Source organism: Pseudoalteromonas peptidolytica, from assembly GCF_012641745.1.
GTDB lineage: Bacteria > Pseudomonadota > Gammaproteobacteria > Enterobacterales > Alteromonadaceae > Pseudoalteromonas > Pseudoalteromonas peptidolytica.
The window spans coordinates 1-91404 of the sequence record NZ_WEHZ01000021.1 but is presented as its reverse complement, the minus strand read 5'-3'; the positions used below and the strand labels follow the sequence as shown (position 1 = coordinate 91404).

The following is a 91404-nucleotide window of genomic DNA, read 5'->3' as shown; positions in this document are numbered from 1 at the left end:
CATTAAATGCCAGACCGAGAAAGTGTTTAGGGTATAAACAGCCTGCTGTTGTATTCAATAAATTACGCAAAGTACGTAAAGCAGCTTAATTTAGCGAGTGGTGCACTTCGGAGTTGAATTCGCGGCTTCTATATTTGTAAGCTTAATACTTTTATTCAATTCGCCAAAAAGCGGAATACCTTTACCTAAAATGATTGGTGCTTTTGTAATTGTCATTTCATTGAGTAGTTGAAGATTAATAAAATTCGTAATTGTAGTGCCGCCATCAATATAAGCATGTTTATAGCCACTACTTTTGAGTTGACTTATTAGCTTCAAAATGTCACCTGAATACATCTCAACTTTGTTACGTAAATTTTCAGGTGGCTCTTTCATTGTATTACTTAATACATAGATTTTTGTATCACCATAAGGCCATTGCTCAGGAGTCAAGTTAAAACCAGCAATAGCATCCATGCATTTTCGCCCCATAATCATGCAATCAACTGAGGCGATAAATTCATCAAATCCCATATCAGGGTTCTCACTCATATCTGCTTCAGAATTTCCTGCAGTGTGCAGCCAATCAACATCGCCATCAAATGTTGCTATATAGCCATCGGCACTGGTTGCAATATAAACGGAACACTTCATAGCTTATTTTTACTCCGAAATTGAGATTACTTATAACATCTCAGTTAAAACGCAAAATCTAGTTGGCTATGATCTGAATCGGATCGAAACCAAGCCAACGCAATTTTATTCACTTATCAAACAGTCTGATAATTATTGAACCCTCTCCTAGAAGTTTAGCTGACAGCTAAACTTCTAGGCGACCAAACCCAAAGGAGAAAGATCAATGAAATCCTATTCTACTTTTCATTAATATTATTGTGGAATTGGCCTTCATGCACACATTTTATACGTTTGCATACCTGATGAACGCGGTAATAAGGTTGTTCATCAAAAAATACAAGCTGATAAACATGAATTACTTAAACTGACTTCACCTTATCTTGAAGATATTGTTATTGGTGTCGTGTCATGCATTACTGGTATTGGATTAGTAATTGATGTGCTGAACATGATAGCGATTTTGTGCTTATGCCAGTAATAGCTGAATTTGACAGGTAAGTGTTGTCGGAGTAATAAGCTATTTCGCCGTGATTAGACACCGATTGATGCGCACTAATTTAAGCAATGCATTAAATCGTTTGCACCTTAGTTGAACCTTTAACTAACTGGACGAATGAGCCATCCGTTTGAGTGGCGCCAGATTAAGGTTAACTGATGAATATCTAGTGGCCCAAACATTAAGTTGTATCGACTGACTTGGGCAGTGGTGGTCGCAATAAGCTCCCTCAATCTGTGTTTGCCAAAAACGGTTTTAACGGCTAACCAACATAACGAAGTTGGACAGGTTTAGGAATGACTAATACAAATTAGCAGCTAAAAAGAATCGTTATGCTTACTGGATCGAAGAAGGTTCATATGTGTTATGTTGCAGTACTAATCTCCAGCATTTTTATTATTCTTCTCCGAATCACCACCGAAAATAGAGCCAAATCCAAACCAATAATGCCCAGTAAGAAATTTTGAAAGTACTGCTGACAACACAAGAGTAGTTAAGCCAATTCCCCACTGATTAGTTAAAATCAAATAAAATGAACCTATAAACAAACTAATGGCAATAATATTTTTAATCATCAACTACTCCTTGTTGAAACCCTATACAATATAGACATAATAACCTCCACACAGTGCTAACTTTCGACCTTCGTGGGTTAGTTAAAAAGCCTGAGCCATAATTAGTTTGTCAAATAACTAAACAGCAGATGCTAGCATGAATAGACGTAACATACTTTTCATGGCTTAGATACTCATAAAGAGATCATTGAGGTTGCCTACACTGAAGACAATCGCGGCGCACAACCTATTCATTTCAGAGGCATATCTATTGCTAAAAACACGATTAAAAGCTTATCAGGCAATACTTTTTTCCTTTCACTACTCGCTGTCACCCCCCCTATGATGACTATATTTTTCCGCATCACATACACGAAACCACTTTTTGAAAATAGCTAAGGTGTGCAGCTAAGCAATATCCCAAATAAGTTAAAGTTCATACTTCCCGCTGTATGTTTGCAACACAACGATTAATCAGTAGAACCTATATCATGACAGTTTAGGAGCTTTTGGGTCACACTGATATTCGTACAACTGAAAGGTATACTCATGCTATTGAGCCAAAACTTAGTTCCACTCTCAACCCACTGGAGCAACTTTAATAAAGCTCCATAACCCCTAAACACCGTCCACTTAAGTATTTGCTTTCTTGACAAACTTTGCTGTCACCATCATTTCACCAACACCATCAACCTTGCAGTCAAGCTCATGGTCTTTTTTATCTAGCACACGCCTTACCAAAGCTTTAGTGCCTATTTTAATGACTTGTGAACTACCTTTAATTTTTAAATCTTTAATTACTGTGACTTTATCGCCATCAGCGAGTAGTGTGCCGTTGGCATCTTTTACTTGAAAGTCGTCCTCTTTAGCAGTCGCATTAGGATCCCATTCGTAAGCACATTCAGGGCATATTAGTTGACTTTGATCTTGATAAACATATTCAGAATTGCATTTGGGGCAAGCAGGTAAAGACATAATTAACTGTATCACTTTTAAGGCTGTGTATCATCGGCATATGATACTGTAAAAGTGAGTAGAGCGTCCTCTATATTCGTCTTTAAATCGCTATTGAATTAAGAATAGCTACCCAAAATGTTGCGGCACGGCAATTGCTTAGTAATTAATCTATATTTCATCATATAAAGGATTACCTATGCTTGTTAGTCAAACTCAAGGGGTTGGCTCACCAACAATTTATAGCAGCCAGAGCCTGAATCAACCAAAAAAGGCTGAAGCGGTACAGAAAGACGCCCAAGTCTCCATTAGCCAAACCGCTAACAATGCCGAACATAATTGGCAAACTATTGCCTCTAAATACAACGTTCACAATATTTCTGCGGCAGAAGCACGAGCTATGTCCCGAGAACTATTCGAAGGAGGGTTTATTGATTCAGGCCAGATGATAGCTATCGGCGCGCCGATATCTATGACTGAAAACCCACATGAAAAGATTGATTTACTTGGAGATATGAAGCGTACATTTGAAATTTCAGCGGCTAGCGGCGGGCTCAGTAAAACATCACGAGAGATTTATGCTTCGGCGATCACTACGCTTGAAAATCTCGCCAAGACACACAGAAATAATATGCCAATTTGAGGAAGCAAACCTGATGCAAATACCAATTAGACTTAATACTTGCGCAATTTGAAGGAGTAAACCCGACGCTAACAGCGTTAAAAATTTCTTATTTAGAACAACCAAATAGCAAAATTTTTGCCTTGCCTATATGGATGTAGGTACCTTAGCGAGAGCAGTACGCGGTAGCCGTGTTATCGACAAGATTTTCCTGTCTCAAAATAGCTCACTTCATTAAGCTGATGGGCACAAGTTGATATTCGTTAAATTACAGACACAAAAAAAGCAAGCAATAGCTTGCTTTTTCTTCATCTATTAAGCGATTAAAGCTTAACGATGTTCTCAGCTTGAGGACCTTTTTGGCCATCAGTTACTGTGAATTCTACTCTCTCGCCTTCAGCAAGTGTACGGAAACCGTCACCTTTGATTGCGCTGAAGTGTGCGAACACGTCAGGGCCATTTTCTTGAGCGATGAAACCAAAACCTTTTGACTCGTTAAACCACTTAACGGTACCTGTAAGAGTGTTAGACATAATACTAATCCTGATATAAAAACAAAAACCAATGCTTTGCATTGATGAGCTATGCCCATGTGGGCGCATAGACCTAAATTTGTAGAGTGGATAAAACTTCAGGACGGTACTACTACAAGCAAACACTTATACAACAACGTAATGGAGATTTTAAAACACTGACTCAAATTCTGTCTATGAACATCATATAGGGATTCCACCCTAAGTCAATGTATTTTTAATCAGCAATATGACTCGTTAATGACAAACCTCAAAATTTTCTTGTGTATTTTTTCAACGTCTTATTTTTAAAGGCATTATTTCATCAATCCCGCGCCACCATTGATAATTGCAATAAAGTATTCATCAAATTACAGCCCCTTTTTGGGTGTTAACTCTTGAACGAGTTGCATCACTTGCTCTATCACTACTTGAGGTGCTTTCATAGGCACGGTGTGATCGCTATTTTGCGCAATAATCAACCGAGTATTACAATGTGATGCCAACATATTTTGACCTTCTCGCCATGCTTTTAGATCACGTTTGTTCGGGTCAAACGCATACTGCGCTGCAATCACCCGACATGGGACATTTTTAGGTATTTGATGAGGTCTAACACTCGCCACAGTTTCACTCAATGCCTGAGTTTCACGTCGTAACGCCCTGGCAAAAACATTGTCAGGTAACGTATCTATAGGTGGTAGTAATTTGTCAGGGGTGAGTGCTTGGGTTTTATCGATAAAGTAGACTGTGACAGGATCTACGTAGAGTAAAGCGGCTATTTGCTCAGGGTAATAAGTAATGTAATTTTGCATCATATAGTAAGCATAGGAGTGGCCTACATAGATGAACGGAGTACTAATATTCAGCGCTTTTAGTAACTGCTGCAAGTTTCGATTGTCAGTATCTACACTATAAGCTCTATGGCTAAGCTCACTCTTTCCGTAGCCCTCACGATTGTATGCCAACAGCGTATTTGGCACCCGCTGTGACAAACCTTTTAACACCAAAGTCCAGTAAATTGCGGGCGCAGCAGAGCCAGTTTCAAATACAATAGCCGGTTCGCTTCCTGCCACATGATACACTTGCAGTGAAACTGTATTTGCAACAACAATACGCTCTTTGATGGTACGCTCAAGCACAGCCTTCGCAAAGGCTGTGCTACTGGCAACAATACAGAATATAAAAAGCAGCTTGTGACACATCTATTTTCCTTGATGTTAACCTTTCCACTTGGGAAACAATGTAGCAGCTAATAACCAAATTCGCTATGGCTAGCATTGCGCCTGAGACTTAAGCAAGAACTCAGCTAAATCTCAGGTTTATCAAGCCAAAATCAGCAATAACAGAATCTAAATTTTTGCTTTTTATAAGATAAACTTAAGCTTTTTATTTACTCGAATTAAAAAGTGAGAAGCAAGCAAAGAAAGCCCGATACACAAAGCGGTCAACATGGTTGCTTCAACATCAGTAAACATTTTTAGCAAGCTAAGAAAGAATGAGTGAATAAAGTAGACCGCTGATGAATACAATGCAATATTTTTACTGTTTCCTGATACTTTTATTTTCGTAAAAGTAATGAAAACAAAAGGACACAGAATTAAAAGTGAGAAATAGTTATCGAACCCTTCATCCATGCTGGCTTGGGAGTAGTTGATATAAGACTCTAGCAGTAAGAAAGCAAGACCCAAAGCACTCAGCGTTGTAGCGCTTGTTAAACTAATCTTAGTATGAATGCGATGCTTATTTATCAAAAAACCAATACAGAAAAATGGATACGAAAAAAATAAAGCATTTCGATGAAACCAATTTAAGTTGAAAAAGTTATCTAGCCTACTCCCTTCAAAATAATGATAATTTCCTAAGTATTGGATCAGTATTCCTAGTGCGGCAGTGGCAACAATAGTTATAACCAAAATAGTAGATGAAAATCGTTGCAATGCGCATAGTAATAACGCTGCTCCCAACATTCCCGCGATATACCACAAATGATGGTAACCAACGATGATGTTTTTGATTAGCTCAATAATATCTTTTAACGAAAAACTCGGTAATGAAAACCAAAAATAGGAATAAAATAGCATCCATACTGCATACAGAATAAAGACTCGCTTCAACCACGTGGTTTGCCTTCCTTTAGCTAAAACAGGAAAAAAGTAAAACCCGTTAATGATCAAAAATACGGGGACTGCAATTCTAAATACACCTTGAACTGTAAGGTATGATCCCAACGCTGATATTTCACTTAAAAAGCCAGCATGTAAACCAACAACCATAAAAGCCATTGATAGTTTCAGAATATCGAGAGAGACATTTCTATCCATAAGTTATACTTACTTTCCTCTTTTGTAGACGATTGAAATATTTTATCAAAAAAACAGCAAAATAAGCTGCAAAAGTTCACTTAGGACCCTAACTTAAACTAAAAAGCGGTCCTGTCGTTAAGGAAGCTTTATTGAGCTATTTTTAGCCATGGAACAGGCATATAAGAATTAGTTTTTTTAAAGTAATTTTTATATCCCAATACAACAGTTATTTGAAATGCCCTGCGTAAGGACATCAATTACACGTCGACACACCATAGTAGCAATCCACTGATTTTATTTGGCTTTACGCCGCTCTATACTCATGTAAGTACTCAGTATTGGCGTGACGTCAGTTTCTGATAGAGGGGGATATAGGTGGTTTCCTTGGATCAGGTGGCACCCAGTAAGGTTTAATGACTTTACTTGTATCGGTGTTTCGACACCCACAGCTGTACTCTCGATCTCAAGTGTTTTTGCTATTTGGACTACCACTTTGATTAGATTATTCTGTGAAGCTAAAGACTCTGATGAAGCCAAAAATGCCGGTGGGATTTTTACTGCGTCGAATACAAAATCTTGTAAGTACAGCATGTTAGCATGACCAATACCAAAGTGATCGATAGCAATACGAATCCCGGTTTGTTCTAGCTCCTGTAAAATAGTTGGTGCTGTCTCGATTAAATCAATGATATCTACTTCTTTAATTTCTATTTCAACTTGGCGATACGCTATTTGATGTTGTGCAATCTGTGCTAAAAACTGCTTCATCAACGTTTGATCTGTTAACTCCACCAAAGAAAAGTTAAACGTGATAATTAGATTGTCAAAAGTACTACACCAAGTCTGCATTGCACGTAGCGCTCGCTGACGGATTTGTTGACCGATTTCAATCATCAATTCACCGTCACAGGCAACTTCAAAGAAGTCTTTCGGTAGCAGTAGTTGATCGCCCTGTTGCCATCTAGCTAGTACTTCTAGCTTTTTAATTTTTCGTGTGTGGGCGTCAATAATTGGTTGATAAAAAGGCACAAATGCTTGATTTTGTATCGCTGCAATAAGGTCGCTCTCTTGTTGCAGCCGCTTCTCAGCTTCATGGTCTAAACGAGCGTTATAAAATTGAAATTCTGTCTGTTTTATTTTCTTAGCTCGGTACATAGCGGCATCAGCATGTTTTATTAATGCTTCAGAGTCCTCGCCATCATCTGGATAAATAGCGACGCCAGCGCTAACGCAGGCTTTGATAGTTACTCGCTCGAGCGTATATTGACCATTAACACACGCCAATATTTTACTAATCACTTTTCGGACATATTTTTTGTTTTTGATACTGTCAATGAGTATCACAAATTCGTCTCCGCCCACTCTTGCAACAGTATCACACCGCCTGATTTGCCCAGTGAGCCTACTTGCGATTTCTTTGAGGAGTAAGTCTCCGTAATCATGGCCGAGAGAGTCATTGATTTTCTTAAATTTATTCACATCTACAAATATCAGAGCAAATTGATGCTGCACCCGCTTGGCTCTTTTGCACGTCTGAACGAGTCGATCATGAAGTAATAGTCTGTTTGGCAGGCCCGTGAGGGAGTCATGATGAGCCAGATGGTTCATTTTCTTCGCCATAAGCCTTGACTCTGTGACGTCTTGAAACACCATCACGGTTCCCAAGTATGTGCCGTCTTTAGCTATGATTGGCGAAAATGAATCTTGGATTGCAAAGGTTAACCCTAAATGATTAGTGATAGAAGTAAGTTCAGGTAGACAAATTGTATGGCCTTGCTTGAGACAACGTTCAGGAAATTCGTTGAGTGGTGTTTTAGTCACCTCGTGATACATAGGCATCACATCATCAAAATGCCGCCCCACAACCTCTTCGCTCAACATCGCCAACACCGCTTCCGTCACAGGATTGACATAAGTAATAACACCCTGAGTATCAGTACATATCACCCCATCTCCTATTGAATTTACTGTAACTTCGAGCAGCTCTTTCTCTGCTTTAAAGGCCTCAGTTAGCTCTACCTCTTTTTTCATGTCTTTGAAAATACATATATAGCGACAATGTGAGCCATTAAAATACAGTGGCACAACGATAGCCGTCATCGCGCTACCGTCACACTTAAGAGTACAGTTTGGATTCAGTTGGCCAAGTAACACAGGTAATAACCCTTGTTCTGACTCTGGTTTAGTATTTGAGAGCGAGATTAAAGCGTCTAATGACTCCCCTTCCACAGAAGCAACATCAGCAAACAAACACCGCGCTTGATCGTTAGCCTGTACAACGACCCCTGAGCCATCTAGTAACAGCTGAGGAAAGGGTGCATCAGCTCCTAAGTGAATACTTTGTTGCCGTGATACACCGCACCTGAAACACCACAACAGTAACGCTAATATAACGAAACATAAGGCACAATACACAAAGAGGTTCAGGTTAAATAAAGCAAATTTATCGGCCATCAACACCACTATCAGAAGCACAATGCTAATACCTGAAAATATTACTTTCATCGCCCAACTAACCTGAACTGAGTAAGGGAAAACGCTTTGGTAAAAACACGACACAAACAACACTAAAAAGCCCAGAGCCAATAAGATATTGTGTTACTGTCTGATACCAAAAAATGCGAGCTTAGGTAAGTTCTAACTATTGTTCACGACAGTAGTAAATTCAAGTTTGTAGGAGCAACGGCTAAGCGTAAATAGCCAAAGATTTGGATAAGGAGTCGGCTAATAGGTAGTTTTTAACGTCACACTAAATTGTTTCCAAATCTAGCCAGAGAGTTTTGGCGAGAACACAGCGCAGGTGCGGTGTTATCCCAAGGTTTGCTAACCCCCAAATACATCACTTAATTAAGATAACTGAAATTAAATAGCAATAATGGTAAATGATAGCGCTCTGTAAATAGGCTTTACAAAGCGTTTGACAGAAAATGTAACAGACCTCGAGATAACTGCTTGTTGTCTAGCAGAGACAATTCCGTAGCCGTGTTAAATTGATCTCCACAAGAGTAATATCCAACCATCTGGCTAACATGACATTATACTGTTGCGCTGTGGCTACTGAGACCAGACAGCCAACTCATTGCCGCTTGGCTCAACAAAATGAAAGCGGCGACCACCTGGAAACGTAAATATTGCTCTAACTATTTCACCTCCAGCTTGCTCTACTTTACTTTGTGCTAATTCCAAGTCATCACTATATAGCACCACTAATGCACCGCCGTTAGCTTGCTTTGAGCTACCTTGCGCTGTAAAAAAACCACCATTCAACCCTGCGTTTGAAAAAGCAATATAATCAGGCCCGTATGATTCAAACTGCCAGTTAAATACTTGTTCAAAAAATGCCTGAGTAGCGGGTAAGTCTTTTGCTGCCAATTCAATATAGTCAATATGATTATTCATTGGTTTCTCCTTCTCGTGTTACCAATATTTTCGTTTGTTTTCAGGTTTTGCACTTTGTAGTCACTTCCATATCAGTGATACAGTGTAGGCAATTTTATTCAGCGTTTATTATTGATTGTGCGATTATTATCTTTGCTCTCCACTTTAGGAACTATTTTAGGAACTATCACATTCATGAGTTTCACTTCTTCGTCTACTGCTTCTGAAACAACAGCACCGCTAACCACACCTCAAATGCTTGGACAAAAGTTAATGCTCGACTTTCGTTATTACTGTCACGACCACAAAAAAGCCAGTGCCGATTGCAGAATACCGATGACCACGCTCCCCCCTGAATTGGCAGAATTAATTAGCCAACACGAGATTGGTGGTGCTATTTTATTTTCCGAGAATGTACAAGATACGACTCAAATCGTTGGCCTCAGTAACGCACTTCAACGCGCTGCACAAAATAGTAAAAGCAAGCTTCCTTTATTTGTGGCTATTGATCAAGAAGGCGGCCGGGTTGCTCGCATTAATCGTCAACAAGCCACCTCATTTACTGGAAACATGAGTATTGGCGCAACCTACCTACAACACGGTGATAGCTATGCAACAAAAGTCGCTGAGGCAATTGGTAAAGAACTACATAGTTTAGGCATTAATGTTAATTTTGCACCAACAGTCGATGTGAACAGCAACCCCAATAATCCAGTGATCAATGTACGTTCATTTTCCGAAACGCCTGACGTTGTCGCAAAGTTAGGACTTGCTCAAGTAAAAGCATTTGAAGACACAGGCGTGATCTCAGCGTTAAAACATTTTCCAGGTCACGGTGACACCTACGTTGATAGTCATACTGGTTTACCCCGAGTTGATCACGACCGCGAAACGATTGATAGTCAGGATGTATTTCCATTTGCAGAGATCATAAAGGCACATCCACCTGGTATGATCATGACTGCACACATTCAATACCCTGCACTTGATAGCAGCACACTTGTAAATTCCCAAGGTCAACGCATGATTAAGCCTGCTACCATGTCTTATCAAATTATGACACAACTTTTGCGGCACGAGCTTGGCTACCAAGGGGTGACGGTGACGGACGCTTTGGATATGGCCGGGATCAGTGACTTTTTTAACCCAGTTGACGCCACTATTGCAACGTTTAACGCCGGTGTTGATATTGCACTGATGCCGATTGCAATTAGAAGCCCTAAAGACATTGAACGCTTTGAACAATATATGAGTAAGCTGGTTCAAGCCGCTAAAAGCGGTAGGCTTGATAAAAGCCAACTGAATGAGTCGATATCCCGTATTACCACCCTAAAAAATAAAATACCCAATACCGCGGCATCCGTTGCAATCGCTCACTCTACACTTGGCAACCCGAAACATCGTGCATTAGAAGCTGAGCTCGCCCTAGCTGCAATCACACAAGTAAAAAATGAAGGCCTGATACCACTTTCAAATGACGTTAAAACGCTTCATCTGATAATGCCTGACAGACAAAAATGCTTGGCCCTTGAGCAAGCATTACAGACAATAAGTCAACATCCACTAACGGTGACTTGTACCAGTTTACAAGCATACGACCCTGATATTGCACTCAAAGCAATGTCACAAGCTGATGTGGTCATTGCCGCTCATGCTTCTCCGCCACAAAGTGCTGTAGAGATAGGTGGGATGGACGACGTTAAAAAACTACGTGCGCATGGTGTTGCGAAAAACGAGCAGCCCGCCGCACTGCAAAAATTACTGAAACAAGGTCAACAATTGGCAAAAAAACAGGTTTTTATTAGCCTAAGAGCCCCTTATGAAATTAGTACGTTTGCACCTTTCAGTGACGCAGTGTTAGCGAGTTACGCCTATAATGTAGATATAGTTAACGGTGACAAGGTCTCGGGTCCTGCTTATACCGCGTTGGCTAAAGTGCTATTGGGCATAGCAAAAGCGCAAGGTTCTCTACCCGTGACTATAGATAAGTGATGGAGACTTTATGGATCCCAGTGCTTCTTTGAGCGCACCATACGCAATCAGAAAAATGATTAAAGATGGGGACTATAGCGGGCCAACCAAGGGGTTTGTTCCAGGCTTCACCCAGTGCAATGTAATCATTTTGCCACAACGTGAAGCCTATGATTTTTTCAACTTTTGCCAACGAAATCCAGAAACTTGTAAACTGCTTATACCACCAACGGATCCCGGTTGCTTTCGTGCTGATGAGCTGGGGAAAGAGATTGATATTCGCCACCACATACCCAAATATCAAATTTTTAAGGATGGACAACAAGCACAAAAGTGCCAGCAGATTGAGCAACTTTGGCGAGATGATTTAGTCACATTTTTCTTCGCCAGTTACCTGTCTTTTGACTACTTACTCAACCAGTATGGTATTGCTTCTCACTCGGTAAACCCAACCACTCCCTTACCTCTTTACATCAGTAACATTCCCTGTAACCCAGTTGGTAAATACACCGCAACACAAGTACTCGCAATGCGGGCGCTGTCGAAACCAGACTTAATCAAGACAATTCAAGCAGCGACCCTAAGCCGTCTTCCCTTTGCCATGCCACTACATTTTGGCACACCACAAGAAGTTGGTATAGACGATATTAGTAAGCCTAATTTTGGAGAGCCTCTAACTTTTAGTCACAACCACTTACCGGTATTTTGGGGTTCCAGTTTAACGGCACAGTTAGCGATTACCAAAGCCGCGCCTGAATTTTGTATAATGAATTGTCCACATCACTTGCTGGTAACAGACATTCAAGATTTAGAATTAGCAGTACACAAATAGGAAAACAGCATGTTGTTAAATTGCGATTTAGGCGAAAGCTTTGGCGCTTGGAAGATGGGCTTAGACGAACAAGTCATGCCACATATTGATATGGCAAATGTCGCTTGCGGCTTTCATGCGGGCGACCCAGATGTACTTGCAAAGACACTGACATTGGTCAAAAACCACCAAGTAATATTAGGTGCACATCCGAGCTACCCAGACCGGCAGGGGTTTGGTCGACGCTCGATGTCCCTCAGTGCACAAGAGTTAACACATCACCTGCATTATCAAATCGCAGCTATTGATGGGATGGCACAGGTGCAACATACGAGTCTACATTACGTAAAACCACATGGCGCACTATACAATGATATGATGAAATCAGAAGCTGTGATGACCACAGTTCTTGACGCCATTGCGTGTTACCCCAAAAAACTGAAGTTGATGATATTGGCCAGTGCAAAACAAGATATACATCAAAAGCTCGCTGAGCAGCACGGTGTCACGCTAATTTTTGAAGCCTTTGCAGATAGGCTTTATCGTGACGATGGGCTTCTAACACCTCGTTCCGAACCACTTGCGGTGCATGACAAAGCCGCACTGCTAGCGCAAGTTGAACAACTACGCAAATATAGTCGCGTTACTACGGCATCAGGTAAGTCGCTGACATTGCGTGCCGATACTTTATGTGTTCACGGTGACAATGCGGCCAGCATTGCGTTAATCCAAGAAATAAAAAGCATGATAAATCTGTAGATTGTGATACTTTACAGAGATGGATTTCATCATTTAAGGAATAATACATGCTGCTAACAACTGAGCGACTCACTTTGCGCCCACTTCTTGAGTCCGATTGGGCGCTTTGGCAAGCACTCCACCAGCACCCTGATGTAATGCGCTATATCGGTGATATAGCCAACGAAGATACAGTACGGGAGAAATTTAACTCACGCTTAAGTGCAGGACTTGGACAGTGGCGCAAGGAAGACAATAGCTGGCTTACGCTGGTGATTGAGGAAAAAGCAACCGGCATCGCCGTAGGGCTTCACGGCTTTTTAAGTATGTGGACGCCTTTTCAACAAGCAGAGCTGGGCTTTATGATAGTCCCCGAGTTTCAAGGAAAAGGTTACGCTTATGAAGCCTCTCAAGCGGTGCTATCACTCGCGTGGCAGCAATGTAATTACCATAAGCTTGTTGCAACCGTGACTCAAGGTAATCAAGCTTCACATCGGCTGCTGAAAAAACTCGGCTTTGAGCTAGAGGGCACATTAAAGGACAACTATCAAATTGCTGGGCACTGGGTAAACGATGAAAAATTTGGAATGCTAGCCCCATAACCTGTGTTTGGTACAACGAACCTGAGCTTTGGATAAAAAGTGCGCCAGTTCATTGTTTTTAAGCCCGCATCAAATTTTTCCTTATCTAGGGCATTTTGATAATAACTAAGCAAATTGACGCAGTGAACGCTAAAGCTGACTGCCAGAGAGGTATTAATCACCCCGATTCTTGGGTTAATTAATACACTTTTAGCTGATAACTGGCTTAACTTTCATTCTTTCCAGGAAAAATATAACCCAAATTAGTAAATTAATACGGAATTTTTACATTCATTCACACCCAAGTCTGTACTTAATGTCCCTAAAAAAGTAAGTTGATGGCCGGATGTACGCCATAGTTCAGGATCAATAATAATGAATAAAAAAATATTCCAACTTTCTTTGATAAGTTTAGGGATGCTACACCTTAGTGGTTGTGGTGGCTCAGGTGGTGACGATAAAAACACACCGCCACAGATAGTTTCAGCACTTGAGTCCAGTGCCGACGAAAGAAGCTACGTCAGTGGTTCAGTGACAATTTCTGATAGTGATGGCTCTGTTGCAACACGTACCGTAAAACAAACGGAAGGGCCAGAGGTTATCGACCTCACACTCAGTGATTCAGGTCTTTCATTTATTGCCCCTGAGGTCTCAGAAGATACCAATGTCGTTTTCTTAATCAGCGCTACAGACAATGATGGTGACAAAGCCGAATCAAGAGTCTCGGTTACAATCAAACAAGTTAATCAAGCGCCTGAGCTGACAGGCGGTGCCTACAACGTAGAGTTTAATGATACCCTTGAGTTCACCCTTGATGCCAAAGACGCAGAGGGTGACGCCATTACGGTTACTTATGAACCACCGCTTTCTGGTGATCTTACTCTAATTGATGGATCAACACAGACATACCGCTACACGCCACACAAAAATAGCACTAATAGAGAAGTGTTGCGTTTTAGTGCAACTGATGGCGCATTATCCACCGAAGCTGAAGTGTTGATTGATGTAGTTGATACCTCAGCGCCACAATTACTATCTAGTTACCCTGAGTCTAACACGACTCCCTTTAGTACAACAGATGAGCTAGTGCTGCGCTTCGACGACAACATGTCTGCATCTTGGGTAACTGAGATTGGGACTCCTGAGTGCAATGGCGCTATTCAACTTCGTAAGGTGAACGACCAAACTTGCGTACCTTTTTCCGTTGGACAAGCACAAGAGGATGCACATTTTACTCTGACCTTGCTACCCAACGAGTCGCTGCAAGCCAGTTCACAGTATGAGCTCATAATCACAGATGCCGTGACAAATTATTATGGCACAAGCGCGACACAAGCCCAGACGATTAATTTTGTCACTGCACACACAGACTTACTGATAACTGAAATCTCATCATCCAAGTTCATAGATGATAATCGCTGGGTAGAGTTATATAACGGTACCAATGAAGCAATAGACTTAAGTCAGTATCAGCTGGTCGCCGAAAGCGTTGCACTTGAGAATTATACTGATGGAGGTACGCGGGTATTTCCATTAACAGCGCTATTATTGCAACCTGGTGAGTATATTGTGATACAAAACCAGCATGGCCCGCAAACGTGGCAAAATAGCGTCACCAGTTCGTCGCAATTAATGTTGATAGGTGAAGGCTTGTACGCCCCGGCATGGTATCAATCTGGATACGTAGAGTTACAAAACAAGCAAGGAGAAACCGTTGATTTTGTGCGTTTTGGCGAAAGCCAGAACACGCCAGCGACCGCTTCACAGTGGCAACAAAGTGATCAAATGCAGCCTATTTCTACTCAGTTAGGCCAAAGCTTAGTTAGAACAAACTTGCTTATTGACAGTAATACGATAGATGATTGGCAGCCTGCATCATTTTTCACTCCAGGTGGCAAAAACGATGTACTTTGCGATGAGGATGCTGATTTAGACGGGATCCCAGATTGTGCTGAACAGCCTGGTGGCAGCTTTGCAGGTTTACCTTTATATGAATGGGGGGCAAGAGCTGGGATCAGAGACATTTTTATTGAAGTGGATTACATGGACAGTGAAGATGCCGGTATTATTCCGCAAAAACCTGCCCTTGATAAAGTGAAAGCAGCTTTTGCAGCACAAAATATCGCGGTACACTTTGATGTAGGAAATTTATACCATCAGGCAGATGGGTTATCACCGGCACATTATGACCTTGGTGGTGGTAGTCGAATTCCTTTTGTACAAACCACTACTTTTGCCAGCACAGAAGCCGCACCTAGCGTACTGGATCACAAAGCAAAGCATTTTGACCTTAAACGTAAACCTATTTTCCACTACATGTTGATGGCCAACAGCCAAAAAGAAAACGGCAGTCAAGGTTCATCCGGTTTAGCAGAACTGTTTGGCAATGACTTGATGATTTCACTTGGTAATTGGGGGCTAAATGTTGATTCAGAAATTGCAGCCAATGTAACTTACAGCTTTCAAGCTGGCACCATTATGCACGAACTAGGTCACAACCTTGGCTTGTATCATGGTGGCAATGAAAATGTAAACTTCAAACCAAACCATGTGAGTGTGATGAACTACCTATATCAACTCGATGGCTTGCCAACAGTGGGGAATAAAGAAGGAGATCGGTACTTAAGTCGATGGTTTTATAGTAACGAAAACTGCTTCCCTGAAGGAACGGCACTGGTAAATAGCCCAGCAGAAGGCTTAGAACATTTTATTATTGACTACTCGCATGGTCATAATAAGCCAATAAATGAAGCGAATATCGATGAGTCAAAAGGGCTAAACAACGATAAATCTGAGGCAATCGACTTTGACTGTAACGGTAGTACCTCTGATCTCCTAACCAACTTTGACCTTAACGGTGACAATGACAATACCTCGGTACTCAATGACTATGATGAATGGTCAAGTCTGATACTCAACTTTACGCAATTTTGGAGTGGTGCGAACAGCGGCCATGTAAAGCAAGATATGGAGTCTCGGATGCAGAAATCCATCATGCACAGTGATAGACAAGCAGTACAGAAAGAAAGCGAACCATCACCAGCGGTATTTGAGCAAATTAAACGCTGGTCAAACTATCAAAACTAAGGGATAAAGCCCTTCAAACTCAAATAGCCGCCAGGTTCTGTACGCAACTTTGCGGCTATTTTCTCTGTAAATTCTCGAATTGATGTGGCGAAATACTTAATTTGACTCTAGTCACTGTTGCGCTGCGTTGGTAAATCACTTAAATACTCAACAAATTCAATTTCAAAACCTGCAGGATCAATAAAATAGACATTTTTTCTATATGGATGCTGTGCACCCACTTTATCAACGTCGTATCCCGCCTCTGTTAGCCGCTTTACAACACTTGCTATATTTTGTACAACATAGGCAAAGTGTGCAAAGCCAACTTGGTGACCTGTAAGTACCCTGTTTTGCCCCTCTCCGTGATCGCTAAATGCAATATAGTGATAGTCATCGCCGAAGTGCAGCCAATTCCGTGATTTTCCGTGCCACTCTCCTTGCCCCTGACTTCTCACCTTCCAATGTGGAAAAGCCGCTTGATAAAATGCCAGTGTTGCTTTTAGGTCGCTTACTACTAAGTTTACATGCTCTAAATACATATACTATTCCTTACTTTGCGCTCGGTGCGCACTTCGATGTGTTGTTGATACGCTGCATACCATAAAACCTAAAGTTAAGTTTAGGTAAAGTGATTTTTTAATAAAGAGCAAAGTTACAGCACATATTTCGACATCAGGAATATTCAGTAATACCGATTATCTTCATTAAGTGGTCTATGTTGAGGCGAGAAAGTTTCGCTATTTAATTGTACTAAATGAGAAATTTTTAACGCTGTTAGCGTCAGATTTACTCCTTCACATTGACCAAGTATTAAGGCTTATTGGTATAACCTAAGCGTGAGGTAACAGCTTACTCTCTTAAGTTATTACACCCTGCTATAGGGTTAAATCTGCTTGCATTAGGCCAGAGTCAGAGAAATACAGCATTGTATTAGTAAACAGCAGCGCGTTCATCGCAAAGAGTTGATTAAGCCGTTATAAACGCCATAGTAGAGAAAATAATAAGCAACAGGATCAGCTATGAAACACTTTTTAGTAAGCGCAGCTATCGCCAGTACGGCATGGACACTGCAAGCTACTCCGCTACAACCAACCGATATTTTTAACCTTGAATACGCCAATCAAATAGACATCAGCAACAACGGCGACAAGGTATTCTTCGTGCGTAACCGCATGGACATCAAAAGCGACAGAAAAGTCAGCAATATTTGGTCTGTTGATCTGTCAACAAACGCGATGCAGCCTGTGACTTCTGGCCTCCACATGGACTATGCTCCAGTTCTGTCACCGAGCAATGACAGAGTCGCATTCATCTCCACTCGTGATGGTAGCAGCCAAATCTATGTGAAATGGCTAGATACCGGTGCCATTGCAAAAATCAGTAACTTAACTCATGGCCCATCAGGGCTGCACTGGTCACCAGATGGCAAAAGCCTCTATTTTAGCCAATTTGTACCAAGCCAAAAAGCACCTCCAGTTTCCATAAAAGGCAAGCCTGAAGGTGCAAAGTGGGCAAAGCCCCCCGTGTTTATTGATGATGTGTATTACCGTGCTGATGGCGCAGGCTATACAGACTCTGGTTTTAATCATATTTTTAAGCTGGATGCCAATGGTGGGAATGCCAAACAAATCACCTCTGGTAATTTTAATCATGGCGGCGTACTAAGCTTTGCTGACAATGGAAAAACCCTATATTTTTCAGCTAATCGCCATCAGGACAACCAACTAAACCCAACCAATAGCGAAGTCTACAAGCTAGACTTAAGCTCGCTTGAAATCACTGCAGTAACCGACCGAAAGGGGCCAGATAACCACCCTGCCGTCTCACCAGATGGTCGCTACCTTGCCTACCTTGGCTATGACGATGAAAAAACCAATTATGAAAACAGCCTACTCTACATCAAAGACCTCAAATCTGGTGAGACCAAAACCTATGCCACCGATTTAGATAGAAGTCTCGACTCCGTTACATGGGCAGCCAATAGCCGTGGAGTCTATGTTAGCTACGATAATCAAGGTAAAACCACTTTAGCTTTTCAGCCTTTAAAGGGACGTTTTGAACAAATAACCGATGCCATTGGTAGTGTTAGCTTTGGACGTCCATATTCAGGTGGCGATTATGCCATTAGCGACCGTGGCCTAGTTGCATTTACACTGGCAGATCCGCTACGACCCGCCGACGTTGCCATCGTTAAGCGCGGCGAGCCAAGGCCTATCACAGCACTAAATGAAGATGCTTTAGGCGATAAAACACTGGCAACCGTTGAAGAGGTCTGGTTAAAGTCAAAGCATGATCAATTGCCAATTCAGGCATGGGTCGCCTACCCTCCTGGGTTTGATAAATCTAACAAGTATCCACTTGTGCTTGAGATCCACGGCGGCCCAGTTGCTAATTATGGCCCACATTTTAGCGCTGAAGTTCAGCTTTTTGCAGCTCAAGGTAATGTTGTACTGTATATGAACCCACGCGGTAGCGACTCCTACGGCAAAGAGTTTGCACAAACTATTCACCATAATTACCCCAGCCATGATTTTGACGATCTAATGACTGGCGTAGATCACTTAATTGGTGAAGGATATATAGACAAAAGCCGCTTATTTGTTACCGGAGGTTCTGGTGGTGGCGTATTAACTGCGTGGACTGTTGGCCATACCGACAGATTTGCCGCCGCTGTAGTAGCAAAGCCTGTGATCAACTGGTATAGCTTTGTGTTAACTGCTGATTTCTATCCATTTTTTGCAGATTATTGGTTTCCTGGTAAGCCATGGGAGCATTTGGATCATTATATGAAGCGCTCGCCAATTAGCTATGTAGGTAACGTGAAAACACCGACTATGCTACTGACAGGGGAAGCAGATTATCGCACACCAATTTCAGAAACGGAGCAATATTATCAAGCGCTAAAACTGCAAGGAGTAGAAACCGCGATGGTGAGAATCCCAGACGCTTCGCACGGTATTACCAAAAGACCATCTAATCTTTTAAATAAAGTGGCGTACATTCAGTGGTGGTTTGATAAGCACGATCCGAAGAAGTAGTAAATCACCTGAACTCGATAAAACACTGAGGTCAGCCGACCTCAGTGTGCTTTTAACTATTAAATTAACACTTAGACCAACTTGAGAGGTGAAAAGCATATTCACTTCATTTACAACCCTTCATGGTACAAACTAACCCTATGAAAAAATGGGGTTTTATTTTTCAGCAACTTTTTTACGCTTGCTATATTAAACGTACTTTCTATGGCGATTACTTGGAAAGTGTGAGCATATATTAGCAAGAAACGCAGATTACCTAACTAACAATACTTTTTCGCTTCAGTAGCGTGTACTTACTTATTATGACCGACTTATCTCAAATTTGCTCACGGTATGAATAGCACTCATTGAGCCCTTATCAGTATAATTGCGAGCGTATTAGCAGCAGTACGTAGTAATGTTTATTTAGAAATTAATTTTTTAAGGATGATCAATATGGATTACCTTTCTCTAAACAGAAAAGCTTGGGAAGAAAGAGCGATTGCGCACTTTGATTCGACGTTTTATGACGTAAATAGTTTTTTAGCGGGAAAATCTTCACTAAATACAATTGAATGTAAGTTATTGGGGAGTGTGTCTGAGCAAAGCATACTTCACTTGCAGTGTCATTTTGGCTTGGATTCACTTTCACTTGCTCGACTTGGTGCCAAAGTTACGGGCGTCGACTTCTCGCAAGAGGCCATTAGGCGCGCGAATACACTAGCACAGCAAACAAAGCTGGATGCAACTTTTATTTGTCAGGACATTGAAAAGTTTGGCAGCACCAATACCGACAAATTTAATATTGTATTTGCATCCTATGGTACGATTTGTTGGCTGCACGACCTTTCATCGTGGGCCACCACGATAGCCAATGCCCTGAAACCGGGAGGTCAATTTTGCTTTGTTGAATTTCACCCAAGTATTGATCTTAATATGGGCTACTCATACTTTGCAAAGCAGCAACCCGATGTAACAACAGAGGCTACTTACACCGAAAACCAACAAAGCGATACTCAAACCATCGCTACTTGGCCTCACTCAATCGGCGAGGTGCTCACTGCACTAATGCAAGTAGGCCTTACAATCACACACTTCGACGAACATCCTTTTAGTCCGTATAACTGTTTTGACGGGCTTGAGGCTGTGCCTGGACATGGTTTCCAGTTACTTCACAAAGGTCAGCAAGTTCCCTTACTATTTTCAGTCATGGCAAAAAAACATGCAAACGAGTAGTTTGCGTGTTTTAAGCTTTTTGTTCAGAAAAGTTACCAACCTTTAGACATTTGCTTGAATCGTCGTATTTGTCTTCACTTCGCTCAAATTCCATAACAATGCTTTTTTAAAAACTGTTTGATCCACCATCAAAATCCAACATTGAACATCAAAAAATTAACCTTTAGTTATCAAAAAAAATATTGAAAGGTATTTTTATAAGTTTCTTATAATTTTGATCTAACTTAAGCGAAATTACAAATAAAAGGTAAATCACTGTTATTTAATAAAAAATAATGATTCATTTTTCCGAATGCTGTGATTTATTTTTCTGGATTTTCTCTTTTTGATTTGTGAACTAAAGTTTAACGCGAACGTTACGACCAATTTATTCAAAGGGGAGCACCCATGAACAAAAAATCAAGAACGATGTTATCAGCTGTTGCACTTGCAGTGACAACGACTTTATCTGCACCAAGTTTTGCAGCGATAAGCGAAGCAAAAACCAACCAATTTTGGTGGCCAGAACAATTAAACCTCAGCCCTCTAAGACAGCATAGTCCAGAATCAAATCCATACGGAGCAAACTTTGACTACGCAGCCGAATTTAGCAAGCTTGGCCTAACACAGGTTAAACAGGATATTGAACGCACACTCACCGACTCACAAGATTGGTGGCCAGCCGATTGGGGGCATTATGGTCCATTTATGATCCGCATGGCTTGGCACAGCGCAGGAGTGTATCGTGTTCATGACGGTAGAGGCGGTGCAGCAGGTGGTCAGCAGCGTTTTGATCCTTTAAATAGTTGGCCAGACAATGCCAATCTAGACAAAGCAAGAAGACTATTATGGCCTATCAAGCAAAAGTATGGTCGTAGTCTGTCTTGGGCGGATCTTATGGTACTTGCAGGAAACGTAGCACTTGAGTCAATGGGCTTTAAAACCTTTGGCTTTGCTGGTGGTCGTCAAGATGACTGGGAGCCAGATCTCGTTTATTGGGGCCCTGAAGATGCTTTCTTAAAAGACGAGCGACGCGACAAAAAAGGCAAATTGAAAGGGCCGCTTGCCGCAGTTGAAATGGGACTAATTTATGTCAACCCTGAAGGTCCCCATGGCAAACCAGACCCACTCCTTGCAGCAAAAGATATTCGCATGTCATTTGGACGCATGGCAATGAACGACGAAGAAGTTGTTGCGCTTATCGCCGGTGGCCATACGTTCGGTAAAGCACATGGAGCCAAAAAACCGTCTGACTGTGTGGGTAAAGAACCCGCTGCAGCAGCAATAGAAGAGCAAGGCCTTGGATGGAAAAACAAGTGCGGAACCGGTAAAGGTGCAGATACAACAACCAGTGGTTTAGAAGGCGCTTGGACAGTAACCCCAACTCAGTGGTCAACAAACTACTTAGATAATCTGATGAACTTTAACTGGGTAATAACGAAAAGCCCAGCGGGAGCAACACAGTGGATCCCAGATAACAAGGCCGCAGCCAACTTAGTACCAGATGCACACATAAAAGGTAAGCGCCATGCACCTATTATGTTTACTACAGATATCGCGCTAAAAGAAGATCCTGAATATCGCAAAATTGTTGAGCGTTTTCGCAAAGATCCAAAGCAATACGAAGAGGCCTTTGCAAAGGCTTGGTTTAAGCTAACACACCGAGATATGGGACCACGCGCCCGTTATATCGGCGCTGAAGTACCGAGTGAAGTACTTACATGGCAAGACCCTATTCCTCAAGCTGATCACCAGACAATTGACGATAAAGATATTAAGACGCTGAAGCAATCTATTCTCGACTCTGGCCTGACAACACAAGCGCTTATCAGAACCGCATGGTCAGCAGCATCAAGTCACCGTGTGACTGACATGCGAGGTGGTGCAAATGGCGGGCGTTTACGTCTTGAGCCACAGATCAGCTGGGAAATTAACAATCCAGAAGAGGTAAAAAAAGTACTGGCCAAGCTGGAAGACATTCAAACCAGCTTCAATAAACGCGCAGGCAAAAAAGCAGTATCTATCGCGGATCTTATTGTATTAGGTGGTGCCGCTGCTATTGAAAAAGCAGCAAGTGATGCCGGATACAACATCAGTGTACCGTTCACCCCAGGTCGAACAGATGCCTCACAAGCACAAACTGATGTGCTCTCGTTTAGCTACTTAGAGCCAAAAGCCGACGCATTTCGTAACTACTACAGTAAGGATGCCTATATGTCACCAGCTGACATGTTGGTAGACAAAGCCAATATGCTAGATCTCTCCGTGCCAGAAATGACCGTGTTACTTGGAGGTCTACGTGCGTTAGATGCCAACTATCAAGGTGTTGATCACGGCGTATTTACCGACAAACCAGGACAATTAAGTAACGACTTTTTTGTCAACCTGCTTGATATGTCAACCAAGTGGTCGAAAGTAGATGGTCAAGAGGGCTTATATGAAGGTCGTGACCGTAAAACTGGTGAAATCAAGTGGACGGCAACACCTGTGGATTTAATCTTTGGCTCAAACTCTGAACTTCGTGCAGTTACAGAAGTGTATGCCTCAGACGATGCCAAGCAGAAGTTTGTTGATGATTTTATCGCAGCTTGGGTAAAAGTCATGCAACTGGACCGCTTTGACCTAAAATAACCGCGCTCACTCAACAGGGTCTACACTAGACCCTGTTGTATCTAGCCTGAGGCTTTAGCCCTACTCTGGCAACAAGACCTGCGCCTGTCGGCAAAGCTAGGTTACACGCCAAGCGCTGACTCAAATTATTGCAACGCCAGATTGGTTCTAGGCAAAGGAGTAAAACACAGACGCGTTTGCATTTCACCTGTTACCAATTCAGTTTGTGTAATGTCTCGGCTATTATAGAGACGTAGCTGTTTATCCTGTTGCACATAATAAAACCCTAGCTGATCCAACCGCGAAGCCCACTTAAATGCTAAAGCCACATCGCAACGAATAAAAACACTCAGCTCTCGGTATAACATGGGTTTATCACCACCCCAAAGTAATTGATAAGGCCTATTGGCACGCTGTAAAGCCCCTTGCCAAAATCGTGAAAGCCGCTCATTCTTAGTTGCACTTTGTATCTCACCGCTAGGATTCCAGAGGCTGATAATCGCCCCTGAAGCTTCAAAGCGCAGTGGCCGTATTGGTCTAAAATACACATCCAAGTATAGTTGCCATAAATCTGGTTCAATTCTCATTTGTTATACCAATTTGCTTAATTAAGTGGTCTATTTTGAGGCGAGAAAATCTTGTCGATAACACCGCTTCCGCGTCCTGCTCACGCCGAGGTACCTACGTCCTGTCGGCAAGGCAAAAATTTTGCTATTTAGTTGTTCTAAATGAGAAATTTTTAACGCTGTTAGCGTCAGATTTACTCCTTCAAATTTAGCAAGTATTAAGTCAAATTGGTATTACACCTTATCTTGATATGTGACTTAGGCAAAAAGTTTAAAGCGTTACTCCTTTGTTATGCTAGCCCTCAAATGAAAATAACCTTATGCGCCTGCGGGAGACGCGACACAATATTTCAAAGTATGCCCGAGCCGAAGCATGGAAGTTTCAATCCACGCGCCTGCGGGAGGCGCGACGAGGCATCGCTCTTGTAGCTGAGGGCGACACTGTGTTTCAATCCACGCGCCTGCGGGAGGCGCGACACTATTTCCGCCCACCCTTCCGTTAGGTTAAGTGTTTCAATCCACGCGCCTGCGGGAGGCGCGACGCAAAGACGAGCGCGGCTTGATAGAGCTTATAGAGTTTCAATCCACGCGCCTGCGGGAGGCGCGACACATCATCGCCATCATCTGGGTTCGTGGTATTTTGTTTCAATCCACGCGCCTGCGGGAGGCGCGACTCTCAACTCAATAGATACATACTCAAATACAGGCGTTTCAATCCACGCGCCTGCGGGAGGCGCGACCGAAGTGCCATTATCACTCAAAATCTGATTGATGTTTCAATCCACGCGCCTGCGGGAGGCGCGACTGATCTGGGAGGAAAAACTATGACCGCAATTCGTGTTTCAATCCACGCGCCTGCGGGAGGCGCGACCTCTAATAATTGAGGTTGGTTACATGCCCGACTAAGTTTCAATCCACGCGCCTGCGGGAGGCGCGACCAGTCGTGTTTGACAAGAGTGCATAACAACTTGGTTTCAATCCACGCGCCTGCGGGAGGCGCGACTAAAATCCTAGCTATTCCTAAAAGCTAAATATAGGTTTCAATCCACGCGCCTGCGGGAGGCGCGACGTTGCGCCAGCCGCATTGACGCGCCCTTTAACCGGTTTCAATCCACGCGCCTGCGGGAGGCGCGACACCCCAGCCAATGATTGGCAGATTGGGCACGGGGTTTCAATCCACGCGCCTGCGGGAGGCGCGACTTTCCCGATGATTACATCATTAGTCACGATAGTGTTTCAATCCACGCGCCTGCGGGAGGCGCGACGATGTAGTGAACCGCGCACCGCTCACCATTTCTGTTTCAATCCACGCGCCTGCGGGAGGCGCGACCATCCGCCTCGGCTGTCTTAGGCATGATGCCAAAGTTTCAATCCACGCGCCTGCGGGAGGCGCGACCTGGACTTTGCGGGGGATGCACTTAATAAAGTTGTTTCAATCCACGCGCCTGCGGGAGGCGCGACAAAGTGAGTTCAGACTTGTGGCGTGGAGAGGTGCTGTTTCAATCCACGCGCCTGCGGGAGGCGCGACTTGATTTGTATGGCGATTATCGTTATGACGGGCGGTTTCAATCCACGCGCCTGCGGGAGGCGCGACTAATCCTACCGTAAACGGATCTTTTAAAACTACCGTTTCAATCCACGCGCCTGCGGGAGGCGCGACTATGCGCTTGGCAAAAGATACTGGCTTGAACGAGTTTCAATCCACGCGCCTGCGGGAGGCGCGACAGCCTTGCTTTCAAGGCACAACAACCCTAGTACGGATTGTTGTTTTCCGCTAACTATCAGTTAAATGGGGTTTAATGCCCGTTTAACTGACAAAGAAAAGAAGTTTTTCCATATTTTTAAATAACTTATAAAATCGCTAGATCCCTGGGGTTTTGATGAGTACGCTGCCCTAGCGATTTAATCGACTTCATATTTTATACCATACACTATGTAAAAAACTTAACCCCTGTCAATCGCGACTTATATACAGCAATAATTTGTCAGTACAGCTAACAACGCACGCTACAACACGCTTTGTGCCTATCAGCATGGATCATTTGGTCAATACAGCCACTCGCTTGCGTTCATTTTCAGTAAAACTCTTTATTAATAGGGCTTCAATCTGCTCTGTTGCCATTGGGGTATTACCATACTCGGCTAAAATGGTTTGTTTTTGCGCTTGAAACGTGTGCAGCTTTTGCTGCCAATCTAGGTCTTGCTGTGTTACTTCAAGCACACGCATCGCAACGTCATCACCAAAATCAGCACTTAATTCGTTGTAACTTCGTTGCTTGAGGTTAGCGTGTAAATCATGAAGCTGCGCCGTCGCACGAAACAAAGACTGCTCGGGCTTTGAAAGCTGACTGATATTTGCTTCTATAAGTTGCTGTTTTTGCGCATCGCTTAAGCGAGTGTCTGATAAAATCTGCCAACGGTTCACTGTTTGCCTATCCCATGCGTTATCCTCCTCAAACCACAGCACAATTAGCTCTTTGGTAAAAAAACGACGCTGTAAGGCGTGCAATTGCTCAAGCCGCTCTAACAAATTAAGGTGCTCATCCACTTGCCCTAATGCTTGTTTAAACTCCACATATCTACCAGCTATTTGATGAAGACACTCAGGCAATAAACTTAGGTGATCAGCCCACTTCTCAACTTCTTGTAAATTCTGTAATGCAAAAAGCCAGTCATCGATTAGATATTTATCCTCTTTACTGAAAGGCTTGCACTCAGCACTCACAGATACCGAATTGATAGATTGTGGAGCCTTACTCTGTTCGTATTTAAGAGCAGGTGCTGTCACTAACTGGGGGAAATGACTTGACCGTTGCTGCTGAGTAAAAATCAGTAACATACTCAGAAATACGATAAGCAGCAGGCTCCACTTTTTCATAATGCTAATGCCTTCAAGCGGCGGATATGTTGTCTGTAAACTGTTAATGGATCAGTTTCAAACAGATGGTGAATGCCAATTGTTTGGTTTACCTGATCTAAGTGGTTCATTTTGAATTGGTTATTAATCACTTGGCCTAAATTACTAGAGCAAGCCGACACCAAACCATCGTTGGCTTCATCAAATACTTGTGAGAACAAGGCCAAAGCATTGTCGGCAGGGTCAAAAACATTCGTCCATGCTTTGCTGCCACTCCAAGAAAAATAATGTACGCCATTACTGGCTAGGCTTTGTGTTTCAGCGCAGTAGCTACTCGGCACACCTTCAGGATATTTTTGATTGAATGCCAAGGTTCCTTCTGTTGTTAAGGCGCTGAGTGCTTCTAGCGCGTCTTTTGGTACGCCTGACTTACCTGACAGTAAATCAATTAGTCCTGCAAGCGCGTTAGCAAGGGAAGCTAAAAACTGCTCTGAGAATGAGCCACTATCAACGCCACCACGCACAACATCCGCAAATCGACTGCCCCAATTAACGCCGCCGATACTGGTTACAGACGCTACCCACTCAGGTTTTACCGAGGCCACATAGCGGATAGTTTGTGCACCTTGGCTGTGGCCGATTAAATTAACTTTTTCTTGCCCTGTTAATGCTCTCACTATTGCGACTTGCGCCAACAACTGCTCGCCACGCAATTCTGAATTATGGGCAGAAGATACTTGTGCAACGTATACCTGACCACCTTCTTCTTGAATAACTTGCGGGACGCGATAGAAATAATCTACACCCAGCAAATTATCAAAGCCAAACAACCCGTGCACTAATATCACCGGATATGTTAGCTGCTCTTCACTGTGCGCGGGGGATCCCACGATTGCCAATACCCCAAATAGGGCGCCAAGAATTAACCTTTTCATGTACTTGCTCCAATTGTTACAATTTAATAACAATACAACTGTAGAGGACAATGGTCAGAGGTCAAGCCAGAATGATGTGTTAAATGAAATTTTAATGAATCAAAGGTAAACAAATGTAAATATAAAAAGGATGCAGAATGAGAAAATTAGTAACTGAATATCTACACTTTAAATTGTTGCTGCTGGTTTATTGTCTATCTGAAGCTTGGATAAGAAGCAAGCTGGCTTATCCAAGCTTCGGGATCAGCGTTTATTGACAATCTGCATGCGGATAGGTTGCCAAGCCATCAAGATGAACACGATAGCTATTTCCTGTAATCGGCGTTGTACCGTAATGCCCTGCATCAGCACCTATGGTAAAAGCCTGTGATGCTGGGATCCCTGCTTTAATAAAAGCTTCAGCGTCTGTTTTTGCATTACCGTAGGCGCGCACGACCTCTATACCCTGTGCTTCTAGGCGATTAATTTCAGCGGTTTTATACTCAGCCGTTTTGAATAAGCTGGTTTCGTTACTCAAAGAGGTGCGCAAAAACCCTTGCGGTAGGCCCATCCAATTTAACCAACCGCGTGTCCCTTTTGCATACCAATATACGCGCGCCGTCAAAAATACAGGTTGATAACCCAAATCTAAATAATGACGGACTAGATCGTATGCTCCGTCTTTTGGTGAGGCGTGATCTATTCCTGTATAGTCGCCGATTTGCTCCGCATCGGACTCTGTTAAGGTGCCATCAATATCAAACAACACAGCTTGAGTCCCAGGCTCTACCACGGTGACATAACCCTGCGCCCCAGTACCGTCAGCGGGCACCCCAGCGTATATACGATACTGTCCTGCAGGTAGCGCTGGCAAAGAAATAAAGGCCTTGCCATCGCCATTTGTCGTTTGCTCCCCAAGATAATGCCAGTTCGAGTCTGACTCACTGCGATAGTAAAACTCCACAGCTTCAAACTCTAAATCTTTATGGGTGATACTACCATAATCAAACTTTGCGGTGATCTGGGTTACGGTACCACTTGCTGTTACTTGATCATGCACCATATGGTAGCTCGGTAGCCAAGATAAATACTTATTAAAGTGATTAGAAAAGCTGCGCTTTTCCATATTAGGGGCAGCATACTGTGTTTCTAGCTCACTGATGTTGGGACACTTTGGGGCTGCTAGTGAAGAAAATGAAGCGAATAACGCAACGGCTAAAATAGAATGTCTCATGCACGACTCCGTGTTTATTATTGTCGATAACAAATACATCACTTGAGGATCACTTTGCTATTCTCAAGTGATAAAGCGCAAGGCACGATAATCATCGCCCTGTCATAAAACGCTAGAGCATAAACTCGAAATGTGTCAAATATGTTAAATCAATATTAATCCAAAATATAAACCCTACGCTGCTAAATTAGCCTGTATCCAGAAAACTCTATCGCATTAGAAGCACGTATTACTTTCCATTCAAGATAGCGACCATTGCTTCGATACTGACTTCCTGACATCCTCGTCGGTTACTACCGCTCCAAAGCGGGCTAAAGTCACCTTTCCCTTGCTTTTCGGCTGCAACGCGTAAAGGTGTCAACGCAGCAGATGCGTATGGGAAGCTTGGTGTTTGCTCGTAGATAAAATCAAGTGCAAGCATTAGCCGATTCTCAATCCCACGAGCTGGTCGACCGGAAAATACATTTGTCACAGCAGAAGGCTCAGCTAATGATTTAAGTGCATGACGATGAACTTGCGTGGTGTCAGCTTCATCACAGAGTAAAAAACTAGTACCTACTTGTGTTCCACATGCACCAAGTTTTTGCATCATCAACACATCTTGATGTGAAGCAATGCCACCTGCGGCAATCACCGGAATAGGTAACTTCTCAACCAGCTGTGCTACCAATTGTTTTGTTTGCAATTGCTCATCAAGTTTAGCTTCAGTAAACGTTGCTCGGTGACCACCAGCTTCAATTCCTTGAGCGATCACAATGTCTGCACCATTTTTTGCCAACCAAATTCCCTCTTCGACTGTTGTTGCTGAAGATAAAATCGTCGCTCCCCAAGACTTTACCTTTGCCACCAGTTCTGACTTTGGTAAACCAAAGTGAAAGCTGATAACTGGAGGTCTGTAAGGAGCAATCGCCTCAGCCATCTCCTCATCAAATGGCCTCCTAAGTACACCGACCTCATTGTCGGGTGTTAGGCCAAATTCAGCATAATATGGTGCTAGTTTTTGTAGCCACTTACTTTGCTGTTGCGTATCCAACTTGGGCATATCATGGCAAAAAAAGTTAAGGTTGTACGGCTTGGATGTTTGTGCCCTAAAGTTTTTTATTTCACACACCACCTGCTCTGCGTTAAGCATGCCACATGGGATTGAGCCTAAAATTCCAGCCTTGCTTGCTGCGGCTGCTAAGCGCCAATTTTGCACGCCTGCCATTGGCGCTTGGATCATAGGAATTGAAATATTAAGTAATGTAGAAAGCTGCATTATAAAGTCCTTGTTTTTATCGTAGCGCTGATACGCTCATACACTATAGACACGCTCTGTGTGGGGCCAGCAACATAGTAAAACACAACCGTGTTCATTAGACACCTTTTTGCTCGTTGGCACTCGATTTTAACCTAACGCATACGTGCCTTCACCTCCTGCGTTTTTGGCATTGTAATCTAAAGTAATTTGCGTAGCGGCAGCCTTGAGTTACACTCACGTAGATCTCACTGCGCAGTTTAAGGATGTACCATGCACGAGCATACACAACGTATCTGTGATTTTCTTAGCGAAATAAACTTACCTTACAAACTCCACTCAGTAGAAGCAGACACATTTTTACCTGGTTTAAAAACTGTCATGGGCACGCTTTATATTGATACCGATAAACTCATGTACCCAGGTGATATACTTCATGAAAGCGGCCATATTGCAGTATGCGAGCCTATATATCGCAAGCAACTACATGAAGATGTGTATAAAAACGGACTAAAAAATGGCAGAGAAAAGCAAGCCATGCACGCTGAAGAAATGGCAGCAATTGCTTGGTCTGTGGCCGCAATCCAACATATTGGATTGCCAATTGAAGTCGTACTACACCAAGATGGCTATAAGGGGGCATCCTCAAACTTAATTGATGCCTTTAAGAGCGGCGGTGGACTTGGCTATCCACTGCTCGACGCATGGGAAATGACATGCCCTAAAGCGGGTTTTCCTAAAATGAAAATATGGATCAGAGAGCGTCGCTGGATTAATGAGTAGGTTAACTAGTGGTTCACATGAGGTTTTGTTCTTTTTGTCATCACCAACTCAGCTAAACAGCTAGGTTAGTGATGACATAGTGCTCCACGCTTAGAGGCTAAAACCAATTATCTTAATTAAGTGGTATTAGTTCTTGTGGAGACAGCTTACCGTCTTCATTGCTGTCTAGTTTATCAAAAATAGCCGCGAGTGAATCTGATAATGCGGCTTCGCTTTTTGAGATGAACCCATCTTGGTCTAGGTCAAAGTCGCTAAACTCGGCTGCTATGACAGCACTTGACCCTAGTGCCGTAATGGCCAAACAGAGAGTGATTAGTGGTTTCATGATCCCTCCTAACCTTTAAAATTAGAAAATTCAGACGCACTAAGCTGACCATTTTTGTCCGCATCCAACTTCTCAAATTGACCAAGTAGTGAGGAGGACATCGAAGCCTCTTGCTGACTTATTTGACCATCTTTATCTTTGTCTACATCTTGAAATGACAAGGTCGCCGCAAGTGCCATTGTGCTCACTAATACGCCAATCGTTGTTGCACATACTGTTCTAAGTTTCATCACTATTCTCCTTATCATGCTAGATTATTTGGAATTACACTCTTTTATTAGCCTTTGAAGTCGTTAAATTCAGACTGGCTTAACTGCCCATCTTGATCCGCGCCAAGGTCTTTAAACTGCGCCATTAAATTTGGATTCGCTTTAGATTCACCTAAAGAAATATACCCATCTCCATCGGTATCGTATTTATCAAAGTCTGCATTGGCATGAGCTGCGATAGATACAAAAGAAAGTACAAGAGTTGATAATGTGATTGCTAACGTTTTCATATTTGACTCCTCTAAAATAACTAAACTTGTTATGCCTGCTCCCCACCGTGCGTGTTGAAGCTTATACCAATTTGACTTAATACTTGCTCAATTTGAAGGAGTAAATCTGACGCTAACAGCGTTAAAAATTTCTCATTTAGAACAACTAAATATCAAAATTTTTGCCTAGTTATCGACAAGGTTTTCTCGCCTCAAAATAGACCACTTAATTAAGCAAATTGGTATTACTGTCGCTATGGCCATTCCAACTTTAGTGCCAAAATTAAAAAAGCAATACTTTTCAATATGTTAAATTTATTTATATGATCGCATTCAGAGTCGATTCAGTAGCGTTGTTGCCATTTAGCAACACTAATCCGAAGAAGATAGAAAAAAGTTAATTAATTCATAAAGTTAAACTGTCGCATAAAAGCGACATAGTCAATAAGAGGTCTTTTGAAAGGAGAGTAAATTTGCCGAAAAAGCATCAAAACAATGGTTCTGTTGCCATTGTAGCGAAAAAGCCATCGACATAATTTACAACATAGAAAAATGATAAGCTCATAAATATCAATCAGATATAAACACTCATGCTAATGTTAATCTATATTCGATAGATTTTTTGGTAGGAAATAAATACAAAAGGCAAATGTGTTGCTAATTGGCAACACATTTGCCTCATCGACGATGCTTTAGATTAAGGCAGACAACGGATCAGCATCAACCTAGGGTCTGTCTAGGCTCTGCCTTGTATAAATACCGATAAAACCGCTGCAATAACAAACTTGAAAGGTTAACAGGCCCTATTACCCATTAGATTGGCTTTTTAGCTCTTCTAGCATACGCTCGTCACCCATCAAGTTTTTCAAGATTGCTTTGACCTTTGGATCTGCTGCGTTTTCATAAAGAGACAACAAATCTTGCGCGATTTTCTTCTGCTGTTTAGGGTCTGATCCAGACTGAAAATATTGTGACATCAGCCCTTCAGCAGCTAAGCTCTTTACGTAATCGTTCTGCTCTTGTTCAAGCATTTTCACAAACGATTGTGACAAACGCTCATCAACAATAGGAGTGCGTGACACTAGCTCTAATGCTTGTAATCTTAACTTTTCATCGCTCATACTGTGCGTCATATTAAGAATGGATTCTACCGCTTGGTAATCATATTGCTCTAAGTCATTGCGGTTTAGCATAAACATATTCATTTGTAACTGACTCATTGCAGCTAAACGCTCTGCTGCTGGTAGGCTGCTATTGAGGATTTTCTGTTTTAATTCGTTACTTACTTGGCCTGCATACTCAGGATCGGTTTTGATCCGCATTTCATAGTCTTCTGGTAAGTCTTCATAAAACCCATAAATTGGATTTTCTGCTTTCATTTCTGCTATTTTTTGCTGCTCACGCTTTTCTATTAACGAAAACACCAAAGATTCAAATTCTTGAGGCGCTTGTTCAGACAACATTTCTGACTTTTCCATCGACAGCGCTTGTATACGTGACTCTAGCTTATCGATTCGGGTCAATAGCGCAGCAATATCTTGAGTTTGCTCGTTCGCTGTGTTTGCAAAGACATGGTATTGCGTTGCCTGCTCTGTAGATTGATAAGCGGGTGCAGGATAGACTTGAGTTGCAACAGGACTAGTCGCTAGCTTTGTTTGGATAACATTAAACCCAGAAAAAGCTAATGCAAGAACCGAACAAGAAAGCGCAATATTGAGTTTAAGATTTGACATGAGCAAGTTACCCTTTGAAAAAGTAGCAATGTAATACATCTGCAAGATAAATACTGTAAATGATTGTATTGTAAATTGATACAGCTTCGTCTAGTTAACCTAAACTTGGAGTAAGAAGTTATTTTTTAATACAAGGTACATTTGTGCGTCAATAGCTAGTCTATTACAAACCAGTTTAACGCAGTAACAAGGGATAACAGCGGTTGGATAACAAGTTATTGTCCCAGACTCAGGTTATAACTATAGTTTAAATGAGGAGTGAGCTAACATATTGTTTTTTAAGTTTACCTTAATTTATACCAGAGCGCTTTAAAGCTGGCATAACGCCCCAGCACAGTCGATATAATGTAAAACGGAGTTTAATTGGAACCAATACTGGCTAAACAACACTATAAATTACATGTCCTAAGTTTGCTTGGCATCGCATTTATTATGGCTATCTTTGGTAATGGTGCACTGTGGCACAGTCACCAAGCGCTGCTACAGTGGTGGCTTCCAGCGGTGTCAGTGCTGCTGTTATTACACTTGGGATGGCGTATTAGGCAAGCTAGCTTGAGTGTTGGCACTACTGCGCTGTATTTGGACATCAAACTCTGTTGGGTCGCGCTGCTGTTATGTAGCGGTGGAGATCTCATCAATGTTAACCCCTTACAGATTTACCATCGCCAAGATACCGTAATAAAGCACGACTACCTCATTGACTCAATTTGGTTATTTGCATCAGGTTATGGTCTTTTGCTGTGGCTACTCGTTAGAATGCTCAAACGGGAGTTCTCGCTCACAATCACCCAAACTACGCTATTAATCGTCGTGGCAGCAGTGTTGTCTTCACTGAGTTATTACCAACTCTATTTACCTAATATAAGTTTATATTCATTGCTTTTAAGTGCTGGCTATAGCTTTTTGGTGGCGTTACTTGCGGTGTTTGGTGGCTGGTTAGCGGTTCAAAATTTACGTCTTGGCTTGCGACTAAATTATGCTGTTGCCCTTGGCTTTATTCTAGCCATGGTTGCTGATGCTATCATCGGACAATTTTGGCTCTTTGCTAATAATGGCGAAGGGTATTTCCCCATTGCCAGACATGTAAATTGGATTATTTATATTAGTTCTCAAGCACTATTGTTGTTATTTCCTATCGCCCTGATACGCACTCACACAATGAACCAACACTTACGCTAAGCTACCACCACATAAAAAGGCCGAACAATGTCGGCCTTCTATCTACTTTGAACGTAAGCGTAGATATTATCTTTTTATGATCGCATTGTGATAAACGTTTTGTACGTCATCGACATCTTCTAGCATATTGATTAGCTTTTCGAATGTTTCAATCGCTTCTGCATCATCTATTTCTACATGTGTTTGCGGCACCCAAGTGATTTCATCCACTTCAAATGTGATGCCTTCAAATGCTTCTGTTAATGCAGTTTTTGCTTTGAAGTACTCAGTATGTGGAGCAAAAACCGATACCTGACCGTCTTCTACTTCCACGTCAGTCACATCGACATCAGCCATCATTAGCGCTTCCAAAACTGACTCGTCATCATCACCTGCAAAGCCAAGGATTGCAAAGTGATCAAACATATGCGCAACACAACCTGGACTTCCTAGGTTTGAGCCAGTTTTGGTAAACGGTAAGCGTACATCTTTGATAGTACGATTCATGTTATCTGTTAGGCAGTCAACGATGATCATGCTGTTACCTGGGCCATATCCTTCGTAACGTGCTGGCGTGTAGTCTTCACCGGCACCACCGGCTGCCTTTTCAATTGCTTTGTCGATTACGTGCGCAGGAACTTGATCTTTTTTTGCTTTATCGATTAAACGACGTAACGACAAGTTAGTTTCAGGATCTGCGCCGCCATTTTTAGCAACAACGTAAATCTCTTTTCCGTATTTTGAGTTTACTTTTGTTTTTGCCGCCGCCGTTTTTGCCATGGCGTTTTTGCGGACTTCAAATGCTCTGCCCATCTTAATGCTCGTTTTGTAAAAATTGTCGAAGATTTTACCAAGACATTTGAGTTACGGCTATACCCAATTATCTGTATAGGTAATTAGCGGCACGTTAAGCTTAAGAGGTTCACTTACTCAGTAGCCAGTAGCTTGGCTTATACGATAATGTTGTGGCACAGCTAAATAACTACACTATAGTTACTACTGTTAAATAACCTACTATGGGTAAGTTTGTTATGATCATGTTTGGCTTAGGAAAGGCAAAAAGGGACAATGACCTAGACGCTCCTCTTTTTCAGCACATAAAAAAAACCACTGCGTACCTTGAGATTGATCATCAAGGAAATACTATTGAGATCAGTAATCGGTTTAAGCAGCTATTGGGGTATGCACCCGATGTACAGCTTACTTCAATCAATCAAATTTGCCGCAGCCCAAAACACAAAAGCGCACTAAAGCAAGCCATTACGCAATTGGCGAACCAATCTCAAGTTAGCGTTGAAATAGCCTTCGACACCGCAAAGCAAGTAATTAAGCCATTACTGCTTGAGCTCTCCAAAACACCACAAGGGAGGATTGTGTTGATTGCAACAGATATTAGCCATTACCGCACCGCTATCAATACCGCACGAGCAAGCCTGCAAGCACTTTCATCTTCGTTTGCAATGGTTGAATTTAACGTTGATGGCACTGTTTTATCCGCAAACGACAAGTTTTTATCTTTGCTGGGTTATGAGCTAGCTGAGATCCAGAATCAACATCACAGTATGTTTGTTGAAGATAACGATGCCAAAAGTGAAGACTATCAATCGTTTTTACAACAGCTAAACAGTGCAAAAAGCTTTGAGGGTGAATATAAAAGAAAAACAAAATCCGGTAAAACGGTATGGCTACATGCCACTTATACCCCTATCGTTAACGCCAATAATCAGCTGAGTAAAATAATTAAATACGCTATTGATATTTCGGAGCAAAAGTTTCAAGAGGCGACATATCAGCATCAAATCAGCGCCATCGAGCAAACTCAAGCGGTTATTGAGTTTGACCCGAACGGCAATATCATTACCGCAAATCCACTCTTTTTAGATGCCGTTGGATACAAGCTGACAGAAGTACAAGGCCAACACCATCAAATATTCATGGATAACAATGAGGCTTTAAGTAGCCAATATATCGCTTTTTGGCAAGCTCTGCGGCAAGGGCTGCATCAATCAGGCGAATTCAAGCGCGTCACTAAAACAGGGCAAACACTTTGGATACAAGCAACCTATACACCCATACGTGATGAAAGCGGTGACGTTTACAAAATTATAAAGTACGCCTCGGACATCACAGCTACCAAACTCGCTTCTTTTGATTCTGCTGGGCAAATTGCGGCGTTCAATCGTTCACAAGCCGTCATTGAATTTGATTTACAGGGAAATATTTTAAAAGCCAACCAAAACTTTTTATCCACTATGGGTTACAAAGAAGAAGAGGTTATCGGCCAACACCACCGTTTATTTGTTGCAGAAGACTATGCTCAAAGCACCGAATATAAAGCCTTTTGGCAACGCCTTCAGCAAGGACAGTTTGAGTCAGGCGAGTTTCATCGTTTGGCCAAAGGAGGCAAAGAGGTCTGGATCAGCGCAACCTATAACCCAATTTTGGACGAGCAAGGTAAACCGCTTAAAGTGGTCAAGTTTGCGACCGACATAACCAAGCAAAAGCTGAGTCATGCCGACTTTTCAGGGCAATTAGCTGCAATTCGCAAGTCACAAGCGGTGATAGAGTTTGCAATGGATGGAACTATTTTATGGGCAAATGGGCTATTTCTTGACACCATGCACTACAAACTGGAGGAAATTCAAGGTAAGCATCATCGCCTTTTTGCCACAGCTAAACAAGCAAACAGTGCCGAGTATCAAGCGTTTTGGCATAAGCTTAATAGAGGCGAGTTCGACTCAGGGCAATATCTAAGGCACGATAAGCATGGTAACCATGTTTGGATCCAAGCATCTTATAACCCTATCCTAGATCAAAAAGGGAAACCTTTTAAAGTCGTCAAATATGCAACCGATATTACGGCTCAAAAACAAGCTGTTGAGTGTATTAAAGCGGCAATATTCGCGATGGAACAAGGCGACCTAAGGCATCGTATCACCGTGCCGCTAGATGGCGAATTTAGCGTACTTCAGCAAGCTATGAATGGCTTATTTGATAAGCTGAGTGATTTGGTCAATACAATCAATCGCGGCGCTGAGCAAGTATTCGATGTTGCAAAGCAAATTGCCAGCAATAACGAAGACTTAAATAGCCGAATTGAAAACCAAGCCGCGAGCTTGGAAGAAACCGCAGCAACAATGGAAGAGCTCACTGCCACCGTCAAGAAAAATGCAAATAGCGCCAGTCATGCTGCCGAAAAAGCGACATTTGTTAGCGAGAAAGCGCATTCAGGAAAAGTATCAATTGATGATGCCATCACAGCGGTGGGAAAAATAGAATCCTACAGCACGAAAATATCTGACATTATTAGCGTAATTGATGAAATTGCTTTTCAAACTAATTTACTGGCACTCAATGCGTCAGTTGAGGCAGCACGAGCAGGAGAGGCCGGTCGTGGTTTTGCCGTTGTTGCAGGTGAAGTCAGAAACTTAGCACAGCGCAGTGCATCAGCCGCGCGGGAAATTAAGTCGTTAATTAAAAATAGTGTGGATGCAGTAGCACAAGGCAGCAAGCTTGTGTATGAGTCTGGTGTAACCTTTGAGGAACTGATGCAGTCTATCGCGGATGTGAGTCAGATGGTCGAAGAGATAGACAATGCAGGCAAAGAGCAAGCTGATGGGATCTCTGCGGTATCCACCACGATTGCGCAAATGGATAACATCACCCAACAAAATGTAACGCTGGTAGAAACCACTTCCCGCTCAGGAAAGCACATGGAAAATCAAGCTAAACTACTCACCGACCAAGTTGCATTTTTTCAGCTAAGCAACCCAAACGATGAGTAAGTGACTTGAAATTCGGATAATTGACCTGAGCTCGGTTTAACTAATGCCTTTCTAGCAGCTAGTTAATAAGCATTAATTACCCTCAACTCATAGGCTATAGCAAAGCTAGGATAACTTCAGCTTTGCTTACCTCAAATTGTTTTGGTTGTTCCACATTCAGGCTGGTCACCACACCATCTTCAATCACCATGGCGTAGCGCTGCGAGCGCAGGCCACCAAAAGCACCGGTATCCATGTCCAGCCCAATTGCTTTTGTGAAGCTGCCATCACCGTCGCCAAGCATCATAATGGCTTGTGCATTTTGTGCTTCACCCCACGCTTTCATCACAAAAGCATCGTTTACTGATACACATGCGATAATATCCACACCTTTGGCGGTAAACTCATCTGCATTAACCACAAAACCAGGCAGGTGCGCAGCTGAGCATGTAGGTGTAAATGCGCCTGGCACGGCAAAAAGAACAACCTTTTTACCGGCAAAGCAGGTAGCGACATCATGATTAACCATGCCATCTGCGGTGAGCTCGCTCAGTTGCGCCTGAGGTAGTTTTTGTCCAACTTCAATCATTTTCAATTCCTTCAATTTATACCAATGTTCTTAATTAAGTGGTCTCTTTTGAGGCGAGAAAACCTTAACGTGTTGCTTCACTCAACATCAGAGTCTATCAATACGCTTTATATCGACTTGCGGGATCTCATAGCCTGTAAACAATAGCCAGTTTTTTGTTTCAATAAACTCCAGTCCCCTACTGCGGCTAAAACTGCGCTCAGGCACTCGGATAATGTCTTTATGTTGTTTACTCGCAAAGTCAAAGTAGCTAATGCGAAAATCACCACGATGAACAGATAAGTAGTAGATACCTGAACGAGACACTGACCAGCTCGCGCTTGATGCTAAATATGCCCCAGTAAATAAATGCTGATGTTCTTTAGACATCAGATCCATTTTCCACATTTCTTGTTGTTCACTTTTGTATATGTATAAGGCATCTTTGTACTCGATCGCTGTCGTCCCAGCGGTTAACTTAGTCACGGGCTTTTGATGTGCTTCTATTGACACTCGAAATATGTCTTTGCCATCTGAGACATATATATGCTTGTCGTCAGAGGACCAGCTAGGCTTGCCATGATACTCAAGACCTGTTTTTATTTGGATCACTTGCTTGTCGGCGACATCCAGTAGCTGGAGCTGACTCCCCTGCGATGATTTAGTGATAAAAACCACTTTGCTGCCATCTTTGGACCATGCTGGATGCAACGCTTGTAACTCTAATTGGGTTAGCTGTACTCGCTCGTCACCTTTGAGGTTAGACATCCACACTTCATCAAAGCCAGACTGATTAGAAATAAAAAGCAACTGCTCTGAATCTGATGAGTAATCAGGGTAACGAAAGCTCACTTGTGAGTGTAAAATTGGAAATGGGGAGCTTGCTACAGTTGCACTTAAATCAAGTTTCATAATAGAAGTATCTATCTCCCAATTATGAAAATAAAGCGCTCCGGAAGCGCTGAAATTTGGGTAGCTGAGCCCAGAAAATGGTAGCGAGGCCAATATCTTGCCGTCAAGTGACACTTTATATGCTTTACGTGCACCATGCTCTATAGATGACACCACAAGGTAATTGTCAGTAGGATGCCAAGTCACTCCTCGTAAGTCATCATGACCTTGTAGAAGCGTAATCTCCCGACCTGAGTCCAGCATTTTCAGGTAGAGGTTTTCTAAACCATTGGGTAAGTTGCGACTGATCACGATTTTAGACGCATCGGGTGACATCACAATACTTTCAGGATAGCTATCTTGACAGTTCAACTGGCAATCTAAGACCGTTTCGGTCAGATGAGTTAAGTCAAGTAAGACGACCTGCCCGCCACTACCTTCACTTTTTTTCGCAACAAACCCAAGTAGATTTTTTTCTGCCGAGTAGGTCAGTGTGGTCGTCGTGTTTACAGGGCAATCTGCGAGCACTTTTTGTGCTTTAGTCACTGTATTTAGCGATTTGATGGCACACTTACCCGTTTGCTTTGCAATGAAAAATACCGTTTGGTTGTCTCGCGCCCACACCGAAACAGACGCATTTTCGTTACCATTGCTGAGCTTAACAGGAGGACGGTTTGGATGAGTAAGGTCTTTTAAATACAGATGTGCATGACCACCGAGCTTTCGCCATGCAAAGGCCATAAATTGCCCATTAGGAGAAATACTTGGAAACAACTCTCGCCCGGGGTAATCGGTTACGTCAACGAGCGCATCATTTGGACGGTCACTGTTCAAATACAGCATTAAAGTGACGACTAAAATACACAAAGTTGTCAACATCATGACTTTGTTGACACTTATAAACTGTGCAATATTAGGTTGTACCTCAGGGCTAATAGCTGCGGGTTCAAAATGAGGAGGAACTTTTAATCTATACCCTGACTTACGAATGGTTTCGATAACCTCGTTTTCTGTATTTTCAGCGCCACAATCCAGTGTTTTGAAGGTTTTTCGCAAATGCCAAACAGCATTGGTCAAGGCTTTTTCACCAACAAAAAGATTGCCATCCCATACTTGAGCAATGATCTCTTCACGTGTTACTACGTTGGGGTAGGCACGTGCCAATACTGACAATACCTCAATAAACTTTGGTTGGACACAACACACTTTCCCATCTTTAGACATACTATGTCCAATAGGGTCGATGTTTACGCCTAATAACTGAAAAGTAGTGTCGTGCTGCATGATTTCATCTGTGAATAAGTATGCAATAAATCATACCTAAATTAGTGTCTAAATGAAAAAATTTACACGATGAATGCCACTTTCATATTTAAATCCATCTTAAAGTATTAATTAAACATCTGTTTTAAATGCTTATTTTTAAATAGATATTAAATAGAGCTAAAAACGTTAAAGAATAGATATTGGTATCATTGCATGTACTAAAGGGATGGTCAGAATGAGCAACACTGGTCCAGAATATCGCCTTTTGTTTGTGAAACAATAAGGCATTCCCCGCCCAGCAGACCCTAAATCAATGAACAACAATTAGAAAAGGGATCACCGTGTTACCTAATAATAAATTAAAACTCATTACCCTATCTATCGCACTCGCATGTAGTCATTCCACAACTGCACAAGCGCAACAGATTGAACGTCAACAGGTAGAGCAAACGAGCTCGACAACCAACACTCAGGCCGAAGATCAGGCGCTTGAAAAAATAGTGATCACCGGATCGAGGATTAAAAGAGACAGCTTTTCGGTGCCAACACCCATTGCAACAATGAATGCGGAGTCTTTGAATGATGCTGGGTTTGGTTCACTGGCGGATATTTTGTTCGAAGAAATGCCGCAAGTCAGCGAAGGAACAGGTAACGGAAACTCGCAAAGTAGCGTTCAAAATACGGGACTTTCTACAATCGACCTCAGAGAGTTAGGGGTTAGCCGCACGTTAACCCTGATTGATGGTCGCAGAGTGGTTTCTAATAGCTACTCAGGCAATTACGTTAGCCTCTCAACTATCCCTAAAGGCATGGTTGACCGAGTAGAAATCATCACCGGAGGCGCCTCAGCTGCCTATGGTTCTGATGCCATCGCTGGGGTGGTAAATATCATTACGCAACAAGATAAAGAAGGGGCAACTTTCCATGCTCGTGGAGGAGAAAGTACACAAGGTGGCGCAGCAGAATACACAATAAGCGCAGACTACGGTACCAGCTACGACAATGGTAAGGGCTACTTCTTTTTCAGTGCCACGTATGATGAAGAAAAAGGCTTAAGTTACTGGGATAGAAAACGTGCCCAACAGCAAGACAGCTGGGACTACGATGAAGAGCGTATGTGCAACGTGATGCTAACAGCAACTTACGATCCCGACACAAAAACAGCCTATCAATGTATGCGAGACATCGACAAATCACAATGGACTAGCCTCAGCGATTCTATCCCTGGTGGCGTCTTTGACGAGTCGAGCAGCTTTAAACCCGACGCCGGTTTTTGGTACGATGGCACTACGTTAAGAAACGATTGGCAAGAAGAACGCCACGGCATTAACTTCAACCAATTTACGATGTTAAAAGTGCCAGATAAAGATATTTCTGCGGCAGTAAAAACTGAGTATGAGTTTGACAATGAAGTAGAAGCCTACTTCCAATTACAATACAGCCGCAACACCTCACGCAATGTCAAATCACCAGAAAGTGAAGATGAGTGCGATGCGATAGTTACATACGATCCTGCAAACAATCAATTTGGCTCAGATTGTATGGGCCGTATCCCCTATGATAATCCCTATATGCCTGACGCTATCCGCGCAGAAGCAAGTTCAAAAGGCGTAAAATGGGATCGACTGTTCTCAGAAGTGGGAAATATCATAAACGACAATGAAAGAACGACGATTAGGACATGGGGTGGATTACGCGGCTACCTGTGGGATGACTGGGAGTGGGATGTCTCCGTAGGTTATGGCAAGTTCAAACAGGAGCAAAACCGTAGTAACGAGATTTTTGTTGCACGTGTCAAACAAGCACTCAACGCCGAGCGTCTAGCGGACGGCACCATTCAGTGTAAAGACGAACAAGCTCGAGGCCAAGGTTGTGTACCAATCAACTTATTTGGTGAAGGGTCAATCACAGCAGAAGCCGCTAATTATATTCGAGCTAATCCATCCATAACCACAGATATCGATCAAGTTACCGTATCTGGTTTCATCACCGGCGATTTATTTGAGCTCCCAGCAGGCGCTGTAGGCTCTGCTTTTGGTTTCGAATATAGAAAAGACAGTCAGAGTGTCGCTACCAATGTGCCTAATGGCGGTGTAACCTTCAACTACGTACCTACTTTTGATGGTGATGTGAGCGTACGAGAAGCTTTTGCTGAGCTTTCGTTGCCGTTACTAAAAGATGCCCCCTTGGCTAAGTCTCTCAGTGCAGAAGTGTCAGCTCGTATTGCCGATTACAGCTGGGCAAATACAGGGCTTATCCAAAGTTATAAAGCTGGATTTATCTACGAGCCAATTGAAGGTTACTCAATCCGGGCCAATTGGGCCAGAGCGATGAGAGCACCTACTATCACAGAGCTAATGTCTCCTCCTCGTGGTGATTATAATAGCTTTGATGATGTTTGCGATGGCGTTACTGCCACCTCAATGGAACCGGGCCATGATAACTGTAGAAAAGAGGCAGGGATCCTCGCTACCATTGCTGCAGAAGGGAAGTTTGAAGATGAGAATAATGGCTATTCTCCAAACTCAGGGAATAGTGAGTTGTTTGAAGAAACAGCTGATACAATTACGCTTGGCTTGTCCCTTGCCCCTTCGTTTATTCCCAACCTTAGAATGGCGTTAGACTATTATGATATTCAAATCGATGACGCAGTTACGGCGCTGGGCAACGAAGATATCATCAAATTCTGTTATGCCTCATCCATGGAATATGGCAGCGAAAATGAATTTTGTCGCGACATCAAGCGTGATGAAGAAGGGCAGGTCTTTGAAGTAAATCAGCGCGTTATTAACACTGATGAAATTCGCACCAAAGGTTACGATATTGCCATGGAGTATCTGTACGATGCCAGTGAATATGGCCGCTTTAAGGTTAAAGCGGATTGGACGCACGTCATCGAGTATTCAATCACCAGTACGGGTCCTGATGGCCAATATGAGGATTTATACGAAGGCTACTTAGGCGACGACATTTTTGAAGACAAAGGCGCGATTGCACTGACTTGGTACAAAAATGACTGGCGTGTGCGCTGGAGTACAAAGTACAAAGGTGCTGTGGAAGCAAGTCGCTCTCGATATGAAGATTGGCAAGCTGCAATGACGAAAAATGATGCCCGTTGTGACGCTGGAGAGTCAAGCTGCATCAGTAACCCTGAGCCACTGTGGCAAGGTTCACTGCCATCGGTTGTCACCCATAGTATCAGTGTAAACTACAGCATGGATTTGAATAACGATCGCTCTTTATCGATTTATGGTGGTATCAACAATCTATTCGATGAAAAGGGACCGTTTATTGTCGGTGGTAGAGGTAACTTTGATAGTGCTTATGGTTCTGGTGTTGGACGCTTTGCGTTCATTGGTGCCAAGTACCAATTTTAAAGTAAATACTGTAGTTTAGGCCACGGTAATTACAAAAAAGCCCCACATTAGGTGGGGCTAAAATCATGATTTTATCGATACAGACTCAGCAAATGTAACGCTCTTACTGAAACGGTAGGCTGCGGTGCTACAGTTCACCGCTAAACAACAAAACCATGTACAACAAGACTGTGAAGTCCCCCTAAAACGACGTTAAGAGTTCAAACGGTAACCATCTGCTCTAATGTGGGCCGGTGTTATTTTGAGGTGTTAACCAATCGCTTTGCCACACATAGTTGCCATGTATGTACAAAAGTTTATCGCCTTGGATAAGCCCCCTATCCGCCTCGGTATATCCCAGCACTTTATCATTACTAATAGGCAAGGTGAGCGCTGCTCGGCTGCTACCACGGTAGGTCAACGTGGAGTCCACTCCTTGCACTACTTCAAATGCAGCCAAGTCATTAGCAGTATACCAAGTGGAGCTAGCGTCACTCTCTTGTTCGGTAGTCCAATACACAATAGGTAACGTAAATCGCGTCACTGAGTCATTGTCTTTTAGCATCGCCAGCGTACGATAATCATACTCCAGTGGCGTAAATCCCCCTTCAAAGATATGTGCTTTTAACAGCTTAGGTGCCGCCGGATCAGCCACATCAAATAAACTCACTTGTGTACCTGAAGCAACTTCAGAGTTTGGCTCCGTTACATGTTGCCCAACGCCAAGCAATAAGCCTTCACCAACTGGGTGTAGGTATGAGGAAAAACCGGGTACTTCTAGGCTGCCAACCATTTTAGGCTCTGTAACATCGGATAAATCTAAGACATATAGAGGGTCTATTTGCCTAAAAGTAACAACATAGGCAGTATCGCCAAAATACCGCACGGCGTACACATCTTCATCTACTTGATTGGTTTGTGGGTTCACTTTACCAATAGGGGTGGGATATTTATCATTTGGTAAAGTGGCAACTGTCACCAGTGTGTTGCCCTCTGGTTTTAGAATATGCAGCTTGTGGCTATTTCCCATGCTAGTGTCATATTTACTTGTGAACACTCTGAGCATACCGTCTTGTTCATCAAATCGCGTTGCTGCCATGTTACTACTCACCTGTGCGAGCTGACCTTCAACCTCTCCTGTCGCTTGATAAGTTACCCCTTCATTATTTAGTGTCAATTGGTGTAATACTAAACCATGAGGTTGCCAAATCGCGGTGTTGACCTCATCAGTGTTATCGGCGAATGTGTAGTTATACAGATATAGCGTCGTCGCTGACATATAAAAGCCCGCGGTTCGGGTGCTTACGCATGTTGTTTTAAAGTCATCAGGAGTGTGGATATTTACTTGGGTTATGGTCGTTAAGCCATGGTAGCCATCTAATGCCGTTGCATCTGCAGGCAGATAGCAACTATCTGCTGCGACTAATGGCGCTTCTGTGTTTGTTTGTAGGTTTTTAAAGGCAGGGAGCAGTGCGTTGACATCCATATCCATTAGTTGGTTATAGCTTGCTAATCTGTCATTGTCCGTATATCCACTGTAACTCAATGTATGTTCAGCTATTACATACAGAGTATCACCTATTAGGCGACTACCAACTAGTGAGCCATCCATCCGAAAGCGTTTCTCGACGGCGGCTTGTTCGGGCATGGATACGTCACTGAAAGCCAGCTCTATAAAACCTTGATAATCTACTTGTGGCTGGATTGACTGTATCGATATGTCGTCTGCGAAGCCGTAATCATAGTCCATCAATACACTGATTAACTGGTGCTCCTGTAAATAGAGGTTTTGGCTAGCAAACGCTGAGTCCGACACAATAAGTTCATTCACTTGCAATGGCACTTCGTCAGCCACAGTATCTAACACTCTAACGAAGGTTTTACTGCTGTCCCCCTCGTAGGCAACCTCCGTCGTCCCAGCAATATACAAATAGCGCCCGTCAAACTTGATCCGGTCGCTTTGTGATACACCATCCACAAGCTGGTTTGTCCCAGAGTATGGCGTTGTTACGGTAGTAGCGGCTGGGTTTTCCGACACGTCTTCACCGTTTTTCCCCCCTCCACTTGCGATAAAAATACCATTTTTAACAAACTGACTAAATTGCGCTGCAGAAGATGCTTGTAGCGGTGCTGTACTGTTATTTAGCGCATTGAGCGCTGGCAACGTCTTATTCTCTTCATTGTTGCTGCTACCACCACATGCACTCAAACCTGCAGCAAGTGGCAAGCTCAACCAAATTTTGTAATTCATAATGTTATCCTTGAAAGTTAAGCGTCAATTAAGCCTAAACTTTTACGCCGGCATTTCTGTTATCATCAGCGTTTGTTTTGTTATTTAATGTTACCCTTTCTGGTAATTTGTACCGCGACTGGTAAATTACACATTAGGGCAGGCTGACCACTCACCGCCAACAAACGACTACCATTTTGTTTTAATACTGACTCAAGTTGAGGAAATCAAACACTGACGGCATTAACGCTTTTTATTTAACGTCACCAACATGGACACAAATGGCTTGGTGATAACAAAATGCGACAGTGGTGTTATCAACACAGCTTTCTGTCATCAAAATAGATCAGCTAACGAAACAAATTTGTATCACTCAAACTGGAGTTTCACATTGAAAAAGTTACTAGTGGCCTTAACTTTGCTGCTCGCCGCCAAGGTAAGTGCCAATACAGTGCCATGTGACGCCAATGACAGCGAATGTACAGCTATTGGCCAATGGCGTTTTGGTGTCGCACTCGGTGGCGGGGTGATCACCAACCCACTACATGGCGGTGATAACATACCTTTGATTGCAGTGCCTTATATCAGCTATTACGGCGAGAATCTATTTTTAGATAATGGAACATTAGGCTATACACTCTACTATCACGACCAATTTGACATCAGCTTAATTGGCACATTTAACACAGAACAAGCGTATTTTGAGAAATTCCACCCGAGTAATATTTTTGTACAAAAAAGTTTGTTAGATGCCAGTGCTGAATTACCTGGAGGTGAGTTTCTCGCGGAGCAACGTGTCATCTCACTTGATGATATTAAGTCAAGGAAATGGGCAGTTGATGGGGGAGTGCTAGCACATTGGATTATCAATGATAATGTCAAAGTAACAGCATCATGGCTGAGCGACATCACCAACACATATCAAGGTTATAATGCGGATATAGGTATAAGTTACCGATTCCGCTTCAATAATACGCCAAATGCCCATGCACTCATCAAAGCAGGGCTAAAATGGAAAAGTAGACAATTAATCGATTACTACTATGGTATTAATAAAGCCGACACCCTTAACTCAGCCTTGTGGTATGAAGGTAGCTCAAGTTACCAGCCCTATTTGAGTTTTGCTTATTCATACCCAATAAGCAAATCGTGGACTTTCAAATTTAACGCGAAATATCAACAGCTTGACACTGTTATGACAGATAGCCCGATAGTCGAGGATAGCTATACCGCGACAGTCTTTGTCGGGGGAAAATATGAATTTTAGGTTGTACTTAATAATAATTATAATATTTAGTGCTTCTAGCACCGCTTCAACCACACCTAGCAATGAAGTTAACTTTGAAATTAAACCCATTACTTGTATGGTAAAGCAAGCAGGACAACGCTGTGAAATGACCGCAAAAATAGCGTGGCAATCTCCCTTCCAAAGAGATTTGTGCTTATTTCAAGAAGAACAAAAACTACAATGTTGGGAGCAAACTGCTGAGGCAAAATCAACACAGACCATCTCGCTATCAAAATCCATGATTTTTAGCTTGAGGGATGCTAAAAATAACATGATTGCGAAACAAACTATCGAACTACACACAAGCGTCAACCAGCAATATCGACGCAAACTGAGAAGCGACTGGAGTGTGTTTTAATGGCGAAAGTATTACTAGTTGAAGATGATGTTAAGCTTGCAGAGTTAACCGCAAAGTTTCTTATTCACAACGGCTTTGAAGTCGTACAATTGCACAATGGCATCAATGCGATAAAAGCGATTGAAGCCGAAAAGCCCGATATTCTTATTCTTGATATCATGTTGCCCGGACTTGATGGTTTCTCCATTTGTAAAGCGGCTCGAAGTGAGTTTAAAGGGCCGATTTTATTTTTAACTGCCAAAGATAGTGACTTTGATCATGTCAAAGGGCTAGAAATTGGTGCCGATGATTATATTATTAAACCCGTAGAACCCTATGTATTGCTGGCTCGGCTAAACGCCCTATTAAGGCGCACACAAAGTGAACAAGTACAATCAGACTCTATCGTGCTTGGCAAGTTACGGATCAATAAATCAGACAGAAAAGTCTATTTATCCAATCATGAAGTAGAGCTCACCAGTTATGAATTTGACTTATTGAAGACACTCGCAGGTCATGCTGGAGAAACCCTCAGCCGTGATTACATTTACAAACATGTAGTTGGACGTGAATACGATGGCTTGGATAGAAGTGTAGACGTACGTATTAGCCGTCTGCGTAAAAAACTCGGTGACAACTTAGAGCAACCGGCTCGACTCATTACCGTTTGGGGTAAAGGTTACCTTTGTTCAAAGTCTGCTTGGGATTAGTTTATCTGTGTTAAAGCTATTACTCAGCTTATATGTAGCTGTGTTTACCAGCATTGTTATTATTAACCAAGTAAGTGAAGCAATTTGGACGCATTGGGTGCATTCTGCACCTGACGAGTTGCGCCATGCAAAAACCATAGCACACACACTGAAGTCCAGTATTTCTCCAAATAGCTTACCCAAAGAGTCAGACACCATAAAAATACTCGATATGGATGATGTGGCTTGGTTGCCAGAACAAGCTAGTACCCTAAAACAGGGTGGTATATTAACGAGTTTTGATGATACCGGCAGTGCTTGGCTGACTTTCAAAATACCAGAGTCAACTTTATTGCTGCAACTAGGGCCGCTCGCCCCTGCAACCTCTGCGACCAACAAGCAATGGCTTATCAAGCTACTCTCTTATGCTGTATTGGCCTTTTTACTCATGTTGTGGATAAGGCCGCTCTGGCTTGACCTTTTACAACTTCGCTATATTACCGAATGCCTCGCTCAAGGTCAGGTGCCTAAAACGACGCGACGCTCTAGATTCTCTGCTATCTCTAATCTTACAGAGCAAATCTACCACTTAGCATCGCAAGTGGCACGACTGATTGACAATCAAAAGCTATTAGTCAACGCTGTGTCTCATGATCTGCGTACCCCTTTGGCTAGACTTAAATTTGCTCTTGCAATGCTACCTGAAAACAGTCGAGAGCAAGGCAATGATATGGCTGATGATGTGTTGGAAATGGAGGCCATGATAGATGAAATGCTGGCCTATGCGCGGCTAGAATTTGAAGTAAAAAAGCTGGAGCTGATCCCGCTTAGCCTTAATGAGTTAGTTCAAGACCAAATAAGCAAGCTAAGTAAACTCACTGATAAACAGGTTTCCTTTCAAGGCAGCTGCGATGAAATTATCCTCCTAGCCAACCCACATTATTTATCTCGCGCTATCCAGAATATTGTGCAAAACGCAGACAAGTACGGCAACTCAGCCATCATGATCCGTACCGAAAGTGACAAAAAATATGCCTATATTCAGGTCGAAGATGATGGTAATGGGATCCCAAAATCACAGTGGGAATCCGTATTTGTGCCCTTTTCTAGACTTGATGCAAGCCGTAGCAAAGGCGGTGGAGGGTATGGACTTGGCCTTGCAATTGTACGCAAGATTGCCACTTGGCATAAGGGTAGCTGTCATGTTGGTTGCTCAACTGAACTTGGCGGAGCTAAGTTTACCTTTATTTTGCCACTCGCACATCGCACAAGCAGTTACTCTGGCACCAATGCGAAATTAGAGTAGATAATGGCCCAGAATTTACTTCGACTATGCTGGAAACGTGGGCGACGGAAAACTGTATTAAACTTGAGTTTATAAAACCTAGTAGCCCTTATCAAAATGGCTTTGTGGAGAGGTTTAACCGAAGTTACCGTGAAGAAGTGCTAGATTTATACTTGTTTGAATCACTGCAAGAAGTACGTGAAATCATAGATGAGTGGTTAAGTATTTATAATTATGAGTGGCCTCATGATTCACTTGGTGATATGACACCAATTGGTTACCTTGAGGCAGCATAAAATTCTACGAAAGAGCTGTACTAAATTGGGTGGAGTTACATTCCTATCTATAGAGACTGCAACATTTATTAATAGCTGTGCTAATGTATGCCACCTGTAACTCCAAAATCATCGAGAATAATTGTCACGTTGTGTGATGGTTTAAAAATGATAGCCAGCTCTGTTGCACCATCAGCGATATTCTCAACTTTAACCGGAACGGAAAATGTCTGTAAAACAGGTTCTGTTTGTGCGTATTGAATACCTCCTTGTTCTAGTTCTGAGAAGTCGGAAAGCAATAAAGGACTAACAGTTCCCATGGAACCCAAAGAAATAGACTCAACCAAAAAAGAATCTTGTAGCACTTCGACTTTAGTCTCAGAGAATAAGTTGTAAGGTTCGCACTGTTGTTGCGTAGAAATGTCTGCGCGCGCTATTGAAAATTGAAAATTTAAGTACTGATGATTGCTCTGACTATTTATCATTTGGGAAGGTAGTTGTATTTTCACATGCGTTTCTACGCCTTTTGCCAGGTTTACTCTTAGCACTCGATTTAGAGTATCTACGCCATACCTCAAACGTTCTGGTTCAATCGATGCTGGTAGAAAAGTTTGCTTATTGTCTCGATTTACCCGCGATAACTTTACCTTGATAGAGCTATCCTCAAAATCCTCAATAACCTTGAAATCAGAGTTAATATAGCGACTGATGTAGATATCTTTAGGTAAATCAAATTCGGCCAGTGGTAGCTGTTTAAAAAGCTGACGATATTCACTCTTTTTTAATATAGATGCTTCTAGAAAAGCTGATACAAATACTTTAGTAAGCTTTTCTTGTTCAGCTGGTGCCAGCAATTGAGCGTCAAAATTCCCTCTTTTTCCCCAATGAAAACTTCCAGACATACTTTGATTAAAGTTAATGTGGTTTCCACGGTAAAAATAGATCAATTGCTTAAGGTAGTCTCCACCGTCATCAAAGCTTGTTCTTTGCCATTGTTGGCTACCGAGAAATTGATAAACATCGGCATCGTGGCCGCCTTGTAGGACAAGGTAATTGGTATTTTTCAAGATATTACTTCCGTCTGTATGTAGGTATTGCCCATCCATAGGCGCAAGCGCTATAACCGCTCGAATGTTAAACCCCAAATCGAGGGCTTCATCACTATGAGGTAGTGTTTGCCATTGGTTAAATGTTGTAGCCAAAGCTACCGCTTCACCACCTCTAGACATCCCTATAAGTGCAACATTCTCCATGTCTACTTTCTCAAAAAAAGGCAGTGTTGAATCGGAACTCCACTGTCTCCATAACTTCAAATGTTCAAGCAATAGCCATCCTCTGGCACCGTTCTCACCTCGTAAGCCGTTTAAATATGTCTGTTCAACCTGTACGACTAAATAACCTCGGCTCGCTAATAACTCTGCCAGATAATCAAAGCTGGGAGCAGAATTTCCGTGAGTAATTAACACTAAAGGAAATGGGCCTTTCCCATTTGGAAGCCAAATTTTACCGTCAAGGGGAGTATCATTGTTAAACTTATGGTAGGCATCATCTTTGTAACCTTTGGAACGAGAATATTCCGCTAAGAATCTCGGGAGTTTTACTTTTTGAGTAACAATTTCCGGATTTGAAAAACTGAGTATTGAAGGTTTCTTACCATATTTAATTATCTTAAATTTATAGCTTCCCTTGGAAGATGGGTCTGGTAATCCGGAAATTGCAACTGTTTGCGGACTATACTGTGCCAAAACACAATTTTTTAGATCCTTTGCTGATGCATAAACTGAACATGTAAAAAGTCCTAACGACATCATAAAAAGCCGGAATTGGGGCCTGGTAAACAACATATTTTCCTTATATTTTAAAATATACTTAGTCGACTAATATTTCATAAAGGTTTAAACGAGATCGAGAAAGTTATAACGCCGCGTTAAGTAGTGGGCGATGGTATTACATTCATAAGGAAGCGTTAAAAACAACATGGCAATACGTTCTCTTGCTGCTTTTGTATCCTCCTTGCAGTTGCCATTCCTTGACACTGTGGACAATGGTGCAGACTGCTAGAGAGATATTTATTACTCTAAGCTCGGTTAATACCTTCCACGACCTGCAAACTCAACTTCGACCATCTCAATGGCACCGCGTTTTTGCATCGTAATAAATAAACGCTTGCCATTGTTACCGCCAAAAGCAACATTGGTTGGGTGTTTGCCTGTCAATTTAATTTCTTTAAGTAATTCACCCTCTGGTGAGACTACAGCAATAACACCTGCACCGTAACGAGCAATGTAGAGATTGCCTTGGTTATCTGCACGCATGCCATCCAAACCAAAATCATTAAACGTAATCAATAGTTTCTTGTTACTGATATCGCCTTGTTCATCTATATCATAGCGCCACACTTTGCGTTGCACGCTTTCGTTCACGTATAGGGTTTTATTATCAGGACTGACTTCTATGCCATTGGTCGTCCCCATACCCGCTTCGAGTAAAGTTACTTCTCCTGTCGTGTTTATACGCCATAAATTCCCGCTGCTGGCTTGCCAGTTTGGATCACTGGCAAACAGAATGCCATTATCCATAATCGCAAGATCATTCGGTTGGTTCATGCCATCATGGTGTGCAAATACACTCACAAATTCTGATAAATCACCGCCTTGTTTGAGCGCGCTACTGGTGACTTTCAGAATATTGTGGTTGATGTAATCAGCAATATACATGTTCCCTTCTTTATCAAAACGAATACCATTACCAATAGAGCCATTTTTGAATGTCAGTAGCGTTTCTACTTGACCCTTTGCCGTTACCTTGCCAATACTTCCTTGTTGTTGATAGTTCACCGCATACAACACTCCTGCGCTGTCAACCGCGGGGCCTTCAATACCTTGCGTAAACACGCCATCAACGATCCAGTCCTCGGTATCTGCATTTGTATTGGCTATCACACCGCCACTGCTTTGTAGTAACAAAAAGCTCAACAAAATTTTTTTCATGATGTTCCTATTCAATGCTTATTTACTGATTGGCAATGAAGATAGAGCGTTCGCATCGGATAAATACCTGTAATGACGATTTCATCCGTCAAGCTCTGTAATGCCAATAACTGTTGATTTAAGTTGGAAGTTTGTGAAGGTTGTAAAGCCCCTTTACACACCTCCAGCACGTGTTGGCTAAGCTCAATCAATTGCAATACCTTGAGCGTAGTTGCGTGTACTTCAGTCAGTTCTGGGCGATGCCGTAATAAGCTTGCATCCTGTAGCTTCATTTGCCAGTGTTGTAACTGCTTCTCAATTTGGATTAATGCAGCTACATCTCCTGCAATAAACCGTTCAACTAATTGGTCAAGTTCTCAGACTTGGCGACTTTCAACGCCAAGATAGTCAACAAACCGATTGAGTGGTGCTCTTTGATGATATTCGTCCTGTAAAAATTTAATATGATGACGTGTGTAGTAGTGACTTGGCTCAACAATCTGTGCAATATGGGTAAGTAACTCAAGTGTTTTAATACGCTCTGACTCACCTAGTGTTGTGCTAATTAGTGAGTTAAAACCCAAGCGCTGTTGCACTTTATGCTTAAGCCCAATAACGCGATGCGAAAAGTCACTAATATGCTCGAGCCGTAAATACATGGCGTCGCTATCAGTGAAGCTTTGTGCAGACCATAAACGTTCAGCGATAACAAAAAGCCGTGGCCAAATTCTGACATCAAGATTATGCTCAGTAACCATTTCGCTCCAAATTGTCGCTTCTCCCCCTAAAATCAGGGCATGATTATCACGACTAAGTGAGGCCGACACATTTACAGGGGCAGGGTTACTTATGCTTGCAATAGTCAGAGGGTAGCGGCTGTTACCTATCATGACTGCACCGCTGTTTATGGTTCGGTTAAACTCAAATTGTAGTGGCCCCATCCAGCTGTCCATCGTCGCGATAAATTGCTGTGTCTCATGTGTGATTGGTTTATCCGTTTTAACCAATTGGTGCAGATTGCTATTTAGCTTGAGCAGCACCTGCTCACCCAACACCACCAACTCTCCTTCAATTGCGCTGCCTTTTAAGCGTGGAACAGTAAAGGCAAGACTCATCACACGTGGCTGTGTGAGGTTAATTTGCGGTTTTTCTGGTAACGGATCGTTACGGTAGTGGAATGACGAATACTGGGGTTGATCGATATAAAAACCCGTTGACAATATGCCTGCATACCCAGCTTTTGCTACTGTATTTAACGAGTCATGACCGCGCCACGACTGTACTAAAATATCTTTAGGCAGTGCGGGGTGAAAAATTTCATCCCACCCCATCATCGTTCGCTGATATTTGGCGATTAGCTTTTGTACACGTATATTAAAGTAGTTTTGAAGATCATGGCCGTTTTTTAACTGATGCTGCAACATCATCGCCTGTATTTCACTATTTTCAAGCCAATGCGCAGGCTCAACTTCATCACCGCCAATGTGAAGGTAACTATCAGGAAATAAACTCACCATTTCAGCCAGTAAGTTATCAATAAATACATACACTTCAGGGTTAGCAATATTGAGTAACGGTTTGAAAACGCCCCAGTGGCGTTCCATCTCATACGATTTAACCTTGGCCATTAACTTAGGATACGCCACGGCTATAGCGCTCGCATGACCAGGCATGCCAAATTCGGGCACCACGCGAATACCTAAAAGGCTCGCGTACTCAATTACTTCCTTAACTTCAGATTGGCGGTAATAGAGCCCATCAGAGGCCATTTTGGTTAGCTTCGGGAACACCTTGCTTTCTATACGCCAACCTTGGTCGTCAGTTAAATGCCAATGTAATACATTCAGTTTTGCAGCAGCCATGCCATCAAGTTGGCGCTTTATAGTTGCAATTGGCATAAAGTGACGAACGCTATCAATCAGCAGGCCTCGCCAAGTAAAGCGCGGAGCATCTGAAATACTGGTATAGGGAAACGACAGCGGGTTGAGAGGATCCCCCGTCGCCAGTTGCAGTATGCTTGAGATGCCGTGTTGCGCCCCAAAAACTGATGTTGCCAATAGGGTTATCCCATTTTTATCTATGTTTAGCGTGTAGTCTTCTGGCATCCCCAGTTGAGGCATGTTTAATTGGGTTTCAGCCTGTTTTACACGAATAGTTAAATCTGCTTTCTCCCCCTCAACAACGCGTAAAGCAATAGGCTTTCCTGCAATACGCTCAAAGTATTGCGCTACTCTAGCAAGCTGAAACGCTTTTCTCTGTGATCCAAAACCATGAACTGCTATTTTTACTTCGCTGTTGAGCGTGAGTGTGCCTGTGCCCATTTCGATTTGTTTTGGCATCGGCATAAGTGGCAGTGGCGCTGCCGCTACTGCAAATATGGGTAACAATATGCTAAATAGGATAATACTAAAGGGCATTTTCATAATGACATTCCTGCGTCTCTAGGCTCGGTAGTAAGTGCTCAGGGATCAGCGCACCGTGATGTTGAATAACCTTAGCCGCCACTCGGTGAGCAAAACGCGCAGCTGAACGCAACTCAGTGCCTAACAGCCACTGTGCCATAAACCCACCAGCAAATGCGTCTCCAGCGCCACAGGTATCTAGAATAAACGCTGGCTTTATATGTTGCGCTGCAATATAAATGACTGGAGTATCATTAGAAGAAACCAATAGACATGGCTTTGCGCCTTGACGTATGACTAAAATTTGCGGCTGCATGCTTCGTTGTTGGTGCAAAGATATAATGTCATTGACGCCTTGCGTGCCGTATACGGCATATTCATCCTCATCAGTCAAAAATGCAATATCTACTAGTGGCATCAGAGCCAAATAGCTCTGCTTTGCCTCAGAGCTAGGCCACAGCGCCTGGCGGTAATTATTATCAAAAAATATCATGCCACCGGCTTCTTTAAACATGGCTAATGCTTGGAATAAACATCGCCTTTGTGAATCACATAAAATGGCAAGACTTACCCCTGAGAGGTAAATCGCATCAACCTGTTTATCTTGTAGTGCTTGTATGAGGCGTTGCTGTCTATTGAAATACGCTTTTACTGGGCTTTTATCGCGGGCAAAGGTAAAGCGCCTTTCACCATTATCATCAAGAGATATCCAATATTCACCCAAACAACTTTCTGGTGTGACTATAATATAATCTTGATTAATATGAGCGGCTGATAGCATCGCGGTCAAATCAGCACTGGCACCGTCGGTGCCCAAAGCAGTAGCATAACTTACTGTGATTTCGTCATGTTTGACTTGTCTGAGTAATTGCGCCAAATACCAAGCGGTATTAAAAGTGTCGCCACCAAACGCAATCACCCCATCAGCATTGTGCTCCACCATACATTCACCAAAAAAGACTATCCGTTTTATCATTGACTTCATGAGGTTACTTTTACCTCTTCTGACAACTCGGCGTTTCTTGGTTTGGTCACTATGCTCGTCAATACCCCAAATAGTAGCGCACTACACAACGCCGGAATAATTGGGTTACCAAAAAAAGCCAACCAGCTGTTATTCGCCCCCACAAGCAGCGCAGCAATAAAACCAGCAAGTAAAGTGGCCAAACTGCCTTGCCAGGAATAGCTTTTCCAAAAGCGCCCTAATACTCCCATCACACAAAGCCCAGCCAATACAAGCGAAATCATCTTGGTGATATAGCTGATGATATTATTTGATAACACCGCAATAAATAATGCCAAAAAGACTGTAATTAACATGGCTATTTTTGATGTTAGTAGCAAGTTGCGCGGCGTAATATTACTTTTATACCACGCTAAATAGATGTCAGAGACCAATACACTCACACCAGCAATTGCATCTGAACTGGCACTCGACAGCGTTGCAGAAATCCCCGCCAGCAAAATTAAACCACCTATCAGTACGGGCATCGCCGTCAACGCTAAATAAGGAAAGGCAAACGCAGGGTTATCTAAATTCGCGTTCACGGCATAGGCTCCTATCCCTATCACCGCAGGAATAAGCGAAAACCCTAAATAAAGCACTCCTGAGATAAAAAATGATGTACGAATACTCGTTATACTTTTAGCCGAATAGATCCGCTGGCGAAACGAGGGGGTTGCTAAGACGCCAACCAGTACTGCAAGCGCCATGGAGATTGCTGGCAACATACCTATGTTTTGATATGAAAATAGCCCCGCATCTTTGGCAACCGTCACATTGGTTAAACTTTGCCAGCCGCCTACCACGTCAACAACAAAATAACTCATTAGCAAAAAGCCTGAGAATAAAATAATGGCTTGAATGGCATCCGTCCATACTACTGCAGAATACCCACCTAAGGTCACATAAACGGCAAGCCCTATCCCAATAATGAGCTTAGCACTGGTTTCATCAAGTCCTGTTAACCAAGCAAGGTACATGCCTCCACCAATTAAATGCGCCCCCAACCAACCAACGCTGGCGGCATAAATCAATATTGCTAGTATTTTTTTAACCATTTGATGGTTACAAACATAACTTGCCAACTCCTCACTCATCGTTGCAAAGCGCTCAGCCCTGACTGGAGCAAATAACCAGGCAAGTAATAAAACCCCCATTGCGCCACCAACTCCATAAAGCGTGCCTGCCCAGCCATGTTGATAAGCAAACCCTACCGCTCCCATCGATGAGCCAGTGCCAACCATAGTGGCAACGGTTGTACCTAATGTCAGTAATAGTGGTACTTTGCGCCCAGCCAATAAGTAGTCACTATTTGAACGTTGCCATCGCGATGTCAACCAGCTCACTATTATCATCACCGACAAGTACAACAGAAAAATAAGCAAATACATTTGCTGGTTATCCATCATCTCTTCCCTCTTATGCTGCTTTGTATGGCTACGCCTGTCGGTCTTTATAACAAGTAACGTCAACCTCTACTTTGCAATCCACGACCAAATCAGCCACCATACAGATCCGTGCAGGAGGGTGTGCTGAAAAGTATTCAGCAAAGACCTTATTAAAAGATTGGAAGTATCTTGCATCCGTTAATATCACCGACACATGAGTGACATGTTCAAGGCCATAGCCTGATTCAGTCATGATCGCGATGCAGTTTTCAATCGCTAGGCGTGACTGCTCAACGATCCCGCCTTCGACAACTTCCCCATCTCGCATCGGTGTTTGCCCTGAAACCTGAAGCCAACCACCAGCCTCAACTGCTCGTGCAAAGGGTAAATGTTGCCCTCCGGTTCCTGTACCGCCCTCAGCACCTATTCTTCTTATTGTCATATTAACCTCTTGATGATTTTAATGAGTTTTAACGATTTAAAAATCGCCCTGCACGACCAAATTCGCAGATGTTATCTAGTGTCGTGCCTTCCACATAGCTAAGGGTACCGTTCACCCACACTTTCACTATCCCTGTCGCCAGTTGTTTTGGGTTGCTGTAGCTTGCTCGATCTAACACCCGCTTGGGATCAAACAAAACCAGATCAGCAAAGTAACCCGTTTGTATACTGCCACGTTGTTTTAACTTAAAGCGGGCAGCTGGCAGCGCTGTCATTTTATGGATGGCCAATGCCAGCGGCAGCGACTTTTGCTCTCTACAATAATGTCCAAGTACTCGGGGAAACGTCCCCCAAAGCCTTGGATGAGGATGAGGATCGCAGGGTAAGCCGTCAGAGCCAACCATACTGTGCTCGTAACTTAGAAATTGCCGCACATCATCTTCCAACATACAATGATACACCGCCCCTGCGGGTTGCAGACGTTTTGCGGCGTCAAGTTGCGATACTTGCCAATGCAAGGCTATGTCTGCCAAGCTCTGCTGTGCCAGCTCAGGGTACGGCTCAGACCAAGTAATAAAAATATCCGTATCACCTGTCACTTGATTTAGATCTAAAGTGCTAGCGCTTGCGGCATAAGGATAACAATCACAGCTTATTTGATGGGTTTGCCGATGTTGCTCAAAATGGGCTAAAACTTCAGGCGCTCTTCCCCAATTTTCTTGGCCTGCACACTTAATATGTGAAATAACTAGCGGTAACTTGGCATGCTGAGCTGTAGAAAACGCCTCATCCATTGCCCGCAGCACCCCCTGAAACTCTGTACGCAGATGTGTGGTATAGATGCCACCAAATGGTGTAACAACCTCGGCCAGTGCGTTGACTTCGGCTTTATCTGCCCCTTTGGCATTATAGTAAGCAAGCCCAGTGCTAAGACCTATTGCCCCTTGCATCATTGCCTTGTGCAATAAGTCTTTCATCTGATTAATTTCTTGTATCGTGGCAGCGTGAGATAGGTCATCCATTACCTGCGCCCTTAGTGTGGTATGTCCAACTAGCATGGCCAAATTCACACTTGGCGCAGCTTCACTGAAAGCCCGCTGATAATCTTTTAGTTCACAGTAGACAAACTCAGCGCCTTCACCTAGAAGATTAATTGGGTCTACGGGTGTAGAAGTTGGACTATAAGGCACGGCACTGATCCCGCAGTTTCCAGCAATAACCGTAGTCACACCTTGACTTACCTTGCTTAGCATGTGCGGCGCTCGCAGTACCTCAAGATCATCATGAGTATGTACATCAATGAAACCGGGTGCCAACACTAATCCCATGGCATCAATATACTCTCTTGCAATAACATGAGCACAATCACCGAAAGCAACAATTTTATCTCCATCAATGGCAACATCGACTATTTGCGCCTCTGAGTGTGGCGTAAAGTAAACCGTTGCACGCTGAATAAGAGTATCCACATAGTTGGAAGCGCCAGTCATTAATCCCCCAATGGAAAACGTTTATCAGCAGGTGGTGAGTTACTACTTTTATCTCTATGTTGATCTAGCTGAGTCTTTAATCGTCTGAGCTTTTCCCTTGAGCGCTTTTGGTTACGAATAGCAACTTCGCTTGATAGAATATCTACCGCAGCCATCATGACATAACGTGCCGCGCTCGGTTTGAAGATATAATCACTTTCTTGGGTTTTGATTGGTAAATGGTGATCAGCTATATTCGCTAAATCACCGTTCGGACAAATTGTGATAATTTGCGCACCATATTCTTTCGCTATCAAGGCGGCATCTCTCACATCAGGAGAGACACCACTTAGCGATAAACAAATCACCACATCTCCTTTGTTTACCGTCGCAGCAACCATGCGCATCATCATCGGGTCGCAATGGGCATTACTGAGCACGTCTAAACGAAATAATCGATTTTGACACTCTTGTGCCATCAAACTACTGCCACCGCCAACACCAAAGATGAGGCAATGACGTGTCGCACAAATTATCTCACTGGCTTGCTCTACCGTTGCTTCGTCGATTAATCCAGCATTGAGGGTCAAAATCTCTTGGATCGAGGTATAAACCTGAGAGATTTTTGCTTTTTCGATAGGCTCAGCACTCGTAAAGCGCTCTCCAATTGCCGCTGATTGCGTAAGCTTAAATTTAAGGTCACGTACGTTATGACACCCTAAACTACGTGCAAGGCGTGTAATACTGGCATGACTCACCTGTGCTTTTTCTGCTAACTCACCAATAGTAGCGCTCGCTGCAAAGGTCAATTCAGCCAAAATCAACCGTGCGACTTTCTCTTCAGCCGGACTAAAATGACCCAAACCTTCTTTAATTTTGCTAATAATATCCACTACGTCGCCTTATACCATTTGTCTTAATACTTACTCAATTTGAAGGAGTAATTGGGTATTAATTAAAAATAGGTTGAAATAGTATGAGTGATCACCCAGTCCTGCTCAACGACGCCAATTTCCCGCCATTTATCGAAAGTAAGGCAAGGGTGGGATGTTGAAAAACAAATCATATCGCCCACTACCACTTCACATTCAGACTGCACACTGACCAGCGCATGTTGATCCATGATTTTTTCCACTTTAAGCGCGCCATTTATCTCTCGGAGCTGCTTTGCGTGTACAGAATACATCAGCTCAGAGGTTGGCATGCCAGCATCAAAAGCCACATCTCTTTTGCCCAGTCCAACGATTATCATGTTCGGCTCAGGTGTAGAAAGTACGTATGCCCAAATGCTTAAACTTGACTGCAAACTATCACCGATATCGCATGCAAGCTGGGATCGCGACAATACCGCATGTTGAGCATCCTGATAGATACCAGTATCGTGAATTAGGTAGCAACCCGGGCGCAGTACCAACTGAAATTGCTCAGCATATGGACTTTGATTAAAAGTACTTGCCACAACATCGTACCATGCAGAGCCTGCGCCCGAGATGATAGGCAAGGCCTCTGAAAACACACCTTGCTGCTGTAATCTCTTCGCCGTTTTCATCACCGCATCAACAAATTGCTGGATTTGCTCCTTGGCATCATCGCCATGGATCACTCCTTCATAAAATCCAATGCCTGCAATATTTAAATAAGGATAAACTTGGCATGCTTCAGCTAGCTCCCCTAACGTCTTAAGATCACGCCAACCAGCACGCCCTCCCATCACACCCACTTCCAATAAAATGGAAAGGCGCACCGAGCATGTACTAAAAAAGGCTCCAAGTGCTTGGGCATTGTCAATAGAGTCCACAAAACAATAGAGTTCAACGTCAGTATCACGGAGCATGTTTGCAACTTGTTTAAAGTGGTACACACCGACAAGTTGGTTTGCCAAGATCACCCGCTGCACTTTGGCAGCGACGGCCACAGATAGCTGCGCTACTGTGGCTACGGTAATAGCCCACGCACCATGGGCTATTTGCAATCCAAATAACGCTGGAGACATTGTTGTTTTACCATGAGGAGCCAAAAGAGCTCCACTTACTTGGGTAAACTGTGCCATCCAATGGGCATTATGGGTTATTGCCTGCTGCCTAACTACCGCAACAGGCAAACTGACTTCTTCAGCCAAAATATCCCATCCGCTACCGTTTAACTTGTCTAGATCTCCAGAGCCCTTTGTCATTACTCTCTTCATTGAGTTAGCTTCCTACTTAGCTCATACCAATCCAGGCCACAGCGTTAAAAAGTGGCACGTACACTTAAAGCAAAGCGTCTGTCGGTGGTGAAGTTGAGCGCTTGTGTCTTAGTTCCACTCTGATCCATTTGATATTTAGTTTTGGTCTCTGTGTCCAAAATATTGCTAGCCTCAAAGCCAACTTTCCAATTATCGTTAATGGTGTAGTAGAGACTTGCATCTACCATCGCTGACGCCTCTGCGTATGCTGGTACATACTCTTCAGACTCTCTGAGTGTTAATAAATATTCTGAGCGCCATGTGTAAGCAAGACGAAATGAGATGTCTTCATATTCGTACATGCCAATGAGATTGAAGTTTTGATCTGAGTATCCTTGTAGCGGCAAACCACTAAAAACCCTAAACGTATTACGGTTATCATCTAGCGGGTTGCCATCTTCGTCAAACCCTAGCGTGCCTTTCGATATTTCGTTTGGATCTTCCAAACCGTTTTGGTCGATATAAGTGAAATTAAATTGTAGTCCTAGACCGCTCCACGCCCCCGGTAACATGTCGTAAAATTGCGAGTAAGAAAACTCTACCCCTTTGATAGTACCTGAGCCAGTATTGGCAGGGCCATAGGCTGATACATTGTATTCTTCACTGCCATAGGACACATCAAGGTCGAACGCTCGGTCACGAATAATGTTATCTAACTTTTTGTGGAACAGCCCCAAAGTCACGTATCCTGCGGAAGCAAAATACCACTCAGTGGTTAAATCTGTATTAATCGCTTCTTCAGGTTCAATATTTGGATTACCAGAAAGCGCCGTCAGGTTAATATCATCCAGCCCGATAATAGGATTTGTGACCTCATCGTAATCTGCACCAGGCGTCTGTAGCACAGGTACATAATCCAAGTTAAGAATACTAATATTTCTTGCTGCTACTAGGCTTGGATAATACAACGCTTTTGACGCACCAAAGCGCACTACTACATCTTCGGACACGCCAAAACTAAGGTTTAAACTGGGTAACACTGCGCTGTAGTCAGTACCATCCACCGTACTCAGTTCCGACTCACCTCCAGCAATGTCGTAATACCGCTTGTATTGCGGTTGCTGCATCACGTTATTTAATGAACTGCCCTCTGCTCCTCGCTTAATTAATGCTGGTTGAACCAATGCACCTGTTGACTCCAACTGATAGTTTACGTAACGCAGGCCAACATTACCGACAACTGGAATACCTTGAAACTCAATGTCAAAGTCACCGCGAACATAAAACTCTGTGCGCTTCTCGTTTGTTGCACTGATATTATAGGCAGCAAAAGGTCCCTCTACTCGATTAGGTTTATCTTCATAAGGAACATAAGTGCCAGAACATACCCCATTATTTTCCGCACTAATGGTGGCATTATGCCAGCCCTCACGACACCCTTGGCGTAAAGATGCCGCATAATTCTTTACCAGCTCCATTCGAGGAAATAAAAAGTCATTGACCGTACCCATGAGTACTTTCCCATCGTAATAATCTGAAAAGTCAACACGTTCAAATAACTCAGGACGATTAACAGCAGCTGCCGCATTACGATCATCTTGGATCCATGGTGTTCCAATGGCAGACCAGCCTTCATAGGCGGTATCACGAACGGTTAAGTCTTTATCTGACATATAAAAACCTGAACTTACACTGGTAAAGTGACCATCAAGTTCATATTTAAAATCTAATTTAAAGCTATCTGACTCTGCCGTATTTCGCTCAACCTGCTCCATGCCACTGCCTAAAAAGACGTTAGGCACAGGTCCGTTCCAATCTTCATTCGGTGACCAGCCAGCAGTGAGCAGGTTATCACTTAGAAACTCTACGGTAGGTCTTGAACCACGCATATCTAGGAAGTAAGGCGCAACAACATGAACATGATTGCCTCGGGTCTGTCCTGACATACTGTAATTTTGTACGTCTTTATCAGAGTCGATGCGTTGATAGTCAAACTCTACCGTTAACCTGTCTATTGGCTTTAGGGTTAACTTAAATGAGGTGTCTTTGACTGTATTTTCATTATAGTTCCAGCGGCTACGGTAAAAAAATGGAGTTTCTGGACTCACACCTAACGCAATGCCCGATGTCACAAAGCCACCTTCGGTGGTAAGTGGGAAGCCATTTTCCACATCGTCCATCCAATTTTGTGACGAGCCCATATAACTTTTAAATCCTTGCGCCGCTTGGCCTATTTGACGTTCATTCCATTCAAGCGATGCCTCAGAATAAATATGCTCTATGGTTGCAACAATGGTTTCATCAGCGTTTGCCCACTGTAGCGATGACGTAACACCTGTTCTTTTGCGGTCATTCGTCGCAGTGCTCATATGTATAGCGACAGGCACATGCCAAACGCTACCTTCAGGTTGCCCAGGCAAAGCGGGGCCATCTACAGGAGATGAGGGGTCAACGCCTATTATGCCACCCCATTGATCTAAGGTAGGAACAAAGGAATCCCCTCGGGAGTGGAAATTACCTAAGCCAACACCATCGCCTCGAGTTTGATATTCTGATGTAGAAGCCGCAATAAGAAACCCAAATTTGCCCCCATTGGTTTCCCAACTATCTGAGAAAAGTGCAGAAAATGAGGGAGTTACTTCATCTCTAAAATCGCCATAGTTCGCTTTTGCATTAAAGGAAATAAGCTGCTCATCAGAGTCAAATGGTTTACGTGTAATGAGGTTTACCGTGCCGGATATACCACCGGAGATCAGATCCGCAGTTTGGTTTTTAACCACTTCTACCGCACCGAGTAGCTCGGCAGGAAAATCTTCATAACTTAACCCTCCTGAGGGATTGGCACTAAAAGCATCTCTGCCATTCACCTCAGATCGAACTCTATCCAAACCCCGAACCAATACGCCAGTACCTTCATCAGCATAATGCTTAGGGTCATCTGATGATGCAAATCGCTCTATGGTCACACCGGGAACTCGTTGTAATGCCTCTGTCACTGATTTATCGGGTAATGCACCAATATCTGAAGCTGTGATTACATCCTTTACGGTGTCAGCAAAACGCTTGATGTTTTGCGCACTATTAATGCTACCTCGGATCCCACGCACTTCGATAACTTCAATAGCTTCGTTTTGCGACCCAATACTGACATCGCTGTCATTTTTTGCCGCAGTTTCAGCGAGAACCCAAAAAGGAGTAAGTCCAAATAATATGGAGGATACAGCGACACTCAACTTACTACGCTTTGGGTTGTGTTTACCAATATCAGTGACTAGGTTTGACATTTTATTGTTCCTTTTCTTTTTTTAAACCAGTAGCAGAGCCGTTATTAATATTGCGACTCTGAGAAACTTAAAACTGCGGTACGTGCTACCAAGGCTGCGCAGCGAGTGTTACTTACTAACACAAAAAATAAATCTTATTGTTACTTTTTAACATTTCAGTGCAAAAAGTAAACTGCTGTTTTGTATTAATATAGGAAAAAATCTCTATCACATTGAAAAATAAAAGGTTAAAATTAATTACAAATTAACAGCGATAGAATAACAATCGAGCCTTTAAAGCCAAAAGATCTCTACTTATACCAATTTGACTTAATACTTGCTCAATTTGAAGGAGTAAATCTGACGCTAACAGCGTTAAAAATTTCTTTTTAGAACAACTAAATAGCAAAATTTTTGCCTTGCCTACACAAAGGTAGGTACCTTGGCGATAGCAGGACGCGGTAGCGGGGTTATCGACAAGGTTTTCTTCCCTCAAAATAGGCCACTTAATTAAGAAAATTGGTATTAAATTTAGAACGCTTAAACAATGGTGAAAAGTTTGAGGACGTTTTTACATTTTAAATCGGTTGCTAGAGAGGCATTGATTATCTGAAACTTAGACAGTTTAAGGCTTGGGTGAGGAGTGCACTAACTCACGATATACAAAATGAATAAACATAAAAACCAGTCTTTATTGAGAGCAAACTTTCAAAGGTCGAGATAGAATTGGCTCTGGTGAGCCTTTACCTCACCAGTTTACCGAGCCTCTTAACGCTTTGGTTTGACCGCGTTTGGTTTTTTGATTCAATCGCTTTTTTTGAGCACTTTTTGTTGGTTTAGTGGCTCTACGGGCTTTCTCAACTTTAGTTGCTTCTAGAATAAGCGCTTTAAGCCTCGCCAAGGCATCTTCTTTATTCAGCTCTTGGGTTCGAAAGCTCTGGGCTTTTAATACAATTACGCCTTCTTTGGTGATCCTTGAGTCTTTTAGCGCAAGTAAGCGTTCTTTGTAAAAAGCGGGCAAAGTAGAGCGATTCACATCAAACCTCAAATGAATGGCACTAGACACCTTATTGACATTTTGACCACCAGCGCCTTGAGCTCGAATAGCTGTAATGTCTATCTCCCAAGGGGCAAGCGTAACGTTATTTGAGATTTTAAGCATAATATTTTCAAGCCTCCATGCTGTATTCTAGCAAAATCATGAGGGTCGTAATATATAGCTCGTCACTTTATACCTATCTAGCCAACAATCAAGCAGCACGAGTTGCTATTGCCGGTGGTACTTTAGAAGCTGTCGTTGCTGGGTAGTAGACAGCTAGTTGGCCTGCAATAACCATGACAATGGCACCGCTAATTAAGTAATCACTTGGCACACTCGTTAGCCCAAAATAATTGACCAAATAGATGTTTGCAATAATAGCAACAATTGTACCGAGCAATACACCAAGTAATGATACAACTGCGTTTTCAATCATAAAATAACGCAGAATATCACCTTGTGTCGCACCTAGCGCTCTACGCGTACCTATTTGCTTTTTGCGCTTTAATACTGTGTATCGTGCTTGGCCAAAAATGCCCAAAATAGTCACGCATGCTAGTGCCGCTATCACCACTTTTAGGGTTTGGGATACCGCATAGTCAGCTTGCAAATTCTCGGCTTTTATCTGTTCGAATGACTTAAAGTTATCCACTTGCCTTGCTGGCTTTTTGAATAAAAGCTGATGCACTTCGCTCATCGCTTGCTCTCTTTGGCTCTCCACGGCTCTGACTACAATAATACTTTGCTCATAATGCTCTTTTACTGAACTGATCACAGCCATATCATACGCATACCAGAACCGCCATGGAGATTTCATAGTCTCGACGATACCAACGACTTTTTGAGGTACAGATTGTACGTATATGGTTTCACCAACCACACTACTCCAATCATTAGGGCGAATTTTATAAGCAAGGTCTTGCGAGATCAGCACGCTTGCTGATGCTGTATGGCCATCAAAATATTTGTGCACCACATCGTTATGCTGCAAGCTTCTTCCTGCAACAACCCTAAGCCCGAGCGTATCAACCACCGTTTCATCCGACCCATAATACCCTGCATGCGTGACTCTATCTTCATCCTCTGGAGTTAAGCCAACCGCAAGCGAGCGACCCCAATTGGTCAGTGGTAAACTGGTGATGGTACTTGCGCTCTCAACACTGGCCAGCGCTTGAATATCAGCTAAATCGGTATCTAATGCTGCGTGTTTTTCTTCGTCACTTCCCTCAAGATTTGTGCTGAAACTAAATAGCTGACTCTCACTTAATCCTGTTGGCTGAATTAGCTCATTTTCTTTTGTTACCATCATAAAAATGGCATTCACTAGAATGGTAAAAGTTAAGGCTATCTGAAGTATCAGCAGCAAAGGAGAGACTTTATTTTTTCTAAAGGTTTTTAAAATTGGTAGTAAGTCTTTCATATATAGGCTCCTATAGGCTTTTCAGCTGACTAGATGGTTGCACCTTTGCTGCATGCAAAATAGGTAACAAGCCAAAAGCCATCGCGCTAGTAATAGCCAATACAATAGTCATCACCACAATACCAAATGTCATTTCTAACATTTCGGCATATAGATGACTATAGAGCTGAGCCGTTACCACCAAACCAAATTGTGCCAGCAACAACCCTAAACCACCGCCAAGCAGTCCCACAATGCAAGTCTCGATGGAAAATTGCGCGACAATATCTTGTTTAGATGCACCAACAGCCCTGCGTAAACCAACCTCACCTGTCTTAGTGTGAAATTTTGCTACCATCATCGCCATGCAGTTGAGTAAACATACACCAAGAAACGCAAACGCAAGCCATAGTGCTATATTGCCGTCCTCTTTCTGTACTTTTCTATCAACTAGATCTTCTTTGACGTTGAACAACTGATGTAGTGGCTCGCGAAGAAAACGTCCGTACTCTCGCTGCTCCATCGAGTAGCGGTGCAAAAAATCAAGGTAGCGACTTCGATCCGCCTCAGACGCTAGCTCCACCCAATATGAAACCCACACACATTCTGATGCTAATATTGCTGAAAAAGAATCGTCAGATGGTTCTTTCCAGCATAAGAATGAGACGTCTGAACTTGTCCACAACTCATTATTAATTTGAGTATTAAATGGAATAATAATATCTCTTGGTTTGTTATATGCTCTCACTCGATAGTCAAAAAACTTTGGAATAGGATACCAATCATCAGTCACACCAACTATTTGATAAGAGGATTCACCAATAAGTAAAGACTTACCAACTGAGTTTTCTCCAAGGAACAGCTTGTCATTCAACTCTTGGCTAATCACTGCAACTTGTAATCCTTCTTTATCAGCAACTTCATCCCATGCCCCGCCAAATTTAAACGGTACATCAAACATGCTGAACATATCGCGATATGCACTTCTGATGGCAGTCATTTTTGCTTCAGTGACAGGTTGCGTAATGCCGCGAGTCATCATCTTAAAACTACCAAGTGGGGTCTGTCGCACACCTTGCTGAGCATTTTGCAAATTCATTGCATCTTGGTAAGTAAGAATCGTTGGAGGGACTTCCTTACCTTTGGCAATATTAAATGGCTTATCTGGTCCAAAGCTATTCAGACGAACATTAAATAATTTTTCACTCTTGGAAGGGATCGGGTCTTTCGCCAGCAAATAGCTTACCGTATACGTCGTCATTGCAGCGCCAATGCCAATAGCAATAGTGATAATCATTAAGAAGGACAAAAACGGCGTCTTTTTTAAAGAGATAAACGCTAATTTAAGATAATATCCAAGCATAGTTATTCCTTACGCTATCGCTTTTTCAATTCTCTTACCTTCGCTCAATATACCATCGCGGATCTCAATAACCCGCTGTGCTCTGGCTGCTTGATTAGGGTCATGGGTAACCATCACAATACTGGTGCCTTGGGCATTAATATCTTCAAGTAATGCCATGATCCCTTCTGCCATTTTGCTATCTAAGTTACCCGTTGGTTCATCTGCTAACAAAAATGATGGTTTACCTGCAATTGCCCGTGCTATCGCAACCCGCTGCTGTTGCCCACCAGATAACTGTGCTGGGTAGTGATCCCTGCGCGATGCCAGCCCCACTTTCCCAAGCGCATCCATAATACGTTCATGGCGCTCTTTTGAAGATAATTTACGGTAACGTAGCGGCATATCTACATTGTCATAGAGAGTTAGCTCTGGAATTAAGTTAAAGCTCTGAAATATAAATCCTACTTTTTCATTTCTCAGCTTTGATTTTGCTTTATCACTTAAGTGTTCAACATTAACGCCATCGAGCTCATAACTTCCCTCACAAAAATCTTCCAATAGCCCTGTAATATTCAAGAAGGTGGTTTTACCTGAACCAGAAGGGCCTATTATTGCCACAAACTCACCCTGCTCAATTGTAAGGTCAAATGGCTGTAACGCTTGAGTTTTTATGGTGTCAGTATGATAAGCTTTTGAGAGATGACGCATCGACAGCATAGTGCTAATCCTTTATTGAATAATTTTCACACTAGGGGCATCTTTAAAAATCCGAGCATCTGACGTAATGACCTGATCTCCGACATTCAACCCCGAGAGCACTTCAACCTGACCAATACTTCTCAATCCTATCCGTATTGGTGTTTTAATCGCCGTGTTTTCCTTTACCACATATGCAAACTGGCCATTATATGCTTCTAAATACTGCCCATGCGGCAGATAAGCAATATTCTGTTTTTGTTCTATTATAATGCGGCTGGTTAATCTTTGATTTTGCCGAAGCCCTTGAATAGCACCTTCTTTGAATCTGATTTTCCCAGCAACGCGACCGTTTTCTATTTCCGGGGAGATGGCAACAATTTCTCCCTCGTATAACTGACCGCTTAAGTTGATTTCAGCGAGCATCCCAAGCGCTAAATCGTCAGAGTAGCTCTCTGGTATTTGCACTTCGATTTCATATTTTGAAAGGTCTACTACACTTAGCAAAGGTTGATTTTTCGCGACAGAGTTCTTCTGCTCTACCGCTAAGTTGCCTATCAAGCCACTGACAGGTGACACTATCTTTAAAGCGTCAACTTGACGCTCCAACTCTGCCACTTTTACTTTTTGTGCTTCAAGCTCAAGTTCCTTAGTTCGGATCTCAAACTTTTGACTTTCTTTTTGTAAATCAACTTCTTTTAAAGCCAGAAGATACTCACGTTTAGCATTTTCCAGATCATCTTTCGCTTTTTGATAGTCAATATCACTTACAACTTGTGTTTTCAGACCGTCTTCTGAACGACGCATCTCTCGTTTTGCAGCATTGAGCACAACGGTTGCTTTGCCCAAATAATTCTCCTGCGCCAGCTCTTGCTTTTTAGCTTGAATGATCTGTCGCTGCAACTCGGTATCAAGCCGATTTAACTCAGCTTGATGCTGAGCAAATTCACTTTTTAGCTCTGGGCTATCAATCACAGCTAAAGTCTGTCCTTCAATCACACTATCGCCTGACTCAACCAAATAAGTCACCGTCCCCTCAGCAGGGCTATAGATAGTTGGACGCCTTGCGGCAACGACCTTACCCTGAACAGAAATATCGCGAACAAAGTCACCTTGCTTAACTGCTGAAATATGTATTTTGTCACTGGAAATTGCACTCTGACCACTAAGCCACTGACCAACAATCGGCTCCAGCAAAAAAAGAAACGCTACGATAAAAGCGCAGACTATGCCGATAACTATTTTATTTTTTTTAGGTTTTTCAACTACCGAGTCTTGTGCACTCGTATCGGGAATATAAGCCATGTATTAATCCTTTTACCAACACCTACGTACTTACAACACACAATCGCAAAGTTGCCATATAGCCCGCTTACAGCTTTGACATCGGCTCTATAACATGTTTATTTTTAAGACCTTTTTTAATGGCAATGTGTTATGTACCGACGGTAATTTAGGTAATCTAAGTTAGTAAACCTTACATAAACCCGAAGCAAAAGTCACGCATAATAAAACATTTTGTTAACTATTTAGTTTGATTTTTGACAACTTCTAAATATCTACTTTCTATGAATTTCTTTTCTTTGGATAGGTGCTCTAGCGCATCTCTTGTCTGCTCGAGTTCTTTTTGGATAGCTTGAAGTTTTGGACCGTCTTCAACTTCCTGCTCTTGAACCATCAATTGTTGGAGAGCTTGGCTTTGCTCTGCAATTTGCCTTTTATATTCATTAATAGTTTGAGCCATATCTTGGCGCTCTTTTTCAAAAGTAGCTACAAGCTGCTCTAGCTCCTGCTCAGCTCCCCCACCTGACGTTTTAGACGCTTCTAACTGCTGCTTAAGGGACTCATTTTCTTTTTGCAGTTCATCAGTCGACCTATAATGATCGTAAAGTTTTTGCCGAGTTTCTTTTAGTCTATCTAGGCTCTTGGCAAGGTCTCCCCTTAATTTTTTAATTAACCGATGGGATTTCACTAATTTGCTGTTGAGGTCGTCTATTTTAATTTGCTCTTCAGCTGTGATCTGTCCTTGTGTTGATAGGCGAAGTTCCGCAAGTTGCTGCTCCAGATTTACTTGCAAACTAGCAAGCTCATGAATCGTCTGCTGATTATCTTCCACAAACCTCATTGATTTATTAATTGCTTCTCTACAGTGCTGCAATAGATATTGTTGCTCCGCATTGGTACTACCATTAGCACCACTTGTCTTGGTAGCAAATAACCTAAACTCTCTTAGAATAAGTAATAGAATATAAAACCAAAAAGCTAATATTAGTAATCCAAAGTTTACCGCCAAGTATACGAGTACATCGGTAGGTAGTTTGTCAAATAGCATATCGGACACCTATTTATTTCTCTTATACATTTTAGTATTGGTTAAAAATCGTGCCTATAATAAATCTATATTTTTCAATAAAGTGGTTTTTTGTGAAGATATTGCTCGTAGACGATAGTGCTGCAACGCTGGAAATTATAAGTCGCGGCTTGGCGCGCTTTAGATATCGTAAACTGTTGATTAAAAAGGCTCAGAGTGCAAAAGAAGCATTAAAAATTATAGGTGCTTGGCAACCTGACATTGTACTTACCGACTGGCACATGCCAGATATTTCTGGGTTGGCATTAGTTAAGGCGATAAAACAAAAACGACTCGATATAACCATGGCGATGGTAACCACCGTAGACGACCAAGCGCAAATTAAGCTCGCCTTAGATTACGGTGCTGAGTTTGTGTTATCTAAACCTTTTGCAGATGACGACCTGCACAACAAAATAATGCCACTGGTTATCGCCGCGGAAGAAAACAACAAAACAAGACAGATCCATACACTGCATAAGGGAATCCCACTTCCACAAGTCGGTCAATTAGAAAAGCTAATGAATAAGCATATTGACTCTGAACTAAGACTCTATCAAATTATGAAAATGGAATATGATGCTGACAACTTACCTTGCATGATGGTGGCATACGAAGATCCCAGCAGCCAAAAAGTACGCGCTATCGGTGTTTTTGATGTTTATGCTATCTGTGTATTAGCAGCCTCGGCAGGGCAATTATCGGATCAAGCGGGTTACCAAGCAGTCCATCAGCAACAAATTACCGATGATATACTTAGCGCTTGCCATTCTGCCTTAAACTCAACGTCATACGCTTTTTTAGATAGTATTACCAGAAGAAGCTTACGGGTAAAAACCTTACAACTGGTTTCTAAACCATTTCCCAAACTTAAACGCTTATACAAAACAGCTGACAACATGAGAATAGACTTATGTTGTCAGCGTCCCAACATGGCTCAAGGTAAAATATTATTGGTAGGGTTACTAGGCTAGCGCTTTTAACAAAATGCCAGGGTCAGTGATCCCCGCTTCTTTAAGCGCATCTTGGATGTTTTTCGTTAGTTCAATCACCTGATTCTGCATCGCCATGATGTATTCAAGCTTTTGTGTCACTAATTCAGCTTTCATTTCTTCGGGATATGAATCGCTCGCTTTGAGTTTATCTAGCAATTCTTGTTCTTCTTTTATTTTCTCTCTCAACTCTTCAAGCTTTTCAACCATTTTTTGAATATGTTCAGGTAAGGCAGCTTCATCTTGCTCCTTTTTCGCTTCTTCTCCAGATAATTTAGCCATTTCCTCTTCTGATAACCGAACGGGCTGGGCTTGACTGGGTTGTTCTGCTTGAGATGACTTTTCAGTGTCTGGATCAAGTACCTTTTCAGGTATTGCAGAGCGCGCGGGACTGTGAATTAAAAAATTAACACTCATTGTTACTGACCGATATGATTTCCTTGAGTATATATTATCGGTAATTATTCTGAGATCTTTAGAAAAAAAAATAGTTGACTTTTACCTTACTAACAAATTAAAACTTGCTTCAAAAAATTGAAGGAATTAAACGGTGAGAACTTTATTCCTTCTCACAAAACAAAATATGTCGTTGGAGGCTCAGGTTCAGTCGGTTGCAATCACCGTTCAGAATTCAAGCAAAGTTGCTGGATAAAGTAAGTATCTGAGGTAAATGCGGGATTAATTTAGCATCCCGCGTGCTACAAAAAATTGCGTGGCATCCTTGCCACTGCAAGTGCTTGGGAACGGAATAACTTAATCTTGGGCTAGCGACTAAGTTTAAAATAATTCTCTTTCAGTATTTTTTTACTATTCTGGAGTGCGCGAGTGAGCGCTTGTAACAAGGTTTTTCCCTTCGCTTTTACCTTTAACGTCGGTAGTCCCGGCAGCAACAGTTCTACGTGACACAGCGTAAAGTTACCTGTATGACCTTGCTGTTCGACTTTTACATTCACCTTGCGTATATTCTTTGTGTAGCTGTGTAACGCACTATTTATGAGTTTCATAAATGCTACTTTGTTTGATGCCGCTATTGGTTCATTGACACCTATCAGGTTTAATTTCATTGTTACCTCAGTCCACCAAATCAACTATCCATCACAAAACGTCAAGTTCAATAACGAACACTTGCGCTGTATGCCTAAATCTACTAATGTTCAAAAAAAGATAAAAGCTGATTATATCTAACTAAGCATAAGGTTTTTACGAACAGTATGAATATTAATTTCAACCATCTTTATTATTTTTGGCAGGTCAGTAACGAAGGTAGTATCGCGGGTGCAAGTAAAGTGCTACACCTCACACCGCAAACGATTAGTGCCCAACTATCAAGCCTAGAAGAAAGATTAGGAAAACCCTTGTTTATCAGAGAAGGGAGAGGGCTCAGATTGACGGATTTTGGTATTTTAACCAAACAATACGCAGATGACATGTTTTCAATAGCAAAAGAATGGCTAGAAACGACCCAAGATGGTGCAGCGGCTATGCACAGAACGTTGAAAGTAGGTATCTCAGATGCAATTCCAAAATCGCTTGTGTCAAAATGGCTCGCACCATTAATTGAAAATGAACAAGTTGCCAACCTCCACTGTATTGATGGTCAACAGTCAGAGCTATTAGCGCAAATGGCTACACATAAGCTTGATATTGTACTTGCTGACAAACCACTAGACAGTCACTTACCGTTTAAAGTTTTCTGTCATGAGATTGGCAAGAGTCAAATCGGCCTTTATGGCTCTGCTGCAATTTGCGAGCGGCTCCGTGAAAATTACCCTTTTTCTTTACAAGCACAGTCTATCATACTACCCGCGAAAAACAGCCCTGTGACCAACTCTATTCAATACTGGTTGCAAGATCAGAATATCGAAGTCAAAGTATCGGGTCATGTTGACGATAGTGCGCTAATGAAGGCTCTAGGCCAGCAAGGTTTTGGCATTTTTCCAGCGCCGCTTTCTATCAAGGCAGAATTGCAACGTCACTATGGCGTAACACTGCTAGGTACGATAGAAAACACCTTTCAAAACTATTACGCGTTTACCCCTGATAGACTGGTAAAAGACTCAATATTTAGCGAATTTGTTCATTTTGCAAAAGGTGTTAGCTAACCGTAATGTCTGCTAACTATTCACCTGCAGCAATGCCGCTAAGTTTTGCCTATAACGTCTAGATAGATGGAGCAAGTCACCATTTTCTAATATGACATCATAATCACCATTGTCTCGCGTCTTTAGCTCTGTAATGGCGTTTAAATTGACTAAAGACGACTTATGGATCCTTGAAAAGCCGTAGGTTTTTAAGTTTTTTTCCATCGCAGACATGGTATCACGGTGTAAAATGGAGCGCTGCCGATTGAGCATATGTAATTCAACATAATTCCCAGCCCCACCAACCCAGGCTAACTCCTCTACTTTGATTACGTGGATATGACCTGAATCTTTTACTATCAATCGCTTGGCTGGTAGGTAGTGATTTTCTGACTCGCTTGATACTTGCATCAATGCAGCGTAGGTGAGGTTAGCTATCAAGGAGTCCTGTTTTGTCTGGCCTTTAAATGTCAGTTCAGACTGGCTTTTTAAGCTGGTATTTACACCAAATTTAATCGTAGGTATTTCAACTCCCTGCTCAGTCAACACCAACAACATGTCTGACGCTTCTATTCCAGAGTCAAACAGAAAGCAGCTTATTTCACCCCCTCTTATTGTTTCGATAATATCAACAACATCATTATAATATACAAACCGAGAGCTAATATCGGAACTCTTTAATCTTGTACTCATTTCAGCCCCAAGCTCAGATATACTGGAGGGCATCAAAATTGTCATACTTTTCATCTGGCACCTTATATACGCAAAACCGAGTAAAATAAGATACGTTTCCTTATATCTCACGTCACAAATATTAACATATTATTGTTATAAATTGTCATAATGTAATATGCAAATAAATTTTGATCTTTTTTTTCTCGCCTGTTGTCACTACTTTCCTTCACCTTGTGGATCTCAGCTAGCATAATCTGAACTTCCATCATAGCCTCGACCTGATACTAATAAGCCTTTGTAATGAGTTTGCAAGCTCAACAGAGGTATCAAAAACAAAACATACTAATCAGGGGATATCATGAAGCAATTTAAGCGTTCTAAAGTGAGCATGCTTATCACTTCTGCGTGTCTGATAGGCGGAAGCTTAGGCTTGCAAGCATCAGCAGAAGAAGCAAACGACGGTGCAGTAGAAGAAGTAGAAAGAATTTCGATTACGGGCTCTCGTATTCAACGTGTGGCGTTAACAGCTAAGACACCGGTTATCGAATTAGACGGTACAGAGTTTGCTATGTCTGGAAACCTCAACGTCGAACAGAAGCTTGCTGAGCTGCCGCTAACCGTACCTTCTTTTGGACCAAGCTCCAATAACCCTGGTGATGGTACCGCTCGAGTTGACTTGCGTGGTCTGGGTGATGAGCGTACCTTGGTTTTGGTAAATGGTCGCCGCTGGGTTCCAGCAACACAAACAGGGGTAGTTGACTTAAACACCATTCCTGCTTCTTTGATTGAAGGTGTAGATATTATTACCGGTGGTGCTGGTGCGGTATACGGTTCTGACGCACTTGCTGGTGTTGTAAACTTCCGTTTGAAAGACGATTTTGAAGGTGCTGAAATTTCAGCGCTGTATGACATCACAGAAGAAGGTGATGGTGAAAAATTCAACACAGACCTAACTATTGGTGGTAATTTTGCGGACGATAAGGGCAATGCAACAGTATATATCGGTTACGCAAAGCGCGAATCTATTTTCCAAGGTGATAGAGACTTTACCAGTGTAACACTAACGGAAGGTGAAAATGGCTTAGTTCCTGGTGGTTCATCAGGTATTCCTGGCACTCGTATATTTGCAGGCCCAACTTTACCTAATGGTGATACATTAGGACGTTTTGGTCCAAATGGCGAAGGCTTACCTTACACATCAGCAGACGCATTCAACTATGCACCAGATAACTACCTTCAGTTGCCTCAAGAGCGTTTAACGCTTAACTCCTTTGCACATTATTACGTGAACGACGATACACGTTTATACAGTGAACTGTCCTTCATCCGTAATGAGGTACCTTCGCAACTAGCACCTACACCAGCTTTTGTAAACAATCTTGTAGTCAACCCTGATAGTCCATTCTTTGGTGCTGATGTACAAGCCGCAATGAAAGCTTTGGTCCCTGAGCTTGATGATGAAGGCGAACCAACAGGCAACATGATCAGCCAGTTAGACGCAAATGGTAACTTCACTTTTGCAACTATCGGCCGTCGTATGGTTGAAAACGGTCCTAGACAAGTAATTGACACACGTAACGCCATGCGTTTATTAGTTGGTGTTGATGGCTTTATCGGCGATTGGGCATATAACGCTTATTATAGCCGCTCAGAGCTTGACCGCTCGAACCTTTTAAATAATGACGTTTCTGAGTCTCGATTCAGACAAGCGATTTTAGTTACTGACGACGGTACTGCCTGTCAGGACCCGTCTGGTGGCTGTGCACCAATAAATATTTTTGGTGAAGGTAATATTTCGCAAGCAGCCATTGATTTCGTTAATGTTGGTGCATCTAACGTCACAAATATCAAGCAAGAAATTTTCCACTTTGATATTGCTGGTGAATTGCCATTCACAGTTCCATCTGCGGATATGCCTGTAGGCTTTGTAATTGGTTATGAGAGCCGCTTTGATGACTCAAGTTTCCGTCCAGATGAGTTTTTGGCATCTGGTGATGTACTAGGCTTCAACGCTGGTGAACCGACTGTAGGTAACTACAGTGTCGATGAAATTTTCACAGAAATTGATATTCCGTTAGTTACTGATGCTGCGTTTGCTGATGATATTACACTATGGTTTGCAGGTCGTGTTTCTGATTACTCTAACATTGGCAACGCTTCCTCATTTGCGACAACCATTAACTGGACAGTAAACGAGTACGTGTCATTCCGTGCAGGTTATCAAGAGTCAGTACGTGCACCAAATATTTCTGAACTATTCCAAGGTGCAGCTAACGGCTTCCCAAGTGCAACTGATCCTTGTAGTGTTGATGGCTTCGTAGAAGGTCAAACAGACAGAGCACTATGTGAAGCGCACGGTGTTGCTGCGTCTCAAGTAGGTGTATTTGAACAAGCAAATGCGCAAATTGAAGGTAGCTTTGGTGGTAATCCAGACCTTAAAGAAGAAACTTCTGAAACGGTTACGCTAGGTCTCGTTATTACGCCAACTGAAAATTTTGACGTAACAATTGATTACTTCGATATCACGATAGATGATGCAATTGATGTGTTAGGTGGTGGTGTAAATAATATTCTAGATGTTTGTTACAACCAGCTTAAAGACCCTAACTCAGAATTCTGTAAAGCAATCGTACGTCGTCCTGACGGTAATGTTGACTTAGTAACAGCGCTAAATGCTAACATTGCAGAGCTAGGTACTAAAGGTTATGACATTAACTTTAACTGGACAACTGAGCTTGGTTTTGGCATCGGTAATAATGGCTCGGTGCTGAACATTAACTCTAAGAACACCATTCTTGACGAGTACTTCCAAACTGCTAGTGTAGGCTTTACCGATACTGTTTATTGTGAAGGTAAGTTCGGTAACACCTGTCTTGTACCTCGCCCAGAATTCCAGAGTAATAACCGCTTCACGTGGACATCTGGTGATTTAAGCCTGTCGGCGCTAGTTCGCTACATGAGCGAAGTGGATGAAGATACGGGTACAAATACCATTGTACCTGTGTCAAAAGCCGAATGGTATGTCGATCTGAGTGCCAGCTATCACTTCAGCGACAATGTTCAAGCAACATTTGGTATTAAAAACGTGCTAGACACTGAGCCAACACCACTAGGTGATGCTCAGCAACAAGCGAATACCTTCCCTGAGCTGTATGATGTAATCGGCCCTCGTTACTTCATGAGTGCGGTTTACACATTCTAACCAGAACGTAATGTATTGAAGGGAGCTAAGGCTCCCTTTTTCATTATTTGATTTAAACTTAAGCATATTGACATGAGCCTAACTTTTCTTCACGCTTATTTTTAAAACTGTTGGTTTATTCCAACTATGCTAACGCTCTAGTCAATACGAAGAAGCAATACTCTTTTAGATTCATTAATTTCTTATGTAGCCTGATTTCGGGGTAAGAAGTTAGTTAATCAACCTTGAGCTGAGGCTAATCCTAATGTGTAAATTGGCTGAGATAGTTACAACAGGGAAAGCCGCTGTACTAATGTGTGGCGAATTCACCTATTTTGCGTGCCGAAACGACTTTTAAAATAACAACAATACAATGCAAACGAATGAAATGAACACCACGCTGAAAAACGCGCTCAATCACATTCAAGCAAATCAGCCAAGTCAGGCTTTATTTATGCTTGAAAAATTTGCCCATTCCAACCACCCAGACATTCACTACCTTATTGGTATTTGTCATAAAGCCCAAGAAAACTGGCCTCTAGCTATTTCATCTTTAAGCACCGCGTATAAGTTATCCCCCCAAAAATCAGAAATCCTAAGCCATATTGCTAAATGCTACTGGTTATCGGCCCAATATACTCAAGCCGAAGCGCATTATTTACAAATAGCGAGCAACCAGCCCACACACCAAGAAACAATAAAAAACCTTGCACTACTTTATCTTGAGCAAAATAAGTTCTCAGCTGCTGAAAAATGGGCTATGAAAGGCCAAGGTGCCGACCGTAGTGGACAGTTTACGAAAATCCTTGGAGACATACACAAAGCCCAAGATAACCTTAATGAAGCGATAAAGTGCTACTTAGCGGTACCACAAGATGCACCAGTAGCCTTTCGAGCCATTCATAATCTTGGTTTATGTTACAAGTTACAGACAAAGTTTGAGTTGGCTATCCAATGTTTTCAGTTTGTACACACACACGCGCCAGAGCAATATGAGCCACTGTACAACCTAGGCGATTGCTATTTTGCCAATGGTCAATTTCAGCTTGCACAACAAGCCTACCAACATGCCTTAAAAGTAACACCATATAATACGACAGTGCACAAAGCACTCAATGAGCTTTATTGGCAAAATGGTCAGCATGAACTATTTGCGATAAGTATAAAGGAAGCGTTGTATACGGCGACAGATAACAAACGTGAACTGACGGAGTGTTTAGCAGAGCTGTATTGGAATACTAACCAATATCAAGCATGTAAAGCTTGTATAACAAATTCAGGGGTTGCTTCTTCATCATCTCTAATGCAGACACTTCTGGGTCGCTTAGCTGCCAAAGAAGAGCGTTTTGATGATGCCTTTCAACACTTAGATAACGCCAACAAAATAACACCTGAGCATGACCGATTATGTGAGCAAGCTAAATTTGCGCTGCAGTTGGGAAATTTTGATGTCGCTAATCAATTACTTTTAAATATACTCAAACAGTGGCCAGACTCACAACTTGCGCTTGCTTGGCTGAGCGTGCTTTATCGGGCAACGGACGAGCAGAAGCACCAGCATTTATGCGATCCAAACTTTGTACTTACCACAACCCTATCAGCGCCAAAGGGTTATGACAGCAATGAAACCTTCTTACAAGAGCTTGAAGCTTGCCTAATTGCGCTTCATCAGGGAAAGCAAGCTCCCAGTGAGCAGACCTTGGTCAACGGTTCGCAAATATCGGGAGGCCTCCTAAATAGAGACATCGATATTATTGCAAAAACTAAAACACAATTATTAGCCGATGTCGATAGGTGCCTTAACCAGCTAAGTGCAGAGCAAGATCATCCTTTTCTAGCTCATTTGCATAGTGAGAGAAAAATTACAGGCTCTTGGTCTGTTAAGCTCAGTGAGCAGGGGTTTCATGTTAGCCATATTCACCCTGCAGGTTGGATAAGCGTCGTGCTATACATCAATACACCCGAAGACGATAGTAACAGCGGTCTCATTGAATTTGGCCGCCCACCATTGGCGCCACCATATGATTTTCCGCCATTCAAATCGGTCAAACCGAGGCGAGGCCAGATTGTTATTTTCCCTTCTTATTTTTGGCATGGGACGCAACCTTTCCAAGCAACAGACAGTAGTTATCGCATGACGCTACCTCTTGATATTGGCATTTTAAAAAATTAATACAGAGATAATATTTTAATGACAACTAAGCCAGCTCAAACGCTCAACATCGACGCTCTGCTAAAGCCGATTTTAAATCTTGAACCACAAACTAAGTGGCCAGCACTATTAGGTAGCTTACTATCACAGCATCAAGACAATGCTGAGTTATGCTATCGTGTCGCCGTGATTCTAGAGCAAATCGAGGCTTTCAAAGAAAGTGAAGCTGCCTATTTTCAATGCCTTGAACTCGCACCAAACAATTATTTACTGTACTTATATCTTGGCAATTTACTCGAGCAACGGGGCGAAGAACATACAGCGTTAATTTGTTACGCACTGTGTGAGAGGTTAACTGGCAATTTTAAACAACTACAGCTTCCAAAGAATATGGCGCCACAAACGGTAGAACGCTTTAAAAACGCTTGGCAGTGTATGGAGCGTAACCTCGCTGTCCCCAAAGGCTACAAAGCAGCCAGATGGGTACAGTACTCCAGCACTCCCTTTACAACACCTCAAGCACCACATTTGTTCTATGTAACGGATCTCGATGCTCGACCTATATGGCCTGCTGAAACATTTTCTTGGTATCAGGAGTTTATGGATTGTGTGCCCGACATAATTACTGAGTATAAACATGCAATTCAATCGCTTTCTTCGCATTTAACCCCTTATTTATCCGGCAAAATATATGAAAATGAATTTCCAAAGCTCGCTAATAGCGATAATTGGCAAGCGCTTTCTCTGTTTAAAGATGGTAGCGAAAACCACGCAATCTCTAGTCAGTTTCCAAAGTTAAAGCAAGCACTAGAGAATGTGCCATGCTACGGCCTAACCAATACACCTTATGAAGTATTCTATTCAAAGTTAGCAAAAGGACAGACAATTACACCACACTATGGACTTTCTAATCATAGTTTGACCGTTCACTTGGCAATTGATATACCAGACGCGTGTTACTTAGAAGTCAATGGCGAACGTGTATTATGGCAGGACAGCTCTCTTACGATATTTGACGACTCGTACTTACACATGGCACATAATGGTGGCGACAAAGACCGTATCGTCCTTATTTTTTCAATATGGCATCCGGCGCTTACCTTGGCTCAGCGCTCGGCGATTCAAGGCGAGTTCAGTACTAGGAGCGAATGGAACGCTAACCTAACAAAAAGATTAATTAATTATAAAAATAACCACTAAATTAGAAACATTCGTCACGATTTGACCACAACTCAACACAAATGGGTTGTTAACATGTAAATTTTCCGTAACTTATAGTTTGACCTTAACATTGAGGTCTCCCTGGATAATTGCGGGGGGAGTCCCCCCGTTTTTTTCTCGACATTATTATTTTCATCTCATACTTTTTACTTTCCTGCAATTTAATGTGTTACATAACTCAAGGTGTGATTAAGCTGCTAGTCAATCTATATTGATAAAAATTATGTTACTACTCACTTTACCTCACGTTCATCCTAGTATTGTTTATGACGCTCAACAGGGAGTCTGGTAAACTTACCCAAGCCAGCCTCAATGCAACTCCCAGCACAGGCACATACACAAACAATCAGAAGTAAAGTCAACTATGAATAAACCCACTATCACTATTCACTACTGCGTGCTCTGTCAATGGATGCTCAGAGCAACATGGCTAGCCCAAGAGCTGCTATCAACTTTTTCTGACGACCTTCAGCAAGTTGCCTTGGTTCCTGCGAGTAAAGGCGTATTTGAAATCTATTACGACAATACATTAATTTGGTGCCGTAAAGCTGATGGTGGTTTTCCTGAAGCCAAAATACTAAAACGAAAGGTTCGTGATTTGTTAGACCCTTCACGTGACTTAGGCCATGTCGATAAACACTGAGACACGGCATAAACATTAACGGCTTCACCTAACTGAGGGTCTCTAAGTTGGTCTGGTGATCCGTAAAAAATATCAGAACACTCATTGTATTTTATTTAACCTAAGACTGGATGAGGAATGTTTTAGCTTATTGCTTCTGCAGCACATCTTCATTCTTCTCCTTGTCTAGCCAGAGAGTTTTAGGGGAAATACCACATCCTCTCTGGCCAATGTATCAGCAGGCACTGACTGCTAGAAAGGCATTTAATTATCCGCAGCTCAGGTTACTTAATACCAATTATCTTAATTAAGTGGTCTATTTTGAGGCGAGAAAATCTTGTCGATAACACCGCTTCCGCGTCCTGCTCACGCCGAGGCACCTACGTCCTGTAGGCAAGGCAAAAATTTTTCTATTTAGTTGTTCTAAATAAGAAACCCTTAATGCGGTTAATGTCATATTTACAACTTCAAATTGAGCAGGTATTAAGTCAAATTGGTATAATATAAGATGCCCGTGAAAGAGAGCACAACTTGTCCAGCACCCAGACACCCAGACTATTCGTCTTTTGCAAAATCGAGCAACGCCTGTCCTGATAAACGATAAATAATCCATTCACTCTGGGCTTTAGCACCGATACTCTCATAAAAGTCTATTGACGGCTTATTCCAATCAAGTACTACCCATTCAAAACGACCGCACCCTTTCTCTAACGCTAACTGTGCTAAATACTTCATGATCCCTTTACCTGCCCCACTGCCACGTTTATCTTGAGAGACATACAAATCTTCGAGATATAGGCCGTGTTTACCGAGCCATGTAGAGTAATTAAAAAAGTAAACAGCAAAGCCGATAGCGACCCCTTCTGACTCGCAGATCACACTGTGTGCTCTGGCATCTGCGCCAAATAGCTTATCTTCAATTTCAGCTACGGTATTTAATACAGCATCAGGCTCTTTTTCATACACAGCCAGCTCATTGATAAAGTGTAAGATGGTTTCTGCATCTGTGATTATGGCAGGGCGAATAGAGATGTTCATTGTTACTCCAATAATCAGGTTTCACCCAGCTTAACAAATAATATGAAAAGATAACAATGAGACAAGCAAGCAACCAAAGTGAACAAAGCAGCACTTTCATACGTAAAGGTTAGCATTGTTGAAATTGGAGAAAATCAATGCGAAGGACGATCCTTTTTACTTTGTTGCTGCTACTTAGCAAGTTAGCCACTGCCAGTGAAAATGTAATAGCAAACTTTATCGAAAACCCAAAACAAGTTGGTCAAACTAGTCGCATGACATATCTTTTTTGGGATGTGTATGACGCGAGTCTTTTTGCTACCCAAGGTAACTTTTCTGCCACCCAACCATTCGCGCTCAAGTTGCAGTACCTTCGCTCATTAAATGGTGAAGACATTGCCAAACGTTCTCTCGAAGAAATGCAAAAACAAGGCTTTAATGATGCTGAGCTCGGTGATCAGTGGCTCACAATAATGAACAATATATTCCCTGATGTGAAAGATGAAACGGTGCTTCTTGGAATTAAAACAGCACAAGACCATACTCTGTTCTATCACAACAACGAATTGATAGGCGAAGTCAAAGATCCAGCTTTTACCACGTGGTTTTTTAATATCTGGCTCGGTAAAAAAACCACAGAGCCGCAAATGCGCAACGAGCTGTTAGGCCTAAGGAGATAGTTATGCGTTTAATTTTTAGTTCACTGATAATATTGTTTTTAACCGCATGTAGTACAGGAATTGAGGGGGCTAAATACACCTCACTGACGCCAAAATTTGACCCTTATGACTTCTTTTTAGGAGATGTAAAGGCCTGGGGCATAGTTCAAGACAGAGATGGAAATTTAGTACAACAGTTCACCGTAGATATCAAAGGCTCAATCAATAACAGCGGCCAGCTCGTACTCGACGAATATTTTGAGTACCTACTCGGGGACGGTGTAAAAACAAGAGTTTGGACCATTAGTAAAGAAGCTGATAATCAATATTCCGGCGTTGCTGGTGATATTCTTGATAAAGCAACCGGTGGTACATTTGGCAACGCCATGAATTGGCAATACAGAATGGATCTCCCTGTTGGAGACACGAGCTATGAGGTTAAATTTGATGATTGGATGTGGTCATTCGACCAATCAACACTCATTAATCGCTCTTATATCGAAAAGTTTGGGATTGTCATGGCTGAAGTCACTATCTTCATGCAAAAATCAAAGCCATAAAAACCACGCCAAATACGGAGCTTTAGTTTAAGTAGCATTGACAACATGGTTAACGTAATAGCGGTTACGTTAACCACTTTCCTACCATTTAGTTGCCAGTATTTAGGGATAGCGACATAAACACACTAAGTGGGTTGTCGCGATACATACCAAAACGTTCACAACGCTCAAAACCTAAAGTTTCATACAAGTTGATAGCACTTGTTTGCTTTGAACCTGTTTCTAAGCGAATAAGTGGAATTTGCGCTTCACCAGCGTAATGAAGTAAAATCTGCATAATCCGTTTGGATAGCCCCTTCCCCCTATAGCTCGGCTTTACGTACAGCCGTTTAATCTCGCCATAAAGCGTTTTATCAAACTGCTTAACGATAGCTCCACAAGCAACTATACCGTCATCATTTTGTAAACCTACAGCGTAGACATTAGGTTGATTGATCTCTTCCACCGATAAAGATTGTGCACTTGCGATTGGATATAAGCTATTCATAAGCTTATCTATTTCAGAAAACACCGACATTACTTGTGGATCATCTGATTTTAGCTGAATTAATTGCATACCTGCCTCTGAAAACTAAGGCCTATTTTATGATGTCCATATAATATGGACGATATTTTCCTAACCTGAGATTAAGGTAAAGAGGTAATAAAAACGTTGTTTTTAAAGCTCACTTTAAACAGCACTTTCGTCCACTAAAATGCGTTTTATACCAATTTACTTAAATAAACTATTTTGAGGTAAAGCAAGCATATTGATCACATCCAACCACTGCTGCTTTCGCCAACGTACTTATGCCCATTCAAGCACGGGTAAAAGTTGCTATTTAGTGGTCCCAAACAAAAAGCTTTTCACATAGTAAGCCCCAATTTTACTCCCTCAAATTGAGCAAGTAGTCTGACAGCATAACTAAGTCGTCACCTTTTGCTACCAATACAACCAGTTTGTCATGGCGGTTTGGTGTTAAAAATACGTTTACTACCCAAGCTCAGGTTTACTTTATTTGGCCAGCGTTAAACTATACCGAGTTGGGAGCAATAAGCAAATTATCGCGGCCAGAATTACACCACCAAACAATTGAATTACGTTACCCGACTAACAAAGAACCATAAGCATTTGTTTTAAATATTAAATTTGACGATATAAAAACTGTTACAAAGTGTGGAACAAGCTCAGCTGAGGTTGTTTTGTTGATTTATTGGAGCAAAGGTTTGAATCGTAAACTACGTATTCCGCCCAAGTTTACTCCAGTTTGGTTCTGTATCTAACTGTATAAGTTTAATAGAGGCACCGAAACGATGTGCTAATTTAACTATGGCGTCGACATTTGAAAAAGCTCGAGTTATATCGAGATGAAAAGCGATTGGAGGTGTACTCTACGCGGCATTTTAGGTAGCTTCTACACATTAAGGAAAATGCAAAAACGTAAACACTAACAACAACACGGTCATGAGCAGCACAAGAGGTAATGATGTACGTGAATTGGGGTGTAAAGTTTTACGAGACATAAGCAAACCTATACGTATCAATTAAATAGCTTACCCTCCTGGTGATTCCTCCCTTTACAACCAGCCGAAAAATATGAACTTGTTTAACTCATAAAAATATTCAAGTTAAAATATACCGTACCTACTACAGCAACTTTAATCTAAGGCAGAGGTTGTTTATCACGTTAACTGTATTACAAACCACCAAAAAGAACCAACACTAAAATAAAAATTAATACAAAATAATTACCAAATACTAAAGTAGAGTGATGCCCCCTCAAAAACAAACGCGAAAGCTTTGTTATAGTAAGGGGGCAGATGTGTATTCGCAGTTTAATTACAAACAGGTACACAGCTTAAGAGCAAGCTACAGTGATGTCCCTGTTTGTTTTTAATCCGAACTGCTTACTTATCAGTTGGCTGTAAAACTCACTGCTTTGCATCAATTCATCATGCTTACCTTGTGATTCAACTTTTCCATTTTGGATTACCAAGATATTGTCAGCATCTACAACCGTACTTAAGCGGTGCGCAGCAATAATCGTAGTTCGGCCGGCTTGCGCTTTGTGTAATGCAAGTTGAATAGCAGCTTCCGTATGCGCATCAAGATTAGCTGTTGCTTCATCTAATAAAAGTACAGCTGGCTCCTTCAATAATGCTCGCGCTAACGCAATACGCTGCCTTTGCCCTCCTGATAGAGTGACGCCGCGTTCACCAACTTGAGTATCTAGCCCAACTGGCAGGGTATCGATAAAATGCTTGAGATCGGCATCAATAATAGCCTGCCTCAGTCGCTCCGGATCTGGTTGTTGCTTTGCACCATAAACCAAGTTCTCGTATATTGTCGCACACAATAGTGGGCTGTCTTGTGCCACATACCCAACTTGTGATCTAAGACTCTCTTTGTCTATCTCATTCAAATTTGAACCTGCGACTTCGATACATCCACTTTTAGCCTGATAAAAGCCCTGTAGCAATGCGAACAAAGTAGACTTACCTGCGCCAGATGCTCCAACAATGGCTGTCGTTTTTCCAGCCATGAACCTACAATTCAATGTATCAAATATCATTTTGTCATCACGGTAACCAAATGATAACTCTCTGACAATGATTGACTCATTGGTCAAACTTAATTTCACCCCCTCTTCTATTTGTAAAGGAGTAGTCAATATCTCATTGATCCGAATAGCAGCGCCTTTTGCTTTATTGAATGCGGCGACTACCATACTTAGCTGACCCATAGGTAAGACTATATTTAATAAAAACATGATAAAAGCAACAAAAGCACCAAGTGTCATCACTCCACTTGCAACGCGTGAAGCACCAAACCCTAGTACCAAAACAATAGACCCCATAATAACCAAATTGACTAATGAACCAATCGTAGCAAGTAAGAAATGCTCTTTCATTGCGGTATGATAAAGCCCATTTAACTGGCTATTATTGTGATTAATTTCAAATTCTTGCGCACATTGTGTTCTGAGTAGTCGAATATTAGAAAACAGCTCTGTTAGTCGCCCTAACAAAGATGCTTCCGTATCTTGTAGGTGCTTTGAAAGCATGGTGAGCCTCATTGAAAAAGGTAAAATCAGCATAAAGCTCACCATAACAGCCCCGAGCATTACCATCGTCATTTGCCAATCTAGAAACCATAGAATAATAAAAGACCCCAGTAATGACACCACACCAGAAAGAAATGAAACTGATTGCTCACTCACCAGATTTTCAATAATTTCTGTATCTTTCACGATACGGTTTGCAGGCTCTCCAGCCCGAGTGTTATCAAAGAATGACATCGGTAAAGCTATAATGTGGTTAAATAAATCTGCACGCAACTTGCGTTTTTGCTCATTACCGATCTTCCCCATAATATAAGTCATTACCCCAGCTAATATCGCCGAGCCTATTAGTACCGAGAGCAAAACTAGCGCTTGTTCATTGGTAAACGCCCCTGCCTCACTCAGCTTATCTAGTAGCGCTTTAGTTTGTAGCGGGACTAATAATCCTAAAAGACTAGACATCAAGGTCACTACAAAAAGTGTCGACAACAACAGCCCACTAGGCCTTGTGCGACGCACTAATCGAATTAATGATGCTGTACTATTCATATTTATATATTCCTGTTGATTTCATAGCAACATAATTGACCAAACTTCAACCTCAGTCAAATTAAAAATGACCTATTGGTCACTTTTAATTTGACTGTATACTATTTACGATTACAGGAGGCATGATGTCTGATAAGCGAAAACTAATTTTGGAGTGTGCAGAAGCACTGTTGGTTTCTGAAGGAGACTGTGCGTTTAGTATGCAAACTATCGCCGACTCCGTAGGGATCTCAAAAGGGGCTATTTATTTGCATTTCAGGTCAAAAGAAGATCTACTATTAGCTGTATTTCAAAGTCAAACCAACAACTTACTGGAAAAAATAACCACGGTTTTGAAAAACGCCACACTCACCCCCGACGAAAAGCTGCGGCAACAAATTCGCTTTCAACATGAAGATTTACAGCAATATCAGGCGATGTTTAACCTGTTATTACAAGAGGAGTCTCTAAGTTTGAACCACAGCCTACTCATGTTTTACCAAGAATTCCGCTTGACTTGGTTGACCTTACAAGTAGGGTTTTTGAGGGAGAAGTATGGTGACCAAATTCAACGCTGGGAAACCGACTTGGCGATGACGTTAGACGGAATAATCGCTAATTACCTTTCCCTTTCGGTTGTCGAGGGAATTGACTTTGACACTGAAAAGCTGGTCAATTGGGTTGTATCTTGCTTAGACTCAATCTGTACACAGCTACCAAAGCAGGGTCTACCGCCCGTATTGACCGAAAGAGATCTCCCTTCACTCAAAGAAATTGAAGCGAAAAAGCAGCAGCTACAACAACAACAAGTTCAGCAAGCACTTTCTCAGCTCAAAAATAAAGCGCAAAAGCTGAAGCTATCCGAACCAAAGCGAAAAATAGTTGAACATACCCTCACACTGTTAGAAAACCAATTACAAAATAACAACCCAGATACAATATTACTAAGAGCATTAATCGCTGGACTAAGAGATTATCGAGGCCTCAACAATGAGCGTCAATTACTCGCAGAAAGACTAGATGTAGAAGTAGTGTAGGTAATGGGATAACCAAAAATACTTATTTCTGGTTATCCCGTTAAATCACGCAGATTTATTTTTTATGAGATGAGCACCGTTTGTGCAACTAAAATTAGATATTAACTCATTTTTTTACAAATCTTCGGCTATTTTATTTCATCAGCTTCCGATTATTCGCCTTTTAACGCCGCGAGCTCCGCTTTTAGATTCAATATTTCTTGATTAAGTGTAGATATATGAACATCTTTTTGAGCACTCTCCTCTAACAGTAACATATTACTATTTTCTAGCTCTGTAATTTCTTGCTGCTGATTTTGAGTAGTATGAGTCAATTCCGAAATTGTTTTATTTAGGCTGTCATTTTCATTGACTAATGACGCCACTTTATTTTCTAAAATGTTAGATAAGTTTCTTAAATTAACAATCTGAGTACTAAGACTACTGATACTCAATTCCGCTGAGTCTAGTTGGCTCTTGCATAGTTGCAAAGTGCTTTTAGCAAAAAGACCACCTTGACTAAGTCGAGCAATTTCAGTTTCACTGAGTGCCCTACTATATATTTGAACATCATCCAACACTGATGCGCTGTGACTATATAGAGTCGACTTCTCCCACGTTGCAAACCGTAACCTTCTGCTAGTATCTGCTATTGAGCCATTCCCCACATACTCAGTACCTCTTAACTCACCGTTTCTATATAATTTTATATATTCACCTTCACGCACACCTGTAATAAAGTACCACTCATTGAGTGTAAGCGCTTCATAATCTCTCACGCTGACGGACTGCTTGTCTACTTCAACTCCAAATGTAAGTCCTTTGGAGCTTCTACCGCTACAGATAGATAAATGCCACTCATTTGTTCCCGGCTTATCTCCCAGGGGCGGAGCATACTTTGATTACTTATAAACCAAAGAGTACCTGTGCCCTAAATTTGTCGTTCCAGCCAGCGGTTTTCAATTTGCTGCGTTGACTCGGTAAGCCGCATTCACACTGCTTGAGCATATTCATTACAAAGCGCCTGAATAGGGCCATATTTTCTACC

General features: G+C 42.3%; 73 protein-coding genes, 3 pseudogenes and 1 CRISPR repeat array. Of the genes and pseudogenes, 28 read left to right on the top strand and 48 right to left on the bottom strand.

Features of this window, described 5'->3' with window-relative positions:
* Positions 1–90: 90 nt before the first annotated feature.
* Positions 91–633: a dihydrofolate reductase family protein gene (locus tag F9Y84_RS14385; RefSeq protein WP_168756766.1), complete on the bottom strand. Its 543-nt coding sequence runs from the start codon at positions 631–633 to the stop codon at positions 91–93.
* An 855-nt stretch (positions 634–1488) separates the two neighbouring features.
* Positions 1489–1686 carry a hypothetical protein gene (locus F9Y84_RS14380; protein WP_147391453.1) on the bottom strand — a complete coding sequence of 66 codons (198 nt, stop codon included), beginning with the start codon at positions 1684–1686 and terminating at the stop codon, positions 1489–1491.
* Between the two features lie 136 nt (positions 1687–1822).
* Between F9Y84_RS14380 and F9Y84_RS22235 the strand changes: the two are divergent.
* Positions 1823–1965: pseudogene (locus tag F9Y84_RS22235) on the top strand (IS110 family transposase); the annotation flags it as partial.
* Positions 1966–2298: 333 nt separating this feature from the next.
* Here the strand turns inward: F9Y84_RS22235 and F9Y84_RS14375 are convergent.
* Positions 2299–2640, bottom strand: coding sequence for a zinc ribbon domain-containing protein YjdM (locus F9Y84_RS14375; RefSeq protein ID WP_125252608.1), 342 nt, complete (start codon positions 2638–2640; stop codon positions 2299–2301).
* Between the two features lie 178 nt (positions 2641–2818).
* On the opposite strand from F9Y84_RS14375, the gene F9Y84_RS14370 reads away from it, so the two are divergent.
* Positions 2819–3262, top strand: coding sequence for a hypothetical protein (locus F9Y84_RS14370; RefSeq protein ID WP_147391454.1), 444 nt, complete (start codon positions 2819–2821; stop codon positions 3260–3262).
* 302 nt (positions 3263–3564) lie between these two features.
* On the opposite strand, the gene F9Y84_RS14365 is transcribed toward F9Y84_RS14370, so the two are convergent.
* The 5 genes from F9Y84_RS14365 to F9Y84_RS14345 all read right to left on the bottom strand — a co-directional run bounded on the left by F9Y84_RS14365 (position 3565) and on the right by F9Y84_RS14345 (position 9458).
* A complete protein-coding gene (locus F9Y84_RS14365; RefSeq protein WP_010603820.1) occupies positions 3565–3774 on the bottom strand; it encodes a cold-shock protein in 210 nt (69 codons plus the stop codon).
* Between the two features lie 350 nt (positions 3775–4124).
* Entirely contained in the window at positions 4125–4958 is an 834-nt protein-coding gene (locus F9Y84_RS14360; protein ID WP_147390960.1) for an alpha/beta fold hydrolase, read from the bottom strand.
* Between the two features lie 162 nt (positions 4959–5120).
* Entirely contained in the window at positions 5121–6077 is a 957-nt protein-coding gene (locus F9Y84_RS14355; protein ID WP_147390961.1) for an acyltransferase, read from the bottom strand.
* A 276-nt stretch (positions 6078–6353) separates the two neighbouring features.
* Positions 6354–8564, bottom strand: a complete 2211-nt coding sequence (locus tag F9Y84_RS14350; protein ID WP_211091643.1) for a sensor domain-containing protein — start codon at positions 8562–8564, stop codon at positions 6354–6356.
* A 549-nt stretch (positions 8565–9113) separates the two neighbouring features.
* A complete protein-coding gene (locus F9Y84_RS14345; protein WP_125252605.1) occupies positions 9114–9458 on the bottom strand; it encodes a VOC family protein in 345 nt (114 codons plus the stop codon).
* Between the two features lie 174 nt (positions 9459–9632).
* Between F9Y84_RS14345 and F9Y84_RS14340 the strand changes: the two genes are divergently transcribed.
* The 5 genes from F9Y84_RS14340 (at position 9633) to F9Y84_RS14320 (ending at position 16625) form a co-directional block, all read left to right on the top strand.
* Positions 9633–11429, top strand: coding sequence for a glycoside hydrolase family 3 protein (locus F9Y84_RS14340; RefSeq protein ID WP_147390962.1), 1797 nt, complete (start codon positions 9633–9635; stop codon positions 11427–11429).
* A gap of 10 nt (positions 11430–11439) precedes the next feature.
* Positions 11440–12240 carry a D-glutamate cyclase family protein gene (locus F9Y84_RS14335; RefSeq protein WP_147390963.1) on the top strand — a complete coding sequence of 267 codons (801 nt, stop codon included), beginning with the start codon at positions 11440–11442 and terminating at the stop codon, positions 12238–12240.
* Positions 12241–12249: 9 nt separating this feature from the next.
* Positions 12250–12978: a 5-oxoprolinase subunit PxpA gene (locus tag F9Y84_RS14330; RefSeq protein WP_147390964.1), complete on the top strand. Its 729-nt coding sequence runs from the start codon at positions 12250–12252 to the stop codon at positions 12976–12978.
* Between the two features lie 47 nt (positions 12979–13025).
* Positions 13026–13559 carry a GNAT family N-acetyltransferase gene (locus tag F9Y84_RS14325; protein ID WP_147390965.1) on the top strand — a complete coding sequence of 178 codons (534 nt, stop codon included), beginning with the start codon at positions 13026–13028 and terminating at the stop codon, positions 13557–13559.
* A 354-nt stretch (positions 13560–13913) separates the two neighbouring features.
* On the top strand, positions 13914–16625 hold the full coding sequence (locus F9Y84_RS14320; RefSeq protein ID WP_147390966.1) for a lamin tail domain-containing protein: 2712 nt from the start codon (positions 13914–13916) through the stop codon (positions 16623–16625).
* A gap of 107 nt (positions 16626–16732) precedes the next feature.
* Here F9Y84_RS14320 and F9Y84_RS14315 read toward each other — a convergent pair whose 3' ends face one another.
* A complete protein-coding gene (locus tag F9Y84_RS14315; protein WP_128732690.1) occupies positions 16733–17146 on the bottom strand; it encodes a VOC family protein in 414 nt (137 codons plus the stop codon).
* Positions 17147–17626: 480 nt separating this feature from the next.
* Between F9Y84_RS14315 and F9Y84_RS14310 the strand changes: the two genes are divergently transcribed.
* From F9Y84_RS14310 to katG, 3 genes are all read left to right on the top strand, one after another.
* On the top strand, positions 17627–19645 hold the full coding sequence (locus tag F9Y84_RS14310) for a S9 family peptidase (RefSeq protein WP_147391295.1): 2019 nt from the start codon (positions 17627–17629) through the stop codon (positions 19643–19645).
* A gap of 435 nt (positions 19646–20080) precedes the next feature.
* Positions 20081–20860: a class I SAM-dependent methyltransferase gene (locus tag F9Y84_RS14305; RefSeq protein WP_147391296.1), complete on the top strand. Its 780-nt coding sequence runs from the start codon at positions 20081–20083 to the stop codon at positions 20858–20860.
* Positions 20861–21247: 387 nt separating this feature from the next.
* Positions 21248–23470, top strand: a complete 2223-nt coding sequence (gene katG, locus F9Y84_RS14300; protein ID WP_167508306.1) for a catalase/peroxidase HPI — start codon at positions 21248–21250, stop codon at positions 23468–23470.
* A gap of 125 nt (positions 23471–23595) precedes the next feature.
* Here the strand turns inward: katG and F9Y84_RS14295 are convergent, their stop codons facing one another.
* The 5 genes from F9Y84_RS14295 to F9Y84_RS14275 all read right to left on the bottom strand — a co-directional run bounded on the left by F9Y84_RS14295 (position 23596) and on the right by F9Y84_RS14275 (position 30278).
* Complete coding sequence (locus F9Y84_RS14295; protein WP_147391297.1) at positions 23596–24036, bottom strand: hypothetical protein; 441 nt, start codon at positions 24034–24036, stop codon at positions 23596–23598.
* A gap of 358 nt (positions 24037–24394) precedes the next feature.
* Positions 24395–25740: a CRISPR direct-repeat array (repeat unit 32 nt; unit sequence GTTTCAATCCACGCGCCTGCGGGAGGCGCGAC).
* Between the two features lie 313 nt (positions 25741–26053).
* On the bottom strand, positions 26054–26893 hold the full coding sequence (locus tag F9Y84_RS14290) for a lipase chaperone family protein (RefSeq protein ID WP_147391254.1): 840 nt from the start codon (positions 26891–26893) through the stop codon (positions 26054–26056).
* A complete protein-coding gene (locus tag F9Y84_RS14285; RefSeq protein ID WP_147391255.1) occupies positions 26890–27807 on the bottom strand; it encodes an esterase/lipase family protein in 918 nt (305 codons plus the stop codon). The genes F9Y84_RS14290 and F9Y84_RS14285 overlap by 4 nt, the downstream gene beginning before the upstream one ends.
* Before the next feature lie 250 nt (positions 27808–28057).
* The gene (locus F9Y84_RS14280) at positions 28058–29020 is read right to left on the bottom strand and encodes an LNS2 domain-containing protein (RefSeq protein WP_128731908.1); all 963 of its coding nucleotides are present in this window, start codon (positions 29018–29020) and stop codon (positions 28058–28060) included.
* 229 nt (positions 29021–29249) lie between these two features.
* Positions 29250–30278, bottom strand: a complete 1029-nt coding sequence (locus F9Y84_RS14275) for an NAD(P)H-dependent flavin oxidoreductase (RefSeq protein ID WP_147391256.1) — start codon at positions 30276–30278, stop codon at positions 29250–29252.
* Positions 30279–30530: 252 nt separating this feature from the next.
* Between F9Y84_RS14275 and F9Y84_RS14270 the strand changes: the two genes are divergently transcribed.
* Positions 30531–31040 (top strand): hypothetical protein, encoded by a 510-nt coding sequence (locus F9Y84_RS14270; RefSeq protein ID WP_125252591.1) that lies wholly within the window; start codon positions 30531–30533, stop codon positions 31038–31040.
* A gap of 112 nt (positions 31041–31152) precedes the next feature.
* On the opposite strand, the gene F9Y84_RS14265 is transcribed toward F9Y84_RS14270, so the two are convergent.
* From F9Y84_RS14265 to F9Y84_RS14250, 4 genes are all read right to left on the bottom strand, one after another.
* Positions 31153–31365, bottom strand: coding sequence for an EF-hand domain-containing protein (locus F9Y84_RS14265; RefSeq protein WP_147391257.1), 213 nt, complete (start codon positions 31363–31365; stop codon positions 31153–31155).
* An 8-nt stretch (positions 31366–31373) separates the two neighbouring features.
* On the bottom strand, positions 31374–31595 hold the full coding sequence (locus tag F9Y84_RS14260; RefSeq protein WP_125252589.1) for an EF-hand domain-containing protein: 222 nt from the start codon (positions 31593–31595) through the stop codon (positions 31374–31376).
* A gap of 47 nt (positions 31596–31642) precedes the next feature.
* On the bottom strand, positions 31643–31864 hold the full coding sequence (locus F9Y84_RS14255; protein WP_147391258.1) for an EF-hand domain-containing protein: 222 nt from the start codon (positions 31862–31864) through the stop codon (positions 31643–31645).
* Between the two features lie 785 nt (positions 31865–32649).
* Entirely contained in the window at positions 32650–33576 is a 927-nt protein-coding gene (locus F9Y84_RS14250; RefSeq protein ID WP_147389919.1) for a hypothetical protein, read from the bottom strand.
* Between the two features lie 363 nt (positions 33577–33939).
* Here F9Y84_RS14250 and F9Y84_RS14245 point away from each other — a divergent pair, with 363 nt between their 5' ends.
* Positions 33940–34755, top strand: coding sequence for a hypothetical protein (locus tag F9Y84_RS14245; RefSeq protein WP_147389920.1), 816 nt, complete (start codon positions 33940–33942; stop codon positions 34753–34755).
* 66 nt (positions 34756–34821) lie between these two features.
* Here F9Y84_RS14245 and F9Y84_RS14240 read toward each other — a convergent pair whose 3' ends face one another.
* Positions 34822–35547 (bottom strand): YebC/PmpR family DNA-binding transcriptional regulator, encoded by a 726-nt coding sequence (locus F9Y84_RS14240; RefSeq protein ID WP_125252585.1) that lies wholly within the window; start codon positions 35545–35547, stop codon positions 34822–34824.
* A gap of 203 nt (positions 35548–35750) precedes the next feature.
* On the opposite strand from F9Y84_RS14240, the gene F9Y84_RS14235 reads away from it, so the two are divergent.
* On the top strand, positions 35751–38519 hold the full coding sequence (locus F9Y84_RS14235) for a methyl-accepting chemotaxis protein (RefSeq protein ID WP_225740832.1): 2769 nt from the start codon (positions 35751–35753) through the stop codon (positions 38517–38519).
* 94 nt (positions 38520–38613) lie between these two features.
* On the opposite strand, the gene F9Y84_RS14230 is transcribed toward F9Y84_RS14235, so the two are convergent.
* Both F9Y84_RS14230 and F9Y84_RS14225 read right to left on the bottom strand, forming a co-directional pair.
* Positions 38614–39087, bottom strand: a complete 474-nt coding sequence (locus F9Y84_RS14230; protein ID WP_128732424.1) for a peroxiredoxin — start codon at positions 39085–39087, stop codon at positions 38614–38616.
* Between the two features lie 87 nt (positions 39088–39174).
* Positions 39175–41241 (bottom strand): winged helix-turn-helix domain-containing protein, encoded by a 2067-nt coding sequence (locus F9Y84_RS14225; RefSeq protein ID WP_147389921.1) that lies wholly within the window; start codon positions 41239–41241, stop codon positions 39175–39177.
* Between the two features lie 323 nt (positions 41242–41564).
* Between F9Y84_RS14225 and F9Y84_RS22535 the strand changes: the two genes are divergently transcribed.
* Entirely contained in the window at positions 41565–44600 is a 3036-nt protein-coding gene (locus F9Y84_RS22535; RefSeq protein WP_147389922.1) for a TonB-dependent receptor domain-containing protein, read from the top strand.
* Positions 44601–44820: 220 nt separating this feature from the next.
* Here F9Y84_RS22535 and F9Y84_RS14215 read toward each other — a convergent pair whose 3' ends face one another.
* Complete coding sequence (locus tag F9Y84_RS14215; RefSeq protein WP_147389923.1) at positions 44821–46830, bottom strand: beta-propeller domain-containing protein; 2010 nt, start codon at positions 46828–46830, stop codon at positions 44821–44823.
* A 370-nt stretch (positions 46831–47200) separates the two neighbouring features.
* On the opposite strand from F9Y84_RS14215, the gene F9Y84_RS14210 reads away from it, so the two are divergent.
* From F9Y84_RS14210 to F9Y84_RS14190, 5 genes are read left to right on the top strand one after another with little or no spacing between them, the layout of a single operon-like run.
* A complete protein-coding gene (locus tag F9Y84_RS14210) occupies positions 47201–48076 on the top strand; it encodes a MipA/OmpV family protein (RefSeq protein ID WP_211091642.1) in 876 nt (291 codons plus the stop codon).
* On the top strand, positions 48066–48455 hold the full coding sequence (locus F9Y84_RS14205; protein WP_147389924.1) for a DUF3019 domain-containing protein: 390 nt from the start codon (positions 48066–48068) through the stop codon (positions 48453–48455). Before F9Y84_RS14210 ends, F9Y84_RS14205 begins: the two co-directional genes overlap by 11 nt.
* Positions 48455–49144 carry a response regulator gene (locus F9Y84_RS14200; RefSeq protein WP_147389925.1) on the top strand — a complete coding sequence of 230 codons (690 nt, stop codon included), beginning with the start codon at positions 48455–48457 and terminating at the stop codon, positions 49142–49144. The genes F9Y84_RS14205 and F9Y84_RS14200 overlap by 1 nt, the downstream gene beginning before the upstream one ends.
* A gap of 7 nt (positions 49145–49151) precedes the next feature.
* Positions 49152–50429, top strand: coding sequence for an ATP-binding protein (locus tag F9Y84_RS14195; RefSeq protein WP_147389926.1), 1278 nt, complete (start codon positions 49152–49154; stop codon positions 50427–50429).
* Positions 50430–50455: 26 nt separating this feature from the next.
* Positions 50456–50704: an integrase core domain-containing protein gene (locus F9Y84_RS14190; protein ID WP_147389927.1), complete on the top strand. Its 249-nt coding sequence runs from the start codon at positions 50456–50458 to the stop codon at positions 50702–50704.
* A gap of 80 nt (positions 50705–50784) precedes the next feature.
* On the opposite strand, the gene F9Y84_RS14185 is transcribed toward F9Y84_RS14190, so the two are convergent.
* The 18 genes and pseudogenes from F9Y84_RS14185 to F9Y84_RS14110 form a co-directional block, all read right to left on the bottom strand.
* Positions 50785–52494 carry an alpha/beta hydrolase family protein gene (locus F9Y84_RS14185; protein ID WP_147389928.1) on the bottom strand — a complete coding sequence of 570 codons (1710 nt, stop codon included), beginning with the start codon at positions 52492–52494 and terminating at the stop codon, positions 50785–50787.
* 120 nt (positions 52495–52614) lie between these two features.
* A pseudogene (locus F9Y84_RS22620) lies at positions 52615–52730 on the bottom strand (IS91 family transposase); the annotation flags it as partial.
* A 40-nt stretch (positions 52731–52770) separates the two neighbouring features.
* On the bottom strand, positions 52771–53673 hold the full coding sequence (locus tag F9Y84_RS14180; RefSeq protein ID WP_147389929.1) for an SMP-30/gluconolactonase/LRE family protein: 903 nt from the start codon (positions 53671–53673) through the stop codon (positions 52771–52773).
* Between the two features lie 11 nt (positions 53674–53684).
* Positions 53685–53945, bottom strand: a complete 261-nt coding sequence (locus tag F9Y84_RS22230) for a hypothetical protein (protein WP_225740831.1) — start codon at positions 53943–53945, stop codon at positions 53685–53687.
* An 84-nt stretch (positions 53946–54029) separates the two neighbouring features.
* Positions 54030–56075 (bottom strand): family 20 glycosylhydrolase, encoded by a 2046-nt coding sequence (locus F9Y84_RS14175; protein WP_225740830.1) that lies wholly within the window; start codon positions 56073–56075, stop codon positions 54030–54032.
* The gene (locus F9Y84_RS14170) at positions 56059–57039 is read right to left on the bottom strand and encodes a sugar kinase (RefSeq protein WP_147389930.1); all 981 of its coding nucleotides are present in this window, start codon (positions 57037–57039) and stop codon (positions 56059–56061) included. The genes F9Y84_RS14175 and F9Y84_RS14170 overlap by 17 nt, the downstream gene beginning before the upstream one ends.
* The gene (locus tag F9Y84_RS14165) at positions 57036–58463 is read right to left on the bottom strand and encodes a sodium:solute symporter family protein (RefSeq protein WP_225740829.1); all 1428 of its coding nucleotides are present in this window, start codon (positions 58461–58463) and stop codon (positions 57036–57038) included. Before F9Y84_RS14165 ends, F9Y84_RS14170 begins: the two co-directional genes overlap by 4 nt.
* Positions 58464–58494: 31 nt before the next feature.
* Positions 58495–58887 carry a RidA family protein gene (locus tag F9Y84_RS14160; protein ID WP_147389932.1) on the bottom strand — a complete coding sequence of 131 codons (393 nt, stop codon included), beginning with the start codon at positions 58885–58887 and terminating at the stop codon, positions 58495–58497.
* A gap of 28 nt (positions 58888–58915) precedes the next feature.
* Positions 58916–60376, bottom strand: coding sequence for an N-acyl-D-amino-acid deacylase family protein (locus tag F9Y84_RS14155; RefSeq protein ID WP_147389933.1), 1461 nt, complete (start codon positions 60374–60376; stop codon positions 58916–58918).
* Entirely contained in the window at positions 60376–61248 is an 873-nt protein-coding gene (locus tag F9Y84_RS14150; RefSeq protein ID WP_147389934.1) for a MurR/RpiR family transcriptional regulator, read from the bottom strand. The genes F9Y84_RS14155 and F9Y84_RS14150 overlap by 1 nt, the downstream gene beginning before the upstream one ends.
* A 62-nt stretch (positions 61249–61310) precedes the next feature.
* A complete protein-coding gene (locus F9Y84_RS14145) occupies positions 61311–62528 on the bottom strand; it encodes an alanine racemase (protein WP_225740828.1) in 1218 nt (405 codons plus the stop codon).
* Positions 62529–62584: 56 nt separating this feature from the next.
* Complete coding sequence (locus tag F9Y84_RS14140) at positions 62585–65803, bottom strand: TonB-dependent receptor (protein ID WP_147389936.1); 3219 nt, start codon at positions 65801–65803, stop codon at positions 62585–62587.
* Positions 65804–66530: 727 nt separating this feature from the next.
* On the bottom strand, positions 66531–66944 hold the full coding sequence (gene arfB / locus F9Y84_RS14135) for an alternative ribosome rescue aminoacyl-tRNA hydrolase ArfB (RefSeq protein ID WP_125252563.1): 414 nt from the start codon (positions 66942–66944) through the stop codon (positions 66531–66533).
* Between the two features lie 88 nt (positions 66945–67032).
* Positions 67033–68241, bottom strand: coding sequence for an ABC transporter permease (locus F9Y84_RS14130; protein ID WP_147390717.1), 1209 nt, complete (start codon positions 68239–68241; stop codon positions 67033–67035).
* 10 nt (positions 68242–68251) lie between these two features.
* On the bottom strand, positions 68252–69583 hold the full coding sequence (locus F9Y84_RS14125) for an ABC transporter permease (RefSeq protein WP_147390718.1): 1332 nt from the start codon (positions 69581–69583) through the stop codon (positions 68252–68254).
* Between the two features lie 9 nt (positions 69584–69592).
* Positions 69593–70282, bottom strand: a complete 690-nt coding sequence (locus tag F9Y84_RS14120) for an ABC transporter ATP-binding protein (protein WP_125252560.1) — start codon at positions 70280–70282, stop codon at positions 69593–69595.
* Positions 70283–70294: 12 nt separating this feature from the next.
* On the bottom strand, positions 70295–71566 hold the full coding sequence (locus tag F9Y84_RS14115; RefSeq protein WP_128731473.1) for an efflux RND transporter periplasmic adaptor subunit: 1272 nt from the start codon (positions 71564–71566) through the stop codon (positions 70295–70297).
* Between the two features lie 220 nt (positions 71567–71786).
* On the bottom strand, positions 71787–72593 hold the full coding sequence (locus F9Y84_RS14110; RefSeq protein ID WP_128731474.1) for a chromosome partitioning protein ParA: 807 nt from the start codon (positions 72591–72593) through the stop codon (positions 71787–71789).
* 92 nt (positions 72594–72685) lie between these two features.
* Here F9Y84_RS14110 and F9Y84_RS14105 point away from each other — a divergent pair, with 92 nt between their 5' ends.
* The gene (locus F9Y84_RS14105; RefSeq protein WP_128731475.1) at positions 72686–73585 is read left to right on the top strand and encodes a response regulator; all 900 of its coding nucleotides are present in this window, start codon (positions 72686–72688) and stop codon (positions 73583–73585) included.
* Here F9Y84_RS14105 and F9Y84_RS14100 read toward each other — a convergent pair.
* Both F9Y84_RS14100 and F9Y84_RS14095 read right to left on the bottom strand, forming a co-directional pair.
* The gene (locus F9Y84_RS14100; RefSeq protein ID WP_128731476.1) at positions 73577–74020 is read right to left on the bottom strand and encodes a hypothetical protein; all 444 of its coding nucleotides are present in this window, start codon (positions 74018–74020) and stop codon (positions 73577–73579) included. The genes F9Y84_RS14105 and F9Y84_RS14100 overlap by 9 nt on opposite strands.
* 347 nt (positions 74021–74367) lie before the next feature.
* Entirely contained in the window at positions 74368–74607 is a 240-nt protein-coding gene (locus tag F9Y84_RS14095) for a hypothetical protein (RefSeq protein ID WP_225740826.1), read from the bottom strand.
* Positions 74608–74814: 207 nt separating this feature from the next.
* Here F9Y84_RS14095 and nhaR point away from each other — a divergent pair, with 207 nt between their 5' ends.
* Positions 74815–75705 carry a transcriptional activator NhaR gene (gene nhaR, locus F9Y84_RS14090; RefSeq protein ID WP_128731477.1) on the top strand — a complete coding sequence of 297 codons (891 nt, stop codon included), beginning with the start codon at positions 74815–74817 and terminating at the stop codon, positions 75703–75705.
* A 12-nt stretch (positions 75706–75717) separates the two neighbouring features.
* Here nhaR and F9Y84_RS14085 read toward each other — a convergent pair whose 3' ends face one another.
* The gene (locus F9Y84_RS14085) at positions 75718–76431 is read right to left on the bottom strand and encodes a LytR/AlgR family response regulator transcription factor (protein WP_147390719.1); all 714 of its coding nucleotides are present in this window, start codon (positions 76429–76431) and stop codon (positions 75718–75720) included.
* Positions 76432–76717: 286 nt separating this feature from the next.
* Between F9Y84_RS14085 and F9Y84_RS14080 the strand changes: the two genes are divergently transcribed.
* The 4 genes from F9Y84_RS14080 to F9Y84_RS14065 all read left to right on the top strand — a co-directional run bounded on the left by F9Y84_RS14080 (position 76718) and on the right by F9Y84_RS14065 (position 83556).
* Entirely contained in the window at positions 76718–79561 is a 2844-nt protein-coding gene (locus F9Y84_RS14080) for a TonB-dependent receptor plug domain-containing protein (protein WP_128731479.1), read from the top strand.
* Positions 79562–79913: 352 nt separating this feature from the next.
* Positions 79914–81713: a tetratricopeptide repeat protein gene (locus F9Y84_RS14075; protein ID WP_147390720.1), complete on the top strand. Its 1800-nt coding sequence runs from the start codon at positions 79914–79916 to the stop codon at positions 81711–81713.
* Positions 81714–81731: 18 nt separating this feature from the next.
* A complete protein-coding gene (locus F9Y84_RS14070; protein WP_128732578.1) occupies positions 81732–82892 on the top strand; it encodes an aspartyl/asparaginyl beta-hydroxylase domain-containing protein in 1161 nt (386 codons plus the stop codon).
* A gap of 385 nt (positions 82893–83277) precedes the next feature.
* Positions 83278–83556: an Rdx family protein gene (locus tag F9Y84_RS14065; protein WP_125252550.1), complete on the top strand. Its 279-nt coding sequence runs from the start codon at positions 83278–83280 to the stop codon at positions 83554–83556.
* Positions 83557–84090: 534 nt separating this feature from the next.
* Here the strand turns inward: F9Y84_RS14065 and F9Y84_RS14060 are convergent.
* Positions 84091–84573, bottom strand: coding sequence for a GNAT family N-acetyltransferase (locus F9Y84_RS14060; RefSeq protein ID WP_147391278.1), 483 nt, complete (start codon positions 84571–84573; stop codon positions 84091–84093).
* 137 nt (positions 84574–84710) lie between these two features.
* On the opposite strand from F9Y84_RS14060, the gene F9Y84_RS14055 reads away from it, so the two are divergent.
* On the top strand, positions 84711–85232 hold the full coding sequence (locus F9Y84_RS14055; RefSeq protein WP_147391279.1) for a chalcone isomerase family protein: 522 nt from the start codon (positions 84711–84713) through the stop codon (positions 85230–85232).
* 2 nt (positions 85233–85234) lie between these two features.
* The gene (locus F9Y84_RS14050; protein WP_147391280.1) at positions 85235–85771 is read left to right on the top strand and encodes a DUF3833 domain-containing protein; all 537 of its coding nucleotides are present in this window, start codon (positions 85235–85237) and stop codon (positions 85769–85771) included.
* A gap of 88 nt (positions 85772–85859) precedes the next feature.
* Here the strand turns inward: F9Y84_RS14050 and F9Y84_RS14045 are convergent, their stop codons facing one another.
* Positions 85860–86327 (bottom strand): GNAT family N-acetyltransferase, encoded by a 468-nt coding sequence (locus F9Y84_RS14045; RefSeq protein WP_125252546.1) that lies wholly within the window; start codon positions 86325–86327, stop codon positions 85860–85862.
* A 1282-nt stretch (positions 86328–87609) separates the two neighbouring features.
* Positions 87610–89361 (bottom strand): ABC transporter ATP-binding protein, encoded by a 1752-nt coding sequence (locus F9Y84_RS14040; protein WP_147391281.1) that lies wholly within the window; start codon positions 89359–89361, stop codon positions 87610–87612.
* Between the two features lie 125 nt (positions 89362–89486).
* Between F9Y84_RS14040 and F9Y84_RS14035 the strand changes: the two genes are divergently transcribed.
* Entirely contained in the window at positions 89487–90377 is an 891-nt protein-coding gene (locus F9Y84_RS14035; protein WP_147391282.1) for a TetR/AcrR family transcriptional regulator, read from the top strand.
* 152 nt (positions 90378–90529) lie between these two features.
* On the opposite strand, the gene F9Y84_RS14030 is transcribed toward F9Y84_RS14035, so the two are convergent.
* Both F9Y84_RS14030 and F9Y84_RS14025 read right to left on the bottom strand, forming a co-directional pair.
* Positions 90530–91240: a LamG domain-containing protein gene (locus F9Y84_RS14030; protein ID WP_168756767.1), complete on the bottom strand. Its 711-nt coding sequence runs from the start codon at positions 91238–91240 to the stop codon at positions 90530–90532.
* 22 nt (positions 91241–91262) lie between these two features.
* Positions 91263–91404 (bottom strand): annotated as a pseudogene (locus F9Y84_RS14025) (ISAs1 family transposase); the annotation flags it as partial.

Coding starts and splice junctions, on each gene's coding strand:
- F9Y84_RS14385 (WP_168756766.1), bottom strand. CDS start 633: ATGAAGTGTTCCGTTTATATTGCAACCAGTGCCGATGGCTATATAGCA.
- F9Y84_RS14380 (WP_147391453.1), bottom strand. CDS start 1,686: ATGATTAAAAATATTATTGCCATTAGTTTGTTTATAGGTTCATTTTAT.
- F9Y84_RS14375 (WP_125252608.1), bottom strand. CDS start 2,640: ATGTCTTTACCTGCTTGCCCCAAATGCAATTCTGAATATGTTTATCAA.
- F9Y84_RS14370 (WP_147391454.1), top strand. CDS start 2,819: ATGCTTGTTAGTCAAACTCAAGGGGTTGGCTCACCAACAATTTATAGC.
- F9Y84_RS14365 (WP_010603820.1), bottom strand. CDS start 3,774: ATGTCTAACACTCTTACAGGTACCGTTAAGTGGTTTAACGAGTCAAAA.
- F9Y84_RS14360 (WP_147390960.1), bottom strand. CDS start 4,958: ATGTGTCACAAGCTGCTTTTTATATTCTGTATTGTTGCCAGTAGCACA.
- F9Y84_RS14355 (WP_147390961.1), bottom strand. CDS start 6,077: ATGGATAGAAATGTCTCTCTCGATATTCTGAAACTATCAATGGCTTTT.
- F9Y84_RS14350 (WP_211091643.1), bottom strand. CDS start 8,564: ATGAAAGTAATATTTTCAGGTATTAGCATTGTGCTTCTGATAGTGGTG.
- F9Y84_RS14345 (WP_125252605.1), bottom strand. CDS start 9,458: ATGAATAATCATATTGACTATATTGAATTGGCAGCAAAAGACTTACCC.
- F9Y84_RS14340 (WP_147390962.1), top strand. CDS start 9,633: ATGAGTTTCACTTCTTCGTCTACTGCTTCTGAAACAACAGCACCGCTA.
- F9Y84_RS14335 (WP_147390963.1), top strand. CDS start 11,440: ATGGATCCCAGTGCTTCTTTGAGCGCACCATACGCAATCAGAAAAATG.
- F9Y84_RS14330 (WP_147390964.1), top strand. CDS start 12,250: ATGTTGTTAAATTGCGATTTAGGCGAAAGCTTTGGCGCTTGGAAGATG.
- F9Y84_RS14325 (WP_147390965.1), top strand. CDS start 13,026: ATGCTGCTAACAACTGAGCGACTCACTTTGCGCCCACTTCTTGAGTCC.
- F9Y84_RS14320 (WP_147390966.1), top strand. CDS start 13,914: ATGAATAAAAAAATATTCCAACTTTCTTTGATAAGTTTAGGGATGCTA.
- F9Y84_RS14315 (WP_128732690.1), bottom strand. CDS start 17,146: ATGTATTTAGAGCATGTAAACTTAGTAGTAAGCGACCTAAAAGCAACA.
- F9Y84_RS14310 (WP_147391295.1), top strand. CDS start 17,627: ATGAAACACTTTTTAGTAAGCGCAGCTATCGCCAGTACGGCATGGACA.
- F9Y84_RS14305 (WP_147391296.1), top strand. CDS start 20,081: ATGGATTACCTTTCTCTAAACAGAAAAGCTTGGGAAGAAAGAGCGATT.
- katG (WP_167508306.1), top strand. CDS start 21,248: ATGAACAAAAAATCAAGAACGATGTTATCAGCTGTTGCACTTGCAGTG.
- F9Y84_RS14295 (WP_147391297.1), bottom strand. CDS start 24,036: ATGAGAATTGAACCAGATTTATGGCAACTATACTTGGATGTGTATTTT.
- F9Y84_RS14290 (WP_147391254.1), bottom strand. CDS start 26,893: ATGAAAAAGTGGAGCCTGCTGCTTATCGTATTTCTGAGTATGTTACTG.
- F9Y84_RS14285 (WP_147391255.1), bottom strand. CDS start 27,807: ATGAAAAGGTTAATTCTTGGCGCCCTATTTGGGGTATTGGCAATCGTG.
- F9Y84_RS14280 (WP_128731908.1), bottom strand. CDS start 29,020: ATGAGACATTCTATTTTAGCCGTTGCGTTATTCGCTTCATTTTCTTCA.
- F9Y84_RS14275 (WP_147391256.1), bottom strand. CDS start 30,278: ATGCAGCTTTCTACATTACTTAATATTTCAATTCCTATGATCCAAGCG.
- F9Y84_RS14270 (WP_125252591.1), top strand. CDS start 30,531: ATGCACGAGCATACACAACGTATCTGTGATTTTCTTAGCGAAATAAAC.
- F9Y84_RS14265 (WP_147391257.1), bottom strand. CDS start 31,365: ATGAAACCACTAATCACTCTCTGTTTGGCCATTACGGCACTAGGGTCA.
- F9Y84_RS14260 (WP_125252589.1), bottom strand. CDS start 31,595: ATGAAACTTAGAACAGTATGTGCAACAACGATTGGCGTATTAGTGAGC.
- F9Y84_RS14255 (WP_147391258.1), bottom strand. CDS start 31,864: ATGAAAACGTTAGCAATCACATTATCAACTCTTGTACTTTCTTTTGTA.
- F9Y84_RS14250 (WP_147389919.1), bottom strand. CDS start 33,576: ATGTCAAATCTTAAACTCAATATTGCGCTTTCTTGTTCGGTTCTTGCA.
- F9Y84_RS14240 (WP_125252585.1), bottom strand. CDS start 35,547: ATGGGCAGAGCATTTGAAGTCCGCAAAAACGCCATGGCAAAAACGGCG.
- F9Y84_RS14235 (WP_225740832.1), top strand. CDS start 35,751: ATGGGTAAGTTTGTTATGATCATGTTTGGCTTAGGAAAGGCAAAAAGG.
- F9Y84_RS14230 (WP_128732424.1), bottom strand. CDS start 39,087: ATGATTGAAGTTGGACAAAAACTACCTCAGGCGCAACTGAGCGAGCTC.
- F9Y84_RS14225 (WP_147389921.1), bottom strand. CDS start 41,241: ATGCAGCACGACACTACTTTTCAGTTATTAGGCGTAAACATCGACCCT.
- F9Y84_RS14215 (WP_147389923.1), bottom strand. CDS start 46,830: ATGAATTACAAAATTTGGTTGAGCTTGCCACTTGCTGCAGGTTTGAGT.
- F9Y84_RS14205 (WP_147389924.1), top strand. CDS start 48,066: ATGAATTTTAGGTTGTACTTAATAATAATTATAATATTTAGTGCTTCT.
- F9Y84_RS14200 (WP_147389925.1), top strand. CDS start 48,455: ATGGCGAAAGTATTACTAGTTGAAGATGATGTTAAGCTTGCAGAGTTA.
- F9Y84_RS14190 (WP_147389927.1), top strand. CDS start 50,456: ATGCTGGAAACGTGGGCGACGGAAAACTGTATTAAACTTGAGTTTATA.
- F9Y84_RS14185 (WP_147389928.1), bottom strand. CDS start 52,494: ATGATGTCGTTAGGACTTTTTACATGTTCAGTTTATGCATCAGCAAAG.
- F9Y84_RS14180 (WP_147389929.1), bottom strand. CDS start 53,673: ATGAAAAAAATTTTGTTGAGCTTTTTGTTACTACAAAGCAGTGGCGGT.
- F9Y84_RS22230 (WP_225740831.1), bottom strand. CDS start 53,945: ATGAAGCTACAGGATGCAAGCTTATTACGGCATCGCCCAGAACTGACT.
- F9Y84_RS14175 (WP_225740830.1), bottom strand. CDS start 56,075: ATGAAAATGCCCTTTAGTATTATCCTATTTAGCATATTGTTACCCATA.
- F9Y84_RS14170 (WP_147389930.1), bottom strand. CDS start 57,039: ATGAAGTCAATGATAAAACGGATAGTCTTTTTTGGTGAATGTATGGTG.
- F9Y84_RS14165 (WP_225740829.1), bottom strand. CDS start 58,463: ATGGATAACCAGCAAATGTATTTGCTTATTTTTCTGTTGTACTTGTCG.
- F9Y84_RS14160 (WP_147389932.1), bottom strand. CDS start 58,887: ATGACAATAAGAAGAATAGGTGCTGAGGGCGGTACAGGAACCGGAGGG.
- F9Y84_RS14155 (WP_147389933.1), bottom strand. CDS start 60,376: ATGACTGGCGCTTCCAACTATGTGGATACTCTTATTCAGCGTGCAACG.
- F9Y84_RS14145 (WP_225740828.1), bottom strand. CDS start 62,528: ATGACAAAGGGCTCTGGAGATCTAGACAAGTTAAACGGTAGCGGATGG.
- F9Y84_RS14140 (WP_147389936.1), bottom strand. CDS start 65,803: ATGTCAAACCTAGTCACTGATATTGGTAAACACAACCCAAAGCGTAGT.
- arfB (WP_125252563.1), bottom strand. CDS start 66,944: ATGCTTAAAATCTCAAATAACGTTACGCTTGCCCCTTGGGAGATAGAC.
- F9Y84_RS14130 (WP_147390717.1), bottom strand. CDS start 68,241: ATGAAAGACTTACTACCAATTTTAAAAACCTTTAGAAAAAATAAAGTC.
- F9Y84_RS14125 (WP_147390718.1), bottom strand. CDS start 69,583: ATGCTTGGATATTATCTTAAATTAGCGTTTATCTCTTTAAAAAAGACG.
- F9Y84_RS14120 (WP_125252560.1), bottom strand. CDS start 70,282: ATGCTGTCGATGCGTCATCTCTCAAAAGCTTATCATACTGACACCATA.
- F9Y84_RS14115 (WP_128731473.1), bottom strand. CDS start 71,566: ATGGCTTATATTCCCGATACGAGTGCACAAGACTCGGTAGTTGAAAAA.
- F9Y84_RS14110 (WP_128731474.1), bottom strand. CDS start 72,593: ATGCTATTTGACAAACTACCTACCGATGTACTCGTATACTTGGCGGTA.
- F9Y84_RS14100 (WP_128731476.1), bottom strand. CDS start 74,020: ATGAGTGTTAATTTTTTAATTCACAGTCCCGCGCGCTCTGCAATACCT.
- F9Y84_RS14095 (WP_225740826.1), bottom strand. CDS start 74,607: ATGAAACTCATAAATAGTGCGTTACACAGCTACACAAAGAATATACGC.
- nhaR (WP_128731477.1), top strand. CDS start 74,815: ATGAATATTAATTTCAACCATCTTTATTATTTTTGGCAGGTCAGTAAC.
- F9Y84_RS14085 (WP_147390719.1), bottom strand. CDS start 76,431: ATGAAAAGTATGACAATTTTGATGCCCTCCAGTATATCTGAGCTTGGG.
- F9Y84_RS14080 (WP_128731479.1), top strand. CDS start 76,718: ATGAAGCAATTTAAGCGTTCTAAAGTGAGCATGCTTATCACTTCTGCG.
- F9Y84_RS14075 (WP_147390720.1), top strand. CDS start 79,914: ATGCAAACGAATGAAATGAACACCACGCTGAAAAACGCGCTCAATCAC.
- F9Y84_RS14070 (WP_128732578.1), top strand. CDS start 81,732: ATGACAACTAAGCCAGCTCAAACGCTCAACATCGACGCTCTGCTAAAG.
- F9Y84_RS14065 (WP_125252550.1), top strand. CDS start 83,278: ATGAATAAACCCACTATCACTATTCACTACTGCGTGCTCTGTCAATGG.
- F9Y84_RS14060 (WP_147391278.1), bottom strand. CDS start 84,573: ATGAACATCTCTATTCGCCCTGCCATAATCACAGATGCAGAAACCATC.
- F9Y84_RS14055 (WP_147391279.1), top strand. CDS start 84,711: ATGCGAAGGACGATCCTTTTTACTTTGTTGCTGCTACTTAGCAAGTTA.
- F9Y84_RS14050 (WP_147391280.1), top strand. CDS start 85,235: ATGCGTTTAATTTTTAGTTCACTGATAATATTGTTTTTAACCGCATGT.
- F9Y84_RS14045 (WP_125252546.1), bottom strand. CDS start 86,327: ATGCAATTAATTCAGCTAAAATCAGATGATCCACAAGTAATGTCGGTG.
- F9Y84_RS14040 (WP_147391281.1), bottom strand. CDS start 89,361: ATGAATAGTACAGCATCATTAATTCGATTAGTGCGTCGCACAAGGCCT.
- F9Y84_RS14035 (WP_147391282.1), top strand. CDS start 89,487: ATGTCTGATAAGCGAAAACTAATTTTGGAGTGTGCAGAAGCACTGTTG.